The sequence below is a fragment of the Streptomyces sp. NPDC037389 genome (assembly GCF_040636475.1).
GTDB lineage: Bacteria > Actinomycetota > Actinomycetes > Streptomycetales > Streptomycetaceae > Streptomyces > Streptomyces hesseae.
Genome location: NZ_JBEZUS010000005.1, coordinates 285,883 through 395,342 on the forward strand (window position 1 = coordinate 285,883; position 109,460 = coordinate 395,342).

Annotated in this window: 120 protein-coding genes and 4 tRNA genes (2 of these 124 only partly in view); 45 read left to right on the forward strand and 79 right to left on the reverse strand. The window is 69.7% G+C overall.

The features are described 5' to 3' along the window. Positions 1 to 392, forward strand: partial view of a hypothetical protein gene (locus AB0E98_RS13425; protein WP_361701860.1) — the final stretch only. It extends 862 nt beyond the left edge of the window; 392 of the gene's 1,254 nt are visible here — the last part of the coding sequence; its start codon lies beyond the left edge, outside the window; its stop codon occupies positions 390 to 392. A 49-nt stretch (positions 393 to 441) separates the two neighbouring features. Here AB0E98_RS13425 and AB0E98_RS13430 read toward each other — a convergent pair whose 3' ends face one another. Genes AB0E98_RS13430 through AB0E98_RS13440 form a run of 3 tightly spaced genes read right to left on the reverse strand, consistent with a single transcriptional unit; the run spans position 442 to position 2,998 of the window. Next, complete coding sequence (locus AB0E98_RS13430) at positions 442 to 810, reverse strand: holo-ACP synthase (protein WP_361701862.1); 369 nt, start codon at positions 808 to 810, stop codon at positions 442 to 444. After that, complete coding sequence (glmS, locus tag AB0E98_RS13435; protein ID WP_361701863.1) at positions 807 to 2,660, reverse strand: glutamine--fructose-6-phosphate transaminase (isomerizing); 1,854 nt, start codon at positions 2,658 to 2,660, stop codon at positions 807 to 809. Before glmS ends, AB0E98_RS13430 begins: the two co-directional genes overlap by 4 nt. Before the next feature lie 38 nt (positions 2,661 to 2,698). Then, entirely contained in the window at positions 2,699 to 2,998 is a 300-nt protein-coding gene (locus tag AB0E98_RS13440; RefSeq protein WP_361701865.1) for a hypothetical protein, read from the reverse strand. Between the two features lie 172 nt (positions 2,999 to 3,170). Between AB0E98_RS13440 and coaA the strand changes: the two genes are divergently transcribed. Beyond that, positions 3,171 to 4,151: a type I pantothenate kinase gene (coaA, locus tag AB0E98_RS13445; RefSeq protein WP_361701867.1), complete on the forward strand. Its 981-nt coding sequence runs from the start codon at positions 3,171 to 3,173 to the stop codon at positions 4,149 to 4,151. A 57-nt stretch (positions 4,152 to 4,208) separates the two neighbouring features. On the opposite strand, the gene glmM is transcribed toward coaA, so the two are convergent. The 4 genes from glmM to AB0E98_RS13465 form a co-directional block, all read right to left on the reverse strand. Then, positions 4,209 to 5,567, reverse strand: coding sequence for a phosphoglucosamine mutase (gene glmM, locus AB0E98_RS13450; RefSeq protein ID WP_361701868.1), 1,359 nt, complete (start codon positions 5,565 to 5,567; stop codon positions 4,209 to 4,211). A gap of 242 nt (positions 5,568 to 5,809) precedes the next feature. Further along, positions 5,810 to 6,313 (reverse strand): 30S ribosomal protein S9, encoded by a 504-nt coding sequence (gene rpsI / locus AB0E98_RS13455; RefSeq protein ID WP_361701870.1) that lies wholly within the window; start codon positions 6,311 to 6,313, stop codon positions 5,810 to 5,812. A 39-nt stretch (positions 6,314 to 6,352) separates the two neighbouring features. Next, positions 6,353 to 6,799, reverse strand: a complete 447-nt coding sequence (gene rplM / locus AB0E98_RS13460) for a 50S ribosomal protein L13 (RefSeq protein ID WP_311608904.1) — start codon at positions 6,797 to 6,799, stop codon at positions 6,353 to 6,355. 253 nt (positions 6,800 to 7,052) lie between these two features. Then, the gene (locus AB0E98_RS13465) at positions 7,053 to 8,672 is read right to left on the reverse strand and encodes an ATP-binding cassette domain-containing protein (protein ID WP_361701872.1); all 1,620 of its coding nucleotides are present in this window, start codon (positions 8,670 to 8,672) and stop codon (positions 7,053 to 7,055) included. A 55-nt stretch (positions 8,673 to 8,727) separates the two neighbouring features. Here AB0E98_RS13465 and AB0E98_RS13470 point away from each other — a divergent pair, with 55 nt between their 5' ends. Next, a complete protein-coding gene (locus AB0E98_RS13470) occupies positions 8,728 to 9,792 on the forward strand; it encodes a hypothetical protein (RefSeq protein WP_361701874.1) in 1,065 nt (354 codons plus the stop codon). 62 nt (positions 9,793 to 9,854) lie between these two features. On the opposite strand, the gene AB0E98_RS13475 is transcribed toward AB0E98_RS13470, so the two are convergent. Continuing rightward, positions 9,855 to 10,682 (reverse strand): hypothetical protein, encoded by an 828-nt coding sequence (locus tag AB0E98_RS13475; protein WP_361701876.1) that lies wholly within the window; start codon positions 10,680 to 10,682, stop codon positions 9,855 to 9,857. 211 nt (positions 10,683 to 10,893) lie between these two features. Between AB0E98_RS13475 and AB0E98_RS13480 the strand changes: the two genes are divergently transcribed. Beyond that, entirely contained in the window at positions 10,894 to 12,975 is a 2,082-nt protein-coding gene (locus AB0E98_RS13480; protein WP_361701877.1) for a glycosyltransferase family 4 protein, read from the forward strand. An 85-nt stretch (positions 12,976 to 13,060) separates the two neighbouring features. Here AB0E98_RS13480 and truA read toward each other — a convergent pair whose 3' ends face one another. From truA to rpsJ, 31 genes are all read right to left on the reverse strand, one after another. Next, positions 13,061 to 13,915, reverse strand: coding sequence for a tRNA pseudouridine(38-40) synthase TruA (truA, locus tag AB0E98_RS13485; RefSeq protein ID WP_361701879.1), 855 nt, complete (start codon positions 13,913 to 13,915; stop codon positions 13,061 to 13,063). Between the two features lie 76 nt (positions 13,916 to 13,991). Next, entirely contained in the window at positions 13,992 to 14,456 is a 465-nt protein-coding gene (gene rplQ, locus AB0E98_RS13490; RefSeq protein ID WP_361701880.1) for a 50S ribosomal protein L17, read from the reverse strand. 146 nt (positions 14,457 to 14,602) lie between these two features. Then, a complete protein-coding gene (locus tag AB0E98_RS13495) occupies positions 14,603 to 15,625 on the reverse strand; it encodes a DNA-directed RNA polymerase subunit alpha (RefSeq protein ID WP_004946635.1) in 1,023 nt (340 codons plus the stop codon). 134 nt (positions 15,626 to 15,759) lie between these two features. Then, positions 15,760 to 16,164 (reverse strand): 30S ribosomal protein S11, encoded by a 405-nt coding sequence (rpsK, locus tag AB0E98_RS13500; protein WP_003956432.1) that lies wholly within the window; start codon positions 16,162 to 16,164, stop codon positions 15,760 to 15,762. Between the two features lie 71 nt (positions 16,165 to 16,235). Beyond that, entirely contained in the window at positions 16,236 to 16,616 is a 381-nt protein-coding gene (rpsM, locus tag AB0E98_RS13505; RefSeq protein WP_361701881.1) for a 30S ribosomal protein S13, read from the reverse strand. Positions 16,617 to 16,821: 205 nt separating this feature from the next. Further along, complete coding sequence (gene rpmJ / locus AB0E98_RS13510) at positions 16,822 to 16,935, reverse strand: 50S ribosomal protein L36 (RefSeq protein ID WP_003956441.1); 114 nt, start codon at positions 16,933 to 16,935, stop codon at positions 16,822 to 16,824. 61 nt (positions 16,936 to 16,996) lie between these two features. After that, positions 16,997 to 17,218: a translation initiation factor IF-1 gene (gene infA / locus AB0E98_RS13515; RefSeq protein WP_003956442.1), complete on the reverse strand. Its 222-nt coding sequence runs from the start codon at positions 17,216 to 17,218 to the stop codon at positions 16,997 to 16,999. A 248-nt stretch (positions 17,219 to 17,466) separates the two neighbouring features. Further along, positions 17,467 to 18,303 carry a type I methionyl aminopeptidase gene (gene map, locus AB0E98_RS13520; RefSeq protein ID WP_361701882.1) on the reverse strand — a complete coding sequence of 279 codons (837 nt, stop codon included), beginning with the start codon at positions 18,301 to 18,303 and terminating at the stop codon, positions 17,467 to 17,469. Between the two features lie 119 nt (positions 18,304 to 18,422). Next, positions 18,423 to 19,079 (reverse strand): adenylate kinase, encoded by a 657-nt coding sequence (locus AB0E98_RS13525; protein ID WP_361701883.1) that lies wholly within the window; start codon positions 19,077 to 19,079, stop codon positions 18,423 to 18,425. Further along, a complete protein-coding gene (secY, locus tag AB0E98_RS13530; protein ID WP_311608923.1) occupies positions 19,079 to 20,392 on the reverse strand; it encodes a preprotein translocase subunit SecY in 1,314 nt (437 codons plus the stop codon). The genes AB0E98_RS13525 and secY overlap by 1 nt, the downstream gene beginning before the upstream one ends. Before the next feature lie 205 nt (positions 20,393 to 20,597). Continuing rightward, complete coding sequence (rplO, locus tag AB0E98_RS13535; protein WP_126914680.1) at positions 20,598 to 21,053, reverse strand: 50S ribosomal protein L15; 456 nt, start codon at positions 21,051 to 21,053, stop codon at positions 20,598 to 20,600. 1 nt (position 21,054) lies between these two features. Next, positions 21,055 to 21,237, reverse strand: a complete 183-nt coding sequence (gene rpmD, locus AB0E98_RS13540; protein WP_087927574.1) for a 50S ribosomal protein L30 — start codon at positions 21,235 to 21,237, stop codon at positions 21,055 to 21,057. Then, on the reverse strand, positions 21,237 to 21,839 hold the full coding sequence (gene rpsE / locus AB0E98_RS13545) for a 30S ribosomal protein S5 (protein ID WP_311608925.1): 603 nt from the start codon (positions 21,837 to 21,839) through the stop codon (positions 21,237 to 21,239). The genes rpmD and rpsE overlap by 1 nt, the downstream gene beginning before the upstream one ends. Positions 21,840 to 21,885: 46 nt before the next feature. Continuing rightward, a complete protein-coding gene (gene rplR / locus AB0E98_RS13550; RefSeq protein ID WP_311608926.1) occupies positions 21,886 to 22,269 on the reverse strand; it encodes a 50S ribosomal protein L18 in 384 nt (127 codons plus the stop codon). A 3-nt stretch (positions 22,270 to 22,272) separates the two neighbouring features. Then, positions 22,273 to 22,812 carry a 50S ribosomal protein L6 gene (gene rplF / locus AB0E98_RS13555; protein ID WP_361701886.1) on the reverse strand — a complete coding sequence of 180 codons (540 nt, stop codon included), beginning with the start codon at positions 22,810 to 22,812 and terminating at the stop codon, positions 22,273 to 22,275. A 21-nt stretch (positions 22,813 to 22,833) separates the two neighbouring features. Continuing rightward, positions 22,834 to 23,232, reverse strand: coding sequence for a 30S ribosomal protein S8 (rpsH, locus tag AB0E98_RS13560; RefSeq protein WP_311608928.1), 399 nt, complete (start codon positions 23,230 to 23,232; stop codon positions 22,834 to 22,836). 210 nt (positions 23,233 to 23,442) lie between these two features. Continuing rightward, positions 23,443 to 23,628 (reverse strand): type Z 30S ribosomal protein S14, encoded by a 186-nt coding sequence (locus AB0E98_RS13565; RefSeq protein WP_071964550.1) that lies wholly within the window; start codon positions 23,626 to 23,628, stop codon positions 23,443 to 23,445. A gap of 5 nt (positions 23,629 to 23,633) precedes the next feature. Beyond that, positions 23,634 to 24,185, reverse strand: a complete 552-nt coding sequence (gene rplE, locus AB0E98_RS13570) for a 50S ribosomal protein L5 (RefSeq protein ID WP_311608930.1) — start codon at positions 24,183 to 24,185, stop codon at positions 23,634 to 23,636. Further along, positions 24,185 to 24,508 (reverse strand): 50S ribosomal protein L24, encoded by a 324-nt coding sequence (rplX, locus tag AB0E98_RS13575; protein ID WP_361701887.1) that lies wholly within the window; start codon positions 24,506 to 24,508, stop codon positions 24,185 to 24,187. The genes rplE and rplX overlap by 1 nt, the downstream gene beginning before the upstream one ends. 3 nt (positions 24,509 to 24,511) lie before the next feature. Next, positions 24,512 to 24,880: a 50S ribosomal protein L14 gene (gene rplN / locus AB0E98_RS13580; protein ID WP_099199421.1), complete on the reverse strand. Its 369-nt coding sequence runs from the start codon at positions 24,878 to 24,880 to the stop codon at positions 24,512 to 24,514. Positions 24,881 to 25,006: 126 nt separating this feature from the next. Beyond that, on the reverse strand, positions 25,007 to 25,288 hold the full coding sequence (gene rpsQ / locus AB0E98_RS13585) for a 30S ribosomal protein S17 (RefSeq protein WP_019888756.1): 282 nt from the start codon (positions 25,286 to 25,288) through the stop codon (positions 25,007 to 25,009). Next, the gene (gene rpmC, locus AB0E98_RS13590; RefSeq protein WP_030368408.1) at positions 25,288 to 25,512 is read right to left on the reverse strand and encodes a 50S ribosomal protein L29; all 225 of its coding nucleotides are present in this window, start codon (positions 25,510 to 25,512) and stop codon (positions 25,288 to 25,290) included. Before rpmC ends, rpsQ begins: the two co-directional genes overlap by 1 nt. Then, positions 25,512 to 25,931, reverse strand: a complete 420-nt coding sequence (gene rplP / locus AB0E98_RS13595) for a 50S ribosomal protein L16 (RefSeq protein WP_311608935.1) — start codon at positions 25,929 to 25,931, stop codon at positions 25,512 to 25,514. The genes rpmC and rplP overlap by 1 nt, the downstream gene beginning before the upstream one ends. Before the next feature lie 5 nt (positions 25,932 to 25,936). Then, the gene (gene rpsC, locus AB0E98_RS13600) at positions 25,937 to 26,767 is read right to left on the reverse strand and encodes a 30S ribosomal protein S3 (RefSeq protein WP_095580665.1); all 831 of its coding nucleotides are present in this window, start codon (positions 26,765 to 26,767) and stop codon (positions 25,937 to 25,939) included. Beyond that, a complete protein-coding gene (gene rplV / locus AB0E98_RS13605; protein WP_031012097.1) occupies positions 26,767 to 27,114 on the reverse strand; it encodes a 50S ribosomal protein L22 in 348 nt (115 codons plus the stop codon). The genes rpsC and rplV overlap by 1 nt, the downstream gene beginning before the upstream one ends. A gap of 43 nt (positions 27,115 to 27,157) precedes the next feature. Continuing rightward, entirely contained in the window at positions 27,158 to 27,439 is a 282-nt protein-coding gene (rpsS, locus tag AB0E98_RS13610; protein ID WP_126914687.1) for a 30S ribosomal protein S19, read from the reverse strand. Positions 27,440 to 27,451: 12 nt separating this feature from the next. After that, a complete protein-coding gene (gene rplB / locus AB0E98_RS13615) occupies positions 27,452 to 28,288 on the reverse strand; it encodes a 50S ribosomal protein L2 (protein WP_004950440.1) in 837 nt (278 codons plus the stop codon). Between the two features lie 39 nt (positions 28,289 to 28,327). Beyond that, the gene (gene rplW / locus AB0E98_RS13620; RefSeq protein ID WP_361701889.1) at positions 28,328 to 28,651 is read right to left on the reverse strand and encodes a 50S ribosomal protein L23; all 324 of its coding nucleotides are present in this window, start codon (positions 28,649 to 28,651) and stop codon (positions 28,328 to 28,330) included. Then, complete coding sequence (gene rplD / locus AB0E98_RS13625; protein ID WP_361701891.1) at positions 28,651 to 29,301, reverse strand: 50S ribosomal protein L4; 651 nt, start codon at positions 29,299 to 29,301, stop codon at positions 28,651 to 28,653. The genes rplW and rplD overlap by 1 nt, the downstream gene beginning before the upstream one ends. A 7-nt stretch (positions 29,302 to 29,308) precedes the next feature. After that, positions 29,309 to 29,953 (reverse strand): 50S ribosomal protein L3, encoded by a 645-nt coding sequence (gene rplC / locus AB0E98_RS13630; RefSeq protein WP_311608940.1) that lies wholly within the window; start codon positions 29,951 to 29,953, stop codon positions 29,309 to 29,311. 13 nt (positions 29,954 to 29,966) lie between these two features. Next, on the reverse strand, positions 29,967 to 30,275 hold the full coding sequence (gene rpsJ / locus AB0E98_RS13635; RefSeq protein ID WP_003948644.1) for a 30S ribosomal protein S10: 309 nt from the start codon (positions 30,273 to 30,275) through the stop codon (positions 29,967 to 29,969). A gap of 602 nt (positions 30,276 to 30,877) precedes the next feature. Between rpsJ and AB0E98_RS13640 the strand changes: the two genes are divergently transcribed. The 3 genes from AB0E98_RS13640 to AB0E98_RS13650 all read left to right on the forward strand — a co-directional run bounded on the left by AB0E98_RS13640 (position 30,878) and on the right by AB0E98_RS13650 (position 34,981). After that, positions 30,878 to 33,001, forward strand: a complete 2,124-nt coding sequence (locus tag AB0E98_RS13640; RefSeq protein ID WP_361702125.1) for a PIG-L family deacetylase — start codon at positions 30,878 to 30,880, stop codon at positions 32,999 to 33,001. A gap of 94 nt (positions 33,002 to 33,095) precedes the next feature. Next, entirely contained in the window at positions 33,096 to 34,106 is a 1,011-nt protein-coding gene (locus AB0E98_RS13645; protein ID WP_361701893.1) for a winged helix-turn-helix domain-containing protein, read from the forward strand. 17 nt (positions 34,107 to 34,123) lie between these two features. Then, the gene (locus AB0E98_RS13650; protein ID WP_361701894.1) at positions 34,124 to 34,981 is read left to right on the forward strand and encodes a metallophosphoesterase; all 858 of its coding nucleotides are present in this window, start codon (positions 34,124 to 34,126) and stop codon (positions 34,979 to 34,981) included. Between the two features lie 112 nt (positions 34,982 to 35,093). On the opposite strand, the gene tuf is transcribed toward AB0E98_RS13650, so the two are convergent. The 5 genes from tuf to AB0E98_RS13675 form a co-directional block, all read right to left on the reverse strand. Next, the gene (tuf, locus tag AB0E98_RS13655; RefSeq protein ID WP_361701895.1) at positions 35,094 to 36,287 is read right to left on the reverse strand and encodes an elongation factor Tu; all 1,194 of its coding nucleotides are present in this window, start codon (positions 36,285 to 36,287) and stop codon (positions 35,094 to 35,096) included. Between the two features lie 166 nt (positions 36,288 to 36,453). Then, complete coding sequence (fusA, locus tag AB0E98_RS13660) at positions 36,454 to 38,577, reverse strand: elongation factor G (RefSeq protein WP_361701896.1); 2,124 nt, start codon at positions 38,575 to 38,577, stop codon at positions 36,454 to 36,456. A 38-nt stretch (positions 38,578 to 38,615) separates the two neighbouring features. Further along, entirely contained in the window at positions 38,616 to 39,086 is a 471-nt protein-coding gene (gene rpsG / locus AB0E98_RS13665; RefSeq protein ID WP_361701898.1) for a 30S ribosomal protein S7, read from the reverse strand. Positions 39,087 to 39,088: 2 nt separating this feature from the next. Further along, a complete protein-coding gene (rpsL, locus tag AB0E98_RS13670) occupies positions 39,089 to 39,460 on the reverse strand; it encodes a 30S ribosomal protein S12 (RefSeq protein WP_003948652.1) in 372 nt (123 codons plus the stop codon). A gap of 336 nt (positions 39,461 to 39,796) precedes the next feature. Beyond that, entirely contained in the window at positions 39,797 to 40,279 is a 483-nt protein-coding gene (locus AB0E98_RS13675; RefSeq protein ID WP_361701900.1) for a helix-turn-helix transcriptional regulator, read from the reverse strand. 480 nt (positions 40,280 to 40,759) lie between these two features. On the opposite strand from AB0E98_RS13675, the gene AB0E98_RS13680 reads away from it, so the two are divergent. Genes AB0E98_RS13680 through AB0E98_RS13690 form a run of 3 tightly spaced genes read left to right on the forward strand, consistent with a single transcriptional unit; the run spans position 40,760 to position 41,996 of the window. Further along, positions 40,760 to 41,101, forward strand: a complete 342-nt coding sequence (locus tag AB0E98_RS13680) for a WhiB family transcriptional regulator (RefSeq protein WP_361701901.1) — start codon at positions 40,760 to 40,762, stop codon at positions 41,099 to 41,101. After that, the gene (locus AB0E98_RS13685) at positions 41,098 to 41,778 is read left to right on the forward strand and encodes a hypothetical protein (RefSeq protein ID WP_361701902.1); all 681 of its coding nucleotides are present in this window, start codon (positions 41,098 to 41,100) and stop codon (positions 41,776 to 41,778) included. The genes AB0E98_RS13680 and AB0E98_RS13685 overlap by 4 nt, the downstream gene beginning before the upstream one ends. After that, positions 41,775 to 41,996, forward strand: coding sequence for a hypothetical protein (locus AB0E98_RS13690; RefSeq protein ID WP_361701903.1), 222 nt, complete (start codon positions 41,775 to 41,777; stop codon positions 41,994 to 41,996). The genes AB0E98_RS13685 and AB0E98_RS13690 overlap by 4 nt, the downstream gene beginning before the upstream one ends. A 97-nt stretch (positions 41,997 to 42,093) precedes the next feature. On the opposite strand, the gene AB0E98_RS13695 is transcribed toward AB0E98_RS13690, so the two are convergent. After that, positions 42,094 to 42,366: a hypothetical protein gene (locus AB0E98_RS13695; protein ID WP_361701905.1), complete on the reverse strand. Its 273-nt coding sequence runs from the start codon at positions 42,364 to 42,366 to the stop codon at positions 42,094 to 42,096. A 287-nt stretch (positions 42,367 to 42,653) separates the two neighbouring features. Between AB0E98_RS13695 and AB0E98_RS13700 the strand changes: the two genes are divergently transcribed. From AB0E98_RS13700 to AB0E98_RS13745, 10 genes are all read left to right on the forward strand, one after another. Next, positions 42,654 to 43,340, forward strand: a complete 687-nt coding sequence (locus AB0E98_RS13700) for a hypothetical protein (protein ID WP_361701907.1) — start codon at positions 42,654 to 42,656, stop codon at positions 43,338 to 43,340. Positions 43,341 to 43,363: 23 nt separating this feature from the next. Further along, positions 43,364 to 43,726 (forward strand): hypothetical protein, encoded by a 363-nt coding sequence (locus tag AB0E98_RS13705; RefSeq protein WP_361701909.1) that lies wholly within the window; start codon positions 43,364 to 43,366, stop codon positions 43,724 to 43,726. Positions 43,727 to 43,869: 143 nt separating this feature from the next. Further along, positions 43,870 to 44,868, forward strand: a complete 999-nt coding sequence (locus AB0E98_RS13710; protein ID WP_361701910.1) for a hypothetical protein — start codon at positions 43,870 to 43,872, stop codon at positions 44,866 to 44,868. A gap of 284 nt (positions 44,869 to 45,152) precedes the next feature. Further along, positions 45,153 to 46,040 (forward strand): CHAP domain-containing protein, encoded by an 888-nt coding sequence (locus AB0E98_RS13715; RefSeq protein ID WP_361701912.1) that lies wholly within the window; start codon positions 45,153 to 45,155, stop codon positions 46,038 to 46,040. Between the two features lie 117 nt (positions 46,041 to 46,157). Further along, positions 46,158 to 46,388: a hypothetical protein gene (locus AB0E98_RS13720; RefSeq protein ID WP_361701913.1), complete on the forward strand. Its 231-nt coding sequence runs from the start codon at positions 46,158 to 46,160 to the stop codon at positions 46,386 to 46,388. Between the two features lie 128 nt (positions 46,389 to 46,516). After that, positions 46,517 to 47,413 (forward strand): hypothetical protein, encoded by an 897-nt coding sequence (locus AB0E98_RS13725; protein WP_361701914.1) that lies wholly within the window; start codon positions 46,517 to 46,519, stop codon positions 47,411 to 47,413. Positions 47,414 to 47,421: 8 nt separating this feature from the next. Then, positions 47,422 to 47,829, forward strand: coding sequence for a hypothetical protein (locus tag AB0E98_RS13730; protein WP_361701915.1), 408 nt, complete (start codon positions 47,422 to 47,424; stop codon positions 47,827 to 47,829). 79 nt (positions 47,830 to 47,908) lie between these two features. Beyond that, positions 47,909 to 48,499, forward strand: coding sequence for a phage tail protein (locus AB0E98_RS13735; protein ID WP_361701916.1), 591 nt, complete (start codon positions 47,909 to 47,911; stop codon positions 48,497 to 48,499). Between the two features lie 116 nt (positions 48,500 to 48,615). Then, entirely contained in the window at positions 48,616 to 48,906 is a 291-nt protein-coding gene (locus AB0E98_RS13740) for a hypothetical protein (RefSeq protein ID WP_361701917.1), read from the forward strand. Positions 48,907 to 48,971: 65 nt separating this feature from the next. Next, positions 48,972 to 49,325 carry a hypothetical protein gene (locus AB0E98_RS13745; RefSeq protein ID WP_361701919.1) on the forward strand — a complete coding sequence of 118 codons (354 nt, stop codon included), beginning with the start codon at positions 48,972 to 48,974 and terminating at the stop codon, positions 49,323 to 49,325. Positions 49,326 to 49,360: 35 nt separating this feature from the next. On the opposite strand, the gene AB0E98_RS13750 is transcribed toward AB0E98_RS13745, so the two are convergent. Continuing rightward, positions 49,361 to 49,732: a DUF3592 domain-containing protein gene (locus AB0E98_RS13750; RefSeq protein ID WP_361701920.1), complete on the reverse strand. Its 372-nt coding sequence runs from the start codon at positions 49,730 to 49,732 to the stop codon at positions 49,361 to 49,363. 157 nt (positions 49,733 to 49,889) lie between these two features. Between AB0E98_RS13750 and AB0E98_RS13755 the strand changes: the two genes are divergently transcribed. The 11 genes from AB0E98_RS13755 (at position 49,890) to AB0E98_RS13805 (ending at position 60,379) form a co-directional block, all read left to right on the forward strand. Further along, on the forward strand, positions 49,890 to 50,525 hold the full coding sequence (locus AB0E98_RS13755) for a hypothetical protein (RefSeq protein ID WP_361701921.1): 636 nt from the start codon (positions 49,890 to 49,892) through the stop codon (positions 50,523 to 50,525). A 35-nt stretch (positions 50,526 to 50,560) separates the two neighbouring features. After that, complete coding sequence (locus tag AB0E98_RS13760; RefSeq protein WP_361701923.1) at positions 50,561 to 51,640, forward strand: phage tail protein; 1,080 nt, start codon at positions 50,561 to 50,563, stop codon at positions 51,638 to 51,640. Positions 51,641 to 51,674: 34 nt separating this feature from the next. Beyond that, positions 51,675 to 52,871 carry a hypothetical protein gene (locus tag AB0E98_RS13765; protein WP_361701924.1) on the forward strand — a complete coding sequence of 399 codons (1,197 nt, stop codon included), beginning with the start codon at positions 51,675 to 51,677 and terminating at the stop codon, positions 52,869 to 52,871. 260 nt (positions 52,872 to 53,131) lie between these two features. Further along, positions 53,132 to 54,073 carry a phage tail protein gene (locus AB0E98_RS13770; RefSeq protein ID WP_361701926.1) on the forward strand — a complete coding sequence of 314 codons (942 nt, stop codon included), beginning with the start codon at positions 53,132 to 53,134 and terminating at the stop codon, positions 54,071 to 54,073. Positions 54,074 to 54,138: 65 nt separating this feature from the next. Beyond that, entirely contained in the window at positions 54,139 to 55,248 is a 1,110-nt protein-coding gene (locus AB0E98_RS13775; protein WP_361701927.1) for a hypothetical protein, read from the forward strand. Next, the gene (locus AB0E98_RS13780) at positions 55,245 to 56,354 is read left to right on the forward strand and encodes a hypothetical protein (protein ID WP_361701928.1); all 1,110 of its coding nucleotides are present in this window, start codon (positions 55,245 to 55,247) and stop codon (positions 56,352 to 56,354) included. The genes AB0E98_RS13775 and AB0E98_RS13780 overlap by 4 nt, the downstream gene beginning before the upstream one ends. Further along, the gene (locus tag AB0E98_RS13785; protein WP_361701929.1) at positions 56,354 to 57,058 is read left to right on the forward strand and encodes a hypothetical protein; all 705 of its coding nucleotides are present in this window, start codon (positions 56,354 to 56,356) and stop codon (positions 57,056 to 57,058) included. Before AB0E98_RS13780 ends, AB0E98_RS13785 begins: the two co-directional genes overlap by 1 nt. 43 nt (positions 57,059 to 57,101) lie before the next feature. Continuing rightward, the gene (locus AB0E98_RS13790; protein ID WP_361701930.1) at positions 57,102 to 58,715 is read left to right on the forward strand and encodes a phage tail protein; all 1,614 of its coding nucleotides are present in this window, start codon (positions 57,102 to 57,104) and stop codon (positions 58,713 to 58,715) included. Between the two features lie 92 nt (positions 58,716 to 58,807). Then, a complete protein-coding gene (locus AB0E98_RS13795; protein ID WP_361701932.1) occupies positions 58,808 to 59,851 on the forward strand; it encodes a peptidoglycan-binding protein in 1,044 nt (347 codons plus the stop codon). Between the two features lie 37 nt (positions 59,852 to 59,888). Next, positions 59,889 to 60,119, forward strand: a complete 231-nt coding sequence (locus AB0E98_RS13800; RefSeq protein ID WP_361701934.1) for a hypothetical protein — start codon at positions 59,889 to 59,891, stop codon at positions 60,117 to 60,119. Then, complete coding sequence (locus AB0E98_RS13805) at positions 60,116 to 60,379, forward strand: hypothetical protein (RefSeq protein WP_229352334.1); 264 nt, start codon at positions 60,116 to 60,118, stop codon at positions 60,377 to 60,379. The genes AB0E98_RS13800 and AB0E98_RS13805 overlap by 4 nt, the downstream gene beginning before the upstream one ends. 117 nt (positions 60,380 to 60,496) lie before the next feature. Here the strand turns inward: AB0E98_RS13805 and AB0E98_RS13810 are convergent, their stop codons facing one another. From AB0E98_RS13810 to AB0E98_RS13850, 9 genes are all read right to left on the reverse strand, one after another. Beyond that, positions 60,497 to 64,396, reverse strand: a complete 3,900-nt coding sequence (locus AB0E98_RS13810; RefSeq protein WP_361701935.1) for a DNA-directed RNA polymerase subunit beta' — start codon at positions 64,394 to 64,396, stop codon at positions 60,497 to 60,499. 122 nt (positions 64,397 to 64,518) lie between these two features. Beyond that, complete coding sequence (gene rpoB / locus AB0E98_RS13815; protein ID WP_361701937.1) at positions 64,519 to 68,001, reverse strand: DNA-directed RNA polymerase subunit beta; 3,483 nt, start codon at positions 67,999 to 68,001, stop codon at positions 64,519 to 64,521. A gap of 624 nt (positions 68,002 to 68,625) precedes the next feature. Beyond that, positions 68,626 to 69,012: a 50S ribosomal protein L7/L12 gene (rplL, locus tag AB0E98_RS13820; RefSeq protein ID WP_361701938.1), complete on the reverse strand. Its 387-nt coding sequence runs from the start codon at positions 69,010 to 69,012 to the stop codon at positions 68,626 to 68,628. Between the two features lie 107 nt (positions 69,013 to 69,119). After that, positions 69,120 to 69,650, reverse strand: coding sequence for a 50S ribosomal protein L10 (gene rplJ / locus AB0E98_RS13825; protein ID WP_361701940.1), 531 nt, complete (start codon positions 69,648 to 69,650; stop codon positions 69,120 to 69,122). 364 nt (positions 69,651 to 70,014) lie between these two features. After that, entirely contained in the window at positions 70,015 to 70,731 is a 717-nt protein-coding gene (gene rplA / locus AB0E98_RS13830) for a 50S ribosomal protein L1 (protein WP_361701942.1), read from the reverse strand. Between the two features lie 82 nt (positions 70,732 to 70,813). Next, positions 70,814 to 71,248, reverse strand: a complete 435-nt coding sequence (gene rplK / locus AB0E98_RS13835) for a 50S ribosomal protein L11 (protein ID WP_361701944.1) — start codon at positions 71,246 to 71,248, stop codon at positions 70,814 to 70,816. Between the two features lie 163 nt (positions 71,249 to 71,411). Beyond that, positions 71,412 to 72,284 (reverse strand): transcription termination/antitermination protein NusG, encoded by an 873-nt coding sequence (nusG, locus tag AB0E98_RS13840; protein ID WP_361701945.1) that lies wholly within the window; start codon positions 72,282 to 72,284, stop codon positions 71,412 to 71,414. Between the two features lie 84 nt (positions 72,285 to 72,368). Next, the gene (gene secE, locus AB0E98_RS13845) at positions 72,369 to 72,653 is read right to left on the reverse strand and encodes a preprotein translocase subunit SecE (RefSeq protein WP_311609153.1); all 285 of its coding nucleotides are present in this window, start codon (positions 72,651 to 72,653) and stop codon (positions 72,369 to 72,371) included. Between the two features lie 105 nt (positions 72,654 to 72,758). Beyond that, positions 72,759 to 72,831, reverse strand: a tRNA-Trp gene (locus AB0E98_RS13850). A 206-nt stretch (positions 72,832 to 73,037) separates the two neighbouring features. Between AB0E98_RS13850 and AB0E98_RS13855 the strand changes: the two genes are divergently transcribed. Both AB0E98_RS13855 and AB0E98_RS13860 read left to right on the forward strand, forming a co-directional pair. Further along, entirely contained in the window at positions 73,038 to 74,270 is a 1,233-nt protein-coding gene (locus AB0E98_RS13855) for a pyridoxal phosphate-dependent aminotransferase (protein WP_361701946.1), read from the forward strand. Between the two features lie 132 nt (positions 74,271 to 74,402). Then, positions 74,403 to 75,434, forward strand: a complete 1,032-nt coding sequence (locus AB0E98_RS13860; protein WP_361701947.1) for an adenosine deaminase — start codon at positions 74,403 to 74,405, stop codon at positions 75,432 to 75,434. Positions 75,435 to 75,443: 9 nt separating this feature from the next. Here AB0E98_RS13860 and AB0E98_RS13865 read toward each other — a convergent pair whose 3' ends face one another. The 6 genes from AB0E98_RS13865 to AB0E98_RS13890 all read right to left on the reverse strand — a co-directional run bounded on the left by AB0E98_RS13865 (position 75,444) and on the right by AB0E98_RS13890 (position 78,132). Beyond that, positions 75,444 to 76,499 carry a UDP-N-acetylmuramate dehydrogenase gene (locus AB0E98_RS13865; RefSeq protein WP_361701949.1) on the reverse strand — a complete coding sequence of 352 codons (1,056 nt, stop codon included), beginning with the start codon at positions 76,497 to 76,499 and terminating at the stop codon, positions 75,444 to 75,446. Positions 76,500 to 76,649: 150 nt separating this feature from the next. Next, a complete protein-coding gene (locus AB0E98_RS13870; RefSeq protein WP_361701950.1) occupies positions 76,650 to 77,084 on the reverse strand; it encodes a MaoC family dehydratase in 435 nt (144 codons plus the stop codon). Then, complete coding sequence (locus tag AB0E98_RS13875; protein ID WP_189456509.1) at positions 77,084 to 77,536, reverse strand: MaoC family dehydratase N-terminal domain-containing protein; 453 nt, start codon at positions 77,534 to 77,536, stop codon at positions 77,084 to 77,086. The genes AB0E98_RS13870 and AB0E98_RS13875 overlap by 1 nt, the downstream gene beginning before the upstream one ends. 149 nt (positions 77,537 to 77,685) lie before the next feature. Beyond that, positions 77,686 to 77,850, reverse strand: coding sequence for a 50S ribosomal protein L33 (gene rpmG / locus AB0E98_RS13880; RefSeq protein WP_004571794.1), 165 nt, complete (start codon positions 77,848 to 77,850; stop codon positions 77,686 to 77,688). Positions 77,851 to 77,936: 86 nt separating this feature from the next. Continuing rightward, positions 77,937 to 78,009, reverse strand: a tRNA-Met gene (locus AB0E98_RS13885). A gap of 50 nt (positions 78,010 to 78,059) precedes the next feature. Then, positions 78,060 to 78,132: transfer RNA gene (locus tag AB0E98_RS13890), tRNA-Thr, on the reverse strand. Positions 78,133 to 78,361: 229 nt separating this feature from the next. On the opposite strand from AB0E98_RS13890, the gene AB0E98_RS13895 reads away from it, so the two are divergent. Both AB0E98_RS13895 and AB0E98_RS13900 read left to right on the forward strand, forming a co-directional pair. Further along, a complete protein-coding gene (locus tag AB0E98_RS13895) occupies positions 78,362 to 79,630 on the forward strand; it encodes an amidohydrolase family protein (protein ID WP_361701952.1) in 1,269 nt (422 codons plus the stop codon). A gap of 24 nt (positions 79,631 to 79,654) precedes the next feature. After that, a complete protein-coding gene (locus tag AB0E98_RS13900) occupies positions 79,655 to 80,323 on the forward strand; it encodes an NAD(P)H-binding protein (RefSeq protein ID WP_361701954.1) in 669 nt (222 codons plus the stop codon). 60 nt (positions 80,324 to 80,383) lie between these two features. Here AB0E98_RS13900 and AB0E98_RS13905 read toward each other — a convergent pair. Next, positions 80,384 to 80,465, reverse strand: a tRNA-Tyr gene (locus tag AB0E98_RS13905). A gap of 184 nt (positions 80,466 to 80,649) precedes the next feature. Here AB0E98_RS13905 and AB0E98_RS13910 point away from each other — a divergent pair. Beyond that, positions 80,650 to 81,138, forward strand: coding sequence for a YajQ family cyclic di-GMP-binding protein (locus tag AB0E98_RS13910; protein ID WP_361701956.1), 489 nt, complete (start codon positions 80,650 to 80,652; stop codon positions 81,136 to 81,138). Between the two features lie 108 nt (positions 81,139 to 81,246). Here the strand turns inward: AB0E98_RS13910 and AB0E98_RS13915 are convergent, their stop codons facing one another. Together AB0E98_RS13915 and AB0E98_RS13920 are read right to left on the reverse strand one after the other, a co-directional pair. Beyond that, positions 81,247 to 81,639: a YccF domain-containing protein gene (locus tag AB0E98_RS13915; RefSeq protein WP_361701957.1), complete on the reverse strand. Its 393-nt coding sequence runs from the start codon at positions 81,637 to 81,639 to the stop codon at positions 81,247 to 81,249. Between the two features lie 152 nt (positions 81,640 to 81,791). Then, positions 81,792 to 81,911, reverse strand: coding sequence for a SapB/AmfS family lanthipeptide (locus AB0E98_RS13920; protein ID WP_361701959.1), 120 nt, complete (start codon positions 81,909 to 81,911; stop codon positions 81,792 to 81,794). A gap of 271 nt (positions 81,912 to 82,182) precedes the next feature. Here AB0E98_RS13920 and AB0E98_RS13925 point away from each other — a divergent pair, with 271 nt between their 5' ends. After that, the gene (locus AB0E98_RS13925; protein WP_361701961.1) at positions 82,183 to 82,581 is read left to right on the forward strand and encodes a hypothetical protein; all 399 of its coding nucleotides are present in this window, start codon (positions 82,183 to 82,185) and stop codon (positions 82,579 to 82,581) included. A 133-nt stretch (positions 82,582 to 82,714) separates the two neighbouring features. Here AB0E98_RS13925 and htpX read toward each other — a convergent pair whose 3' ends face one another. From htpX to AB0E98_RS13980, 11 genes are all read right to left on the reverse strand, one after another. Continuing rightward, on the reverse strand, positions 82,715 to 83,590 hold the full coding sequence (htpX, locus tag AB0E98_RS13930; protein WP_311608974.1) for a zinc metalloprotease HtpX: 876 nt from the start codon (positions 83,588 to 83,590) through the stop codon (positions 82,715 to 82,717). 152 nt (positions 83,591 to 83,742) lie between these two features. Next, complete coding sequence (locus AB0E98_RS13935; RefSeq protein WP_361701963.1) at positions 83,743 to 85,314, reverse strand: NADH-quinone oxidoreductase subunit N; 1,572 nt, start codon at positions 85,312 to 85,314, stop codon at positions 83,743 to 83,745. Further along, positions 85,314 to 86,906, reverse strand: coding sequence for an NADH-quinone oxidoreductase subunit M (locus AB0E98_RS13940; protein ID WP_361701964.1), 1,593 nt, complete (start codon positions 86,904 to 86,906; stop codon positions 85,314 to 85,316). The genes AB0E98_RS13935 and AB0E98_RS13940 overlap by 1 nt, the downstream gene beginning before the upstream one ends. Before the next feature lie 3 nt (positions 86,907 to 86,909). Then, a complete protein-coding gene (locus AB0E98_RS13945; RefSeq protein ID WP_361701966.1) occupies positions 86,910 to 88,913 on the reverse strand; it encodes an NADH-quinone oxidoreductase subunit L in 2,004 nt (667 codons plus the stop codon). Beyond that, positions 88,910 to 89,269: an NADH-quinone oxidoreductase subunit NuoK gene (gene nuoK, locus AB0E98_RS13950; RefSeq protein ID WP_311608979.1), complete on the reverse strand. Its 360-nt coding sequence runs from the start codon at positions 89,267 to 89,269 to the stop codon at positions 88,910 to 88,912. The genes AB0E98_RS13945 and nuoK overlap by 4 nt, the downstream gene beginning before the upstream one ends. Then, a complete protein-coding gene (locus tag AB0E98_RS13955; RefSeq protein ID WP_361701968.1) occupies positions 89,269 to 89,850 on the reverse strand; it encodes an NADH-quinone oxidoreductase subunit J in 582 nt (193 codons plus the stop codon). Before AB0E98_RS13955 ends, nuoK begins: the two co-directional genes overlap by 1 nt. Then, entirely contained in the window at positions 89,847 to 90,425 is a 579-nt protein-coding gene (locus AB0E98_RS13960; RefSeq protein WP_361701970.1) for an NADH-quinone oxidoreductase subunit I, read from the reverse strand. Before AB0E98_RS13960 ends, AB0E98_RS13955 begins: the two co-directional genes overlap by 4 nt. Before the next feature lie 2 nt (positions 90,426 to 90,427). After that, a complete protein-coding gene (locus AB0E98_RS13965) occupies positions 90,428 to 91,396 on the reverse strand; it encodes a complex I subunit 1 family protein (RefSeq protein ID WP_361701972.1) in 969 nt (322 codons plus the stop codon). After that, entirely contained in the window at positions 91,393 to 92,445 is a 1,053-nt protein-coding gene (locus tag AB0E98_RS13970) for an NADH-quinone oxidoreductase subunit C (protein WP_361701974.1), read from the reverse strand. The genes AB0E98_RS13965 and AB0E98_RS13970 overlap by 4 nt, the downstream gene beginning before the upstream one ends. Continuing rightward, positions 92,442 to 93,065 (reverse strand): NADH-quinone oxidoreductase subunit B family protein, encoded by a 624-nt coding sequence (locus AB0E98_RS13975; RefSeq protein ID WP_361701976.1) that lies wholly within the window; start codon positions 93,063 to 93,065, stop codon positions 92,442 to 92,444. The genes AB0E98_RS13970 and AB0E98_RS13975 overlap by 4 nt, the downstream gene beginning before the upstream one ends. Beyond that, on the reverse strand, positions 93,056 to 93,472 hold the full coding sequence (locus tag AB0E98_RS13980; protein ID WP_361701978.1) for an NADH-quinone oxidoreductase subunit A: 417 nt from the start codon (positions 93,470 to 93,472) through the stop codon (positions 93,056 to 93,058). The genes AB0E98_RS13975 and AB0E98_RS13980 overlap by 10 nt, the downstream gene beginning before the upstream one ends. Before the next feature lie 172 nt (positions 93,473 to 93,644). On the opposite strand from AB0E98_RS13980, the gene AB0E98_RS13985 reads away from it, so the two are divergent. The 8 genes from AB0E98_RS13985 to AB0E98_RS14020 all read left to right on the forward strand — a co-directional run bounded on the left by AB0E98_RS13985 (position 93,645) and on the right by AB0E98_RS14020 (position 105,040). Then, complete coding sequence (locus AB0E98_RS13985) at positions 93,645 to 94,850, forward strand: sensor domain-containing protein (RefSeq protein ID WP_361701979.1); 1,206 nt, start codon at positions 93,645 to 93,647, stop codon at positions 94,848 to 94,850. Positions 94,851 to 94,960: 110 nt separating this feature from the next. Continuing rightward, positions 94,961 to 96,295: a sensor domain-containing protein gene (locus AB0E98_RS13990; RefSeq protein WP_361701980.1), complete on the forward strand. Its 1,335-nt coding sequence runs from the start codon at positions 94,961 to 94,963 to the stop codon at positions 96,293 to 96,295. A gap of 157 nt (positions 96,296 to 96,452) precedes the next feature. Next, a complete protein-coding gene (locus tag AB0E98_RS13995; RefSeq protein ID WP_311609155.1) occupies positions 96,453 to 97,112 on the forward strand; it encodes a response regulator transcription factor in 660 nt (219 codons plus the stop codon). Between the two features lie 200 nt (positions 97,113 to 97,312). Then, positions 97,313 to 99,310 carry a 2-oxoacid:acceptor oxidoreductase subunit alpha gene (locus tag AB0E98_RS14000; RefSeq protein ID WP_361701981.1) on the forward strand — a complete coding sequence of 666 codons (1,998 nt, stop codon included), beginning with the start codon at positions 97,313 to 97,315 and terminating at the stop codon, positions 99,308 to 99,310. Then, complete coding sequence (locus AB0E98_RS14005) at positions 99,303 to 100,352, forward strand: 2-oxoacid:ferredoxin oxidoreductase subunit beta (RefSeq protein ID WP_361701982.1); 1,050 nt, start codon at positions 99,303 to 99,305, stop codon at positions 100,350 to 100,352. The genes AB0E98_RS14000 and AB0E98_RS14005 overlap by 8 nt, the downstream gene beginning before the upstream one ends. Positions 100,353 to 100,483: 131 nt before the next feature. After that, positions 100,484 to 102,469, forward strand: a complete 1,986-nt coding sequence (locus tag AB0E98_RS14010; RefSeq protein WP_361701983.1) for an APC family permease — start codon at positions 100,484 to 100,486, stop codon at positions 102,467 to 102,469. A 79-nt stretch (positions 102,470 to 102,548) separates the two neighbouring features. Further along, positions 102,549 to 103,553: an EamA family transporter RarD gene (gene rarD, locus AB0E98_RS14015; protein WP_361701985.1), complete on the forward strand. Its 1,005-nt coding sequence runs from the start codon at positions 102,549 to 102,551 to the stop codon at positions 103,551 to 103,553. Between the two features lie 110 nt (positions 103,554 to 103,663). After that, positions 103,664 to 105,040, forward strand: a complete 1,377-nt coding sequence (locus AB0E98_RS14020) for a M28 family metallopeptidase (protein ID WP_361701986.1) — start codon at positions 103,664 to 103,666, stop codon at positions 105,038 to 105,040. A gap of 48 nt (positions 105,041 to 105,088) precedes the next feature. Here AB0E98_RS14020 and AB0E98_RS14025 read toward each other — a convergent pair whose 3' ends face one another. The 4 genes from AB0E98_RS14025 to AB0E98_RS14040 all read right to left on the reverse strand — a co-directional run. Next, on the reverse strand, positions 105,089 to 105,952 hold the full coding sequence (locus tag AB0E98_RS14025) for an ABC transporter permease (RefSeq protein ID WP_361701987.1): 864 nt from the start codon (positions 105,950 to 105,952) through the stop codon (positions 105,089 to 105,091). Beyond that, positions 105,939 to 106,871 (reverse strand): ABC transporter ATP-binding protein, encoded by a 933-nt coding sequence (locus AB0E98_RS14030; RefSeq protein ID WP_361701989.1) that lies wholly within the window; start codon positions 106,869 to 106,871, stop codon positions 105,939 to 105,941. Before AB0E98_RS14030 ends, AB0E98_RS14025 begins: the two co-directional genes overlap by 14 nt. Positions 106,872 to 107,038: 167 nt before the next feature. Further along, a complete protein-coding gene (locus AB0E98_RS14035) occupies positions 107,039 to 108,337 on the reverse strand; it encodes a DUF2092 domain-containing protein (protein ID WP_361701990.1) in 1,299 nt (432 codons plus the stop codon). Between the two features lie 155 nt (positions 108,338 to 108,492). Then, on the reverse strand, positions 108,493 to 109,460 hold the 3' portion of the coding sequence (locus tag AB0E98_RS14040; RefSeq protein WP_361701991.1) for a polyprenyl synthetase family protein. The gene runs 46 nt beyond the window's last position; 968 of the gene's 1,014 nt are visible here — the last part of the coding sequence; its start codon lies beyond the right edge, outside the window; its stop codon occupies positions 108,493 to 108,495.

Consider the following 109,460-nt stretch of genomic DNA (forward strand, 5'->3'; position numbering starts at 1 on the left):
ACGGGATGTACAACGGGACGCTGAACGGCGCCGTCTGCGCGCAGCCCGAGTGCTTCGTGACGATCGCGAAGCAGTCCGATCCCTCCGGCCCGGGCCCCGACGAGGCGGGACGCATCACCGTCACCGTCACCGAGGTGAACTACACCCCGGCCTTCAACGGCGTGGCCAGTGTGCTCAACGAGACGCTCGGGCCGATGGACGCGCAGCTGTTCCAGGACGGCACGGTCCAGGGCTCGGGCACCACGACGGACACCGACACCAGCCCCGGCGGCACCACGCGGACGGGTCCGTACACGCTGAGCGGGCAGTTCAAGGACGGTACGACCGGCTCGCCCTCATACACCATGACCCTGACCCTGGACAGCCCGTACAACCTCACGGGCGCACGCTGAGCGGGGACGCCCCCGAAGGCGGAGCCCGGGCCGTCGCCGGGCCCCGCCGTCACTTCTCCGCGATCACCACAGCGGAAGCCACCCCCGCGTCGTGGCTCAGCGAGATGTGCCAGCTGCGCACCCCCATCGCCTCCGCCCGCGCCGCGACCGTGCCCGTGACGACGAGGGAGGGCTGGCCGCTGGCCGCCGTGACGACCTCGGCGTCGGTCCAGAGCAGCCCGGGGGGCGCCCCCAAAGCCTTGGCCAAAGCCTCCTTCGCGGCGAAGCGGGCCGCCAGCGAGGCGATGCCGCGCCGTTCGCCGCTCGGCAGGTACAGCTCGCGCTCCACGAAGAGGCGGTCCGCCATTCCCGGCGTCCGCTGGAGCGCGGCGTCGAAGCGGTCGATCTCCGCTACGTCGATCCCGACTCCCACGATCATTCGACCGTCACCGACTTCGCGAGGTTGCGCGGCTGGTCGACCTCGTTGCCGCGGGCGGTGGCGAGCTCGCAGGCGAAGACCTGGAGCGGGACGGTCGCGACGAGCGGCTGGAGCAGTACCGGCGTGGCCGGGACCTCGATCAGGTGGTCCGCGTAGGGCCGGACGGCCGTATCGCCGCGCTCGGCGATGACGATCGTGCGGGCGCCCCGGGCCCGGATCTCCTGGATATTGGAGACGATCTTGTCGTGGAGGACGGACCGGCCGCGCGGCGAGGGGACGACCACGACGACCGGGACGTCCTTCTCGATCAGCGCGATCGGGCCGTGCTTGAGCTCGCCCGCCGCGAAGCCCTCGGCGTGCATATAGGCGAGCTCCTTGAGCTTCAGCGCCCCCTCCAGGGCCACGGGGTAGCCCACATGGCGGCCGAGGAAGAGGACCGTGTTCTTGTCGGCGAGGGAGCGGGCCAGCTCACGGACCGGCTCCATGGTCTCCAGGACCTCCTCCACCTCGCCCGCGATCTCCGACAGATCGTGGATCACGGTGAGGATCTCGTCGCCCCACTTCGTGCCCCGCACCTGGCCGAGGTACAGCGCCACCAGGTAGCAGGCCACGAGCTGGGTCAGGAAGGCCTTCGTCGAGGCGACGGCGACCTCCGGCCCGGCGTGGGTGTAGAGGACGGCGTCCGACTCCCTCGGGATCGTCGAGCCGTTGGTGTTGCAGATGGCGAGCACCTTCGCGCCCTGTTCGCGCGCGTGCCGCAGGGCCATCAGGGTGTCCATGGTCTCGCCGGACTGGCTGATGGCGATCACCAGCGTGCGCTGGTCGAGGATCGGGTCGCGGTAGCGGAACTCGCTGGCCAGCTCCGTCTCGCAGGGGATGCGGGTCCAGTGCTCGATGGCGTACTTGGCGATGAGACCCGCGTGGTACGCCGTGCCGCACGCCACGACGACGACCTTGTCGACCTCCCGCAGCACGGAGGCGGGGATGCGGACCTCGTCGAGCGAGAGCCTGCCCGAGGCGTCGATGCGGCCCAGCAGCGTGTCGGCGACGGCCTTCGGCTGCTCGGCGATCTCCTTGAGCATGAAGTAGTCGTAGCCGCCCTTCTCGGCGGCCGAGGCGTCCCAGTCGACGTGGTAGGCGCGGGTGTTCCCGTCGGCCGGGGCGCCGTCGAAGTCGGTGACGAGGACGCCGTCGCGGCGCAGCTCGACGACCTGGTCCTGACCGAGCTCGATCGCCTCCCGGGTGTGGGCGATGAAGGCGGAGACGTCGGAGGCGAGGAAGTTCTCGCCGTCGCCGACGCCCACCACCAGCGGGGAGTTGCGCCGGGCGCCCACCACCACGTCCGGGTCGTCGGCGTGGACGGCGACGAGCGTGAAGGCGCCCTCCAGCCGCCGGCAGACCTGGCGCATGGACTCGGCCAGGTCGCCGCAGGAGGAGAAGGTCTCCGCCAGCAGATGGGAGACGACCTCGGTGTCCGTCTCGGAGCCGAGGTCGTGGCCGCGCTCGGCCAGCTCGGCCCGGAGCTCCGCGAAGTTCTCGATGATGCCGTTGTGGACGACGGCGACGCGGCCCGCGTTGTCCAGGTGCGGGTGGGCGTTGGCGTCGGTGGGGCCGCCGTGGGTGGCCCAGCGCGTGTGGCCGATCCCGGTCGAGCCGGAGGGGAGGGGGCGGTCGGCCAGCTCCTTCTCCAGGTTCGCGAGCTTGCCCGCCTTCTTCGCCGAGGCCAGCCCGCCGTCGGCCAGGACCGCCACCCCGGCCGAGTCATAGCCGCGGTACTCAAGCCGCCGCAGCCCCGCCAATACGACATCGAGGGCGCACTGCCCTCCCACATAGCCAACGATTCCGCACATGGACGGAAGCGTACGGCCCCGGTGTCAGCGCCCGTGGGTCAACGCCCGCGCTCGATCCGGTCGATGGCGTCCTGGACCAGCTCCAGATACTCGACCTCCTCGCAGCGCGGTTTGCTGCCGAGAACGTACCGGTCGAGGCAGTCGTCGAGGTCCTGGCCGAGGTCCTCGTCCGGCAGCTGGGCGGTCAGATCGCCGCGCACCCGGTCGGCGAAGGCGTCGCGCGGGGCAACGGCCCCCGCGGCGGGCGTACCGACGGGCGCGTGGACGCTACGGCGGGGGCGTACGACACGTCGTACGCCCCTCCTGGCACGGCGGAGCACGAGCTGGAGAACGAACAACGGAACCCCTCGCGTGGGGAGAGGGACAGGGGGCTGGACGCTATTCCTGACTCGCGAGTAAGTACAGACCCCAGCGCAAACTTCACCCACCGGCACCACATCGCCCCCACCGGTCACGGTGTGAACGCCACCCGGCGGTGATCGTCCCGTCACCGACGCGCACAATGGGCCCGTGCCGACCACGACCGACCAGCCGCAGCACCGACGCCGCGCGGACTCCTCCCCCTTCGTCGACCTCACCCGCACGGAGTGGAGCGCGCTGCGCGAGAACACCCCGCTGCCGCTGACCGCCGAGGAGGTCGAGCGGCTGCGCGGCCTGGGCGACGTCATCGACCTGGACGAGGTCCGGGACATCTACCTCCCGCTCTCCCGCCTGCTCAACCTCTACGTGGGCGCCACGGGCAGCCTGCGCGGCGCGCTCAACACCTTCCTGGGGGAAAAGGGGGCGCAGCGCGGCACGCCGTTCGTCATAGGCGTGGCGGGCAGCGTGGCGGTGGGGAAGTCGACCACGGCCCGGCTGCTGCGGGAGCTGCTGGCCCGCTGGCCCGAGCACCCGCGGGTGGAGCTGGTCACGACGGACGGCTTCCTGCTGTCCAACGCCGAGCTCCAGCGGCGGGGCCTGATGTCGCGGAAAGGTTTCCCCGAGTCCTACGACCGTCGGGCGCTGACCCGCTTCGTCGCGGATGTGAAGGCCGGGAAGGACGAGGTGTCGGCGCCCGTCTACTCCCACCTGATCTACGACATCGTGCCGGACGAGCGGCTGACCGTGCACCGGCCGGACATCCTGATCATCGAGGGCCTCAACGTCCTCCAGCCGGCCCGCCCCGGCGAGGACGGCCGCACCCGGGTGAGCCTGGCCGACTTCTTCGACTTCAGCGTGTACGTGGACGCGCGCGCGGAGGACATCGAGCGCTGGTACTACGACCGCTTCAGAAAGCTGCGCGCCACGGCCTTCCACGACCCCGACTCGTACTTCCGCCGGTACACCCAGGTGTCGGAGGACGAGGCGCTGGACTACGCGCGGCGCAACTGGCGGACGATCAACAAGCCGAACCTGCTCGAGAACGTGGCGCCGACGCGCGGCAGGTCGAACCTGATCCTGCGGAAGGGGCCGGACCACAAGGTGCAGCGGCTTTCGCTGCGGAAGCTTTAGCGAAAACGCCGGGCGGGCCGACCAAGTCGGCCCGCCCGGCGTTCGAGGACCTGGGAACTAGCCCAGCGTCGTCTTCACGACGTCCGCGAGGTGCTCCGCGACCTTCCGCGCCTGCTCGTGGTCCGCGGCCTCGACCATGACGCGCACCAGCGGCTCCGTGCCGGACGAGCGCAGCAGCACCCGGCCCGTCGTGCCCAGCTCGCGCTCGGCGGCGTTGACGGCGGCGGCCAGCTCCTGCGAGGTGCCGACGCGGGCCTTGTCGACGTTCCGGACGTTGATGAGGACCTGCGGCAGGCGCTCCATGACGCCGGCGAGGTCGGCCAGCGAGCGGCCGGTGGCGGCGACGCGGGCGGCCAGCATCAGACCGGTGAGGGTGCCGTCGCCCGTCGTGGCGTGGTCCAGGACGATGACGTGGCCGGACTGCTCGCCGCCCAGGGCGAAGCCGTTGGCCTTCATCTCCTCCAGGACGTAGCGGTCGCCGACGGCGGTCTGGACGAGCTGGACGCCCTCGCGCTCCATGGCGAGCTTGAAGCCCAGGTTGGACATGACGGTGGCGACGACGGTGTTCTTGCGCAGCGAGTCCGCCTCGCGCATCGCCAGGGCCAGGACGGCGAGGATCTGGTCGCCGTCGACCTCGTTGCCCTTGTGGTCCACGGCCAGGCAGCGGTCGGCGTCGCCGTCGTGGGCGACGCCCAGGTCGGCGCCGTGCTCGACGACGGCGGCGCGCAGCTTGTCCAGGTGGGTGGAGCCGCACTCGTGGTTGATGTTGAGGCCGTCGGGCTCGGTGCCGATGGTGATGACCTCGGCGCCGGCGCGCGAGAAGGCCTCGGGGGAGACCCGGGAGGCCGCGCCGTGGGCGCCGTCGATGACGACCTTGACGCCGTCGAGGCGGTTGGGCAGGACGCCGATGAGGTGGGCGACGTAGTTGTCGAAGCCCTGGTCGTAGTCCTTGACGCGGCCGACGCCGGCGCCGGTGGGCCGGTCCCAGGGCTCGCCGGAGGCGTGGGCGCGGTAGGTCCGCTCGATGCGGTCCTCGAGCTCGTCGGCGAGCTTGTGGCCACCGCGGGCGAAGAACTTGATGCCGTTGTCGGGCATGGCGTTGTGGCTGGCGGAGAGCATCACGCCGAGGTCGGCGCCGAGCGCGCCGGTCAGGTAGGCGACGGCCGGCGTGGGCAGCACGCCCACCCGCAGCACGTCGACGCCCGCGCTGGCGAGACCGGCCACCACGGCGGCCTCCAGGAACTCCCCGGACGCCCGCGGATCACGGCCGACCACCGCCATCGGGCGATGTCCCTCGAACGTGCCCGCCTCGGCGAGCACATGCGCCGCCGCCACCGACAGTCCGAGCGCGAGCTCGGCCGTCAGATCGGCGTTGGCAACGCCGCGCACACCGTCCGTACCGAAGAGTCGTCCCACTGGTGTCCTCCGAAAAACGCGGGAGTGCGGGGCCCGGTACGAGCCCCCTTGCTTGAGGTGTCGAGTCCTGGACCGGGGCGGCGCCTCCAGTAATCAGATATACGCCACATCCGGCGCATTTACGCCTACGCCGCCTGCACGGCATCAACGCCGTATTTCGCCCCGGGCCGACAATGGCCGAACGCCCCGGCGGCACGGAACCGTGTCGCCGGGGCGTTCGAGCAGTGCAGCAAAACCGCTGTTTAGCGCTTGCTGTACTGCGGAGCCTTGCGGGCCTTCTTCAGACCGGCCTTCTTGCGCTCGACCGCACGGTCGTCGCGCTTCAGGAAGCCGGCCTTCTTCAGCGGGCCGCGGTTGTTGTCCACGTCCGCCTCGTTCAGCGCACGGGCCACGCCGAGGCGCAGGGCACCGGCCTGACCGGAGACGCCGCCACCCGCGATGCGGGCGATGACGTCGTAGCGATCGTCGAGCTCGAGCACCTTGAAGGGCTCGTTGACTTCCTGCTGGTGCACCTTGTTGGGGAAGTAGTCCTCAAGGGTGCGACCGTTGATCTTCCACTTGCCGGTGCCCGGAACGATCCGGACGCGGGCAATGGCGTTCTTGCGACGGCCCAGGCCGGCGGCCGGCTGCGGGTCGCCGAAGCGGGACGCGAGGGACTCGGAGGTGTACTCCGACTCAACAACCTCGGTCTCGGTGGTGTACTCCTCGACGCCCTCGACCGGCATCTCGGCGGTGGTCTCAGCCACGATTCTCCTCAGACTTTCTGGTTCGGCGGTGGCCGGGACTTAGCCCTGCTTGACCTGGGTGATCTCGAACGGAACCGGCTGCTGCGCAGCGTGCGGGTGCTCGGAGCCCGAGTACACCTTCAGCTTCGAGAGCATCTGACGGCCGAGGGTGTTCTTGGGCAGCATGCCCTTGATCGCCTTCTCGACTGCCTTCTCGGGGTTCTTGTCGAGCAGCTCGTCGTAACGGACGGAGCGCAGACCACCCGGGAAGCCAGAGTGGCGGTACGCCATCTTCTGGGTCTTCTTGTTACCGGACAGGTGCACCTTGTCGGCGTTGATGATGACGACGAAGTCACCCATGTCCATGTGCGGGGCGTACACAGTCTTGTGCTTGCCACGCAGCAGGGAGGCAGCCTGAGAGGCCAGACGGCCCAGGACGACGTCCTGCGCGTCAATGATGTGCCACTGGCGCTGGACATCGCCGGGCTTGGGGCTGAACGTACGCACGGTCGTAGCCTTCGCTTCTTCAGTGAGTGGGTCCTGACACAGTCCCCCAGAGAGACCACGCAGCAGAGGCCGCACAACGGGGACGCAACCCGCGTGCAGGCCGCTGGCGATCAGCCCGGCGGACCAGCGTAAGGGCCCCTCGCGTGAGAACGACCAAGCCAATACGCATAACGAACTCGTAGAGTACCGGGACCCCACCGTCGGGGTCAAAACACACAGTCCGACCGGTGCCCTGCCCGGCCGCCGGACGGCGTCACCGCGCCCGGGCCACCCGGGCCTCGTCCCACACCGGCTCCGGCACCTCCCGCACCCGCCCGTCCGCGCCGAACACCACGAAGCGATCGAACGCGCGAGCGAACCAGCGGTCGTGGGTGACGGCCAGGACCGTCCCCTCATAGGCCTCCAGCCCCGCCTGGAGGGCCTCCGCGCTCTCCAGGTCCAGGTTGTCCGTCGGCTCGTCCAGCAGCAGCGCCGTGGTGCCGGAGAGCTCCAGGAGCAGGATCTGGAACCGGGCCTGCTGACCGCCGGAGAGCTTCTCGAAGGCCTGGTCGCCCTGCTGCTCCAGCTCGTACCGGCGCAGCACCGACATGGCGCCGCCCCGGTCCTTGGAGTGCTCGGTCCACAGGATGTCGACGAGCGTGCGGCCCATGAGCTCGGGGTGGGCGTGGGTCTGGGCGAAGTGCCCGGGGACGACGCGGGCGCCCAGCTTCCAGGCGCCCGTGTGCGCCACGCCCTCCCCGGCCAGGAGGCGGAGGAAGTGGGACTTGCCCGAGCCGTTGCTGCCCAGCACCGCGACCCGCTCCCCGTAGAAGACCTCCAGGTCGAAGGGGTTCATCAGGCCGGTCAGCTCCAGCCCGGCGCAGGTCACGGACCGGACGCCGGTGCGCCCGCCGCGCAGCCGCATCCGGATGTCCTGCTCGCGCGGGGGCTCCGGCGGCGGGCCCGCCTCCTCGAACTTCCGCAGCCGGGTCTGGGCGGCGGCGTAGCGGGAGGCCAGCTCATGGCTGACCGACGCCGCCTGCCGCAGCGAGATCACCAGCTTCTTCAGCTGGGCGTGCTTCTCGTCCCAGCGGCGGCGCAGCTCCTCGAAGCGGGCGAAGCGCTCCTTGCGGGCCTCGTGGTACGTCCCGAAGCCGCCGCCGTGCACCCAGACGTCACTGCCGGCCGGGCCGGGCTCGACACTGATGATCTTCTCGGCGGACCGGGCCAGCAGCTCGCGGTCGTGGGAGACGAAGAGGACCGTCTTCTTGGTCTCGCGCAGCCGCTCCTCCAGCCAGCGCTTGCCGGGGACGTCCAGATAGTTGTCCGGCTCGTCCAGCAGCAGGACCTCGTCCGGGCCGCGCAGCAGCGCCTCCAGGACGAGCCGCTTCTGCTCGCCGCCGGAGAGGGTGCGCACCTGGCGCCACTGGGCCTTCTCATAGGAAACGCCGAGGGCGGCCATGGTGCACATGTCCCAGGTGGTCTCGGCCTCGTAGCCCCGGGCCTCGGCCCAGTCGCTGAGCGCCTGGGCGTAGGCCATCTGCGCGGCCTCGTCGTCCCGCTCCATGATCGCGACCTCGGCCGCGTCGACCGCCCGCGCGGCCTGCCGGATGCCCGGCTGGGCGACGGACACCAGCAGGTCACGGACCGTACGGTCGTCCCGGACGGAGCCCACGAACTGCGGCATCACGCCCAGGCCGCCGGAGACGGTGACCGAGCCGCCGTGCGGCTTGAGCTCACCGGAGATCAGCCGCAGCAGGGTGGTCTTGCCGGCGCCGTTGGCCCCCACGAGGGCCACCGCGGCCCCTTCCCCCACCCGGAAGGACACGTCGTCGAGCAACCGCCTCCCGTCGGGGAGGTCGTACTCAAGGTGTGCCGCTTCCACATGTCCCATGAGGGTGATTGTCGCGGCTCCCGGGGCGGTGACCAACCGGTTTACGATGCACGCCATGAGCTTTGGGCAGGGTGGGCCGTACGGGGCCCAGGGGGATTCCGGGCCGCGCGCCACGCCTTGGGGGGCGCCACCCCAGCAGCCCGGGCAGCCCGGGCAACCGGCTCAGGCCCTGCCACCGCGGCAGCCGGCGCAGCCCCACCCCGGGCAGCCCCAGGCGGCCCCCCTCCCGCCCCAGCAGCCGTACCCGGCCGCCCAGCAGCCCCCTCAGGCCCAGCCGCAGGCGCACCCGCAGCCCTGGGCACAGCCGCAGGCCGACGGCACGCCCGACTGGGCCGCGCTGGCCGACACCGCCGACCGGGACCGCCGCCGCAAGTGGCTGCTGATCGGCGGCGGCGTCCTGGCCACGGCCGCGGTCGCCGCGATCGTGGCCTCGGCCGTGGTGCTGTCCGACAAGGGCGACAAGAACCTGCCCGCCGCCGAGAAGCTGCCCAGCGCCTCGGCCGGCAGCCCCGAGCCGACGTTCTCCAAGGCCGCGACCCCGCCGCCCAACCCGCGCGAGTTCATATCCAGCCAGGAGAAGGACACCGCGCCGCTCACCGTCAAGACGCTCTTCCCGCACTCCAGGCCGTCGCTGGACAAGCGCGCCTACAAGCGGGCGGCCCAGGACACCGCCACCGACTGCGCCTCCGTCGCCCAGGGCGGGCTGGGCCAGGTCCTCGCCGACAACGGCTGCCGCCAGGTGCTGCGCTCCACCTACGTACGGGACGGGGTCGCCGTCACCGTCGGCGTCGCCGTCTTCGACACCAAGGCCGCCGCGGACAAGGCCAAGGAGCAGTCCACCGGCAACATCGCCCCCCTGACCGGCGAGGACGCGGCGTCCTTCTGCCAGGGCACGGCCTGCCGGCTGAGCGCCAACGCCGAGGGCCGCTACGCGTACTTCACCATCGCCGGCTTCACCAACGGCTCCGCCGTCACGTCGGAGGACACCAAGGCCCTCCAGGCCGGCCGGGACGTGGCGGGCTACACCTTCCGCCGCATCATGGCCCGCGCCAACGCCCAGGCGGCCGCGGCGGCCTCGCCCAAGCCGTCCGGGAAGCCCTCGGCCAAGCCGCAGGCCTGACCGGGCACCCGGGCCGCCTCGCCTCACTCCGGGACGTCACCCCGGGACGTCACCCCCGGACGTCACTCCTGGACCTCACCGTCTCCCTCCTCGGCGCCCTCGCCGCCCTCCGCCGGGTCGCCGTCCGCGGGGGCCGCGGTGGGCGGACGCTCCGCCCGCAGCAGCCGCTCGACCTTCGCGACCTGCGCCGCCACCAGCGCCGGCGGGATCTCCACCGCACCGGGGTCGGACAGGTGCGTGGCGAAGAACATCGACAGGGTGGATCCGCTGCGCACCACCGTCACCAGACTCGGCGCCCCCTCGGCCGCGTTGACCATGCGGTACGCCAGCGCCTCCGCCCCCAGCCGGGGCGCGGGCAGCGCCGTCACCGCCTCGAACCGCTGGGGCTGCCCCTCCCCCGTGCGCATCGCGAAGCCCCCGGCGCAGTCGGACACGGCCCGGCGCAGCTCCCGTAGCGTGACGCGCGCCCCGTCGTCCGCGTAGGCCGAGACCCGGACCGTCCCCAGCAGCCCCTGGAAGCCGTGCTCCCGCGAGGACTTGGAGAACGTCCGTACGAGCGAGGCCACGGGCGCGGGCTCCTGTCGCGGCCCCAGGGCCAGCACCAGCGGGCGGCAGTCGAGCCGGTCCGTGCCGGGCAGCCCGTGCCCGGCGGTGCCCTCGGAGGCCCGTTCGAGAACGAAGCCGGGCACCTCCCGCGACTCCAGCGCCACGTGTTTGAGCTGGTCGGCGCTGAACACCCGTACGACCGGGGGCGCTTCGGCGCCCCGGACCTCGTTCTTGCCCTCGCCCGGCCTGCCCCCACCGACACCGGAGCAGCCGGCCAGCAACAGCAGGGCCGCCAACACCCCTACGGGGGAGGCCGTCAGCTTCCGTTTACCCTTCACCCTCATCACGTCCACCCTCATGACGTCCGCCCTGCCCTCCAGTTCGCGGCGCCCGCCGAGCGGCGCCCCTCATGGCTCCTTGCGACGTGACCCAGGCCACAATGTAGGCTGCGCAGGCAACGGAAGCCCCGCCCTACGGTCTCACCGGCGGTTCGAGCCGCACAGAGCTCCGGCCGGTCGGGCCGAACTCCAAGCGAAGAGCCGGACACCACCCGCCATGAAGATCTCTTTCCTTTTGCAGAACGCCTATGGCATCGGCGGAACCATCCGCTCCACTTTCAATGTGGCGGGCGCCCTCGCCGCCCGGCACGACGTGGAGATCGTGTCCGTCATCCGCAGCGGCGAGAAGCCCCGGCTGACCCTCCACCCCGGGGTACGGCTGATCAACCTCATCGACCAGCGCCCCGACAAGGGCTCCGACGTCGACAACGCCCTCCTCGCCCAGGACAGCCACTACATCCCGCCCGTCGAGGCCAAGGGCGCGCACTTCAGCGCGCTCACCGACCAGCGGGTCGCCGCACACCTCGCCGCGACCGACGCGGACGTCGTCATCGCCACCCGTCCCGGACTCGTCATGTATCTGGCCGAGTTCGGCCAGGACCGCTATCTGCGGATCGGCCAGGAGCACCGGATCTACGGCACCCACGAGGCCGCCATCCGCGCCTACCAGGACGCGTCCATTCCCCACCTCGACGCCCACACCACGGTCTCCGAGGCCGACGCCGTCACCCACCGGGAGCAACTCCCGGGCATCAAAACGAAGATCGTATGCATCCCCAACGGCTGCCCGCCGTCCGAGGTCGAAACCGCCGACCCCGACAGCAAGTTGGTGGTCGCCGCAGGACGGCTCATCCCCGTCAAGCGCTACGACCTGCTGGTCAGCGCCTGGGCCGCCGTCGCCGCCGCGCACCCCGACTGGAAGCTGCGCCTCTACGGCCGCGGCCCCGAACAGGCCAAACTCCGCGCCCAGATCGACAGACTCGGCCTCAACGAGTCACTGACGCTCATGGGCGCCCACTCCCCCATCGAAACCGAGTGGGCCAAGGGTTCCATCGCCGCCGTGACCTCCCGCGAGGAGTCCTTCGGCATGACGATCGTCGAGGCCATGGGCTGCGGCGTCCCCGTCGTCGCCACCGACTGCCCGCACGGCCCCGGCGAGATCATCAGCGACGGCGAGGACGGCCTGCTCGTCCCCGTCGGCGACAGCGACGCCATCGCCAAGGGCCTGCTCAAACTGATCGAGGACGACGAACTCCGCCGCACCATGGGCGCCGCCGCCCGGATCTCCGCCCAGCGCTACGCGCCCGAACGCATCGCCGACGCCTACCTGGAGCTCATCGACAGCCTGGGCCGTCCCCGCCGCGCCGGCGACGCACAGGCCGCCGCCACGACACCGGCCCGGCCGCCGCTCGCCCGGCGCCTCCGCCGGACCGTCGGCAGGCTCGTACGGCCACTGCGCCGCCAACCGGCGCCCCCGCGCGAGAAGAAGGTCCTCAAGGACATCGTCGTCCGCAAACCGCTGCGTCCGCTCGCCTCCTGTCGCGTCAACTCCGAGGGAGACATCGTCGTTTCGGTGGACCCGAAGGGCGTCAGCGGGGAAAACCTCTCCCTGACCGTCACACGACGCAAGGAGAACAAACCGTTCGCGGCCCCCCTGGAGCCCCCGACCGGGACGGGCGCCCCCTGGACCGCCGTCCTGAAGCGGTCCGAACTCCGCCTGGGCGAGGGCCGATGGGACCTCCACGTGGTCCGCGCCGACGACCGCGCCCGCCGCCGCGTGATCGCCCATCTCCCGGAAGGCCGCCGCCTGTTGACCCTCGCCCCGCTGCCGGGCGCCCCCTTCACCTGGTGGATCCCCTACGCCACCGTCGACGGCTACCTGGCCCTCCGCGCCTGGCACCGCGACGGCCACGCGGAGGCGCGCGCACTGAGGGCGACCGAAGGCACGCTCACGGTCGAAGGCACGCTGTACGGCGCCGAGTTCGCGGGTGGGACACCACTGTTGGTCGGCACCCCGCGCGGTGATGCGGCGTCGGAGGTGACAGCGGAAATCGAGGTCCTGGAGGCCGCGGCATTCAGGGCGACGCTGCCGTACGAGCGGCTGCGCGAGGCGCGCGGCGGAGAGGAAGCCGCCACATGGGACCTGGCGCTACGGGTGGCACCGGATGCGGCACCGATCCGGATCGGCCGGCTGGTGGGGGACATCGTCGACCGGAACAAGACGGACATCTATCCGGTGCTGGCGGGGGTACGGCCGTATTTCACGGTGACGAGTGATCTGGCGGTGAATCTCCCCTGACACAAACGCCGGACGGGCTCATCCCAGCCCGTCCGGCGCTTGAGGACAAAGCACAGCAGCCCGTCCGGCGTTCGAGGACAACGCTCTAGCAGCAACCCGCCCCGGGCAGCGTCCTCTTGTTCCGCGCCGCAAGATTCCGCGCCGCGAGCTCCGAGTCCGCCGGATATCCGACCTCCTCCAGCGTCAGCCCGTGCGGCCGCACCACATGCACCGCCGAATCCCGCACACCCGCCGCGAGCACCTGCCCCGGCCAGTCCACTCCCCGGTGACCGTCGCCGACGAACAGCAGCGCGCCCACCAGCGACCGCACCATGTTGTGGCAGAAGGCATCCGCCCGCACGGTCGCCGTCACGACACCCGACGCGTCCCGCTCCCAGCTCAGCTGCTGAAGCGTACGGATGGTCGTCGCACCCTCGCGCTTCTTGCAGTACGCGGCGAAGTCGTGCTCACCCAGCAGCGCGCGGGACGCCTCGTTCATCGCGTCCACGTCCACCGGCCAGTCGTGCCACAGCACATGACCCCGCAGCAGCGGGTCCACCCCGGCCACGTGGTCGACGACCCGGTAGGCGTACCGCCGCCAGATCGCGGAGAACCGCGCGTTGAACCCGGCCGGGGCCTCGGCCGCACGCCAGACCCGTACGTCGTGCGACAGCCGCCCGGCCAGTCGACGCAGCAGTTTGTCCTCGTGCTCGGCCCAAACCTCCGCCGGAAGATCGACATGCGCGACCTGGCCCCGGGCGTGGACGCCCGAGTCCGTACGGCCGGCGACCGTCAGCTCGTACGTCTCCTTGGACCGGGTCACGGTCCGGATCGCGGCCTCGAGCTCACCCTGCACGGTGCGCTGACCCTCACGCTGCTTGGCCCAGCCGGAGAAGTCCTTGCCGTCGTACGACAGGTCCAGCCGCACCCGTACGAAACCGGGCTCAACCTCGTCACTCACCGAGTGTTTCCTCTCAGAATGCGGGACGGGCCCGCCCCCGAAAAGGGGCGGGCCCGTCACTGACACGTCAGACGCGTCAGGCGTCCTTCGACTCCTCGGCCGGAGCCTCGGCGGCGGCCTCGGACTCCTTGACCGCACGCTTGGTGGCGGCCTCGGCCTCGGCGACGGTCGCCTTCTTGGCGATCTCACCCTCGACCAGCTCGATCACAGCCATCGGGGCGTTGTCGCCACGACGGTTGCCGATCTTGGTGATACGGGTGTAACCACCCGGACGCTCGGCGAAGCGCGGAGCGATCTCGGTGAAGAGGGTGTGGACGATGCCCTTGTCGGTGATCGTCTGCAGCACCTGGCGACGGTTGTGGATGTCGCCCTTCTTCGCCTTGGTGATCAGGCGCTCGGCGACCGGACGCAGGCGGCGGGCCTTGGCCTCGGTCGTCGTGATGCGGCCGTGCTCGAAGAGCGACTTGGCGAGGTTCGCAAGCAGCAGACGCTCGTGCGCGGCGCTGCCGCCCAGGCGGGCACCCTTGGTGGGACGCGGCATGGTGTTTCTCCTTGGTGTCTGCCCCGGCCGTATCAGGTACCGGAGTCAGTATCCGAGCGGGCGGTTGCCCGTCGGAGACCCCGCACCCCCTAAGGGGCGCGGGGAACGGCGCGATCAGCCGAAGCCGACCGGCGGCCGAAGACCGATCAGTACTGCTCGGTCTCCACAAAACCCGCGTCCGCGTCGTCGTCGGCGCCAAAGGCGTCGGCGGCGGCGGTCGGGTCGAATCCGGGCGGGCTGTCCTTGAGGGCCAGGCCCATGCCGGCCAGCTTCGCCTTGACCTCGTCGATCGACTTCGCACCGAAGTTGCGGATGTCGAGCAGGTCGGCCTCGGAACGGGCGACGAGCTCACCCACGGAGTGGATGCCCTCGCGCTTGAGGCAGTTGTAGGAGCGAACGGTGAGCTCGAGCTCCTCGATCGGCAGCGCCAGGTCGGCGGCCAGGGCGGCGTCCGTCGGGGACGGGCCCATGTCGATGCCCTCGGCGTCGATGTTGAGCTCGCGGGCCAGACCGAACAGCTCGACCAGGGTCTTACCGGCGGACGCCATGGCGTCGCGCGGGCGCATGGCCTGCTTGGTCTCGACGTCGACGATCAGCTTGTCGAAGTCGGTGCGCTGCTCGACACGGGTGGCCTCGACCTTGTAGGTCACCTTGAGAACCGGCGAGTAGATGGAGTCGACCGGGATACGGCCGATCTCCTGGCCCACCTGCTTGTTCTGGACGGCGGAGACGTAGCCGCGACCGCGCTCGACGGTCAGCTCCATCTCCAGCTTGCCCTTGGCGTTCAGGGTCGCCAGGACCAGGTCGGGGTTGTGCACCTCGACGCCGGCCGGCGGGGCGATGTCGGCGGCGGTGACCAGACCCGGGCCCTGCTTGCGCAGGTACATCACGACCGGCTCGTCGTGCTCCGAGGAGACGACCAGCTGCTTGATGTTCAGGATGAGGTCGGTGACGTCCTCCTTGACGCCCGGCACGGTGGTGAACTCGTGCAGGACACCGTCGATGCGGATGGACGTGACCGCCGCACCCGGGATCGAGGAGAGGAGCGTACGACGCAGGGAGTTGCCGAGGGTGTAGCCGAAGCCCGGCTCCAGCGGCTCGATCACGAACCGCGAGCGGAACTCGTCGACGACCTCTTCGGTCAGCGAGGGGCGCTGAGCGATCAGCATGCGATGAATCCTTCAGTCATGGACACCCACTATTTGATGTCCTCTGCTACTGCAAGGGTACGGGCGGTACGGCTCCTCGCGAGAGGGGCCGTACCGCCCGGACACTCAGAACAACCGTGCGAAACGGCGCAGCGTCAGACGCGGCGGCGCTTCGGGGGACGGCAGCCGTTGTGCGGGGTCGGGGTGACGTCCTGGATGGAGCCAACCTCGAGGCCGGTCGCCTGGAGCGAACGGATGGCGGTCTCACGACCGGAGCCCGGGCCCTTGACGAAGACGTCAACCTTGCGCATGCCGTGCTCCTGCGCGCGACGGGCAGCCGACTCGGCGGCCATCTGCGCGGCGAACGGAGTGGACTTGCGGGAGCCCTTGAAGCCGACGTGGCCGGCGGAGGCCCAGGAGATCACGTTGCCGGACGGGTCCGTGATCGAAACGATGGTGTTGTTGAACGTGCTCTTGATGTGCGCGTGGCCGTGAGCGACGTTCTTCTTTTCCTTGCGGCGCACCTTCTTGGCAGCGCCCTGACGTCCCTTGGGGGGCATGTCTTACTCCTGAATGGAGAGGGAGGTGGTCGGTCCTACAGCGAAGACCGCTGATGAGCGTCCGCTGTGGACTACTTCTTGCCCGGCTTCTTCTTGCCGGCGATGGCGCGACGCGGGCCCTTACGGGTACGAGCGTTCGTGCTGGTGCGCTGACCGTGGACCGGCAGACCGCGGCGGTGACGCAGACCCTGGTAGCAGCCGATCTCGACCTTGCGGCGGATGTCGGCCTGAACCTCACGACGGAGGTCACCCTCGGTCTTGATGTTGGCGTCCACGTACTCGCGGATCTTGACCAGGTCCTCCTCGACCAGGTCGCGAACGCGGGTGTTCGGGTTCACACCGGTGGCGGCGAGGGTCTCCTGCGCCAGCGTGCGGCCGATGCCGAAGACGTAGGTGAGTGCGACCTCCACGCGCTTTTCGCGCGGGATGTCAACACCGGAAACGCGTGCCATTGAATGGCTCCTGTTTGGTGTCGGGGGTCTTCCGCAATGCCACTCCATGGCCGCCGGCCCCCCTGAAAAAGGGTTAGGCGGTACGGACCAGGTCCCCGGCCCCCGCCGGAGGTGTCACCGACCCCTTGTCGGGGCTAGGTGGGCACTGCGTATGTACATGTATTGCTCGCGTCGCGCGAAGAACTGCGGAGTGCAGGTTCTGCGATCAGCCCTGGCGCTGCTTGTGGCGCAGGTTGTCGCAGATGACCATGACCCGGCCGTGACGGCGGATCACCTTGCACTTGTCGCAGATCTTCTTGACGCTCGGCTTGACCTTCATGGGATGTGAGGTTCTCCGGGTCAGTGCCGTCGCCCCGCCGGAAGCGGGGCGTCGACAAGATCTACTTGTAGCGGTAGACGATCCGGCCACGCGTCAGGTCGTAGGGAGACAGCTCCACGACGACCCGGTCATCCGGGAGGATGCGGATGTAGTGCATCCGCATCTTGCCGCTGATGTGCGCGAGGACCTTGTGACCGTTCTGGAGCTCCACCTTGAACATGGCGTTCGGCAGAGACTCGATCACGGTGCCCTCGATCTCGATGGCACCTTGCTTCTTGGCCACGCTTCGCCTTTCGAATCGGCTACCTTGATCGACTCTCCCATATGCACGCGGGCATGCGGATACACGAGAGCCGACGCATCAGTCTACGTCAGGGCAAACGAAAAGCCTAATCCAGGGTGCTTGCCCGACCGCGAAGATCCTTACGCCGGCGGGACCGATCCTCCCGACGCCGCCCTCGCGGGCTCGGCGCCGGGGCGCCTCACAAGCTTCGGGCGGCTGCGCCGGACTCCGTCCGGATGGGAGGGGGCTCAGGCCAGCGGGTCCGGCGCCGCCGTCACGCCGTATTCCGCCAGCTTCGCCCGGCCACCGTCCACGGCCGTCAGGACCAGCGGGCCCTGCTCCGTGAGGGCGACGGAGTGCTCCCAGTGGGAGGACCAGCTCTTGTCGTCCGTGAGGACCGTCCAGTCGTCCGCCAGGACGTGCGTCTTCGCCGTGCCCAGGCTCACCATGGGCTCGATCGCGATGCAGAAGCCCGGGACCAGCTTCGGGCCCTTGCCGCGCTTGCGGGAGACGTAGTTCAGCAGGTGGGGGTCCATGTGCATCTCGGAGCCGATGCCGTGCCCGCCGTAGTCCTCGATGATCCCGTACTTCCCGGAGGACGGACGGGGCTGGCGGCGGATGTAGCCCTCGATCGCCTTGGAGATGTCCACGAGCCGGTTGCCGTTGCGCACGGCCGCGATGCCGGCCCACATGGACTCCTCGGTCACCCGGGAGAGCTCGATCAGCTCCGGAGCGTGACCGGTGCCCACGAAGGCCGTGAAGGCCGCGTCACCGTGCCAGCCGTCCACGATCGCGCCGGCGTCGATGGAGATGATGTCGCCGTCCTTGAGGACGGTCTTCTCGTCCGGGATGCCATGGACGACGACCTCGTTCACCGAGGTGCAGATCGTGGCGGGGAAACCGCCGTAGCCGAGGAAGTTCGACTTGGCGCCGTGCTCGGCGAGCACCTTGCGGGCGACCTCGTCCAGGTCCCTGGTGGTGGCACCGGGCACCGCGGCCTCCCGGGTGGCCGCGTGGATGGCGGCGACGACCAGCCCCGCCTCGCGCATCTTCGCGATCTGCTCAGGGGTCTTGATCTCGACCATGACGACGCCTTCCTGGCTGTTCCATCGAAAACTGCATCGAATTACTGCATCGAAATGCTGCTCGGACAAACACTACGGCCGCGACACCCCGAGGGGCATCGCGGCCGTGACCGACGGACTCAGGCCTCCCGGGACGGGAGGGCCTCCATCGCGCGCTGAGTGACCTCGGCGACCTTGCCGAGGGCCGAGATCGTCACCACCAGGCCCTGGGCCTTGTAGTAGTCGATGATCGGCTCGGTCTCGCTGTGGTAGACCTCGAGGCGCTTGCGGACCGTGTCCTCGGAGTCGTCCTCACGCTGGTACAGCTCGCCGCCGCAGGTGTCGCAGACACCCTCCGCGGCCGGCGGGTTGTAGATCACGTGGAAGATGTGGCTGCTGGCCTTGCGGCACATCCGGCGACCGGCGATGCGCTTGACGACCTCGTCCTCCGGGACCTCCAGGTCCAGGACGGCGTCGAGCCCGAGCCCGTCCGCCTTGAGGATGGTGTCCAGCGCCTCCGCCTGGGCGAGGTTGCGCGGGAAGCCGTCCAGCAGGAAGCCCTCGGCGGCGTCCTCCTGCTCCATACGGTCCTTGGCCATCCCGATGGTGACCTCGTCCGGCACGAGCTGGCCGGCGCGCATGTACTCCTGGGCCTTCTGGCCGAGCGGCGTGCCCTGGCTGATGTTCGCCCGGAAGAGGTCGCCCGTCGAGATGTGCGGGATCGCGAGATTCTTGGCGAGGTACGCGGCCTGCGTACCCTTGCCGGCGCCGGGCGGCCCGACGAGGACGATTCGCATCAGCGGAGGAACCCTTCGTAGTTGCGCTGCTGAAGCTGGCTCTCGATCTGCTTCACAGTCTCCAGACCGACACCCACGATGATCAGGATGCTGGTTCCACCGAACGGGAAGTTCTGATTTGCGTTCAGTGTGACCAGTGCCACGGTGGGCACCAGCGCGATCAGACCCAGGTACAGCGACCCCGGCCACGTGATGCGGTTCAGCACGTAGCTCAGGTACTCCGCGGTGGGACGGCCAGCCCGGATCCCCGGGATGAATCCACCATACTTCTTCATATTGTCGGCAACTTCTTCGGGGTTGAAGGAGATGGCGACATAGAAGAACGCGAAGAAGACGATCAGCAGGAAGTACGTGGCCATGTAGATCGGGTGGTCACCCTTGACCAGGTTGGCCTGGACCCACTGCGCCCAGTCCGCCTTGGAGCCGGTGAACTGCACCAGCAGCGCCGGGATGTAGAGCAGCGACGAGGCGAAGATGACGGGGATCACACCCGCCTGGTTCACCTTCAGCGGGATGTAGGTGGACGTACCGCCGTAGGAACGGCGGCCGATCATGCGCTTCGCGTACTGGACGGGAATGCGGCGCTGAGCCTGCTCGACGAAGACCACCAGCGCGACCATCGCGAGGCCGCACAGGATCACCAGGCTGAACTCCAGCCAGCCACCGAGCAGCTTGCCCTGCATCTTGATGGCCCACAGCGCGCCCGGGAAGCCGGCGGCGATGGACGTGAACATCAGGATGGACATGCCGTTGCCGATGCCGCGGTCGGTGATCAGCTCACCGAGCCACATGATCAGCGAGGTGCCGGCGGTCATGGTGATGACCATGACGACCGTGGTGAAGATCGACTGGTTGGGGACGATCTGGTTCCCGACGGTGCAGTTGCCGAAGAGCGCACCGCTACGGGCCGTGGCCACGAGGCCGGTGCCCTGGAGGATGGCGAGGGCGACGGTCAGATACCGCGTGTACTGCGTGATCTTGGTCTGCCCGGACTGGCCCTCCTTCTTGAGGGCTTCGAGCCGCGGAATGACCACGGTGAGCAGTTGGAGGATGATACTGGCCGTGATATACGGCATGATCCCGAGCGCGAAGATCGTGATCTGAAGCAGCGCACCACCGCTGAACATGTTCACGAGGCCGAAAAGGCCCTGCCCACTCTTGGCCTGGTCCATACACGTCTGGACATTGCGGTAGTCGACCCCCGGTACGGGGATGTGGGCCCCCAGCCGGAAGAGGACCATGATGCCCAGCGTGAAGAGCAGCTTCTTGCGCAGGTCGGGCGTCTTGAACGCCCGGGCGAACGCGGTGAGCACGGTGCCTCCTGCGCCCCCCACGTTGCTGCGTGAGAGGTGACGGTCTTGAGGTTCGACGAATACGTAGAGTCAGCCAAAATCCGCGCGGGCAGAGTCCGCGCGGAAGTTAACAGTGCACGCCACCTTACCGGCGACCATGCCCCCCTAGGAACGACCAACCGGGGATGCCCCTATTGGGACATCCCCGGTTGTCAGATCAACGAACTCAGATGAGCTCGGTGACGGTGCCGCCGGCGGCGGCAATCTTCTCCTGGGCGGAGCCGGAGACGGCGTCAACCGTCACCTGCAGCGCCACGGAGATCTCGCCCTGGCCAAGGACCTTGACGAGCTCGTTCTTGCGAACAGCGCCCTTGGCGACCAGGTCGGCCACCGTGACCTCGCCACCCTGCGGGTAGAGCGCGGCCAGCTTGTCCAGGTTCACGACCTGGAACTGCTTGTGGGCGGGGTTCTTGAAGCCCTTCAGCTTCGGGAGGCGCATGTGGAGGGGCATCTGGCCACCCTCGAAGCGCTCCGGAACCTGGTAACGGGCCTTCGTGCCCTTGGTACCGCGACCAGCCGTCTTACCCTTCGACGCCTCACCACGACCGACACGGGTCTTGGCGGTCTTGGCGCCCGGGGCGGGACGGAGGTTGTGGACCTTCAGCGGGTTCTGCTCCGCCATGTCAGTCGACCTCCTCGACCGTCACGAGGTGGCGGACGGTCTGCACCATGCCGCGGATCTCGGGGCGGTCCTCCTTGACAACCACGTCGTTCAGGCGCTTGAGCCCGAGCGAACGCAGGGTGTCGCGGTGGTTCTGCTTGCTGCCGATGTAGGACTTGACCTGCGTGACCTTGAGGCGAGCCATTACGCACCCGCCCCTGCACGCGCCCGCAGCAGTGCGGCGGGGGCGACGTCCTCCAGCGGCAGACCACGACGGGCGGCGATCTCCTCGGGACGGGACAGTCCCTTGAGGGCCTCCACCGTGGCGTGCACGATGTTGATCGGGTTCGAAGAACCGAGCGACTTCGACAGGATGTCGTGGATGCCGGCACACTCGAGCACCGCTCGCACCGGGCCACCGGCGATAACACCGGTACCGGGGGAAGCAGGCTTGAGCAGGACGACACCGGCCGCCTTCTCGCCCGTGATCGGGTGCGGGACGGTGCCCTGGATACGGGGGACCTTGAAGAAGTTCTTCTTGGCCTCTTCCACGCCCTTGGCGATGGCAGCCGGAACTTCCTTGGCCTTGCCGTAACCGACACCGACCGTGCCGTCACCGTCGCCCACCACGACCAGCGCGGTGAAGCTGAAGCGGCGACCACCCTTGACAACCTTGGCGACGCGGTTGATCGCGACTACGCGCTCAACGTATGCGGTCTTCTCGGCGGCAGCGCCACCGTCACGGCCCTTCCGGTCCCGCCGCTCGCCGCCACCGGCACCGCTTCCGCGGCGCTGGGGTCCAGCCATTGGAATTACCTCTCTCTGTTACGTCCGCTAGCTCCGGAACCGGGGCTTAGAACTTCAGCCCGGCTTCGCGGGCGGCGTCCGCCAGAGCGGCAATGCGCCCGGCGTACTGGTTGCCACCGCGGTCGAACACGACGGCCTCGACACCGGCGGCCTTGGCACGCTCGGCAACCAGGGCGCCGACCTTCTTGGCCTGGGCGCCCTTGTCGCCCTCGCCACCACGGATCGACGCGTCCAGGTGCGACGCCGACGCCAGGGTGTGACCCTTGATGTCGTCGATGACCTGAGCGGTGATACCGCGGTTGGAACGCGTCACGACGAGGCGCGGGCGCTCGGCCGTACCCGAAATGTTCTTCCGGATGCGGATGTGGCGGCGGGCCTTGGCGGCGCGCTTGTACGCGTCGCCCTTGGCGATCTTCACACCGTATGCCATGGCTTACTTACCCGCCTTTCCGACCTTGCGGCGGATGACTTCGCCCTCGTACTTGACGCCCTTGGCCTTGTACGGGTCGGGCTTCCGCAGCTTGCGGATCTTCGCGGCGACCTCGCCGACCTTCTGCTTGTCGATGCCCTCGACCGAGAACCTGGTCGGAGCCTCAACCTTGAAGGTGATGCCTTCGGGGGCCTCGATCAGGATCGGGTGGCTGTAGCCGAGGGAGAACTCCAGGTTGGAGCCCTTGGCGACAACGCGGTAACCGACACCGCTGATCTCGAGCTTCTTCACGTAGCCCTGGGTCACGCCGGTGATCATGTTCGCCACCAGCGTGCGGGACAGGCCGTGGAGGGCCTTGTTCTGACGCTCGTCGTTGGGACGGGTCACCTGAAGGGTGCCGTCCTCGCCCTTGACGATCTCGATGGGGGCGGACAGAGAGATGTTCAGGGCGCCCTTGGGGCCCTTCACCTGCACGTCACGGCCATCGATGGTGACGTCCACACCAGCGGGAACCTGGATGGGCAGCTTGCCAATACGCGACATTAGCTATTCCTCCGTTCCCGATTACCAGACGTAGGCGAGGACTTCCCCACCCACGCCCTTCTTGCTGGCCTGCTGGCCGGTCAGGAGACCGTGGGACGTGGAGATGATCGCCACGCCCAGGCCGCCGAGGACCTTCGGCAGGTTGGTGGACTTTGCGTAGACCCGGAGGCCCGGCTTCGAGATCCGCTTGATGCCCGCGATGGAGCGCTCACGGTTCGGACCGAACTTCAGGTCCAGGACGAGGGACTTGCCGACCTCGGCGTCCTCGACCTTCCAGCCGGCGATGTAGCCCTCCTGCTGCAGGATCTCGGCGATGTGCGCCTTGATCTTGCTGTGGGGCATAGCCACGGTGTCGTGGTAAGCCGAGTTCGCGTTCCGCAGACGGGTCAGCATGTCTGCGATCGGATCGGTCATGGTCATGTTTGGCCTTCGGCCTCTCTCGCCGTGGTTTCCTATCTGCGCCATCCCTCTCCCCGAACTGGTGTCGGGACGGGTGCGGCGCGGGGACCTACGGCGTAGTAAGACGGTCATGGGCGGCGGGCGCCCAACCCTTCAACTCTACGCGAGTGAGTGGCTGGGCCCCGCCATCCTTGATGCTTACCGAGAGCCCTGGTCAACCCAAGTGGGTTGTTACCAGGAGCTCTTGGTCACGCCCGGCAGCTCGCCACGGTGAGCCATCTCACGAAGGCACACGCGGCAGAGGCCGAACTTGCGGTAAACGGAGTGCGGACGGCCGCAGCGGTTGCAGCGGGTGTACGCGCGAACCGCGAACTTCGGCTTGCGCGCGGCCTTCGCGATCAGAGACTTCTTCGCCATCTCGGTCACGCCTCCTTGAAGGGGAAGCCGAGGTGACGGAGGAGGGCGCGGCCCTCGTCGTCGTTGGTCGCCGTGGTGACCACGGTGATGTCCATACCCCGGACGCGGTCGATCTTGTCCTGGTCGATCTCGTGGAACATGACCTGCTCCGTGAGACCGAAGGTGTAGTTGCCCCGACCGTCGAACTGCTTCGGGGACAGACCACGGAAGTCGCGGATGCGCGGGAGCGCGAGCGACAGGGTGCGGTCCAGGAACTCCCACATGCGGTCACCACGGAGGGTGACGTGGGCGCCGATCGGCTGGCCCTCACGCAGCTTGAACTGCGCGATGGACTTGCGAGCCTTGGTGACGGCGGGCTTCTGGCCCGTGATCGTGGTGAGGTCGCGGATGGCGCCATCGATCAGCTTGGAGTCGCGGGCGGCGTCGCCCACACCCATGTTGACCACGATCTTGGTGAGGCCGGGAACCTGCATGACGTTCTCGTAGGAGAACTCCTCACGCAGCTTGCCCGAGATTTCCTCGCGGTACTTCGTCTTGAGACGCGGAGTGGTAGCCATCAGATGTCCTCACCCGTCCGCTTGGCAACGCGGATCTTGTTGCCGTTCTCATCGAAGCGGTAGCCGACGCGCGTGACGACCTTCTTGCCGTCCTTCTCCACGACGAGCTGAACGTTGCTCACGTGGATCGGGGCCTCGGTCGTGACAATGCCACCGGTCTGCGAACCGCGAGCGGTCTGGCCGGCCTTGGTGTGCTTCTTGACCCGGTTGACACCCTCGACAAGAACGCGGTTCTCGCTGGGCATGGCCACGACGACCTTGCCCTGCTTGCCCTTGTCCTTACCGGTGATGACCTGGACCAGGTCGCCCTTCTTGATCTTCATCGGTTACAGCACCTCCGGCGCGAGCGAGACGATCTTCATGAACTTCTTCTCGCGCAGCTCTCGGCCCACGGGGCCGAAGATACGGGTGCCGCGGGGGTCACCGTCGTTCTTGAGAACGACAGCGGCGTTCTCGTCGAAACGGATGTACGAGCCATCCGGACGGCGGCGCTCCTTGACGGTGCGAACGATGACGGCCTTGACGACGTCACCCTTCTTCACGTTGCCGCCGGGGATCGCGTCCTTGACGGTGGCGACGATGACGTCACCGATGCCCGCGTAGCGGCGACCCGAGCCACCGAGAACACGGATGCAAAGGATCTCCTTGGCACCAGTGTTGTCGGCGACCCGAAGTCGCGACTCCTGCTGGATCACGTCTATCTCCTGATCGTCTGCCGGTTCCCGGCAGGGGCTCCGAGGAGCCCCTGCCGAGCCTGGCGGAACTTATCCGAGGGAGATTCCCTCAGACTTCATTACTTGGAATTCCCTTGCGGGAATTACCTACTTGGCCTTCTCGAGGATCTCGACGACGCGCCAGCGCTTGGTCGCCGACAGCGGACGCGTCTCCATCAGGAGGACGCGGTCGCCGACGCCGGCAGCGTTCTGCTCGTCGTGCGCCTTGAGCTTGTTCGTACGGCGGATGACCTTGCCGTACAGCGCGTGCTTGACACGGTCCTCGACGGCGACGACGACAGTCTTGTCCATCTTGTCGCTGACGACGAGACCCTCGCGGGTCTTGCGGAAGCCGCGCTCGTTCGTCTCAGTCACATTCTTCTCGCTCATCAGGCGCTCTCCACCGTCTCGATGCCCAGCTCACGCTCGCGCATCAGGGTGTAGATCCGGGCGATGTCCTTACGGACGGACTTGAGCCGACCGTGGTTCTCGAGCTGCCCGGTCGCCGCCTGGAAGCGGAGGTTGAACAGCTCTTCCTTGGCCTCACGGAGCTTCGCGACGAGGTCCTCGTCGTTCAGCTCACGCAGCTCGGTCGCCTTGATACCAGCGGCCATCACGACTCACCTGCCTCGCGCCGAACAATGCGGCACTTCATCGGAAGCTTGTGGGCGGCGCGGGTCAGCGCCTCACGAGCGACCTTTTCGTTCGGGAAAGACAGCTCGAACATCACCCGACCGGGCTTGACGTTCGCGATCCACCACTCCGGCGAACCCTTACCGGAACCCATGCGGGTCTCGGCCGGCTTCTTCGTCAGCGGACGGTCCGGGTAGATGTTGATCCACACCTTGCCGCCACGCTTGATGTGACGGGTCATGGCGATACGAGCGGACTCGATCTGCCGGTTCGTCACGTAGGCCGGGGTCATGGCCTGGATGCCGTACTCACCGAAAGCGAGCTCGGTGCCGCCCTTGGCCATACCGTTGCGCTTCGGGTGGTGCTGCTTGCGGTGCTTGACCCTGCGAGGGATCAGCATGTCGGTCAGGCCTCCGTTCCGGTGGACTCAGCCGGAGCAGCGGCAGCGGCCTCGGCCTTGGGGGCCTCGGCAGCGGCGTTCTGCTGCGGCTTGCGGCCGCGGCCACCGCGCTCGCCACCACGGCCACCACGGGCCGGGCGGTCCTGAGCGCCACCACGGGACGGGCGGTTGCCCGCACGCGCGGCAGCGTTCTCGGCGCGGACCTCGGCGATGTTCTTCACGTCGCCCTTGTAGATCCAGACCTTCACGCCGATGCGGCCGAAGGTGGTCTTGGCCTCGAAGAAGCCGTAGTCGACGTTCGCGCGGAGCGTGTGCAGGGGCACACGGCCCTCGCGGTAGAACTCCGAGCGGGACATCTCGGCGCCGCCGAGACGGCCACCGCACTGGATCTTGATGCCCTTGGCGCCGGCCTTCATCGTCGACTGCATGCTCTTACGCATGGCGCGACGGAAGGAGACGCGGGAGGACAGCTGCTCGGCGACGGCCTGGGCCACCAGCTGAGCGTCCACCTCGGGGTTCTTGACCTCGAGGATGTTCAGCTGGACCTGCTTGCCGGTCAGCTTCTCCAGCTCGCCACGGATGCGGTCGGCCTCGGCGCCACGGCGGCCGATGACGATGCCCGGGCGGGCGGTGTGGATGTCAACGCGGACGCGGTCGCGGGTGCGCTCGATCTCAACCTTCGAGATACCGGCGCGCTCCATGCCCTTCGTCATCATGCGACGAATGGCAACGTCTTCCTTGACGTAGTCCTTGTACAGCTTGTCGGCGTACCAGCGGGACTTGAAGTCCGTGGTGATGCCGAGGCGGAACCCGTGCGGGTTAACCTTCTGGCCCATTACCGGGTTCCTTCCTTGCTGCTGACGACCACGGTGATGTGGCTGGTCCGCTTGCGGATCCGGTAGGCACGGCCCTGGGCACGCGGACGGAACCGCTTCAGGGTCGGGCCCTCGTCCACGAACGCCTCGCTGATGTACAGCGACGAAGCGTCCGTGTGGTCGTAGTTGTGCGCGGCGTTGGCAATGGCGCTGTCAAGCACCTTGCCCACCGGCACGCTCGCGGCCTGCGGGGCGAAACGCAGGACCGCCTGAGCCTCCGTGGCATCCATGCCACGGATGAGGTCCACCACGCGGCGGGCCTTCATGGGCGTGACGCGGATGTACCGCGCCTGGGCCCTGGCTTCCATGGTTGTCCCTTCGGTGTCAGTCATAGTCGTTCACACCCCGCCTTTAGCGGCGCTTCGACTTGCGGTCGTCCTTGACGTGGCCGCGGAAGGTGCGGGTCGGCGAGAACTCGCCGAGCTTGTGGCCGACCATCGACTCGGTGACGAACACCGGGACGTGCGTCTTGCCGTTGTGCACCGCGAGCGTGTGGCCGAGCATGGCCGGCACGATCATGGAGCGACGGGACCAGGTCTTGATGACGTTCTTGGTACCGGCTTCGTTCTGTACGTCCACCTTCTTCATGAGGTGTCCGTCGACGAAGGGTCCCTTCTTGAGACTACGCGGCATCTAAACCCGCTCCTAGCGCTTCTTGTTCGTCTTGCGGCGGCGGACGATGTACTTGTTGCTCGCCTTCTTGGGAGAACGAGTACGACCCTCCTTCTGACCCCACGGGGAGACCGGGTGGCGACCACCGGAGGTCTTACCCTCACCACCACCGTGCGGGTGGTCGACCGGGTTCATCGCGACACCGCGGACGGTCGGGCGAACGCCCTTCCAGCGCATACGGCCGGCCTTGCCCCAGTTGATGTTCGACTGCTCGGCGTTGCCGACCTCGCCGACAGTGGCGCGGCAGCGGACGTCGACCAGGCGGATCTCACCGGACGGCATACGAAGGTGGGCCATCGTGCCCTCCTTCGCCAGCAGCTGCACGGAGGAACCGGCGGAGCGGGCGATCTTCGCGCCGCCACCGGGACGCAGCTCGATGGCGTGGATGGTCGTACCGACCGGGATGTTGCGCAGCGGCAGGTTGTTGCCCGGCTTGATGTCGGCCCCGGGGCCGTTCTCGATCCGGTCACCCTGGCCGAGGCCGCGGGGAGCGATGATGTAGCGCTTCTCGCCGTCCACGTAGTGGAGCAGCGCGATGCGCGCGGTGCGGTTCGGGTCGTACTCGATGTGAGCGACCTTGGCCGGCACGCCGTCCTTGTCGTGACGACGGAAGTCGATCACGCGGTAGGCGCGCTTGTGGCCACCACCCTGGTGGCGAACGGTCACACGACCGGCGTTGTTACGGCCGCCCTTGCTGTGCAGCGGGCGGACCAGCGACTTCTCCGGCGTGGACCGCGTGATCTCGACAAAGTCGGCGACGCTGGAGCCACGACGGCCCGGGGTCGTCGGCTTGTACTTGCGGATACCCATTTCTCAGTCCTCGTCCGATTCCGGACGACTCGGACTCCGTTAGGAGGCCGGGCCGCCGAAGATGTCGATACGGTCGCCCTCGGCGAGGGTCACGATGGCGCGCTTGGTGTTGGCGCGCTTGCCGAAACCGGTCTTGGTGCGCTTGCGCTTACCCTGACGGTTGATCGTGTTGACCCCGGTGACCTTGACCGAGAAGACCGCCTCGACGGCCTGCTTGATCTGGGTCTTGTTGGCGCGCGGGTCGACGATGAACGTGTACTTGTTCTCGTCCAGCAGCGCGTAGCTCTTCTCGGAGACAACCGGCTTGACCAGGAGGTCGCGCGGGTCCGAGAACGTCTTGCTGGTGACGACGGCCTCAGTCATCAGGCCTCGCTCCCTTCGGTCTCAACGGCCTTGGGGCCAGACACGAAGGACTCGAAGGCGGCCTGGGTGAAGACCACGTCGTCGGAGACGAGCACGTCGTACGTGTTCAGCTGGCCCGGCTCCAGGATGTGAACCTGGGGCAGGTTGCGGGCGGACAGCCACGCGGCCTCGTCGGCACGGTCGACGACCAGGAGCAGGTTCTTGCGCTCCGAGATCTTGCCGAACAGCGACTTGGCGGCCTTGGTGGAAGCCGTGCCCTCGACCACGCCGGAGACGACGTGGATGCGGGAGTGACGCGCCCGGTCGGAGAGGGCACCGCGCAGGGCGGCGACCTTCATCTTCTTCGGGGTCCGCTGCGAGTAGTCACGCGGCACGGGACCGTGCACGACGCCACCACCGGCGAACTGCGGCGCGCGGGTCGAACCCTGGCGGGCGCGACCGGTGCCCTTCTGACGGTAAGGCTTGCGGCCACCGCCTCGGACCTCGCCACGAGTCTTGGTCTTGTGCGTGCCCTGACGGGCAGCGGCCAGCTGCGCGACGACGACCTGGTGGATCAGCGGGATGCTGACCTTGGCGTCGAAGATCTCCGCGGGGAGCTCGACGGTCCCGGCCTTGTCGCCCGCCGGCGAAAGGATGTCAATGGTGCTCATCGTTACCTCAGGCCCCCTTGGCCGCGGTACGGACCAGGACGAGGCCGCCGTTCGGACCAGGAACCGCGCCCTTGATCAGGAGCAGGCCCTTCTCCGCGTCAACGGCGTGGACGGTCAGGTTCTGGGTGGTGACCCGCTCGTTGCCCATGCGGCCCGCCATGCGGAGGCCCTTGAACACGCGGCCCGGGGTGGCGCAGCCACCGATGGAACCGGGGGAGCGGTGCTTGCGCTGGGTGCCGTGACCGGCGCCGAGGCCCTTGAAGTTGTGACGCTTCATGACACCGGCGAAGCCCTTGCCCTTGCTCTTGCCGGTGACGTCAACCTTGACGCCCGACTCGAACACGGCAGCGGTGATCTCCTGGCCGAGCGTGTACTCGCTGGCGTCAGCGGTACGCAGCTCCACCAGGTGGCGGCGCGGGGTGACGTCGGCGTTGGCAAAGTGGCCCTTGAGGGGCTTGTTCACCTTGCGCGGGTCGATCTCGCCGAAGGCGATCTGGACCGACTCGTAGCCGTCGCGGTCGTTGGTGCGGACCTGGGTGACGACACAGGGCCCGGCCTTGACGACGGTCACCGGGACGACCCGGTTGTTCTCGTCCCAGACCTGGGTCATGCCGAGCTTCTCGCCCAGGACGCCCTTAATGTTCTTAGCCATCTCGCGCGTCACCTCAGAGCTTGATCTCGATGTCGACGCCCGCCGGCAGGTCGAGGCGCATGAGCGAGTCAACCGTCTTCGGCGTGGGGTCGAGAATGTCGATGAGGCGCTTGTGCGTGCGCATCTCGAAGTGCTCGCGCGAGTCCTTGTACTTGTGCGGCGACTTGATGACGCAGTACACGTTCTTCTCAGTGGGCAGCGGCACCGGGCCCGCGACCGACGCACCAGTGCGGGTCACCGTCTCGACGATCTTCTTCGCCGAGGAGTCGATGACCTCGTGGTCGTAGGCCTTGAGCCGGATGCGGATCTTCTGTCCCGCCATGGCTACTCAGTAGTCCTGTCTCTCGTACGCTCTGGAACTCGGCCGGCTGCCCCCGGATTACTCCGGAAGCTGCTCCTCCACACTCCACCCTCCGACCCACGCGGTCGGGCGTGTCGCGCCCCTTCCAGCAAAATCCCCAAAGGGGATTCCCTGCTCAAGGGGTTTGTGGGGGAAGAACACCCACCGAGCGCCTGGTCGGTACCCCGCTGACACTTCCCGGAAGATTCCCGTACTTCCGCCCCTCATAAGGGACGACGAGTACTGCGGGACTCGCTTCCAGTCCTCCCGGCGGGAGGCGCACAGCATCGGCACTCAACCGAGCAACCTGAACAGTGTGCCATACGGTCGCGAAGAGGCGCCAATCGAAGCTGAAGACGGTACCCCGAGCGGCGGACTTGTCAAACCACCCCGCCGACATACAGGACACTATGGTCGCGAAACGCCCGGGCCGTCCACCGAGCGTGTCCGGCGTCGCCCGGCGGGATGCTTTGTCGGGCCCCGGGCAACCTCCTGGGAAGCCAGATCGTCCCCTTTCACGTATCACGCCGGGGCACGGTCGGGGACGGCGCGCCGGACGACGGGACGGAGTCACCTAGTTGAACGTGTCACAGCGCAAGGGGCTCACACGGCGATCCGTACTCACCGGTATCGCCGTGACCACGGCCGCCGCGGCCACCGGTTGCAGCAGCGGCGGCTCCAGCCGGGTCGCCCCCTCCCCCGACGCCCTCCAGTCCGCCGTCCCCGGCGGCACGGGATCGTTCAGCGGCGGCGGGGACGCGCTGCTCCTCCAGGTCATGGCCCACCCCGACGACGACCTGTACTTCATGAACCCCGACGCCCGGCACATGATCGAGGCCGGCGCCCCCGTGGTCTCCGTCTATGTGACCGCCGGCGAGTCCGTGGGGCAGAACTGGATCGAGGGCGTGCCCAAGCGCAGGCCCGACAAGGCCGCCTACTCCTCCGCCCGCCACCAGGGCCTGCGCCAGGCCTACGCCGAGCTGATCGGCAGGGACAAATTCACTCCATGGAAGAAGTCCGTCATGGACCTTCCGGGTGGTTGCCGCGCCGAGGTCAACGAGCTCGGCGAGGGCCGCCGCACGGTCCGGCTGATCTTCCTCAACATCGCCATGTTCTCCGCCGGCGAGACCCGGCTCCCCCTGCTGTGGGACCGGCCGTACGCGGTGATGCAGACCCTGGTGGCCACCGGCTCCCCGTGCCGCTCCGTCTCCACCTACCACCACCAGACCCTGGTGGACGTACTGGCCGCGATCATGGAGAAGTACCGGCCCACCGTCGTCCACACCATGGACCCCGACCCCGACTACCAGGTCCACGACGCCACCCACCCCAAGGACAACGACTACGGGGCGTGCTCGGACCACCGGGACCACACCCCCACCGCGCTCTTCACCTGGAAGGCGCTGGCCCAGTGGGTCTCCCGGCACACCCGGCACGAGGGCCACCCGCCGCGCTTCACCACCCTCGCCTTCCGCGGCTACTACAACCAGCGCTGGCCCTACAATCTCCCCTCCGAGATCGTGGACGAGAAGTACCGCCTCATCGCGGCCTACGGCGGCGACCCCGGCTGGGCCTGCGGCAACCAGGGCGGCTGCGGCGACTACGGCCAGGGCGGCGAGCGCCCCCTGAAGAACCGCAAGGGCTGGATCCGCTCCACCCACTACCGCTACCCCGGCCCCACCGCCGTCGCCGACAGCGACCGCTCGGGGCGCCTGGAGGCCTACGGCGTGCTCGGCCTCCAGGCCGTGCGCTGGCAGGAGACCTCCCCCGGCAGCGGCCGCTGGGGCGCCCCTGCGGGCCTCGGCGGCGGCCCGCTGGCCCCCGCCGTGGCCTCGGTCAAGGACGTCAAGGGGCACCGGCTGCTGTTCGCCCTGCGCTTCTCCTCCCTGGAGGGCCAGGGCCGCGGCAACGCCCGCGAGATCACCGTCCTGGAGCAGCACAGCCCGGGCGGCGCCTTCAACGCCTGGAAGAGCCTCGGCAACCCCGAGCACAAGGCCGAGCGCGGCCGCCGCGTCGGCGTGCCCGCCGCCGTCGCCACCCCGGACGGCCGGGTCCACCTCTTCGTCCGCAACGCCGGCAAGGGCCTCTCCAGCCGGGTGCGCGAGCCCGACGGCACCTGGGGCAAGTGGCAGAGCCTCCACGGCCAGGAGATCCAGGAGGGCCTCTCCGCCGCCCTCGACCGGCAGGGCCGTGTCCATGTCTTCGGCATCGGCCGGGACACCGTCCACCACTGGGGCCAGGAAGCCCCCGGCAAGCCCGTCCGCGTCATGCCGCTGCACGGCCTGCCCGGCCCCGGCGGCAACCAGATGGGCGCCGCCCTCGGCGCGGACGGCGCGCTCACCGTCGTCTACCGCACCCCGACCGCCGCCGAGCCCGTCGGCTACGGCCTGGGCCGGGACGGCACGGGCGCCGAGCGGACCGGCGGCTCCGGGCTGCGCTCCTTCAGCGGCTACGGCCCGCTCGCCGCCTGCACCGTCCCCCGCCGGGGCGGCCGGGACTCCCTGATGGTGCTGGGCCGCGCCCTCAGCGGCGAGATACAGCTCGTGGACGCCGAGGCCGGCGGCGGGCCCGTCCGCGCGCCCCGGGGCATCACCCCGGTGGGCGCCTCCGGGCTCGTCACCGACTCCGGCCACCGGGCGTGCGCCGTGGGCCTCGGCCCCGACGCCACCCCCTGGGTCTGGCGCCCGGCCCCCGGCTCGGGCGTCTGACCCCTCCTCGTACGCGTGGCCGAGGAGACCGCCCTCAACGGTCTCCCGGCCCCCGCGCACGTTCAACCCGCGCGAGAAGGGGCAGAGGCAAGGGGTGCGCATTCACTTCACCGGGGTCGACCTGGGCCGCGTACGGCTGGACGCCGAGCCCGATCTGCTGTGGGAGACCCTGCTGGCCGCCCATATGGTCCAGACGGGCCAGGGGCCGCTGATCTTCGACGGCTGGCGCCAGCTGGTCCGGGGCCGGATCACCGATCCGATGCGGCGCGTCCTCGCCCTGGCCCCGCCCCGCGGCTACTCCCCCGACTTCCTCACCCCTCCCGAGGCCACCGACGGCCTCGCCACCGGCCTCGACGCCATGCTCTCGCTCCCCCGGGCGACGCTCCGCCGCGATCTGGAGCTGCTCGCCCCCGACCGCCGCGACCTCCATTTCGTCCGCCACCTCGCCGAGGGCCGGACCGAGGCCGTCAAGGCCCTGGGCGAAGGCCTCACGGCCTTCCACGACACGGCGGTGCGGCCATATCTGGCCAAGGTGCGGGAGCACATCGCCGCCGACCGGGCCACCCGCTCCCAGGCCCTCCTGCGCAGCGGAGTCGAACAACTGCTCTCCAGCATTCATCCACAGGTGCGCTGGAGCCCACCGGTACTGGAGGTGCTCGTAGCGGGCACGGGCGAGGACGTCTTTCTTGAGGGGCGCGGGCTTCGGCTCGTGCCCTCCTTCTTTTGCTGGCGCGCCCCCACCGTGCTCCGCGATCCGGAGCTGCCACCCGTGCTCGTCTACCCGATCGTCCACGACCCCGCCTGGCTGGGCGAGCTCCGGGGCGGCCGGCGCGAGGGCGCCGAGCCACCGCTGGCCGCCCTCCTCGGCCACACCCGGGCCGAAGTGCTGGAGGCCACCGCCCGCGGCTGCACCACCAGCGAGCTGGCCCGCCGGGTGGGAATCGCCATGGCCACCGCCAGCCACCACGCCACCGTGCTGCGCGAATCCGGGCTGATCACCACCCATCGCACGGGCGGCCGGGCCTACCACACCCTCAGCGTCCTGGGCCGGGACCTGCTCAACGGCAACCGCCTGGTCTCCCTGTCCCCCGGCCCCGGAAGGTAGCCGCCTACCGTAGATCCATGCAGCAGCCAATAACGCCCAGCGCGGGTCGCCGGCTCCTCGCCGTCAGCGACCTGCACACCGGCATGGCCGACAACGTGGCCATCGCCGAGTCACTGCGCCCCACCACCGACGAGGACTGGCTGATCGTGGCCGGTGACGTCGCCGAACGCTTCGACGATGTAGAACGCACCCTGCGGCTCTTGGCCCGCAACTTCCCCAAGGTCATCTGGTCCCCGGGCAACCACGAGCTGTGGACACCGACGGGCGACCCCGTCGAGCTGCGCGGCGAGGCCCGCTACGCCCACCTGGTCGAGCTCTGCCGGAGCCTCGGCATCAGCACGCCCGAGGACCCCTGGCCCGTCTGGGAGGGCCAGGGCGGCCCGGTGGCGGTCGCCCCGCTGTTCACGCTCTACGACTACACCTTCCGCACCCCCACGGCCGCCACCAAGGAGGAGTCCCTGGCCCAGGCCCATGAGACGGGCATCGTGTGCACGGACGAGTACCTGCTGCACCCCGAGCCCCACCGGGGCATCGACGACTGGTGCCGGGCCCGGGTCGCGGCCACCGAGGCCCGGCTGGCCGCCCACGACCCGGAGCTGCCGCTGGTGCTGGTCAACCACTGGCCGCTGGACCGCCGGCCCACGGACGTCCTGACGTACCCGGAGTTCGCCCAGTGGTGCGGCACGGAGCTCACGGCCGGCTGGCACACCCGCTACAACGTCGCGGCGGTGGTCTACGGCCATCTCCACATCCCCCGGACCACCTGGTACGAGGGGGTGCGCTTCGAGGAGGTCTCCATCGGCTACCCCCGTGAGTGGCGGCGCCGCGGCCACCCCAAGGGGCTGCTGCGGCAGATCCTCCCGTACGCGTCCTAGCCCGGTCCCGGCCCCGGAAAGCCCCGGCCCCGGAAACACGAGAGGGCCCGCACACCTCGCGGTGTGCGGGCCCTCTCGTCGACCGTCAGGTCAGACCTTCAAGCAAGTGGACTTACTTGTTGATCTTGGTGACCTGGCCGGCGCCGACGGTGCGGCCGCCCTCACGGATGGTGAAGCGCAGGCCCTCCTCCATGGCGACGGGCTGGATCAGGGAAACGGTCATCTCGGCGTTGTCGCCGGGCATGACCATCTCCGTGCCCTCCTTGAGGGTCACAACACCGGTCACGTCAGTCGTACGGAAGTAGAACTGCGGACGGTAGTTGTTGAAGAACGGGGTGTGACGGCCACCCTCGTCCTTCGAGAGGATGTAGGCCGTGGCCTCAAACTCGGTGTGCGGGGTGACCGAACCCGGCTTGATGATGCACTGGCCGCGCTCGACGTCCTCGCGCTTGATGCCGCGGAGCAGCAGACCGACGTTCTCACCGGCCTGGCCCTCGTCGAGCAGCTTGCGGAACATCTCGATACCGGTGACCGTCGTGGTCGTCTTCTCGGTCTTGATGCCGACGATGTCGACGGTCTCGTTGACCTTGAGGACACCGCGCTCGATACGACCGGTGACGACGGTGCCACGACCGGTGATCGTGAAGACGTCCTCGATCGGCATCAGGAACGGCTTGTCGACGTCACGCTCGGGCTGCGGGATGTGCTCGTCAACCTGGGCCATCAGGCCGAGGAGCTTCTCGCCCCACTCCTTGTCGCCCTCCAGCGCCTTCAGCGCGGAGACGCGGACAACCGGAGCGTTGTCGCCGTCGAACTCGTACTCGGAGAGGAGCTCACGGACCTCGAGCTCGACGAGCTCCAGGATCTCCTCGTCGTCCACCATGTCGGCCTTGTTCAGGGCGACAACGATGTACGGAACGCCGGACTGGCGGGCCAGGAGCACGTGCTCCTTGGTCTGCGGCATCGGACCGTCGGTCGCGGCGACCACGAGGATCGCGCCGTCCATCTGGGCGGCACCGGTGATCATGTTCTTGATGTAGTCCGCGTGACCCGGGCAGTCGACGTGGGCGTAGTGACGCGCCTCAGTCTGGTACTCGACGTGCGCGATGGAGATGGTAATACCGCGCTGACGCTCCTCCGGGGCCTTGTCGATCTCGTCGAAAGGCGTGAAGGGGTTCAGGTCCGGGTACGCGTCGTGCAGCACCTTGGTGATCGCCGCGGTAAGAGTGGTCTTACCGTGGTCGACGTGACCGATGGTGCCGATGTTGACGTGCGGCTTAGTCCGCTCGAACTTCGCCTTCGCCACTGGGGTCCTCCTGTGGAGTGGTTCTGTACGCCTGGATTGGGTCGGCGCCAGGGATCTTTGCTGGGAAGCCGCCCGCCGGGGCAGACCGCCATGATTTGTGGCGGAATGCCCCGACAGCCGGTGTCAAGCCTAAAGCGTGTATCACGCCCGTAGAGACGGGAGTGGGTTACTCGCCCTTGGCCTTCGCGATGATCTCCTCGGCGACGTTCCGCGGAACCTCGGCGTAGGAGTCGAACTGCATCGAGTAGCTTGCGCGACCCGAGGTCTTGCTGCGGAGGTCTCCGACGTAGCCGAACATCTCCGACAGCGGAACCAGGCCCTTGACGAGCTTGGCGCCGTGACGGTCCTCCATGGCCTGAATCTGGCCACGGCGGGAGTTGATGTCGCCGATGACGTCACCCATGTAGTCCTCGGGGGTGGTGACCTCGACGGACATCATCGGCTCGAGAAGAGCCGGGGACGCCTTGCGAGCACCCTCCTTGAACGCCATGGAACCGGCGATCTTGAAGGCGAGTTCGGACGAGTCGACGTCGTGGTAGGCGCCGTCGAGCAGCGTCACCTTCACGCCGGTCAGCGGGTAGCCGGCCAGCACGCCGAACTCCATGGCCTCCTGGCAACCCGCGTCCACGGACGGGATGTACTCCCGCGGGATACGGCCACCGGTGACCTTGTTCTCGAACTCGTAGCCATCGCCCTCGAGGGGCTCGATGGCCATCTGCACCTTGGCGAACTGGCCGGAACCACCAGTCTGCTTCTTGTGCGTGTAGTCGATACGCTCGACGGCCTTGCGGATCGTCTCGCGGTACGCGACCTGCGGCTTGCCGACGTTCGCCTCGACGCGGAACTCACGGCGCATACGGTCGACCAGCACGTCGAGGTGCAGCTCGCCCATACCCGCGATGATGGTCTGGCCCGTCTCCTCGTCCGTGTGGACCTGGAAGGACGGGTCCTCCTCGGCGAGACGCTGGATGGCGACACCCAGCTTCTCCTGGTCGCCCTTGGACTTCGGCTCGATGGCGACCTGGATCACCGGGGCCGGGAAGTCCATGGACTCGAGGATGACCGGCTTCGACGCGTCGCAGAGGGTCTCACCGGTGGTGGTCTGCTTCAGACCCATGACGGCGACGATGTCACCGGCACCCACCGACTCGATCTCCTCACGCTTGTTCGCGTGCATCCGGTAGATCTTGCCGATGCGCTCCTTCTTGCCCTTCACGGAGTTCTGCACCTGGGTGCCGGTCTCCATGCGGCCCGAGTAAACCCGGACGAAGGTGAGCTTGCCGAGGTGCGGGTCGCTCATGATCTTGAACGCAAGACCCGCGAACGGCTCGTCGTCGGACGGCTTGCGCTTGACGACCTCGTCGGGGTTGTTGACGGCGTGGCCCTCAACAGCCTCGATGTCCAGCGGCGACGGCAGGTAGCGCACGACCGCGTCGAGCAGGGGCTGAACGCCCTTGTTCTTGAACGCGGTGCCACAGAACACCGGGGTGACGGTGACGGAGTCGGCGCTGCCACGGGAGGCCAGCGTGATGCGGCGGATGGCCGCCATCAGCTGCTCCTCGGTGGGCTCCTGGCCCTCGAGGAAAAGCTCCATCATGGCGTCGTCGTGCTCGGCAACGCCCTCAAGGAGCTTGCCGCGCCATTCCTCGGCAGCCTCGGTGTGCGTGGCCGGGATGTCGACGACGTCGTACATCTCGCCCTTGGCGGCCTCGGCGGACCAGACCAGCGCCTTCATCTGGACGAGGTCGACCACGCCCTTGAAGTCGGCCTCGGCACCGATCGGCAGCTGCATGACCAGCGGCACCGCACCGAGGCGGTCGACGATCATGTCGACGCAACGGTGGAACTCGGCGCCGGTGCGGTCGAGCTTGTTGACGAAGCAGATGCGCGGCACGCCGTAGCGGTCCGCCTGACGCCAAACGGTCTCGGACTGCGGCTCAACACCGGCGACGCCGTCGAACACCGTCACGGCACCGTCGAGGACGCGCAGCGAACGCTCCACCTCGACGGTGAAGTCGACGTGGCCCGGCGTGTCGATGATGTTGATCGTGTGGTCGACGTCGTTCAGCGGCCAGTGGCAGGTCGTCGCGGCAGACGTGATCGTGATGCCGCGCTCCTGCTCCTGCTCCATCCAGTCCATGGTGGCAGCGCCATCGTGGACCTCACCGATCTTGTAAGAGACACCGGTGTAGAACAGGATCCGCTCGGTGGTGGTCGTCTTGCCCGCGTCGATGTGGGCCATGATCCCGATGTTGCGGACCTTGGCCAGGTCAAGCGAAGTGGTGGCCATATGGCTCAGTCTTCTCTCGGTCTCGATGTGGGTAGCGACTACCAGCGGTAGTGCGCGAAGGCCTTGTTGGACTCGGCCATCTTGTGCGTGTCCTCGCGCTTCTTGACCGAGGCGCCGAGACCGTTCGAGGCGTCCAGCAGCTCGTTCATGAGGCGCTCGGTCATGGTCTTCTCGCGACGAGCGCGGGAGTAACCGACCAGCCAGCGCAGCGCCAGGGTGGAGGAGCGGCCCGGACGGACCTCGACCGGCACCTGGTAGGTGGCGCCACCGACACGGCGGGACTTGACCTCGAGCGCCGGCTTGACGTTCTCGAGGGCGCGCTTGAGGGTGATGACCGGGTCGTTACCGGTCTTCTCGCGCAGACCCTCCATGGCGCCGTACACGATGCGCTCGGCGGTGGAGCGCTTGCCGTGCAGGAGGATCTTGTTGATCAGCGACGTCACCAGGGGGGAGCCGTAAACCGGGTCGATGATGACCGGGCGCTTCGGGGCGGGGCCCTTACGAGGCATTCTTACTTCTCCTTCTTGGCGCCGTAGCGGCTGCGAGCCTGCTTACGGTTCTTGACGCCCTGCGTGTCGAGGGAACCGCGGATGATCTTGTAGCGAACACCCGGCAGGTCCTTCACACGGCCACCGCGGACGAGCACGATGGAGTGCTCCTGCAGGTTGTGGCCCTCACCCGGAATGTAAGCGGTGACCTCGATGCCGGAGGTCAGGCGCACACGCGCGACCTTACGGAGCGCCGAGTTCGGCTTCTTCGGGGTGGTCGTGAACACACGCGTGCAGACGCCACGACGCTGGGGCGAACCCTCGAGTGCGGGCGTCTTGTTCTTCTCGACCTTGTCCTGCCGGCCCTTCCGGACCAGCTGCTGGATCGTAGGCACCGTTTCTCCGGTTTCTGTGATCTCGATAAAACTAACCCGGGTGTCACCGCCGACCCACGCGGTCGGGCGTGTCGAACCCTGCACACTCCACCGGAGGGTGGAATCAGCACAGATTTCGGTGTTCCCGGCCGCTTGGATCCGTCCGGCTCCGGGCCTCTCACACGGTCTGAAGGCACGCGCGAGAGCCCAGGGACACCCCAGGCACAAGGTCAGAGCGTACCTACAGCATGGGCTGCGGTCAAAACAAATGCACACGCGGAGGACACCCCGATGTGCTGCATATGTCGCAGATCAGGGTGGCCGCCCAGGCCCCGCCGGGCCCCCTCCCGGCGGGTCCTAGAGGCCGGCCGATACACCCCGATGGGCGCTCAGCGTGCCCTCCGTACGGGCCCCGCTGACCGAGAGGATCATCTCCGCCATCTCGACGAACTGCCGACGGTGACTGTCGGGCACGCCGAGCATCTCCGCGGCCTCCGCCGGGGTCACCCGGCCGTCGCCCTCCCGGCCCCGGACGCCCTCACCGGCACCCGTACGCCCCGCGCCCGGCAGCGGCAGGTCCTCCGCCGTCACCTTGCCGGACTGAATCAGCATGTCCCGCAACGAGACCCCGAGCACACGCGCCAGGGCGCGCATGGTCTCCAGGTCGGGCAGGCTCTGCCGCTGCAGCAGCCGGGTGACCGCCGCGCGGTGCACACCGGCGTCCTCCGCCAGCCGTGACCTGCCTCCGCCGCGCGGGCTGTCGATGTCATAGCCGCGTTCTCGCATCAGGCCTTCGACCCAGCCCGCGAAACGCTCCATATCCGAGCCTTTTTCGCCCATCACACTGCTCCCTCCGCACTCCCTCCGCGCCACAGACCCTACCGTCCGATCGCGCACGCAATAAACAGAATGATGCGCGCGAGCGCAACCCCGCTACCCCGCTGTGGCAAATTCCGGCTTTTCCCTACTGGCCAGTGGGTTTACGGGGCGTCCGGCATGTGGGCCGGAACACATGATCGGTATTTGTTGCGCTCGCGCACGCACTCTGTCTACTGTTGATTGCGCCACCGCAACATGACGCACCGTGTTCACGGTGGCACCTCCTACCACGCACGCACCGCACCCGCACCGCACCCGCACCGCACCGCTGCTTCGCCCTGCCCCGCACTCCCCGCATCCCTGCCTCCCTGCTTGCTGCCCGCCCGCCTGTTCACGGGCCCGGGCCGGGTCTCCCGCATCGCCCGTCCCGCAGCCCAGCGGCTTCACGGCTCCGCAGCACCGCACCGCCTGCCCGCGCCCGAGAGGGGCCCGAACCCGCCCATGCCCGAATCCGCGCTCCGCGCCCCCGTCACCGCCTATCCCCACCCCACCGCCGCCCGCCGCCCCGTCGACTGGCGCTCCCACGCCGCCTGCGTCGGCCTCCCGGACAAGGCGGTCTTCGCCCGCCGCCCCAAGGACGCCCTCCCCGCCCTGCGGGCCTGCGCCGGCTGCCCCGTGCCCCGCTACTGCCTGGAGGCCGTGGCGCCGCGGGAGAACTGGTTCGACGGGGTGTGCGGGGGCCGCCTGTGGCGCAACGGCAAGGAGGCCCGGATCCCCGAGGAGCCGGCTTCGGAGGCGGGCCTCACCACCTCACTCGTCCCGTACCCGGAGGAGCTGTCATGACCACCGCGCCCACGACCACCGCGAGCCGTCCCGACCGCGCGGCCGCGGCCGTATGGCTGGACATCCTGCTCCGCCAGTTCCCCGAGCTGGGCCGGGAGCTCGCCCCCAGCCGCACCGCCCGCCCCTCGACCGGCGGCCGCGCCACCCGTACGGCCCCGTCGGCACCCATCCGCCTGTTCATCTCCGACACCATCCGTGACATCACCGACGGAGTGGTGGAGCTGGAGGAGGCGGTCTGCGAGAAGCTGCGCCTCCCCCGGCCGCGACGCGCCGGCGTGGAGGAGCGGCTGATCCGCATGATCGTCCTGCTGGACGACATCGCCGAGCGCCCCGACCCGGTGCTCGCCGAGCACATACGGACCGAGGCCCGCCGGATGGTGCGGCGCTGCTCCCTCGCGCTGGGCGACGCCGAGACGCCCGTACGCGTACGCGGCCGCTGCCCGCACTGCGACTCCGTCTCCCTGCGCGTCTTCCCGCACCGCGAGACGGTCCTCTGCGTCAACCCCGGCTGCCGCTGCGCGGACCCGGCCTGCGCCTGCCGTACGGACCGGGGCCACCGGCACTCGTGGGTACGCGCCGAGTGGCCGCGGCTGGCGGAGGCGACGGAGGGCGACCTGGCGGAGATGGCCGCGGCGCAGGACGACGAGGACGGATACGAGGAGGGCTCGAACCGATGACGACGACTTCGACGACTCTTGTGACGGCGCGGCTGGCCGCCGAGGAGGTGGCGGTGGTGCCGGACACCATCCGCAAGTGGGTCCAGCTGGGGCATCTGACCCCGGCGGGCCGCCGGGGCAGGGCGAACCTGTTCCGTCTGGAGGACGTCTTCACGGCGGAGCGCGCCACGCGCCGGGCGCACGAACGACGCGAGGGGCGCGAGGGATCCCCCGTATAAAGAGGTACCCCGTATAAAGAGGCGCCCCTCCATATACATGCCTGTGCCCCGCGGCTCCGAAGAGCCGCGGGGCACAGGCATGCTGACCGTCCCTCTGTCAGACGTCGGTCATGTCGTACGAACCGATGCGGTACACCTGAGCGCCGGTGGCGTCCTTGCGCTTCTGCCCCACGGTCTCGATGGCCTCCTGCCAGCCGTTGACGAAGCCACTGACCTCGGCTTCCTCGACGGCCTTCCCGGCTATCTTGCCGACGACGGCGGTCAGCGCCCGGGCGACCTCGTCGGTGAAGAGCCCCGACTGCCCCGACTCGGCGGCGACCTCGACGGTGGCGGCCACGACGTCCGTGAGCAGATCACTGCGCGCGCTCACCACGTGGTCCCCCCGCAGACCACGATTTGCTCGCTCATGCCACCCCCAGGTGCTTTCCGCCGACTCATGTGCCCTTCCGTAACACCTCCTGAGCATCTGTCGCGAGATGGCCAGGAGTGTGCGTGATCGCCCATTAATCTATCCCGACGGTCTGACACCTCGTCCCCTCAGTACCGGACCTCGTGATATCTCCCGGAGGGCATCCGGTCGAACATAAGATCACTCCCAAGTGTGACGTGTGCGACGCACTGGCCGGTAGGGGATTTAGGGGACGGGTGGGGACAGCCATGTGGGGACGGAGACGGGCTCAGCGCGCCTACGACGGGATGCTGGCGGAGACCCACGAGTCCCTGTCGGGCCTGTTGGAGACGGCGGACGACACTCACGGGATACTCCTGGGCTCGTACGAGAGACTGCGCGCCTCGCGCGACCGCGTCGAGGGACTGCTCGACCAGGGCGACGGCCTCCCGGCGAAGTCGGTCCGCGCGGAGCTGGCCGGCGTCGAACAGCTCTGGAGCGAGCACGAGGACCGGGTCGCGGAGTACGAGGAGATGCGCGCCCCCTGGCGCGACGGCGTCGAGCACGCCGACTTCGACGACATGGAGCCGGCGGTCGAGTTCTTCTCGGCGTACGTCCACGCGGCCGTCCCCGCGATGGAGGCGATGGCCTCCCTCATGGAGAACCTCGGCGACCTCCAGCGGAACCTCCAGGAACTCCGCGACAAGCTCGCCCCGATCCAGCAGCGCACCCACGCCGCCTTCGCCGCGGCCTCCGCCGAACTCGCCTGGGCCGGCACCGCGGCCCAGGGCAGATTCGCCCTGGAGGCCCGCCTCCACTCCCTCGGCGACCGCCTCCACGAACTGGACGCGGGCCGCGTGGAGCTCCAGCCGGGCCGGACGGTGATGGACTGGTACCGCGAGGTCGAGGCCGGGATAGCCGAGGTCCGCGACGCGACCGTACGACTGGGGCGCTGAGCCCGGCCGTGATCAATGTGTACGTGAACGGGTTCGTCGGCGGAGCGGTCTGGTTACTGATCGCGGCGGGCGTGGCGGTGGGCGATGTGCTCTCCTACCGGAGGCGGGTCACCACAAGGGCCGTGTGCTGGAGCGTGGCCGACGAGCCCAAGGGAATCGTCAAGCACTCCCTTGAGAGGGTCCGGGTGGCCGACGAGGGGAAACTCGCGGTCCTGCGCACGAAGGGACCGAGCGTCGGGGTCGGCAGGGCCGTCACCATCTCGTACGACCCGAAGCGCGCCGGCGAGGTGTACCTCGCGGACCGCCACCCACGGATATCACCGCGACCCGTCATCGGGCTGGCGGGCATCGGAGTCGCGCAGATCGTCCTCGGCCTCATCACGTGACCTCGCTGCCGGTTCGATGAAGAGCCGATGATGCGGCACGCCCCAGGGACCCCGGGACGACTTTTCCCCTCCGCCCACCCTCGTGATCCACTTGCGCTAAGTGCATCAGAAATAGATGCACTTAGCGCTACAAGGGGGGATTCATGCATGTTTTACTGACCTGGGCAGTCCGTGGGTTGGCCGGCCTGACCTTCGCCGCCGCGGCGGCCGCGTGCGTGTGGGCGCTGGGGATCGACTACCAGCCGCCTCCTCACACCGGCGTCCTGGCCTGCGTGTGGACGGCGGCCGGATCGGCGATCGCGCGGGCGGTGCTGCTCTGGGTCCGGCGGTGGCACGGCAGACGTACGGCCCCGGAGTGGGCCACGGCCGTCTCCCTGGAAAAGGGCAGGCACCGGGACCACGCCTGGACATGGGATGCACTGCAAGGGACACCCGATGCTCCGGAGAGATGGATCAAGTTCCGGCAACTGGCCGTGAACGTCCTTCTTCTCTCGGCGTCCATGACAGCCGTCACGCTGATCTCCCTGCCGAAGAACGACGGCCTGCCGACCCGCCTCCAGCACGCGCGTCCCGAGGTCGCCACCGCGACCATCGCCGAACCGCCGCAGATCACCGGCAAGGACTACGACGACGACTATCGCGACCAAGTCGTCGCCTACTACAGCAAGCTGAAGGTCTCGATTCCCGGCGGCCCGGCACGCCTGTCCGTCGGCCCCATACGGACCAGCAAATCACCGCGCGTGGGGGAGCGCCTGACCGTGCTGTGGTCCCCAACCTCTCCGTCCCTGGGTGGCTACTCCGGAACACCCGCCCGGCTCGAACGCCTGGCACACACGGAGTGGAGAGCGAACCTGACGGCGGGTATGTCGACGGGCATCGCGGCCGTGTTCGGCCTGGTCATGCTTCCGTGGGTCTTCTGCTTCGCCTTCGGCCCGGAGGACGACACGCTCAACGAGATCGCCTGGTCACCCGGCGCGCAGTCCGTCTATGCCCTGTCCTTCGCAGGCGTCGCCTATGGATATACGCCGACGCTGACCGGAGAAGCCGCGCACGGGCTCCAGAATCTGCTCCAGCTGGGCGGCTGGCTACTGATCGGCTTCATGATCTTCGCCCCTGTCTACCGTCTCCTCAGAGACGGGTAGCCAACCCTGGCGCGCCCCTCCGCAACAACTTGTTGCGCTCGCGCACGATCTCGTTCACAATAGATGCAGCGGCGGAGCTGCGCCCACGACAAGGGCGCGGCCCGCCGCTTCGCGTTGAGCGGCCGGCGACGACCACTCCCGCGTGCCGCATGACAACGGCCCCCGTCCCCGAAAAGGGACGGGGGCCGTTTGCGTGGCCCCGAACACGACCGACGCGCCCGCGCCGCTCAACGCCGCACTCCCACCCATCAACTGCCAAGAAAAGAAAGGGGGCAATCACAGAAATGGCCAATACCGCCAAGGCCCTGCTTGACGAAGCCGCCAAGCACATCGGCTACAGGGAAGGCCCGAACAACGACAACATGTTCGGCCGTTGGTACCCCATGAACAACGAGCCGTGGTGCGCGATGTTCGTGTCGTACTGCGCATGGAAGACGGACAACGACGACATCATCCCGAAGTTCGCCTACTGCCCCAACGGCGTCGCCTGGTTCAAGGCTCGCGACCAGTGGAGCCGGACTCCCTCCGTCGGCGCGATCGTGTTCTACGGGACCGAGGGCCAGGACCACGTCGAGATGGTCGAGTCGTTCACCGACTCCGAGATCGTCACCATCGGCGGCAACACCAACGACGACGGTTCGTCGAACGGTGACGGCGTCTACCGCCGCCGCATCAGCCGCAGCAACACCCGTATCTACGGATACGGCCACCCCGCCTACAAGAATGATGAGGACTTCGACATGCCCAAGCGCGTGAGCCTTGCCCGTAAGACCGAGGTTGCCCTGAAGCGCAACACCGTTACGCAGATCCCGTTCGACGACGAGTACTCCGACGGCGGCGACCAGCACCCCGACAAGGGCGGCCCGGCCTTCATCACCGGCAACTCCGACTACATCGCCACCGCCGCCGCCACCATCGCGGGCATCGCCCCCGGCATCACCATCCAGACCCGCTTCCTGGAGGTCAACGCCAAGGGCGACGTCGTGAAGGAGGGCCCGATCGAGGAGGCCCTGGCGACGGCCGGCAACACCTACATCACCCAGACCCGCGCCGGCGGCGTCTGCGACCCCGGCAACCACGTCGTCTGGACCATCGAGGTCATCAACGGCGACACCGACGGCAAGGTCACCTACGCCGAGGTCCAGGCCAACTACTGGCCCCGACCCGCCTGATCGGCCTGATCGGCCTTATCGGCTTTACCGACCGACACCGGTGATTCGCGAAGCCCCACGCGCGGAAGCGTGTGGGGCTTCGTGCCCAGGGCCCATCCGAAGGGCATTCCCTCCCCCATGTACGAAGCACGCGGCACATTCCGCATCGGCCGGGGCGATTTCTCCGTGCCCGCCATCGAGGTCTCCATGCTCACGCCCGCCGACAGCTACGGAGGGCTGACGACGGAGGAGCACACCCGTGCCTTCCACTCCGTGCTCGACGCCGCGTACGCCGCGATCCCGGAGCGGTTCGAGCGCGTCAACCTCACCGTCGTCAGCGAGGAGCGCAAGGGCACCGACCTGCGCTGAGCAGCCTCCTGGATGGGCCGGCACTGGTGGCGAAGCTGCTCGGCCCGGGCCGGGGCCTCAGCGGCGCTCCCCGAGGCGTGCCCAGGGGCTCCCTACCTGACCTCACCACCAGAAAGGACACCATCATCATGGTCGCAGTCAGTGACCTTCTGCCGTACAAGCTCTCTCCCCCGCAGGAGAAGTGGAAGTTCGACGCCGACCAGCGGAGCAACGCCACCGCGATCCTGGAGGAGGCGCTCAAGGCCGGCCTCGGCTACCGCGGAGCGGTCGTCGGCGTCGCCACCGCGCTCCAGGAGTCGGGCATGCGGAACCTCGACTACGGCGATGCGACGAGCATCGGCCTGTTCCAGCAGCAGGACTGGTGGGGGACGCGCGCGCAGCGGCTCGACCCGCACTGGACCTCGTGGAAGTTCTTCTCCGAGATGAAGAACATCTGCCCCGGCAAGTTCGGTGCCGGCTACCTCACGTCGACGCCGCTCACGCAGGTGGCGCAGGCCGTGCAGGTCAGCGCGTTCCCCAACGCCTACGCCAAGCACGAGCAGTCGGCCGCCGAGCTGATCGCCGAGCTGGTGAACGGGGGCGCCGACGACGAGGCCCCGAAGCGCGTCAGCCTCGCCCGGAAGTCCGAGCTGCCCCTCAAGCGGAACACGGTCACCCAGATCCCGTTCGAGGACGAGTACTCCGACGGTGGCGACCAGCACCCCGACAAGGGTGGTCCGGCGTTCATCACCGGCAACTCCGACTACATCGCCACCGCCGCCGCCACCATCGCGGGCATCGCTCCGGGCATCACCATCCAGACCCGCTTCCTGGAGGTCAACGCCAAGGGCGACGTCGCCAAGGAGGGCCCGATCGAGGAGGCCCTGGCGACGGCCGGCAACACCTACATCACCCAGACCCGCGCCGGCGGCGTCTGCGACCCCGGCAACCACGTCGTCTGGACCATCGAGGTCATCAACGGCGACACCGACGGCAAGGTCACCTACGCCGAGGTCCAGGCCAACTACTGGCCCCGACCCGCCTAGGAGCCCGGATGAACGAGGCCCTGCTGACGTTCCCCGACGTGGAACGCCTCATCGTCGACAACCTCAAGAACCGGCCCGAGCTGGCCGAGGTCAAGGTCGACAACCGCCCGCCGCCCGACTTCAACGGCACCCAGAAGACCGTTCTGGTCTCCCGGACCGGCGGCGCCTGGATCGACGACCTCCACCTCGACACCCCTCTCGTCGAGCTGGAGGTGTACGGGCCGGACAAGACCACCGCGCACTCGATCTCGCTGGCCGTCCGCGCCGCGCTCCTCCAGCTCCGCGGCACCGTCTACGGCTCCGCGGTCGTCACCGACGTCGTCGAGACCGAAGCGGTGCGCTGGCTGCCGGACTACAACCGCCCGGCGGGCAACCGCTACCTCACCACGGTGCGCTTCTCGCTCCGCCCCGCGTAGCCGCCACCGTTCCCTCCCACGGGCCTCGCCGGAAAGCCGGCGGGGCCCGCGCTCATTCACCTCTCACCAAGGAGAACCCATGTCCGGAATGAACCCGAGCGAGATCCGCGTTGCCGGCACCGGCCGCATCCTCCTCGCCAAGCCCGGCACCGAAGCCCCCGCCACCACCGACGCCGCCTGGGGCGACGCCTGGCACGACCTGGGCTACACCAGCACCGACGGTGTGAAGTTCGGCCGCAAGGGCAAGACCGCCAACATCGACACCTGGCAGTCCCTCACCCCAGCCCGCACGATCTACACCGAGCGCGAGCTCACCGTGAAGTTCGGCATGCTCCAGCTGAACGAGGACACCCTGCCGTTCTTCTTCGGCGGCGGCGAGGTCGTCGAGACCGCCCCGAACTCGGGTCTGTTCAAGTACGAGATCCAGAGCGACCAGGGCGAGGACGAGCGCGCGCTCGGCGTCGAGTTCACCGACGGCACCGACGTCCGCTACCGCTTCGTCGTCCCGCGCGGTGTGGTCACGGTCAGCGATGACCTGGACCTCAACCGCAAGGGCGCGGTGAAGCTGGGCGTCACTTTCACGGCGATGGCCGCGAAGCCGGGTGCGCCGCTGGCGACGTGGCTGATGAAGGACAAGTCGTTCGCCCCGGCGGGCGCGCCGGGCAAGTAGCCCGGAACCACCCCGAACCACCTGAACAGCGGGCGCCGCCCCGCCCTCCCCCGCTCGCCGGCGGGGCGGCGCCCGCCCTTTCCCACCGCTTTCTCACCCATTCCCAGGAGCAGTACATGCCCGCTTTCGACGTCAACGCGGCACGCGCCCAGCGCTTGGAGGCCCACGGCAAGTCGTGGTCCTTCCAGCTGGACGGCGACGCCTTCGAGCTCCCCACCGAGATCGGCCACCGCACCGCCCGCGCCCTCCGCGAGCTCGACGACAACGACGTCGACGGCCTGCTGGGCCTGCTCCTGGGCAAGGAGCAGTTCGCGCGTCTGGTCGAGCACGACCTGACGATGCAGGACATCGCCGCGATCCTGGAGGCCTACGGCCAGGAGACCGGGCTCGGCCTGGGGGAAGACTGAGCCTCGACGCGTTCGTAGACGAACACGCCGAGGCTCTGGAAGCCGATCTACTGCGGCACTACGGCGTGGACCTGCTGGACTGGCACCGCGGGACGCTCTCTTCGAGACGGCTCGCGGTGCTGGTCAAGCACATGCCACGCGACAGCGCGGTCAACCGTGATCTGCACGGGGAGGCCGTGGAATGGGATGCGTCGACGCATCTGCTGGCGGCCCTGGTAGACCACGCGGCGGTCGCGAATTGGATGACGGCGACGATCAACGGTGGCGAGGACGCGGAGCCGATTGATTATCCGGAGCCGGTGGCCAGGCCTGAGCTCACAGTGGATTCAGATTCACTGGAGGAAACCGAGCCGCCGGCGAACGGAGCGGATGAAGCACATGCGCCAAACCCGGCGGACCTTGCGCTCTTCTTCATCTGAGAACCACAAAAGGTTACTGCTCACTGAAGAGATCGTCAGATGAAGAGCTTCAAGAAGAAGATCTGCATCAGGATGACGAGCACGACACCGCCCCAGAGGTTTCGCCAGGCCGGAGATTTTCTGGAGAGTTCACGTCGAGTCCGTGCCCTCCGAGGGTTTCTCGGGTCGTAGACAATATCCAGTACCTCACCGTCCCCGGCCAACCGGCTTCCGCCAAGAGGGCTTCGGTAGAAGGCTACGCGACCGCTTAGCGTCGCGAATTTAAAATGCTCAGAAACCCGATCCTCCGACCAAAACGCCCTGAGACATCTACCTTCGACGGTCACACCGTTGGAGCGTAGCCTTCGGTCCACCAATAGAGGGCGCAGGCCGAACGGGTAGATAAAGCTCCCGAACACAAACAGCATAATGAATCCGTATATCACCCAGCCCAACAACGAGCACCCCTCCCAAGGTAATTTCCGCCCCGTCGGCAGTGAAATTTAGCACGCCTGAAGAGTCGGCCACAAGGTACGCCTCGACGGCAGTAAAAACGAGACAGCAAGGGGTGAAAACATGGCCCAGTTGAGCGAGGAAGAGAAGAAGCAGCCCGCAGATACGGCGTGGTACACAGCGGAATACCTCTTCGAGCCCATAGTCGGCAGGTTTAAACGAGAGGAATACGACCACCTCAAGAAGAAGGTAAACGATCTCAGCCTGACGGTCAACGGACTGAGCGTCGGCCTTGATTCTGCCAAGCTGGCCTTTGCCGGATTCAGCGGTGGCGCCACTCTCGTGAAGGCCGATTTCACTGGCCTGAAGTTCGACGAAAAAGGCATGACCTTCATGGGGCGCCAGGTCACCACGTGGCCGTGGGCAAAAAGCGAGGACGAGAGAGCCCAGCACAGGGCGGAAAGGAGAGTCAGCACCGCAGAAAACGCCCTGACCCGGGCCAAGGCAGCCGACCGAAGAGCCAGACTGAACCCCGGCGATGCAGACCTGCAGCTTCGAGCAAAACTGGCCAGGGACGAGCTCAATCGGGCCAGGAAAGATGCAGGAAAAGCGCTCGGCGACGTAAGAAAAATTGCCCGGGCAGCCGAGCAGAAGAAGGCGGACACAAAGAAGAGCCTGAAAGACGCCGTGACCTCCTACAGGAATTCCACCAGGGAGCTCAAGCAGATGGAAAGAGCCGCTGCGGGACTCAGCAGAACACTCGGATAGGCGTCAGTCCGATAAATCAGCCGACTGGATAAGACATGTCTCTAGTGCAATCCCTAGGCAGAGCCGGCGGCTCCGCCCGTACCTTCAGAACCAACATCGACGCCGCCGGCCGAGCCGCCGGCACCCTCGGCCGTAACGCCGGCACCGCCAATACCAACGTCGGCAGGATCAAGAACTCCGCCAAGCAGTCCACCCGTGAGCTCAAGGGCATGAAGACCGCCGCCGACCAGGCGGCCCGGTCGGTCGCCAAGGTCGGCAAGGAAGCCGGCAAGGGCGGCACGTCCATGGGGAAGTTCCAGGGCGGGCTGAAGAAGGCCGACGGTGGGTTCAAGGGGCTCAACAAGGCCATGAAGGGCAACGTCATCGGGATGTTGCTCGAACTCTTCGCACCGCTCATCGAGAAGGTCGTCGCCATGGCGTCCAAGTCGAAGGCGATGCAGAAGATCATGAAGGTCGCCTTCGACGTCATCGGCAAGGTCGTCGACACCGTCATGAAGGCCATCGGCCCACTGATGAAGACCACCGGCAAGATCATCTCGCAGGTCTGGAACGGCATCAAGGCGGCCATCCTGCCCATCGCCCTGTGGATCGGCTCCGCCATCCCCGGCGCGTTCAACACCGTCAAGGACGCCCTGTCCAGCGCCTGGGGCGGGCTGTCGTCCTTCGCCGGAAGCGTGTTCAGCGGCATCCTCTCCGCCGTCAAGTACCCGCTCAACGGTGTCATCGGCCTCATCAACTCGGCGATCGGCGCCCTGAACGGCATCAAGGTCTCCATCCCCGGCTGGGTGCCCCTTGTCGGCGGCAAGACCTTCGGTGTCAGCATCCCCCGGATCCCGATGCTCGCGGAGGGCGGCATCGTCGCGCCCCGCAGCGGCGGTGTGCCGGCGATCGTCGCCGAGGCGGGACAGCACGAGGCGGTCATGCCGCTGTCGAAGCTCGACCGGCTGGTGACCCGCACCGCGGTCGAGGCACGGCTCCGGGCGGCCGGCGTCGGCACCGGCTCAAGCAGCAGCGCCGCCGCCGGGTTCCACATCGAGAACTACTACGCCACCCCGTCCTCCACCCCGCGCGACACCGCCCGAGCGCTGATGTTCCTCGCGAAGGCCCGCGGCTAGGGGGGCGGTCCACCGACCAGAGGAGGAACCCCGTATGGCCGCCGCCGCGGCAGCAGCGCTCCCCAGAAATCCGCTCGCCAACTCCGCCGGCGCGTTCCGCAACTTCGGCTCGGCACTCGGCCAGGCGGCCCGCTCCGTCCGTACCGTCCAGAACGGGGTCAGGAGCGCCGCCCGGGCCGCCGACCGCATCAGGACGTCCACCGGCCAGGCCGGCAAGGAAGCCAAACAGTTCGGTACGAGCGCCGGGGCCGCCGGACGCGCCGCCCTGGCCGTCGGCAAACAGGCCGGCACCGCCGACTCCGGCCTGCTCAAGACAAAGGCCGGTGCTCAGCAGTCCGCCCGGCTGCTGAAGAACATCAACCGCCAGGCCACCACCACCGGCAGGGCCGTCGCCCGCACCGGCAAGAGCGCCGGAATCCTCGGCAAGTTCACCGGGATCCTCGGCGGCAAACTCAAAATCGCCGGCGGCATCATGACGGCCGTCAACCTCGTGATGAAGACGAACCCATTCGTCCTCGTCCTCTCCCTCCTCGCCCCCTTCGCCACCGAGCTCATCGACTTCGCGCTGAACTCGGAGCTCGGACAGCAGATCATGGAGATGGTCTTCGGGCTCGTCGAGACGTACTTCACCACCGCCCTGACCGTCGTCGTCCCGGTGATCACCGGCAACCTCGCCGTGGTCAAGGGTGTCTGGAAGACGCTGGAGAGCGTCGTCAAGCCGGTGGTCAAGTGGGTCACCAAGGACATCCCCGGCGGGTTCAGGAAGGTCAACTCCGCGATGGAGAAGGCGCTCCACGGCATGGGCGACTTCCTTCAGACCGGATTCCAGACGGTCACCGGCGTCATCAAGGGCCCCCTCAACGGGCTCATCGCCTTCGCCAACTGGGTCATCGACGGCCTCAACAGCCTCAGCTTCAACTTCCTCGGCAAGCACTTCGGCGTCAGCCTCCCGAAGATCCCGATGCTCGCCGAAGGAGGCGTCGTCAGCCCCCGCGACGGCGGCGTCCCCGTGATCCTCGCCGAGGCCGGCGAGGCCGAGGCCGTACTGCCCATGCCCAAGCTCGACCAGTTGCTGGCCCGTACGGCCGAGGCCGCCCGGCGCACCGCCCCCGCGCGGGCGGGGGCCCGCATCGGCACCTACCACGAGCCCGAGGGCCGCGGCGCCCACGCCATCGCCTCGGACCTGCTCTTTCTCGCCGAAGCCCACGCGGCCCGCGCCACACGCGCCTGAGCCCACGGCGTCCACGCCACACGCGCCTGAGCCCACGCCGCCCACGCCACCCACGGCGTCCGAGCCGTCCCCGCCTGAGCCACCGCCCACGCCCACGCTCACGCCCCCGCCCATGCCCGAGCCAAGGCCAGGGCCAGGGCCTAAAGCCCAAGGCCCAAGGCCCACGCGCGGACGGCATGCGTCCGGCGCACCGACAAGCCCGGCCCGGCGCACCGACCGCCGCGCGGGCGGACCCATACACACGGAGGTGAGGCCCACCCATGCCCACAGCGACCCAACTCGACACCGCGACCGCCATCGCGACCGCTCCCCCCGGCTCACAGATCACCCAGGACGGGCAGATCGAGTGGGCCGGGCTTCTCATGGGCCCCGGTACGCCCTACCAGATCGACGCCAAGGGCCTGACCGGCTGGGACGACCTGCCGGAGCTGGACTCGGCGGACGTGCCCAAGCCCGATCAGCACGGCTCCTGGCCCGGCGCCCAGTGGGCCAAGCCGCGAACGGTCTCCGCGACCGTCTGGCTGCTGCCCGACCGGCTCGACCAGGCCCGGGCCGTCGCCCGGGCGTTCCGCGCCGCCACGGCCGTGCACAGCGGCGAGCAGTGGTTCGCCGTGCGCCTCCACGGCCAGACCCTCGCCTGCCGGGCGCGCGTCGACCGCCGTGTCGTCCCGACGGACCGCACCTACGTCACCCAGGGCATCGCGTCCGTCTCCATCCAGTGGCTGTGCGCCGACCCCCGCCGCCTCGGCGTCACCGAGCAGCAGGGCCGGACGGTCCTCCCCGCGCCCGAGCCCGGTCTGCTGTGGCAGCCGGACGACGGCCTGGAGTGGCCCCTGGGGTGGGGCGAGGCCGGCAGCACCGGAGTGATCACGGCGGTGAACGAGGGCGACGCCCCCGTCAGCCCCGTGATCGAGTTCCACGGCCCGGTCGACCTGCCGTCCCTGACCCGGCTCAGTGACGGACGGCAGCTGGAGTACGACATCCAGCTCGCCGAGGCCGATGTGCTGACCGTCGACACCACGGACGGAACGGTCCTGCTCAACGGCACCACGTCCCGGCTCTACACCGCCACCAATCGCTCCACTCCCGAGCAGCTGTTCCAGCTGGAGCCGGGCGACACCTCGCTGGCCTTCCGCGCCGGCCCCGACTCGACCGACCCGCGCGCCTCGGTGACCGTCCGCTGGCGCGACGCCCACTGGTGAGTGATCCACCCACCCCGCGCCGCCTTTCCCCGCCGCCTTTCCCCACCACTTCCTCGGAGGACGAGATGAACAACGTCCGCAGCGCATGGCTGCTCAACCGCACCGACGCCGGCGGGGGCCAGTCCCGCGTCGACACCCGGCTCGCCCCGCTCGGCGCCATGGCCCCGGAGGGCGTACTGGCCACCCGGGACGGCGTGATCCCCGGCGCCCAGAACGGCCTGCGCGCCATGGACGGCCTGTACGTCACAGGCGACCAGGGCATGACGGGCAAGGTCACCCCGGGCCGCGCCGTCGTGCAGGGCACCGAGCCGGCCGGCTCCTACCCGGTCGTAGTGACCGACTACGTCCCCCTCACCTTCGCCGACGGCGACCCGAACAACCCCCGTGTGGACCTGGTCGTGCTGCGCGTCTACGACGCCCAGCAGGACGCCTCCAACCGCACCGAGGCCGTCGTCGAGATCATCCAGGGCGTGCCGGGCGCCAACCCCGCCGCGCCCGCGACGCCCCGCGCGGCCATCGCCCTCGCCGAGATCACCGTCCCCGCCGGGGCCTCCGCCGGCAAGGGCGGCATCAGCTGGGACACCGTCCGCGACCGGCGCCGGGCCACCGTCGCCGTCGGCGGCATCATCCCGAAGGGCTGGGGCCAGAACTTCCCCGGCGGCTACGTCGGCCAGTACCGCGACACCGGCACGCGCCTGGAGCGCTGGGACGGCACCCAGTGGAAGCAGTACCCGGAGCCCCGGGCGGTCTGGCGGGACTACACGCCGGAATGGGGCGGCGACTACGCGCCCACCAGGCCGCAGGTCAACAACGGCTCGCTGACCGGCCGGTACCTCCACGACGGGTCGATCGTGCACTTCACCGCCACGCTCCGGATCGGCTCGACCTCCAACTGGGGCGGCACCGGCCGGAACGGCAACTGGTGGATCTCCCTGCCGGTCCTGCCGACCGGCCCCAGCATCTCCGGCAACCTCAAGTTCCGCACCAGCTCCGGCTACTACCACGGCGGCTGCTACGTGGAGGCCAGCCGCCACCCCAACGGTTCCGCCTGCGGCTGGACCGCCAACAGGTCCTCCGGCCAGGTCGACGGCGGCTGGGTCGACGGCGACTGGCCGGACACCGTCGTCGAGGGCAACTGGTTCACGGTGTCGGGTTTCTACGAGGCGAGCGCATGACCGTGGCGCCCCAGCCCGCCTACCGCGCCCTCTTCTGCGATCTGCGCACCGACCAGGTCGTCGACGCCCTGCCGCTGACCGGCGTCGAGTTCGACGACTACATCGGCAAGACCGGATCGCTGCGCGCCACGGTGCCCCTGCCGGACCGGGCGCTCGCCCAGCGGGCCCGTTCCGCGCTCCAGCCCGGCCGCACCGCGGTCTGGCTGGAGCGCGGCGGCGAGATCTGGTGGGGCGGCATCCTCTGGACCTGTACGCCCTCCGGCGACGAGCAGGGACGGATGACGGCCGAGATCCAGGCCGGCACCTTCGACTCGTACCTCGACCACCGGATCCTCTCCAGCGGCTTCGAGAGCAAGGACGTCGACCAGTTCGACATCGTCCGCGGCCTCTTCGACCACATCCAGGCACAGCCCGGAGGCGATCTCGGCATCGAGTACGGGAGCGAGGTCTCGGGCGTCCGCCGGACCCAGAACTACGCCTACACGGACGTCGCCCGGGTCCGCGAGATCCTCGACGGGCTCGCCGCCCAGCGGGACGGCTTCGAGTGGCGGGTCCACTGCTACCGCGACCCCGTCAGCGCGCGGCGCGTCAAGCGCCTCCAGCTCGGCCACCCGAGGATCCACGCCGGCGCCCAGGACATCGTCCTGGACCGGCCCGGTCCGCTGCTGTCGTACAGCCTGCCGAGCGACGCGACCTTGCAGTCCAACGTGTGGGTGGCCCGCGGCGATTCGGCGAACCGCAACCAGGCCGCGGACTCCGTGCCGACGATGTCGGAGCGGAAGGTCTCGATCGAGGACCTGGACGCCGGCTGGCCGCGGCTCGAAGGCACCTCCGACCACAGCTCGATCAGCGACCGCACCACGCTCAACAGCCTCGCCGACGCCGAACTGGCCCGCTCCCGGCGCCCGCAGCTCATCCCCGAGGTCACCATCCGGATCGACGGCCGGATGACCCCGGCGCTCATCGGCGCCACGGTCCGGCTGCGCATCAACGACCTGTGGCACCCCGAAGGGATCGACGCCCGCTACCGGGTCGTCGGCATGACCGTGTCACCGCCCGAGCGCGCGAAAGCCGAGACCGCCAAGCTCTACCTGGAAGGACTCTGATGGCCGCCATCCCCCTCGACATCCTCGACCGCATCCGCGACCTGGAACGACAGGTCCGCGCCCTGATGGGCAGCGCCAACACCCGCCCCAAGATGGACGAGATCCAGGGCGGCCGGGTCGTCATCGGCGACGGCGGCTCGCTGACCGTGCGCACGACCGAGGGCAAGGACCTGATGTACATCGGGCGGGTGTTGCCGGATCGGGAAGGCGGCCAGTACCAGCAGGGCTTCGTCGTCCAGCGCGACGACGGCTCCGTCGCGCTCTCCGTCTGGACCGGCGACTCCAAGGACCTGCCCATCCAGCCCATCCGGATGTGGGACGCCAGGGGCAACATCATCTTCGCCGAGGACGCCAGGAACTTCGGCCTGGCCAAGCCGTACATCCCCTATCCACTGCCCACTCCCGAGAACATCAGCAAGTGGGAGTCCACCGATTCCACCAGCTGGACGACCCTGTACAACGGCAACGCCATCGTCCAGCACCCGAAGCTCTACTGCATGATCGCCGCGACCACGGGCGGCGAGGTGCGCCTGCTGGTCAACGACCGGCAGGTCGGTCCGACGTCGAAGAACGGCACGCTCGAATTCAACGAGTACATCGGCGCGGACTACGACAGCCACATCACGTTCAAGGTCCAGGCCCGCGCCGGCGCCAACAACACCGTGTGGGTTTCTCCCCGCGCCCTGTACGGCGGTCCTTCCTAAAACCCACGGACACGTACACCCCGAGCGAAGAAGGACACCTCTCGTGCTACCCAGTGCCATCCCCACCGTCACCGTAACCGCCCGCTACCTCTCCATCGACGGTCACGCCCTGACGGGCAGCGTCACCTTCGAGCCGCCCCCGCTGCTCACCCACAGCGAGAGCGACGTCATGCTCGGCGGTCCCACCGCCGTGCTCCTCGACGCCGACGGACGGATCAGCGTCACGCTGCCCGCCACCGACGCGCCCGGCATGAACCCCAAGAGCTGGGCCTACACCGTCACCGAGCGGCTGTCGGGGCTGCCCGCCCGCGCCCCGTACAAGATCCTGCTGCCGGCCGCCCGGCCGAAGGCCGACCTGGCCGACATCGCCCCCAGCGATCCCGGCACCCCCGACTACGTCCCGGTAGCCGGCCTCCCCGGCCCGCCCGGGCCGCCCGGACCGGCCGGCTCCCCGGGGCCCGTGCGCTCCGTGAACGGCCGCGCCGAGGCCGAGATCCGGCTCGACGCCAAGGACCTGGGCGCGCTGCCGGTCACCGGGGGCACGGTGACCGGCACGTTCACCGTCCGGGGAGCCGGTGACGGCGTCGCCGTCGACGTGCAGGACACCACGGGCGCCAGCCGCGTCCGGATCGACTCCACCGGTGGCCTCGTGGCCACCGCCGACGCCCGGTTCACCGGCAACGTACAGATCGGCGCGTCCGTCACCGACAGCGCCGGCGGTCAGGCCGTGCTCGGCATCAAGAACGTCACCACCGTGCCCACGGGCAAGCCCACCGACGGCATCGTGGTGTACGCCAACGGCGGCGTCCTCGCCTACCGCAAGCCCGACGGCACCACCGTCACCCTCGACGAACGCGCCGCGGGCGTACGGTCCGTCAACGGCCGCAGCGGCGTCGTGGACCTCACCGCGGCCGACGTCCGCGCGGAGCCCGCCGGACGGTCGGTCCTCCTCTCGGGTGCCCAGACCGTCGACGGTGCGAAGTCCTTCACCACCGTGCCCTCCGCCACGGCCGACCCGACCGCCCCGGAGCACCTCGTCCGCAAGTCCTACGTGGACGGTGTGGCGCGGGCCAACGACTGGATACCGTCCGATCTGGGCTTCCTCGCCTGGACGTTCGACCCGGGGCTGGGCGACGGCAAGAGCGCGATGAACCCGAGCGCGCCCGGTGACATCCCGGCGAGCGGACGCATCTACTACAACGCGGTGGTCCTCCGCTCGGCGGCCACCGTCAAGGAGATCTGCGCCCACACGCTCGGCTACTCCGGCGCGTCGGGCGGAATCGGCGCGGGATCGTTCGCGGGGCTCTACAACGCCGCCGGCAAGCGAGTCGCGCAGACCGCCGACCTCAGCATGGTCTACCCCGAGGCACACGACATCGGCGGCATGACCTCGTTCCTGCCGCTGAGCGCCCCGGCGACGCTCCAGCCCGGCATCTACGTCGTCGCGCTGCTGCTCAACTACTCCAACTCGGCCAACGCGCCCCGGATCATGACCGGCAACGGCGGCTACGACGTCCCCGGCAGGTTCGGCCGCCCCGGCACCGTCCCCCGCACCGTCATGTCGCCCGCGAAGGGCAACACGGCGCTGCCCACCGACGTCGACTGGGCCAACGGAACCATGGCACTGGGCACCCGGTACTGGTTCGCGCTGGCCTGACCCGCCCCTCCCCCACCCCGACAGGCGTGCCCCGCACCGCGATTCAGCGGTGCGGGGCACGCCTGTCCCCCACCACCCAAGGAATGAACCGCATGGCGACTCCCCTCACCGCCGACCAGTTCGTCGCCGCGCTCCGCGCGGAAGGCGTCGACGTCGTGGAGACCGACGACTGGCGCGACCACAACCGCAACCACAAGGGCGCCTGGGGCCCCGTGCACGGTGTGATCATCCATCACACGGTCACCTCCGGCACCGCGTCCTCCGTCGAGCTCTGCTACGACGGCTACGACGAGCTCCCCGGCCCGCTCTGCCACGGCGTCATCGACAAGTCCGGCACGGTCCACCTGGTCGGCAACGGGCGCGCGAACCACGCGGGTACGGGCGACGGCGACGTGCTCGCGGCCGTGATCGGCGAGACGTCCCTCCCCCGGCCGGTCGCCAACGACACCGACGGCAACGCCCGTTTCTACGGCTTCGAGTGCGTCAATCTCGGCGACGGCGACGACCCGTGGCCGGCCGAGCAACTGGCCGCCATCGAGCGCGTCTCGGCCGCGCTGTGCCGGGCGCACGGCTGGGGTTCGGGCTCCGCCATCGGCCACAAGGAGTGGACGAACACCAAGGTCGACCCGGTCGGCTTCGAGATGGGCGATCTGCGCGGCCGGGTGGCCGGCCGGCTGGGATCGGCACCGGACGACCGGCCGGAGAAGCCCGCCGAGCCCTCCCGCCCCGCCGTGACTACCTACACCGTGAAGCCGGGTGACACCCTCACCGGCATCGCCGAGTCCCACGGCACCACCGCCGCCCGGCTCGCCTCGCTCAACGAGCTGACCGACCCGGACCGCATCCACCCCGGCGACGAGCTCTCCGTCCCCGGCCCGGGCAACGACTACGAGCCCTTCCCCGGCCAGGCGTTCTTCCGGGCCGAGCCGAAGTCGCCGGTCGTCGCGGCGATGGGCCACCGGCTGGCCGAGGAGGGGTGCTCGGCGTACTCCCAGGGGCCCGGCGAGCAGTGGACCGACGCCGACCGGCAGTCCTACGGCGCCTGGCAGCGCAAGCTCGGGTTCGCCGGAGCGGAGGCCGACGGCTGGCCCGGGCGGGTCTCCTGGGACGCGCTGAAGGTCCCGCGCGTCTCCTGAGCGCCGCGCCCCACCGAAAGACAGAAAGGATCCATCCGTGTCCGACGCCGCCAAGCGGACCCTCCGCACCGTCCTCCAGACCGCCGTCGCCCTCGCGCTCGCCCTGCCCGCGATCGTCGACGCCTCCGGCATCCCGGCCAGCCTGCCGTGGGTGGCCGGGGCGCTCGCCGTCGCCGGCGGGCTCGCCCGGGTCATGGCCCTGCCCGCCGTCCAGACCCTGCTCCCCGGCTGGCTGCGGGACGGGGACGACGGCCGGGGCCGCGCATGAGCGACAGGCAAGGAAGCGAGGCCGCCGCGGTCGCCGTGGAACTGGAGCGGCTGCGCGGCACGATGGAGGCCGGCTTCGCCCGGGTCGACGGCTCGCTCGCCCTGCTCGTCCAGCGCAGTGACCAGACCGACAAACAGCTCGCCGATCACGAGGCCCGGCTGGACGCCCTGGAGCGGGCCCGCTGGCCGCTGGCGAGCGTGGCCGCGCTGACGGCCGTCGGCGGGGTGGTACTCGCCGGGCTCCAGCTCACCGGCCGTTGAGGAAACACCGCTGAGGAAACACCGCTGAGAGAACACCGCTGAGAGAACACCGCCGAAAACGCCGCAGGGCGGCCACCCCCGAAGGGGTGACCGCCCTGTGCGCGATCAGCTAGCGACTCACTGGTTGTACGGACCGTAGTCGTAGTCCTCCAGCGGGACCGCCTGGCCGGAGCCGGTGCCGAAGGGCGAGTAGTCGATGTCGTCGTAACCGACGGCCGAGTACATCGCGGCCTTGGCCTCCTCGGTGGGCTCCACCCGGATGTTGCGGTAGCGGGACAGACCCGTACCGGCCGGGATGAGCTTACCGATGATGACGTTCTCCTTGAGGCCGATGAGCGAGTCGGACTTGGCGTTGATCGCCGCGTCCGTCAGCACTCGGGTCGTCTCCTGGAAGGAGGCGGCCGACAGCCAGGACTCCGTCGCCAGCGAGGCCTTGGTGATACCCATCAGCTGCGGACGGCCGGAGGCGGGGTGACCGCCCTCGGTGACCACACGACGGTTCTCGGACTCGAAGCGCGAGCGCTCCACGAGCTCGCCCGGCAGCAGCTCCGCGTCGCCGGACTCGATGATCGTCACGCGGCGGAGCATCTGCCGGATGATGATCTCGATGTGCTTGTCGTGGATCGACACACCCTGCGAGTTGTAGACCTTCTGGACCTCGCCGACCAGGTGGACCTGGACGGCGCGCTGGCCGAGGATCCGCAGGACGTCGTGCGGGTTGGTGGCACCCACGGTGAGCTTCTGGCCCACCTCGACGTGCTCGCCCTCGCTGACCAGCAGACGGGCACGCTTCGAGATCGGGAACGCCGTCTCGTCGCTGCCGTCGTCCGGGGTGACGACGAGCTTCTTGGTCTTCTCGGTCTCCTCGATGCGGACGCGGCCGGCCGCCTCCGAGATCGGGGCGACACCCTTGGGCGTACGGGCCTCGAAGAGCTCGACGACACGGGGCAGACCCTGGGTGATGTCGTCACCGGCCACACCACCGGTGTGGAAGGTACGCATCGTCAGCTGGGTACCGGGCTCACCGATGGACTGGGCGGCGATGATGCCGACCGCCTCACCGATGTCCACCAGCTTGCCGGTCGCCAGCGAGCGGCCGTAGCAGAAGGCACAGGTGCCGACCGCGGACTCACAGGTGAGGACCGAACGGGTCTTGACCGTCTCGACGCCGTGGGCGACGAGCTGGCCGATGAGCACGTCACCGAGGTCGACGTTGGCCGGCGCGATGACCTTGCCGTCGACGACGACGTCCTCGGCGAGCATACGGGCGTACACGCTGGTCTCGACGTCGTCCGTCTTGCGCAGGACGCCGTCCTCGCCGCGAACGGCGATCGCCAGCTTGAGGCCGCGCTCGGTGCCGCAGTCCTCCTCGCGGATGATCACGTCCTGCGAGACGTCCACCAGACGACGGGTCAGGTAACCCGAGTCGGCGGTACGCAGGGCGGTGTCCGCGAGACCCTTACGGGCACCGTGGGTGGAGATGAAGTACTCCAGCACGGAGAGACCCTCACGGAACGACGCCTTAATGGGTCGCGGGATGGTCTCGTTCTTCGCGTTCGACACCAGACCACGCATACCGGCGATCTGACGCATCTGCATCATGTTTCCTCGGGCACCCGAGTCAACCATCATGAAGATGGGGTTCGTCTTGGGGAAGTTCGCGTTCATCGCCTCGGCAACCTCGTTGGTCGCCTTGGTCCAGATCGCGATGAGCTCCTGCGTGCGCTCGTCCTTGGTGATCAGACCGCGCTCGTACTGCTTCTGGACCTTCTCGTCCTGCGCCTCGTAGCCCTTGACGATCTCCTTCTTCGCCTCGGGAACGACGATGTCGGAGACCGACACGGTGACGCCGGAACGGGTCGCCCAGTGGAAGCCGGCCGCCTTCAGGTTGTCGAGCGTCGCCGCCACGATGACCTTGGGGTAGCGCTCGGCCAGGTCGTTGACGATCTCGGAGAGCTGCTTCTTGCCCACCGAGTAGTCGACGAACGGGTAGTCCTCGGGCAGCAGCTCGTTGAAGAGCGCGCGGCCCAGGGTGGTGCGCAGGCGGAACGAGTCGCCCTGCTGCCACTCCGGCTCGCCCTCCTCGGCGACCGGGGGAACCCAGCCGCGCGGGGGAACGGTGCCGATCGGGAAGCGGATGTCGACCTTCGCCTGGAGCGAGAGCTCCCGGGCGTCGAAGGCCATGATCGCCTCGGCGGTGGAGCCGAAGGACCGGCCCTCGCCGATGACCTTGCGCTCCTTCTCATCCGTGGTGAGGAAGAACAGACCCAGCACCATGTCCTGGGTCGGCATGGTGACCGGACGGCCGTCGGCCGGCTTGAGGATGTTGTTCGAGGACAGCATCAGGATGCGGGCCTCGGCCTGCGCCTCCGCGGAGAGCGGCAGGTGGACGGCCATCTGGTCACCGTCGAAGTCCGCGTTGAACGCGGTGCAGACGAGCGGGTGGATCTGGATGGCCTTGCCCTCGACCAGCTGCGGCTCGAAGGCCTGGATGCCGAGGCGGTGCAGCGTGGGCGCACGGTTCAGCAGCACCGGGTGCTCGGCGATGACCTCTTCGAGGACGTCGTACACCACGGTGCGGCCGCGCTCGACCATGCGCTTGGCCGACTTGATGTTCTGCGCGTGGTTCAGGTCGACCAGGCGCTTCATCACGAACGGCTTGAAGAGCTCCAGCGCCATGGCCTTGGGCAGACCACACTGGTGCAGCTTCAGCTGCGGACCGACGACGATGACGGAACGCGCGGAGTAGTCCACACGCTTACCGAGCAGGTTCTGACGGAAACGACCCTGCTTACCCTTCAGCATGTCGCTGAGGGACTTCAGCGGACGGTTGCCGGGGCCCGTGACCGGGCGACCACGACGGCCGTTGTCGAAGAGGGCGTCGACCGCCTCCTGGAGCATCCGCTTCTCGTTGTTCACGATGATCTCGGGGGCACCGAGGTCGAGCAGACGCTTCAGACGGTTGTTGCGGTTGATCACACGGCGGTACAGGTCGTTCAGGTCGGAGGTCGCGAAGCGGCCACCGTCCAGCTGCACCATCGGACGCAGGTCCGGCGGGATCACGGGGATGCAGTCCAGCACCATGCCGCTGGGGCTGTTGCGGGTCTGCAGGAAGGCGGAGACGACCTTGAGGCGCTTGAGCGCACGGGTCTTCTTCTGGCCCTTGCCGGTCCGGATGATCTCGCGGAGGCGCTCGGCCTCCTCGTCGAGGTCGAAGGACTCCAGGCGCTTCTGGAGCGCGGCGGCGCCCATCGCACCCATGAAGTAGGTGCCGAAGCGGTCGCGGAGCTCGCGGTAGAGCAGCTCGTCGCCCTCGAGGTCCTGGACCTTGAGGTTCTTGAAGCGGCTCCACACCTCGTCGAGGCGGTCGATCTCGCGCTGCGCGCGGTCGCGCAGCTGCTTCATCTCACGCTCGGCGCCCTCGCGCACCTTGCGGCGCACGTCGGCCTTGGCACCCTCGGCCTCGAGCTCGGCCAGGTCGGACTCGAGCTTCTTGGCGCGGGCCTCCAGGTCGGCGTCGCGGCGCTGCTCGATCTGCTGACGCTCGACGGAGACGTGGGCCTCCAGCGAGGGCAGGTCGCGCGTACGGCGCTCCTCGTCCACCCACGTGATCATGTAGGCGGCGAAGTAGATGACCTTCTCAAGGTCCTTCGGGGCCAGGTCGAGCAGGTAGCCCAGGCGCGACGGGACGCCCTTGAAGTACCAGATGTGGGTGACGGGAGCGGCGAGCTCGATGTGGCCCATCCGCTCACGACGCACCTTGGCGCGCGTGACCTCGACGCCACAGCGCTCACAAATGATGCCCTTGAAGCGGACACGCTTGTACTTGCCGCAGTAGCACTCCCAGTCCCGGGTCGGACCGAAGATCTTCTCGCAGAAGAGTCCGTCCTTTTCGGGCTTCAGGGTGCGGTAGTTGATGGTCTCAGGCTTCTTGACCTCGCCGTGGGACCAGGTCCGGATGTCGTCCGCGGTCGCCAGGCCGATCCGCAGCTCGTCGAAGAAGTTGACGTCGAGCACTGTTCGTCAATCCCTCTTTCAGGGTCGTGCCCCTCGCGTTGATAGCGATTTATGGGCTCTACATCAGTGGTCTGGGGGTCCGGGGACGGTGGGGGCCTCTTATGAGGCCCCCACCAGACCCGTCAGACCTCTTCGACGCTGCTCGGCTCGCGCCGGGACAGGTCGATACCGAGCTCCTCCGCCGCGCGGAAGACGTCCTCGTCGGTGTCCCGCATCTCGATGGACATGCCGTCCGAGGACAGCACCTCCACGTTGAGGCAGAGGGACTGCATCTCCTTGATGAGCACCTTGAAGGACTCGGGGATGCCGGGCTCGGGGATGTTCTCGCCCTTGACGATCGCCTCGTAGACCTTCACTCGGCCGGTGACGTCGTCGGACTTGATGGTCAGCAGCTCCTGGAGGGCGTACGCGGCGCCATAAGCCTCCAGCGCCCACACCTCCATCTCACCGAAGCGCTGGCCACCGAACTGAGCCTTACCACCCAGCGGCTGCTGGGTGATCATGGAGTACGGACCGGTCGAACGAGCGTGCAGCTTATCGTCGACCAGGTGGTGCAGCTTGAGGATGTACATGTACCCGACCGAGATCGGGTCCGGGAACGGCTCACCGGAGCGGCCGTCGAACATCCGGGCCTTACCGGACGGGAGCACCAGGCGCTCGCCGTCGCGGTTGGGGATCGTGGACTCGAAGAGACCGGCGATCTCGTCCTCGCGGGCGCCGTCGAAGACCGGGGTCGCGACGTTGGTGCCGGCGGCGACGTCGTCGGCGCCGATCGCCTGGAGGCGCTTCATCCAGTCCTCGTCGCCCTCGACCTTCCAGCCGCGGCTGGCGAGCCAGCCGAGGTGGATCTCGAGGACCTGTCCCGGGTTCATTCGGGACGGGACACCGAGCGGGTTGAGGATGATGTCGACCGGGGTGCCGTCCTCGAGGAACGGCATGTCCTCCACGGGGAGGATCTTGGAGATGACACCCTTGTTGCCGTGACGGCCGGCGAGCTTGTCACCGTCGGTGATCTTGCGCTTCTGGGCCACGTAGACGCGGACCAGCTGGTTCACGCCCGGGGGAAGCTCGTCGCCCTCTTCGCGGTCGAAGACGCGGACGCCGATGACCTTGCCGATCTCACCGTGCGGGACCTTCAGCGAGGTGTCACGGACCTCACGGGCCTTCTCACCGAAGATCGCGCGGAGCAGACGCTCCTCGGGGGTCAGCTCGGTCTCACCCTTCGGGGTGACCTTGCCGACGAGGATGTCGCCGGCGACGACCTCGGCACCGATGCGGATGATGCCGCGCTCGTCGAGGTCGGCGAGGACCTCCTCGGAGACGTTCGGGATGTCCCGGGTGATCTCCTCGGGGCCCAGCTTGGTGTCACGGGCGTCGACCTCGTGCTCCTCGATGTGGATCGAGGAGAGGACGTCGTCCTGGACGAGGCGCTGCGACAGGATGATCGCGTCCTCGTAGTTGTGGCCCTCCCACGGCATGAACGCCACGAGGAGGTTCTTGCCGAGCGCCATCTCGCCCTCGTCCGTGGACGGACCGTCGGCGAGCACCTGGCCGGTGATCACGCGGGCGCCCTCGTCCACGACGACCTTCTGGTTGAAGGACGTGCCCTGGTTCGAGCGGGAGAACTTGGCGACGCGGTAGGTGTTGTACGTGCCGTCGTCGTTGGCCACCGTGACGTAGTCGGCGGAGACCTCCTGGACGACACCGTCCTTCTCGGCCTTGATGACGTCACCGGCGTCGACCGCGCAGCGGTACTCCATGCCGGTGCCGACCAGCGGCGCCTCGGCCTTGATCAGCGGAACGGCCTGGCGCATCATGTTCGATCCCATGAGCGCGCGGTTGGCGTCGTCGTGCTCGAGGAACGGGATCATGGCGGTCGCGACCGACACCATCTGGCGCGGGGAGACGTCCATGTAGTCGACGTCGTCGCCGGCGATGTAGTCGATTTCGCCACCACGGCGGCGGACCAGCACGCGGGACTCGGCGTAACGCATGTCCTCGGTGAGGGGGGCGTTCGCCTGGGCGATGACGAAGCGGTCTTCCTCGTCGGCCGTCAGGTAGTCGACCTCGTCGGTGACGACACCGTCGACGACCTTGCGGTACGGGGTCTCGACGAAACCGAACGCGTTGACGCGACCGTAGGAGGCGAGCGAGCCGATCAGACCGATGTTCGGGCCTTCGGGCGTCTCGATCGGGCACATACGGCCGTAGTGCGACGGGTGGACGTCTCGGACCTCGAAGCCGGCCCGCTCACGGGAGAGACCACCCGGACCCAGCGCCGACAGACGACGCTTGTGGGTCAGACCCGACAGCGGGTTGGTCTGGTCCATGAACTGGGACAGCTGGCTGGTGCCGAAGAACTCCTTGATGGAGGCGACGACCGGCCGGATGTTGATCAGGGTCTGCGGCGTGATCGCCTCGACGTCCTGGGTGGTCATCCGCTCGCGGACGACGCGCTCCATACGGGCCAGACCGGTGCGGACCTGGTTCTGGATGAGCTCGCCGACGTTGCGCAGACGACGGTTGCCGAAGTGGTCGATGTCGTCGGTCTCGACGACGATGTCCGTGCCGTTCTCACCGACGGTCTCGGCCTCGCCGGCGTGGAGCTTCACCAGGTACTTGATCGTCGCGATGACGTCGTCGACCGTGAGCACACCGGCGTCGAGCGGGGCGTCCGCGCCCAGCTTCTTGTTGACCTTGTAGCGGCCGACCTTCGCGAGGTCGTAGCGCTTCGGGTTGAAGTAGAGGTTCTCGAGCAGCGTCTGCGCGGCCTCACGGGTCGGCGGCTCGCCCGGGCGCAGCTTGCGGTAGATGTCGAGCAGCGCGTCGTCCTGGCCCTGGGTGTGGTCCTTCTCCAGGGTGGCGCGCATGGACTCGTACTCGCCGAACTCCTCGAGGATCTGCTCGGTGGTCCAGCCGAGAGCCTTCAGGAGGACGGTGACGGACTGCTTGCGCTTGCGGTCGATGCGGACGCCGACCATGTCGCGCTTGTCGACCTCCATCTCCAGCCAGGCACCCCGGGACGGGATGATCTTGGCGGTGAAGATGTCCTTGTCGGACGTCTTGTCGATGGAGGAGTCGAAGTAGACACCCGGCGAACGGACCAGCTGCGAGACGACGACACGCTCGGTGCCGTTGATGCAGAAGGTGCCCTTCGGCGTCATGAGCGGGAAGTCGCCCATGAAGACCGTCTGGGACTTGATCTCACCGGTCTCGTTGTTGGTGAACTCGGCGGTGACGAAGAGCGGGGCCGCGAACGTGAAGTCGCGCTCCTTGCACTCGTCGATCGAGTTCTTCGGGGGCTCGAAGCGGTGGTCACGGAAGGTCAGCGACATCGACCCGCTGAAGTCCTCGATCGGGGAGATCTCCTCGAAGATCTCCTCCAGACCGGACTTGGTGGGGACGTCCTGACCACTTTCCAGCGCAGCCTCGACGCGAGCCTTCCAGGCGGCGTTGCCGAGCAGCCAGTCGAAGCTCTCGGTCTGAAGCGCAAGAAGGTTCGGAACCTCGAGGGGCTCCTTGATCTTCGCAAAAGAGATGCGCAGCGGGGCGGTGCTGGCGCCGGTGTTCGTATTGGCGGTCGAGGCGTTGCGCGAGGCGGCCAAGAGGGGGTCCTTCCGAGGGCTCGGACTCACTACGCGCGTACCGGTCCCACTCGTCGCGTACGAGAGAAATCCCAGCTCAAGGGGTTTCCATCAGCTGTGCTCGAGAGTGGGCATGCCCCTGGTGACGGGCAGGGAGCAGCTAACAGGCAGCGCAAAGGGTCAGTGTAGCCACTTGGCCCACTGATGTCCAGAGCGGATTTCCGGAGACCGGTGCGATACCAATCTCTCCCTCCGGGACCCTGTTGTTTCGCATCGCCTGGCGTCCTGCCCGACGCAAGCCATGCGCGGGAAGCGCATGACGATACTTCCCGCTCCGCCTTCGATCCATGCCTCGGACGGAGGATCGATGTGGCGGCGCGCCCGTAGGACGCGTCCTGAGAATCGCGCGCGGCGTGCCGTTCGTCAAGGCCCCTCGGCCCCCGGCGGCCGCTCAAGGCGCCCTCCCGCCCTGCTGGGAGCGGGTTCGTCGCCTCGGTGAGGCGGCGAAGATCACCATACTCGTCTCCGGGCCGCCGTGCGCGCATCCGTCCCGGGAACGCCCAAGGGCGACCACCCGTGCGGGTGATCGCCCTTGGTTGATTCCGGCCCTGGGGCCGGAGGAGAGTCAGCGGACTCCCGAGGTACTTACTTGACCTCGACGGAGGCGCCGGCGCCCTTGAGGGCCTCGGCGGCCTTCTCCGCGGCGTCCTTGGCGACCTTCTCGAGGACCGGCTTCGGGGTGCCGTCGACGAGGTCCTTGGCCTCCTTCAGGCCGAGGGAGGTCAGCTCACGCACGACCTTGATGACCTGGATCTTCTTGTCACCGGCGGCGGTGAGGATGACGTCGAACTCGTCCTTCTCCTCGACCTCGGCGGCAGCGGCGCCACCGGCGGCACCGGCCATGACGACCGGCGCGGCGGCGGCGGCGGTGACGTCGAACTTCTCCTCGAACGCGGCAACGAAGCCCGCGAGCTCGATGAGGGTCATCTCCTCGAACTGCGCGAGCAGCTCGTCCTGGGTCAGCTTCGCCATGGTGGCGGGTCCTTCCACTAAATCGGCAGGTGCCGGATGTACATGTCGGCGGGCGGACGGCCCGCTGCGATCAGCGCCGGGTGGCGCCGATCAATGCGCGAGCCGAATTACTCGGCACCGCCCTGCTCGGCGAGCTTGGCGCGCAGCGCGTCCGCGGTGCGGACGAGCTTCGTCGGCAGCGCCTGGAAGAGCGAGGCAGCCTGGGACTGCTTGCCCTTCATGGCACCGGCCAGCTTGCTGAGCAGAACCTCGCGGGACTCGAGGTCCGCAAGCTTCTTGATCTCATCGACGGACAGCGCCTTACCATCAAGGACACCGCCCTTGATGATGAGGTTGGGGTTGTCCTTGGCGAAGTCACGAAGACCCTTCGCCGACTCCACCGGGTCACCGGTGACGAAGGCGACAGCCGTCGGACCAGCGAAAAGCTGGGCGTCGAGCTGGTACCCGGCCTCTGCGGCCGCGATCTTGGTCAGCGTGTTCTTCACCACGGCGTACTGCGCGTTCTCACCGAGCGAACGGCGCAGCGTCTTGAGCTGCGCCACGGTGAGCCCGCGGTACTCGGTCAGCACAGCGGCGTTGGAGCTGCGGAACATGTCCGTGAGCTCGGCAACCGCGGCGGCCTTGGCGGACGTCGCCATGAGCCTCGGCCTCCTTCCGGGTGATTCGGACCGCTTAGGCGCGAGAAGGGGGCTTGGGCAAAACGAAACGCCCCGGCGCAGGCGCTCGGGGCGTGACTCGACCGCGGGGACGTAATCCTCTTACGTCTCGGCGGGAGTGCAATCCTCTTGACACCTGCGCAGGTCGCCCGCAGCTAGCGGATCCTTCGGCCGCCACACCTCCGGATGGGGGCGCGACAACGACCAGCGGTCTTTGGCTTCTCCAGGAGATTACGCGATAGGTGCGTATGGATGCAAATCGAGCCGGGCCCCGCACCTTCGAAAGAGGTGCGGGGCCCGGCCCGTACTGCTCAGAGCGCCACTACGCGCCCGCTGGAGGACGTCCTCAGACGGCCTCGTCCTCGACGAGGAGGTTGCGGGTGCGGTTCTGGTCCAGAGCGATGCTCGGGCCCATCGTGGTGGTCAGGGTCGCCTTCTTGATGTAGCGGCCCTTCGCGGCGGACGGCTTGAGACGGGTGATCTCCTCAAGCGCGGCGGCGTAGTTCTCCACCAGCTTGGTCTCGTCGAAGGAGACCTTGCCGATGATGAAGTGGAGGTTCGAGTGCTTGTCGACTCGGAACTCGATCTTGCCGCCCTTGATCTCGGTCACGGCCTTGGCCGTGTCCGGGGTGACCGTGCCGGTCTTCGGGTTCGGCATCAGACCACGGGGACCGAGCACGCGGCCGAGGCGGCCGACCTTGCCCATGAGGTCCGGGGTGGCGACGACGGCGTCGAAGTCCAGACGGCCCTTGGCGACCTCGTCGATGAGCTCGTCGGCACCGACGATGTCGGCGCCCGCGGCACGCGCGGCCTCGGCACGGTCGCCGGTCGCGAAGACCAGGACCCGGGCGGTCTTACCGGTGCCGTGCGGAAGGTTCACGGTGCCACGGACCATCTGGTCGGCCTTGCGCGGGTCGACACCCAGGCGGAAGGCAACCTCGACGGTCGCGTCGAACTTGGTGGCGGAGGTCTCCTTGGCGAGACGGACGGCCTCGAGGGGGGCGTACAGGCGCCCGGCCTCGACCTTGGCGTCCGCAGCGCGGAGAGTCTTGCTGCGCTTCACTTCTGCTCCTGAAAGGTTGAGCGTGGAGTCGTGGTCCGGGCCAGCGCTTGGCCCTGCCACTGAGAGGTCAGACGGGAGCTGATCAGCCCTCGACCGTGACGCCCATGGAACGGGCGGTGCCGGCGATGATCTTCTCGGCGGCGTCCAGGTCGTTGGCGTTCAGGTCGGGCATCTTGGCGGTGGCGATCTCGCGGACCTGCTCGCGCGTCAGCTTCGCGACCTTGGTCTTGTGCGGCTCGCCCGAGCCCTTGTCCACGCCCGCGGCCTTGAGGATCAGCTTGGCGGCCGGCGGAGTCTTGGTGACGAAGGTGAAGGAACGGTCCTCGTAGACCGTGATCTCCACCGGCACGACCATGCCACGCTGCGACTCGGTCGCGGCGTTGTAGGCCTTGCAGAACTCCATGATGTTGACGCCGTGCTGACCCAGCGCGGGGCCGACCGGCGGAGCCGGGTTCGCGGCACCGGCGTTGATCTGGAGCTTGATAAGCCCCGTGATCTTCTTCTTCTTGGGAGGCATTGCTCTCTCCGGGTCCTAGTGAGAGTTTTTTTGCCGGCGCACAGTGCGCGCAGGCATACCGCACCACGATAACGGGTAACATGCTGCGGCCAAAAACCGAGCAGGTCAGACGGGCTATGAGCAGCCGGTCTGACCTGTTCGGAAGCGTATGTCCCGGAAGAAACTAGTTCTTCTGGATCTGGTCGAAGCTGAGCTCGACCGGGGTCTCGCGGCCGAAGATCTCGACGAGGCCCTTGACCTTCTTCGAGTCGGCGTTGATCTCGTTGATCGTGGCCTGGAGCGTCGCGAACGGACCGTCCGTGACCGTGACCGAGTCGCCGACCTCGAAGTCCAGCACCTGGACCTCGACCTTGCGGGACGGGGCCGGACGGCCCTCGGCCTCGGCGGCCTCCTTGGCGGCCTTCGCCTCGGCCTCCGGGGCGAGCATCTTGACGATCTCGTCCAGGGTCAGCGGGTACGGGTCGTAGGCGTTGCCGACGAAGCCGGTGACACCCGGGGTGTTGCGGACGACGCCCCAGGACTCGTTCGTCAGGTCCATGCGCACCAGGACATAGCCGGGGAGCTTGTTCTGGCGGACGGTGCGGCGGTCGCCGTTCTTGATCTGGACGACCTCTTCCTGCGGCACCTCGGCCTGGAAGATGTAGTCCTCGACGTTCAGCGAGACGGCGCGCTGCTCGAGGTTGGTCTTCACGCGGTTCTCGTAGCCCGCGTAGGTGTGGATGACGTACCACTCGCCGGGCAGACCACGCAGCTCGTCGCGGAGCGCCTCGACCGGGTCGACCGGAGCGGCGTCCTCCTCGGACTCCTCCTCCTCGGCCTCGGCGTCCTCGGCGTCGGCCTCGGACTCCACGTGCAGCGCGGCCTCCTCGGCCGGCTCGCCCGCGGCGGCGTCCTCGGCGTCGAGCTCGTCGACGTTGTCGGCGTTCTCGACGATCTCCTGCGGGGTGTCGTCGCCCTGCACCTCGGCCGAGACAGCCTCGTCAACGTTCTCCGCCGCGACGGGCTCGGCGGCGTCGTTCAGGTTCGGGTCAGACACGTGGCTGCTTCTTCCTGGCTACAAGGGGTGGAACGAGCGAATAGGCGGCACTCTACGAGGGCCGCCTTGCGCACGGGGGCCGGCTCAGCCGAAGACGTACTTGACGGCCTGCTCAAACCCATAGTCAATCACGGTCACCAGTCCAATGACGATGACAACGAAGACGATCACCACAGTGGTGTACGTCGACAGCTGGCTCTTGGAGGGCCAGACAACCTTACGGAGCTCGGCGACCACCTGCCGGTAGAACAGCGCGAGGCGGCCCAGAGGGCCCTTCTTCCCGCGCTTCCCGCCGCGGCGCTTGGTGGGCGCCTCGTCCTCAGGACGACCGCTCTCAGGCGTCGCGGTGGAGCCAAGGGCTTCCGTCACTACGTCCTCACCTGAATCCCGGTCGTGGCCGTGCCGCGCCCGGGTGAGCCGCACGGCGGTGCATTTCAGTACGTACGCATGCACGCAACCTGGCGGTGCGTGTAGCAGGGCCGAAGGGACTTGAACCCCCAACCGCTGGTTTTGGAGACCAGTGCTCTACCAATTGAGCTACGACCCTTTGTGGTTCCCCCAACGTACCGCATCCGCCCGGAAGCACGGTGTGCCCGGGAGTGGATTCGCCGGTGGAGGCCAACGAGGCATGAGTGTACGTGCTCGAGCGGCCGACGTCGAACAGCTATCAGCGACGACGTGCTCGGGGGCCTCCCGGCGGGGGTCCGGACAATCGGCGTGCCCGCGTTCCCACGGGTCTGGGACGATGCCCCTATGACCGCTGCGACTCCTCCCCAGTCCCCCACCGAGCGCCGGGTCTCCGCCCGCGTCGGTGCCATCTCCGAGTCCGCCACCCTGGCCGTGGACGCCAAGGCCAAGGCCCTCAAGGCCGCCGGGCGCCCGGTCATCGGCTTCGGCGCCGGTGAGCCCGACTTCCCGACCCCCGGCTACATCGTCGAGGCGGCGGTGGAGGCCTGCCGCGACCCCAGGTTCCACCGCTACACCCCGGCCGGCGGCCTCCCCGAGCTGAAGGCCGCCATCGCCGCCAAGACCCTGCGCGACTCGGGCTACGAGGTCGACGCCTCCCAGGTGCTCGTCACCAACGGCGGCAAGCAGGCCATCTACGAGGCGTTCGCCGCGATCCTCGACCCGGGCGACGAGGTCATCGTCCCCGCCCCGTACTGGACCACCTACCCGGAGTCGATCCGTCTCGCCGGCGGTGTGCCGGTGGAGGTCGTTGCCGACGAGACCACCGGCTACCGGGTCTCGGTGGAGCAGCTGGAGGCGGCTCGTACGGAGCGCACCAAGGTGCTGCTCTTCGTCTCCCCGTCGAACCCGACCGGCGCCGTCTACACGCGCGAGCAGGTCGAGGCCGTCGGCCGCTGGGCCGCCGAGCACGGCCTGTGGGTCCTGACGGACGAGATCTACGAGCACCTGGTCTACGGCGACGCCGAGTTCTCCTCGCTGCCGGTCGTCGTGCCGGAGCTGCGCGACAAGTGCGTCGTGGTCAACGGTGTCGCCAAGACGTACGCCATGACCGGCTGGCGCGTGGGCTGGATCATCGGCCCGAAGGACGTCGTCAAGGCCGCGACCAACCTCCAGTCGCACGCCACGTCGAACGTGTCCAACGTCGCCCAGGTCGCCGCCCTGGCCGCCGTGTCGGGTGACCTGAAGGCCGTCGAGGAGATGAAGGTCGCCTTCGACCGCCGCCGCCGCAAGATCGTCGCCATGCTGAACGAGATCGACGGCGTCTTCTGCCCCGAGCCGGAGGGCGCGTTCTACGTCTACCCGTCGGTCAAGGAGCTGCTCGGCAAGGAGATCCGCGGCAAGCGCCCGCAGACGTCCGTCGAGCTGGCCGCGCTGATCCTGGACGAGGTCGAGGTCGCGGTCGTCCCGGGCGAGGCCTTCGGCACGCAGGGCTACCTGCGCCTCTCCTACGCGCTGGGCGACGAGGACCTGGTGGAGGGCGTCTCGCGCATCCAGAAGCTGCTGGCGGAGGCGAAGTAGCCCGCGGCTCGCTCGCCTGTCGATGCGGGGGTTCCGGCCGGTGCGGCCGGAACCCCCGCATTCGTTTTCGGTTCAGCCCTCGATCAGGGAACACGCCTTCCGATCCCTGTGCCCATGAGGCAGGATCGGGCAATGGAACGCGTGCGTGATCTCCGTCTGCTGCCCAAGGCCCATCTCCACCTGCACTTCACCGGGTCCATGCGCCCCTCGACCCTGCTGGAGCTGGCCGACAAGTACGGCGTCCACCTGCCCGAGGCGCTGAGCGGCGCGCTGACCGGCGGCGAGCCGCCGAAGCTTCGGGCCACGGACGAGCGGGGCTGGTTCCGCTTCCAGCGGCTCTACGACATCGCGCGCTCCTGCCTGCGGTCCGAGGAGGACATCCGGAGGCTGGTGCGCGAGGCCGCGGAGGAGGACGTCCGGGACGGTTCGGGCTGGCTGGAGATCCAGGTCGACCCCACCTCGTACGCGCCCCGGCTGGGCGGTCTGATCCCCGCCCTGGAGATCATCCTCGACGCGGTGGAGGACGCCTCCAGAGAGACCGGGCTGGGGATACGGGTCCTCGTCGCCGCCAACCGGATGAAGCACCCGCTGGACGCGCGGACACTGGCGCGGCTCGCGGTGCGCTACGCCGACCGGGGCGTGGTCGGCTTCGGCCTCTCCAACGACGAGCGGCGCGGGCTCGCCCGGGACTTCGACCGCGCCTTCGAGATCGCCCGGGAGGGCGGTCTGCTGGCCGCTCCGCACGGCGGCGAGCTCGCGGGGCCGAGCAGCGTCCGCGACTGCCTGGACGACCTCCACGCGGCCCGGGTGGGGCACGGCGTACGGGCCGCGGAGGACCCGCGGCTGCTGCGGAAGCTCGCCGAGCGCGGGGTGACGTGCGAGGTCTGCCCGGCGTCGAACGTCGCCCTGGGCGTCTACGACAAGCCGGCGGACGTCCCGCTGCGCACCCTGTTCGACGCGGGCGTGCCGATGGCGCTGGGCGCGGACGACCCACTCCTCTTCGGCTCGCGCCTGGCGGCCCAGTACGAGCTGGCGCGGGAGCACCACGGCTTCACGGACGCGGAGCTGGCGGAGCTGGCGCGGCAGTCGGTACGGGCGTCGCGGGCTCCCTCCGATGTGAGGGAGCGCCTCCTGGCGGGGGTGGACGCCTGGCTGGCCGCCTAGCGGCCCCGCCTACAGGCTGACGCCCACCGTCACCGGCTCGTTCACCAGCGTCACCCCGAACGCCGTGTGAACCCCGTCCCGCACCTCACGTGCCAGCGCCAGCAGGTCCTCCGTCGAGGCCGAGCCCCGGTTCGTGAGGGCGAGCGTGTGCTTGCCGGAGATGCGGGCGCGCCCCTCGCCGTAGCCCTTGGTGAAGCCCGCCTTGTCGATGAGCCACGCGGCCGACGTCTTGACCGTGCCGTCCCCCGCCGGGAAGGCGGGCGGCATGACGTCCGGCCCGAGCCGCTCGGCCACGCGGGCGAGGAACGCCTCGTGCTCGGCGACGGTGAGGATCGGGTTGGTGAAGAAGGAGCCCGCCGACCACGTGTCGTGGTCCTCGGGGTCGAGGACCATGCCCTTGCCGGCGCGCAGCTTGAGCACGGTCTCCCGGGCCCGGAGGGCCGGGACGCGGTCGCCCTGCTCGACGCCGAGCGTGCGCGCGGTCTCGGCGTAGCGGATGGGGGCGGAGAGCCCGCCCGCGTCCTCCAGCTCGAAGCGGACGCGCAGGACGACGTAGCGCGAGGGGTCCTGCTTGAAGCGGCTGTGCCGGTAGGTGAAGACGCACTCGGCGTTGGTGAGGGTGACGGTCTCGTCGGTGCGGCGGTCGTAGGCCACGACCTCGGTGATCGTCTGGGAGACGTCCTGGCCGTAGGCGCCGACGTTCTGGATGGGGGTGGCGCCGGCGGAGCCGGGGATGCCGGCCAGGCACTCGACGCCGGCGAGGCCGGCGTCGACGGTGCGGGCGACGGCGTCGGACCAGTTCTCGCCGGCGGCGAGCTCGAGGCGGGTGCCCTGGAGGTCGAAGCCGGTGGTGGCGATGCGCAGGGCCGTGCCGTCGAAGCCCTTGTCGGAGATGACCAGGTTGCTGCCGCCGCCGATGATCAGCAGCGGGGTGCCGGCGCGGTCGGCCTCACGGACGGCCTCGACGACCTCGGCGTCGGTGACGGCCGTGATCAGTCGGGTCGCGGGGCCACCGAGACGGAAGGTGGTCAGGGGGGCGAGGGGGGCGTCGTGTCGTTCCTGCACGGGCACCAGGGTACGGGGACGCCGTGGGGGTGGGTCGGGGGCGGGGTGGGGCGGAGTGGGGGCACCTCCCAGCGGTAGCTGGGGGAGGGTGGGCGAAACCCGCGCCGAAGGCGCGGGCAACCCCACGGCGGCGAGCCCGGAATCCGCGGCTCAGCCGAGTGCGACCACAGCGCGGGCCATGCCGAGGACCTTCTGGCCGTCGCAGACGGCCGTCAGGTCCACGCGGACCGTCCGCGCGTCGTCGTCGAGCTTGGCCGCCACCTTGGCGGAGACCTCGACGACCGCGCCCGTGTCGTCGTTCGGCACGACGACCGGCTTGGTGAAGCGCACCCCGTAGTCGACCACCGCGGCCGGGTCGCCGGCCCAGTCGGTCACCACGCGGATCGCCTCGGCCATGGTGAACATGCCGTGCGCGATGACGTCCGGCAGGCCCACCTCCTTGGCGAACTTCTCGTTCCAGTGGATCGGGTTGAAGTCGCCGGAGGCGCCCGCGTAGCGGACGAGCGTGGCGCGTGTCACAGGGAAGGACGCGGTGGGCAGCTCGGTGCCGACCTCGACCTCGTCGTACGAGACTGTGGCCGCCATCACGCCTCCTCGGCGGCGCGCGCCACCAGCTTCGTGTGCGCGGTCACGACGTGCTCGCCGGCCGCGTCGTGGACCTCACCGCGGACGAGCAGCACGTCGTTGCCCGCCAGCGACTTGATCGACTCGATCGTGGACGTGACCGTCAGCCGGTCCCCCGCCCGCACCGGGCGGGTGTACGCGAATTTCTGGTCGCCGTGCACCACTCGGGAGTAGTCCAGCCCCAGCTGCGGATCCTGGATGACCAGTCCGGCGGCCTTGAAAGTGATCGCGAACACAAAAGTGGGCGGAGCGATCACATCGGGGTGGCCGAGCGCCTTGGCGGCCTCGGGGTCGGTGTACGCCGGATTGGCGTCGCCGATGGCCTCGGCGAATTCGCGGATCTTCTCCCGGCCGACCTCATAGGGGTCGGTGGCCGGATAGGTCCGTCCGACGTAGGACTGGTCGAGCGCCATGGCCCGGCACCTCCTGAGTGGACTGGTCCTTGAGGGGACTGGAATTTCTTTGTGTCATGGGCCGGGGCACGGCCCGGGACACGAGTCGGAATATGCCACGAGGCCGCCCCCAGAACCTGGGGACGGCCTCATGAACGACCTGTGCGCTGTTAGCGCGTCTCGCGGTGCGCCGTGTGGGCGTTGCAACGAGGGCAGTGCTTCTTCATCTCAAGTCGGTCCGGGTCGTTACGCCGGTTCTTCTTGGTGATGTAGTTCCGCTCCTTGCACTCCACGCAGGCCAGCGTGATCTTCGGGCGGACGTCGGTGGCAGCCACGTGAGTGCTCCTTGACGGAATGGACGGATACAACGCATAAAAGAGTAGCCGATCGGAGGACCGACCCCACAATCGGCTACTGTGTGTAGCGGCGACCGGACTTGAACCGGTGACACAGCGATTATGAGCCGCTTGCTCTACCGACTGAGCTACGCCGCTTTGATGAGGTTGGTTCTCCCGTCCGAAGACGGGAGAACCTCTCCCACCAGAGCCCCAAAACGGAATCGAACCGTTGACCTTCTCCTTACCATGGAGACGCTCTGCCGACTGAGCTATTGGGGCGAGCGAGGAAGACATTACACGGTCTGCGGCCGAAGGTGAAATCCGTATGCGGCCGCCCCTGCCAGGGCGTTCTCCCAGGCCGCCACCGGCGTGGCCGCCGGCGCCCTCCCGGCCGTCCCGAGGGCCACACCAGTACGACTATTCGGCGGTTCCGCCGACGGGCTCCGTACGCGGCCTACGCTCGAACCGCTGAGTGATCATGCCCGCCCCGGCCTACCGGAGGATCGTGATGCCCGACAGTCAGCCGCAGCCCGCGAGAAGCCCCGACGGCGACGCCGCCGCCCCGCCACCGGGTGAGGGCGCGCTGGTGCTCTGCGGCGCCCGGCTCGCCGACGGGCGCGTGGTGGACGTACGCCTCAGTGGGGGGCGCATCGAGGCCGTCGGCACGGCGGGCAGTCTGGCCCCCGGTCCGCGCGTCGACCTCAACGGCTATGTGCTGCTGCCCGCGCCCGCCGATCCGCACGCCCACCTGGACACCGCGCTCACGGCCGACGTGGACGGCCCGGTGCCGCACGGGGTCGAGGACGTCCAGCGCCGTACGACGGAGGCCGCCCTGCTGCAACTGGGCCACGGCGCCACCGCCGTGCGCACCCACGTCCGCGTCGGCGACGTGGCGGGGCTGCGCGCCCTGGAGGGCGTCCTGGCGGCGCGGCGCTCGCTGCGGGGGCTCACGGAGCTCAGCGCGGTGGCCGTGCCCCGGCTGCTGACCGGCGCCGCCGGGGCCGACGGGCTCGCCATGCTGCGGGACGCCGTCGGAATGGGCGCCACCGTCATCGGCGGCTGCCCCGACCTCGACCCCGACCCCACCGGCTACGCCGAGACCGTCCTCGCGCTGGCCGCCGAGCACGGCTGCGCCGTCGACCTCCACACCGACGGCGCCGAACCGGCCCGGCTGGCCCGGCTGGCCGCCATGGCGGGCGGGCTGCGCCCCGGCGTGGCCGTCGGCCCGTGCGGGGCCCTCGCCCGGCTCCCCCGGGACCAGGCCGCCCGCGCGGGCCAGCAGCTGGCGGCGGCCGGGGTGACGGTGGTCTGCCTGCCGCAGGGCGACTGCGGGGTCTCGGGCGGGGCCCGGGGCGGCGGCGCGTGGTGCGCGCCCGTACGGCTGCTGCGCGCGGCGGGCGTCAGGGTCGCGGCGGGCAGCGGTGCCCTGCGCGACGCCGCCAACCCCGTGGGCCGCGGCGACCCCCTGGAGGCCGCCTACCTGCTCGCCTCGCACGGCGAGCTCGCCCCGGAGCAGGCCTACGAGGCCGTCAGCGGCCGCGCCCGGGCGGTGATGGGCCTGCCCGAGGTCCGGGTGGAGGCCGGCTTCCCGGCGGAGCTGCTGGCCGTCCGGGGCCACGCCGTCGCGGGCGTCCTGTCGCTGGGCTACAGCCGGCTCGTCGTCCACCACGCCCGGGTCGTCGCCCGGACCAGCGCGGTCCGCGAGTACGGCGACGTCCAGGCCACGGTGGCCCTGGACCTGCCCCGGCAGTCGCCGCGCGGCGGGGACCCCTCGTGAGGGGCCGCCGCGTACGGTCGGATCATGCGCATTGTCATCGCTGGAGGACATGGTCGGATCGCGCTGCGGCTGGAGCGGTTGCTCGCCGGGCGCGGTGACGAGGTGGCGGGGATGGTCCGCCGCCCCGGGCAGGCGGGAGACCTGCTGGCGGCGGGCGCCGAGCCCGTCGTGTGCGATCTGGAGACGGCGGCCGTGGCGGACGTCGCCCGCCATCTGGAGGGGGCCGACGCGGTCGTCTTCGCGGCCGGCGCGGGCCCGGGCAGCGGGGCCGCCCGCAAGGAGACCGTGGACAGGGCCGCCGCGGTCCTCTTCGCCGACGCGGCGGAGGCGGCGGGCGTACGGCGCTTCGTCGTCGTCTCGTCCATGGGCGCCGACCGCGAGCCGCCGGAGGGCACGGACCCGGTCTTCGCCGCCTATCTGCGGGCCAAGGGCGCCGCCGACGCGGACATCCGCTCCCGGGCCGGGCTCGACTGGACGATCCTGCGCCCGGGCCGGCTGACGGACGAGCCGGGCACCGGCCGGGTGACGCTGGCGGCGGGCACGACGGGCCGGGGCGACGTGACCCGGGACGACGTGGCGGCGGTGCTGGCGGCGCTGCTGTCCGAGGACGAGCGGGGGGCCGTGGGCCTGACGCTGGAGCTGATCGGCGGCGACACGCCGGTGGCGGAGGCCGTGAAGGCGCTCGCCGGGTAGCGGACCCGGTCCAAAAACGAAAGAAGCCCCTGATCTTCGCAGATCAGGGGCCTCATTCCGTGGCGGCGCCAGGATTCGAACCTGGGTAGGCTAAGCCGACGGATTTACAGTCCGCTCCCATTGGCCACTCGGGCACACCGCCATGGGTCGTCACCTCGGTCGCTCTTTCGAGCGCTCCGTGGCAACGACGTAAACAATACCCGATGACCTGGGGTGCTCCGCCACTCGGTTCACAGCCCCTCGATCGGCCCCCGGGTGACTAGGCTGGCCACGCGACCCTCCGGTCGCGTCCCCTGACGGATCTACGCACGAGGAGCCAACTCAATATGGCCGACTCCAGTTTCGACATCGTCTCGAAGGTCGAGCGGCAGGAGGTCGACAACGCCCTCAACCAGGCCGCCAAGGAGATCTCGACGCGCTACGACTTCAAGGGCGTCGGCGCCTCGATCGCCTGGTCGGGCGAGAAGATCGAGATGCGCGCCAACTCCGAGGAGCGCGTGAAGGCCGTTCTCGACATCTTCGAGACCAAGCTGGTCAAGCGCGGCATCTCCCTGAAGTCCCTGGACGCGGGCGAGCCGCAGGTGTCCGGCAAGGAGTACAAGCTTTTCGCGTCCATCGAGGAGGGCATCTCCCAGGAGAACGCGAAGAAGGTCGCGAAGATCATCCGCGATGAGGGCCCCAAGGGCGTCAAGGCCCAGGTCCAGGGTGACGAGCTGCGCGTCTCCTCCAAGAGCCGCGACGACCTCCAGACCATCATCGCCCTCCTCAAGGGCAAGGACCTGGACTTCGCGATCCAGTTCGTGAACTACCGCTAGTTCAGGACCACATCGCGCGCCGGAACCCGAAGGGGGCGCGTCGGGAGCGGCTTTCGCCGCCGCTCCCGACGCGCCCCCTTCGCTGTCGCCCCTGTTGGGCGTCGGCGGCTATCGCGTCGCGAAGGGACGGTCCGTCGGGACGATCTCCCGGCCCAGCGGCATCAGCGAGATCGGGATCAGCTTGAAGTTGGCGATGCCCAGCGGGATGCCGATGATCGTGAGGCACATGGCGATGCCGGTGACGATGTGCCCCAGTGCCAGCCACCACCCGGCGAAGATGAACCAGATCACGTTCCCGATCAGCGACCCGGCGCCCGCGTCCCGCCGCTCCACCGTCGTCCGGCCGAACGGCCACAGGGCGTAGCCGGCGATCCGGAAGCTCGCGATGCCGAACGGAATCGTGACAATGAGGACGCAGCAGATCAGGCCGGCCACGACATAGCCGAGCGCCATCCACAGTCCACAGAGGACCAGCCAGATGATATTCAGGATGAACCTCATGATTTATAGCCTCCCACGTGACTGATTCTCCGGCGAATGAGACGCCGGAAGGGGCGCGTACGGTTGCCGCTTCCGCAGGTGGGAGGCCCTGAGCGGACCCCTAGGGGGTGAGTCGGGGGCATCCGGAGGAGACGCCCCCGCACGCACGGGCGTCAGCCGCCGTCGTCCCCACAGAGGAGGAGGCTGACGTCGCTGTTGTCGCCGGCGCCCAGGTCCAGCCGTCGGGCCGCGCCCATCTCGGGTTCCATGCCTTGCAGATCGAGGAGCACCATCCCTCGTCACCTCCTGTTTCCGGCACCGACCGGGTTTCTATTCCCTTATGGGATTACGGCGTTGTGCGCAGTCACGTCAACTGGCCTGCCGTATCGGCGGCTTGGCGACGGCGTGGGCCATGTGGGGGACGGGCCACGCCGTGGCGACGCGTGTCGTGACCCTTCCGGCGCAGCCCAGCGCGCCGTGGGGTCCGGGGCGTGGTCATGTGGCTGGACCGGACGTACCACGCGGACGTACGGCCAGGACGACAGGACGAGGAGCCGGAGCCCCATGCACACGTACCGATTCGCAGGACTGGCGGTCGCGGCGGTGGCGGTCGTCGCCGTCAGCGCACCCAGCAGCGCTCGAGCCGCCTCTCCCGCCACTCCCGCTGATATCGGCATTCTCGACTGCATCGCGGGGAACGGCTCCCCCGAACTCCCCGACGACGACTTCGGGCTCCTCGGCAACGGCAACGTGCTGATGTGCAAGGGCGGTTCGCACGACGGCGAGACGATCAGTCTGGCCAGCAGCGGTGGTGGGCGGGGCGACCGGCCGTCCCCCGGCCACCGGCCGCCCGGCGGCCACCGGCCGACTCCGGGGCACCTGCCGGGCCTCGGTGACCGGCCGAACAACGGGCATCTGCCGGGCCTCGGCGAGCGGCCGTCCGGCGGCCATCACCGCTACTGATCGGCCTTGTCGAAGTCCGGTGCGGTCCCGCGCCCCGCAAGGGGCGCGGGACGCCGGTATGCGGCTACCTCCGCGTGGGCGCGACCGGTCCCCACCGGCCCGCGGCGGCCGAATCGCGATTCCGGCGGAGCGCTCAGGCGCCGAGCCGGCCGGCCGGGCCCGCCATCCGCTCCAGCCGCGCGATGCGCTCCGGCATGGGCGGGTGCGTCGAGAAGAGCTTCGACATGCCCTCGCCCGGGCGGAACGGGTTCGCGATCATCATGTGGCTGGCCGTCTCCAGGCGGGGCTCCGGCGGCAGGGGCAGCCGCTGTGTGCCGAGCTCCAGCTTGCGGAGGGCGGAGGCCAGGGCCAGGGGGTCGCCGGTGAGGCGGGCGCCGGAGGCGTCGGCCTCGTACTCGCGGGAGCGGCTGACGGCGAGCTGGATGAGGGAGGCCGCGATGGGGCCCAGCAGCATGATCATGATCATGCCGACGATGCCGGGGCCCTCGTCGTCGTCGGAGCGCCCGATGGGGATCAGCCAGGCGAAGTTGACCAGGAACATCACCACCGAGGCGAGGGCCCCGGCCACCGACGAGATGAGGATGTCGCGGTTGTAGACGTGGCTGAGCTCATGGCCGATGACGCCGCGCAGCTCGCGCTCGTCCAGGAGGCGCATGATGCCCTCGGTGCAGCAGACGGCGGCGTTGCGCGGGTTGCGGCCGGTGGCGAAGGCGTTGGGGGCCTCGGTCGGGGAGATGTACAGCCGGGGCATCGGCTGGCGGGCGGCCGTGGAGAGTTCGCGGACCATACGGTAGAGGTGCGGGGCCTCGAACTCGCTGACGGGCCGGGCCCGCATCGCGCGCAGGGCGAGCTTGTCGCTGTTCCAGTAGGCGTAGGCGTTGGTGCCGAGGGCCACGAGGACGGCGACGATCAGGCCGCCGCGCCCGAACATGCTGCCGATGACGATGATGAGCGCGGACAGGCCCCCGAGGAGCACGGCTGTCCTGAGCCCGTTGTGCCGGCGGTGCACGGTACGCCCTCCAAATGGTGCGGCAGGGGAACCCTTGAACCAGTGGAACCTTTCGAACTGGTCAACGCCAGACGAGGGCCGCTAGTTCCCTTGTGCACCCCCGCAGGGGCCGCGGAGGGCTGCGCCATTCGGGTGAAAAGACGGTGATACCGCTACAGGAGTGCCTGCGAGGCGAAGCGCAGGACGAGCTGGGGCGCGCCGGAGAGGGCCAGTCCGAGGGCCGTGGCCAGGGCGATGGCCGCCCCGAGGGTGGCCGGAACGCGCACCACCGGTTCGGCCGCCGGTTCGGCCGCCGATTCGGCCGCCGGGGTGGTCGTCGCTCCGGCCGGCAGCGGTTCTCCCGCCTCCTCGCGGCCGCCCTTGAAGAGGACCGCTGTCCACTGGAGGTAGTAGTACAACGCGATCACGACGTTGACGGCCATGACGACCGCCAGCCAGCCCAGCCCCGCGTCGACCGCCGCCGAGAAGACGGTGACCTTGGCGAAGAGCCCGATGACGCCCGGCGGCAGTCCGGCGAGGCACAGCAGGAAGAAGGCGTGCGCCAGAGCGGCGAGCGGGTTGCGGGCGTACAGGCCGCGGTAGTCGGTGATCCGGTTGCCCGGGCGGGTGCGGGCCACGAGGGCGGCGACCGCGAAGGCGCCGAGGTTCACAGCCGCGTACATCAGGGCGTACGCGACGGTGGAGCCGATGGCCCGCGAGGGGTCGGCGGCGTAGCCGGCGGCGGCGAGCGGGACGAGCAGATAGCCCGCCTGGCCGACGGAGGACCAGGCCAGCAGGCGTACGGCGCTGTGCTCGCGGTCGGGGCGCTGGCGCAGCGCGGCGACGTTGCCGGCGGTCATGGTGACCGCGGCGAGCACGGCCAGGGCGGGGCCCCAGACGTCGGCGTACGAGGGGAGGGCGACGACCGTCACCAGGGCGATGCCGGTGAAGCCGACGGCCTTGCCGACCACCGACAGGTACGCGGCGATGGGCAGCGGCGCGCCCACATAGGTGTCGGGCACCCAGAAGTGGAAGGGGACGGCAGCGGTCTTGAAGGCGAAGCCGACGAGGGTCAGGGCGACGCCCGCCTTGGTGAGGACGGCCAGGCGCGGGTCGATGTGACCGAGGCCGTCGGCGATCTCCGTGAGGTGGAGGGTGCCGGTCGCGGCGTAGAGGAAGGACACGCCGAGGAGGGTGACGGCGGTGGCGGTCACGGACGACAGGAAGAACTTCAGCGCCGCCTCGGAGGAGCGGCTGTCGCCGCGGCGCAGGCCGACGAGGGCGAAGGCGGGCAGCGAGGCCACTTCCAGGGCCACGACGAGGGTCGCCAGGTCACGGGAGGCGGGCAGCAGTGCGGCGCCGGCGGCCGACGACAGCAGCAGGAACCAGTACTCCCCCGCGGGAAGTTCGGAATCGGCGATCGCGCTGACGGACAGCAGGGCCGTCAGCAGGGCGCCGCCCAGCACCAGCAGCTGGATGACGAGGGTGAAGCGGTCGGCCGTGTAGCTGCACGCGGTGACGGCGACGTCAGGTCCGGTGAGGCAGAAGGTCGAGCGGTCGCCGCGCAGCAGCGGGAGGAGGGAGAGCCCGGCCAGGGCGAGGCCGCCGAGGGCGATCCGGCCCAGGAGGGCCTTGCGGTCCTCCGGGAGGAAGAGGTCGACGACCAGGACGACCAGTGCCACGACGGCCGTGACGGTGGGCGGGGCGATGGCGAGCCAGTCGACGGACTGGACCAGGGAGCCCATCACTTGCCTCCTGCGAGGAGCTGCTGAACGGCCGGGTCGGTGAGGCCGAGGAGGGCCGCGGGCCAGAGTCCGGCGAGGACGGTGAGGGCGACGAGCGGGGACCAGGCGGCGAACTCGTGGCGGCGGACGTCGGGGAGGGCCGGGCCGTCGGGCATCTCGCCCGCCCGCTCGGCCGCCGGGTCCACCTCGCCGCCCATGCACACGCGGCGCACGACGACCAGCAGATAGGCCGCGGTGAGCAGGGTGCCGAGGCCGGCCAGGGCCATGAAGACGAGGAACGCGGGGCGGCTGAGCCCGTCGGCGGGGCGGAAGGAGGCGAACATCGCCAGCATCTCGCCCCAGAACCCGGCGAGGCCGGGGAGCCCGAGGGAGGCCACGGCGCCGAAGGCCAGCAGGCCGCCGAGGCGTGGGGCGCGGCCGTAGAGCGCGGCGCCGGTGGTGCCGGCGAGGCTGTCGAGGTCGCTGGTGCCGTAGCGGTCCTTGATGGCGCCGACGAGGAAGAAGAGGAGGCCGGTGATGAGGCCGTGGGCGACGTTGGCGAAGAGGGCGCCGTTGACCCCGGTGGGGGTGAGGGTGGCGATACCCAGGAGGACGAAGCCCATGTGGCCGACGGACGAGTAGGCGATCAGGCGCTTGAGGTCGCCCTTGGCGCCCTCGCGGGCCAGCGCGAGGCAGACCAGGGAGCCGTAGACGATGCCGACGGCCGCGAAGGCGGCGAGGTAGGGCGCGAAGGTGTGGGCGCCGTCCGGGGCGATCGGCAGGATGATGCGTACGAACCCGTACGTGCCCATCTTCAGCAGGACGCCGGCGAGGAGCACCGAGCCGACCGTGGGGGCGGAGGTGTGGGCGTCGGGCAGCCAGCTGTGCAGGGGCCACATGGGGGCCTTGACGGCCAGTCCGACGCCGATGGCCAGAACCGCGATGACCTGCGTGGTGTGGCTGAGCGAGGACCCGTTGTCAGTGGCGAGTGCCACCATGTCGAACGTGCCGCCGTCGATGCCGACGAGGAGGAGGCCCAGCAGCATCACGACCGAGCCGAGCAGCGTGTAGAGGATGAAGCGCCACGCGGAGCGCTCCCGGCCCTCGCCGCCCCAGCGGGCGATGAGGAAGTACATCGGGATGAGCACCGTCTCGAAGGCCAGGAAGAACAGCATCAGGTCGAGGACGGCGAAGGACGCCAGGGTGCCGGACTCGAGCACGAGGAGCAGCGCGACGAATGCCTTGGGGGACGGGCCCGACGGCATCTTGAAGTAGCTGTACAGCGCGCAGAGGAAGGTCAGCAGCGCGGTCAGGACGAGGAGGGGGAGCGAGATGCCGTCGACGCCGAGGTGGATCCGGATGCCGAGGGCGGGGATCCAGGGGAGGTCGGTGGTCGCCTGCATCCGGGCCGGGTGGTCGTGGTCGAAGCCGGTGGCGAGGGCGACGGACAGCGCGAGGACGACGCCCGTGACGGTCACGCCGTGGCGGAGCACGGCCTGCTCGGGGCTCTTGCCCTTGAGGCCGGGCGGGGCGGGGAGCAGGGCGGCGACGGCGCCCAGCAGGGGGAGGACGACGATCGCGGCGAGGAGGAGCTGCATGACGGTGTGACTCATGGATCAGGCTCCGGTGGCGACGAGGACGGCGGCGACGGCCAGGACGACGGAGCCGGCGAGCAGGGCGCCGAGGTAGGTCTGCACATTGCCGGTCTGGGCGCGGCGGACGGCAGCGCCGAGCAGCCCGGGCGCGGTGGCGGCGCCGCGCACGTACGCGTCGACGACCTCGCGGTCGAGGAAGCGGGCGAGGCGGGCGGCGGCGCGCGTGGGCCGGACGAGCAGCGTGGAGTACACGGCGTCGAGGTGGAATCCGGTGACGGCGTGGCGGTGCAGGGGGCCGAGCAGCAGCCTGCCCGGGTCGGCGGGGTCGGGGGCGGCGGCGATGGTGCCGTACGCGGGCTCGTGGCTGGCGATGGCCTCGATCTCGGAGACGGCGGGGGCCGCGTCCGGGTCGGCGGCCACGGCACCGAGGGGGGTACGGGCGGTGAGCGCGGCGGTGCGGCGCCAGGCGGCGTACATGACGAGCGCGCCGGCGAGGGCGCAGCCGGTGGAGAGGACGGAGGTGGTGAGGCCGGGGGTGAGCGAGCGGCCGTCGAACCAGTCGGGCAGCTTCCAGGCGGCCAGGCCGAGGGCGGCGGTGGGCAGGAAGAGGACCCAGAGCACACCGTTTATCGCGACGGGCTCGCGGCCGTGGTCGGGGGCCTCGGTGCCCTTGCCGTGGAAGGTGAGCAGCCATAGGCGGGTGGCGTAGCCGGCGGTGAGGACGGCGGTGACCAGGCCGGCGATCAGGACGGTCCAGCCGGCCGGGCCGGCCGCGGCGGCGGGGATGCCGTGGGCGGCGCCGGTGGCGGCGTGCTCGGCGGCGCCGAGGACGGCCTCCTTGGAGAAGAAGCCGCTGAACGGGGGGATCGCGGCGAGTGCCAGGAGGGCGACGGTCATCGTCCAGTAGGCGTCGGGGATCCGCTTGGCCAGGCCGTTCATCCGGGCCATGGCGGCCAGCGAGTTGGTGCCGGCGGCGTGGATGATCACGCCTGCCCCGAGGAAGAGGAGGGCCTTGAACGCGCCGTGGGAGATGAGGTGGAAGACGGCCGCGCCGCGGTCGCCGACGGCCAGGGCGCCGGTCATATAGCCGAGCTGGCCGACGGTGGAGTAGGCGAGGACGCGCTTGATGTCGTCCTGGGCGAGCGCGGCCAGGGCCGAGCCGACCATGGTCACCGCGGCCATCACGGCCAGCACGATGAGCGCCGCCGCCGAGGCGGCGAAGACGGGGAGGAGCCGGGCGATGAGGTAGACACCGGCCGCGACCATCGTCGCGGCGTGGATCAGCGCGGAGACCGGCGTCGGGCCGGCCATCGCGTCGGGCAGCCAGGTGTGCAGGGGGAACTGCGCGGACTTGCCCGCGACGCCCGCCAGGAGCAGCAGCGCGACGAGGGTGGGGTGCTGGAGGCCGCCCGCGGCGGCCGTGCTGAGGATGCCGTTGACGCGGAACGTTCCGGCGTCGGCGGCCAGCGCGAAGATGCCGATCAGGAAGGGGACGTCGCCGAGCTTGGTGACCAGGAAGGCCTTGAGGGAGGCGGACCGGGCGGCCTCGGTCTCCCAGTAGTGGCCGACCAGGAAGTACGAGCAGATGCCCATGATCTCCCAGCCGACCAGCAGCACCATCAGGTCGCCGGTGTAGACGACGAGCAGCATCGCGGAGGTGAAGAGGGAGACGAGGGCCGCGTACGAGGGGTAGCGGGGGTCGTCGCGCAGGTAGGCGGTCGAGTACAGCTGGACGCAGCTGGCCACGACCCCGACGAGCACGGCCACGAGCACGGCGAAGCCGTCGAGGTGGAGGGCGAGGTCGATGGGGACGGAGCCGGTGGGCGTGAGCCGGGTGGCGGCGTCGAGCGCGTCGCCGCCGCCCTGCCGGCAGGCGACGACGATCGCGAGCACGGCGGCGGCGAGCGTCGGCAGCACGGCGAGCGGCCGGACGAGGCCGGGGACGCGGCGGCCGGACAGGAAGCCGGCGAGGGCGCTGAGGAAGGGCAGCAGGGGGACGAGGACGGCGGTGGTCGTGGTGCTCACGCGGCGGCCTCGGCCTTCTCCTCGCGGTGCTCATGGGCGGTGTCGGGGGCGTCCTCGGCGAGGTCGCGGAGCCGGTCGACGTCGGCGGTGCCGCGGTTGCGGTGGACCTGGAGGACGATCGCCAGGCCGATGCCGATCTCGGCGGCGGCGATGGCGATGGTGAAGAGGGTGAGCGCCTGGCCCGCGTGGAGCGTGTCGCGCAGCCATACGTCGAAGGCGACGAGGTTGAGGTTGACGGCGTTGAGCATCAGCTCGACGGACATCAGGACCAGGATCGCGTTGCGCCGGGCGAGGACGCCGTAGAGGCCCACGCAGAAGAGGAGGGCGGCGAGGACGGCCGGGTAGACGAGATGCATCAGCGCTCCTCCTTCGTCTCGTCGGGCTTCCTGCGGGAGAGGACGATCGCGCCGACGAGCGCGGCGAGCAGCAGGACGGACAGCGCCTCGAACGGCAGCACCCAGTGCCGGAAGAGGATCTCTCCGGAGACCTCGGTGGAGCCCTGCGGCGCGCCACCCAGATCGATCCACGTCGTACGGAAGGCGTCCACGACCACCCAGACGAGGGAGGCCGCGGCGGCGCCGGCGACCCCGAGGGCGACCCACCGGTTGCCGGAGTCGGCGTCCGGGGAACGGCCGATGGGGGCCCTGGTGAGCATGAGCCCGAAGAGGAGGAGGACCACGACGGAACCGACGTAGATCAGCACCTGCACCCAGGCGATGAACTCCGCCGTCAGCAGCAGGTACTCCACGGCGAGCCCGCCGAGCGCCACGACCAGCCAGAGGGCGGCGTGCACCAGCTGCTTGGTGGTGACGGTGATGACGGCCGCGCCGAGGGTGACGAGGCCGACCAGGAGGAAGACGATCTCGACACCGGAGGTGGAGAGGAAGCCGTGCGTCGCCGCTTGCGCGGCGAGGGTGCGCGTGGCGGTGCCGGTCACGCCTCTCCCTCCTTCTCCTGCTGCGCTTGCTGTTCCTGCTGGGCGGCCTGTTCCTGCTGGGCGGCGAGTTTCTCGGCCGTCTTGCGGGCCGCCGCGATCTCCTTGGGCTCCTCGGCCGCCGGGTCGAGCGCGGGCGGCTCGGGCACGGTCCACATCCACTCGCGCAGCTTGTCGCGCTCATGGGTGAGCTCGTGGATGTCCGTCTCGGCGTACTCGAACTCCGGCGACCAGAACAGCGCGTCGAAGGGGCACACCTCGATGCAGATGCCGCAGTACATGCACAGCGCGAAGTCGATCGCGAAGCGGTCGAGGACGTTCCGGCTGCGCTCGCGGCCGCCCGGGGCGGCCGGGGGCACGGTCTCCTTGTGGGAGTCGATGTAGATGCACCAGTCCGGGCACTCACGGGCGCACAGCATGCAGACCGTGCAGTTCTCCTCGAACAGCCCGATGACGCCGCGCGTACGGGGCGGCAGCTCGGGCTGGGCGTCCGGGTACTGCGCGGTGACCGAGCGCCGGGTCATGGTGCGAAGCGTGACGGCGAGGCCCTTGGCCAGGCCGGAACCAGGAATGCCCATGGTTACTGGATCACCACCTTGACGACGCCGGTGAGGGCGATCTGCGCGAGGGCGAGCGGGATGAGGACGGTCCAGGCCAGCTTCTGGAGCTGGTCCTCGCGCAACCGCGGATAGCTCACGCGGAGCCAGATCACGACGAAGGCGAGGACGAAGGTCTTCAGCAGCGTCCACAGCCAGCCCAGCCCGTCGGCCCCGAACGGGCCGTGCCAGCCGCCCAGGAACAGCACGGTCGTCAGACCGCACAGGACGACGATGCCCGCGTACTCGGCGAGCAGGAACATCGCGAAGCGCAGACCGGTGTACTCGGTGTACGCACCGAAGATGATCTCCGAGTCGGCGACGGGCATGTCGAACGGCGGGCGCTGGAGCTCGGCGAGACCGGCCGTGAAGAAGACGACGCCGCCGACGATCTGCCACGGCACCCACCACCAGTGGAAGGCGTCGACGATCCCCGGGAGCGACACGGTGCCCGCCGCCATCGCGACGGACGCCGCCGCGAGCAGCATCGGCAGCTCGTATGCGAGCAGCTGCGCGGCGGTGCGCAGACCGCCGAGCAGCGAGAACTTGTTGGCCGACGCCCAGCCGGCCATCAGCGACCCCAGGACGCCCACGCCCATCACGGCCAGCACGAAGAAGATGCCCGCGTCGACGGTCTGCCCGACGGCGTTGCCAGGCCCGACCGGGATCGCGAGCAGCACGAGCAGGTACGGCAGCAGCGCCACGGCGGGGGCGAGCTGGAAGATCCGCCGGTCCGCGTCGGCCGGGACGACGTCCTCCTTCTGCGCGAACTTCACACCGTCCGCGACGAGCTGCGCCCAGCCGTGGAAACCACCGGCGTACATGGGGCCGAGGCGGCCCTGCATATGGGCCATCACCTTGTGCTCGGTCTGACCGATGACCAGCGGCAGCACGAGGAAGCAGACGAAGACGGCGAGGAGCCGCAGCACGACGTCGAGAGTGTCGCTGCTCATGCGGGGTCGCCTCCGGCGGGGTTCTGATCGTTCTCGGGCTCGCCCGTGTGGGGTTCGGCTGCGCCGGGCTCGCCCGTGTGGGGTTCGGCTGCGCCGGGCTCGCCCGTGTGGCCGGGGGCCGCGGGCTCGTCCGCCGACGTTTCGTCGAAGGTCGGGCGGGCGTGGTGCCAGGGGGCGTCCGAGGAGCGGGGGGTCGGGCGGGAGGGCGTGGGCTGTGCCGCAGCGTCCTGCTGGCTCGCCGAGCCGTCGGATGCGCTGCGGGTACGTCGAGGCGCGGCCTCGGCACCCGGCTGGCTCGCCGAGCCGTCGGCCACGCTCCGCGTACGACGCGGCGCCGCCTCCGCACCCGGCTGGCTCGCCGAGCCGTCGGCCACGCTGCGGGCGCGGCGGGCCGGGCGGTCCGCCGCCGGGCCTGCGGCAGCCGCGCGCGGGGTGCGGGTGGGGCGGGCCGGGGCCGGGGGGAGCTGGCCCTTGAGGGGGCCCCATTCGTTGGGGTCGGGGACGCCCGGGGGAAGCATCTGGCGGCGCTTGGGGCCGCCCTCCGCCGCCTCTCCGGGCTCCTTCGCGCCCGGCCAGGCCTTCACCACACGGGCCGCGAGGACGAAGTCCTTGCGCAGCGGGTGGCCCTCGAAGCCCTCGGGCAGCAGGAGCGGCACGAGGTGGGGGTGGCCCGGGAAGTCGATGCCGAACATCTCGTGCGTCTCGCGCTCGTGCCACGCCGCGCCCGCGTAGACGCCCACCGCGCTGGGCAGCGCGGGGGCCTCGTGCGGCACGGTCGTGCGCAGGAGCAGCCGGCGCGTCGCGCCGTCCGCGCCGCCCGGCAGCGCCGCCACGTGCGCGCAGACGCGGAAGCCCGTGCCGGGCTCGTCGACGGCGCTCAGCCAGTCGAAGAACGTGCAGCCCAGCACATCACGCGCGGTCTCCAGCGCGGTCAGCCATTCCTCCGCCGGGACGTCGACCGTCAGCAGGTCGTACGCCTCCTCGGCGGTCGCGTCCGCGCCGAAGAGGTCGGTCACGGGGCGCGGAAGCCAGGCGGCAGGCTCGCTCATCGGTCCGTCTCCTCGGAGGCCGACGCGGAAGCCCCCGCGGTGGGAGGAGGCGGCGGCGTCACCAGGCCGCTGCGCAGCGCCGCCGTGGACGCCCGCCCCCCGGCGGAGCCGTACCGCTCGTCCAGCGACTCCTTCGCGATCTTCTCCTGAAGCTTGATGATCCCCTGGAGCAGCGCCTCCGGCCGCGGCGGGCAGCCCGGCACATAGACGTCCACGGGGATGATCTGGTCGACGCCCTTGGTCACCGAGTACGAGTCCCAGTAGGGCCCGCCGCAGTTGGAGCAGGCGCCGAAGGAGATCACGTACTTGGGCTCGGGCATCTGCTCGTACAGCCGCTTCACGGCCGGGGCCATCTTGTCCGTGACCGTGCCCGAGACGATCATGAGGTCGGCCTGGCGCGGGCCGGGCGCGAAGGGGATCACACCCAGGCGGATGAAGTCGTGCCGCGCCATGGACGCCGCGATGAACTCGATCGCGCAGCAGGCGAGCCCGAAGTTGAAGACCCACAGGCTGTAGCGGCGGCCCCAGTTCAGGACGACCTTCATGGGCTCGGGAGCCAGGCGCGCCAGCGGGCCGAGCCGGCGGGGCTCGGGCAGGTCGACCGGGGGTGTCACGTCCATTCCAGGACGCCCTTCTTCCATGCGTACAACAGGCCCACGGCGAGGAAGCCGAGGAAGACGAACATCTCCACGAGCGTCGCCCCACCGAAGCCCGGCGCGGCGAACACCGTGGCCCAGGGGAACAGGAAGATCGAGTCCACTGCGAAGATCACGTACAGGAACGCATAGACGTAATAGCGGACCTGTGTGTGCGCCCAGCCCTCGCCGACGGGGTCCACACCGCACTCGTACGTGAGCAGCTTCTCGGGCGTCGGCACCACCGGTCGCAGCAGCCGTCCGGCTCCGAAGGCCACGGCGACGAAGAGCACGCCGATGACGGCGAGCAGTCCGACGACCGAATAGCCGTGGAAGTAGTCCGCCGCGAGCTGGACATCGGCGCCACTGGTGCGCACGGTCGCCTCCGGCACGTCCGCCCCTCGCTCCCTGTCCTGTTTGTTCGACGATCTGTACGCACGCGAGTCTAGGCCCTATGACGCCCCGGATGAGCCGCCCCAGTAGGCGTGGGGTGGGGTTATCCCCACCCCACGGCACCCATGGTCCCCATGGCGGCAGCGGTCCTGACCAGGGCACGCTTGCCGTATGACCGCCCGTACCCACACCCGTTCCCGCGCCGTCCCGGTCGCCGCCGAGGACGACGACCGGCTGCCTCCCGCGCGCTTCGCCTTCGGCTCCGCGACGTGGAAGGAGGTCGCGCACCTCCTCCTCAATCTGCTGGAGGGGATCCTCGGCTTCCTCTATGTCTCCCTCTGGCTCTACGCGGGCGCGCTGCTGTCGGTGACGGTCGTCGGGCTGCCGCTGCTGGCGGCAGGCCTGATGGGCGCGCGGGTGCTGGGCAGGGCCGAGCGGTGGCGGGCGCGCGTGCTGCTGGGCCTGCGGATCGACGAGCCGAGCCCGCTCCCCCGGCACCGCGCCGGCGGCTTCCTCGGCCGGATGTGGATGACGCTGAAGGACCCGGTGGCGTGGCGCAGCACGCTGTACGCGTTCATACGACTGCCATGGGGCGTTCTCACATTCGGCATCGCGCTGGCATCCCTCTTCGTCGCGTGGCCGGTGCTGGGCCACATCGCACGCGGGCTGACCAATGCGGACCGGGCGATGGTGCGCGGGCTGCTGGCGCCGTCGAGCGAGCTGGAGCGGCGGATCGCGGAGCTGGAGGAGGACCGGGGCGTGGTCGTGGACACCGCCGCCGCCGACCTGCGCCGTATCGAGCGCGACCTCCACGACGGCGCCCAGGCCCGTCTCGTCGCCCTCGCCATGGGTCTCGGCCTGGCGAAGGAGCGGCTGCTGGAGGACCCGGAGGTGGGCGCGCGGATGGTCGACGAGGCGCACGGCGAGGTGAAGCTCGCGCTCCAGGAGCTGCGCGACCTCGCCCGCGGCATCCACCCGGCGATCCTCACCGACCGCGGCCTCGGCCCGGCGCTCACGTCGCTGGCCGGGCGCTGCACGGTGCCGGTGAACGTGGCCGTCGACCTGGACTCCCGTCCGGCGCCCGCCATCGAGGGCATCGCCTACTTCACCGTCTCCGAACTCCTCCAGAACATCAGCAAGCACAGCCGGGCCCGGACGGCGGAGGTCGAGCTGTGGCGCGCGGAGGACCGGCTGCTGATCCGGGTCGGTGACGACGGGCAGGGCGGCGCGTCGACCGCCCGGGGCAGCGGGCTGGCCGGGCTGGCCGAGCGGCTGGGCTCGGTGGACGGGCTGTTCGTCGTGGACTCCCCCGCCGGCGGCCCGACGGCCGTCACGGCCGAGCTCCCCTGGCGGAGCCGCACGGACGGACGTCCGTAGCCGGGGGGTGGGGAAAGCCCCACCCCGAGGACACCCACCCGCCTCATGGTCCCCGGGCCCCCGCCCGGGGAGCCTTGAGGGACACAACCGCCGCACGAGGACAGGACGACATGGCCATCGACCACGCAGCCGGGACCCACCCCCGGGTGCCCGCCGCGCTGCGCGCCCCGCTGGAGGGCCGCACCTGGCGGGAGTTCCTCTACCTGCTGACGAGCCTGCCGATCGCGACCGTCGCCTTCTCGCTCGCCATCACCCTGACCACCGCGGGCGTCGGCACCCTGATCACGTTCATCGGCGTGCCCCTGCTGGCCGCCACCCTCGCCGCCGCGCGCGGGCTGGGCGTCCTGGAGCGGGCGCGGGCCCGGGGGCTGCTGCGGCTGGAGATCGCCGAGCCGGAGCCGGTCCGCGTCCGGCGGCGGCGTGACGGGCGGGCCGCCGGCCCGATGGCCTGGGTGGGCGCGCTGTTCAGGAGCGGCACGTCCTGGCGTCACCTGCTCTACGCGGTGCTGCACTTCCCGTGGGCGCTGTTCTCGTTCGTCCTGTCGCTGGTGCTGTGGTCGGTCGGCTGGTCCCTCTTCCTCTACCCGGCCTGGCAGTGGACGCTGCCCACCTACGCCCACCAGCCGGGGATCCAGCTCTACGGCGACTCCGACGGCCATGCCTTCCACCTCGACAGCCCGTTCGAGATCGGTATCACCTGCGCCGTCGGCCTCGTCCTCGTGCTGTTCTCGGCGTGGGTGATCCGGGGCCTGGCCCATGTGGAGCGGCTGCTGGTGCGCGGGCTGCTGGGGCCGTCGCGGCTGGCGGAGCGCGTCTGGGAGCTGGAGGAGGACCGGGGCGTGGTCGTGGACACCGCCGCCGCCGACCTGCGCCGTATCGAGCGCGACCTCCACGACGGCGCCCAGGCCCGTCTCGTCGCCCTCGCCATGGAGCTGGGCCTGGCGAAGGAGCTGGTGGAACGGGACCCGGAGAAGGCCGCCCGCATGGTCGACGAGGCCCACGGCGAGGTGAAGCTCGCCCTCCAGGAGCTCCGCGACCTCGCCCGCGGCATCCACCCCGCGATCCTCACCGACCGCGGCCTCGGCCCCGCGCTCGCCTCACTGGCCGGGCGCTGCACCGTCCCGGTGACGACCGAGGTGGACCTGGACTCCCGTCCGGCGCCCGCCATCGAGGGCATCGCCTACTTCACCGTCTCCGAACTCCTCCAGAACATCAGCAAGCACAGCCGGGCGCGCTCCGCCCAGGTGGACGTCTGGCGTTCGGGCGACCGGCTGATGCTGCGGGTGTGGGACGACGGGCGCGGCGGCGCCGGGACCACGAGCGGCAGCGGGCTGGCCGGGCTCGCCGAGCGGCTGGACTCGGTGGACGGGCTCCTGGTGATCGACTCCCCCGCCGGCGGTCCCACGACCGTCACCGCCGGGCTGCCCTGGCGCGCCCGGGGCTAGCGCGCCCGGCGCCCGGCGCGCACCCGACGCGCGCCCGGCGCCACCCGCTCCGGTCGCGCGCCGCCCGCTCCGGCCCCGGATGCTGCGATGCTGACGCTGTACGAACCACGTCGGCAAACGCCAGGGGGCAGGAGAAAACGTGATCGTGGACGACAGGGTGCGGGTGGTCATCGCCGAGGACTCGGTGCTGCTCAGGGAGGGCCTGACCCGGCTGCTCACCGATCTGGGACATGAGGTCGTGGCGGGTGTGGGCGACGCGGAGGGGCTGCTCAAGACGATCGCCGAGCTCTCCGCCGCCGACGCCCTCCCCGATGTAGTCGTCGCGGACGTCCGGATGCCCCCGACCCACACCGACGAGGGCGTCCGGGCGGCGGTGCGGCTGCGCCGCGACCACCCTGAGCTGGGGGTGCTGGTCTTCTCGCAGTACGTCGAGGAGCAGTACGCCACCGAGCTGCTGGCCGGCAGCACCCGGGGCGTCGGCTATCTGCTGAAGGACCGGGTCGCCGAGGTGCGCGAGTTCGTGGACGCGGTGGTCCGCGTGGCGCGCGGCGGGACCGCGCTGGACCCCGAGGTCGTCGCCCAGCTGCTGGGCCGCAGCCGCAAGCAGGACGTACTGGCCGGGCTCACCCCGCGCGAGCGGGAGGTCCTCGGGCTGATGGCCGAGGGCCGGACGAACTCGGCCGTCGCCAAGCAGCTCGTGGTCAGCGACGGCGCGGTGGAGAAGCACGTCAGCAACATCTTCCTGAAGCTGGGGCTCTCCCCGAGCGAGGGCGACCACCGCCGGGTGCTGGCGGTGCTCACGTATCTGCGGTCCTGACAGCGCGTAGCTGCGGTCCTGACGGCGGTCTGACCTGTCCCGGGCTCCGGGGCCGCCGCCCCGGAGTCCGGAGCGTTACCGTCCGCTGTTGAATCGTTGATCCCCCCGGGGAAGGCTGCCCTTGCCCACGTACGATGGCCGTGGGATCGCCGGTCGGCGCCATCGTCCGGCCGGCGCCGCCACGAGGGAGGTCCGAAGCAGTGACCAGCCAGGTCAGCAGCCCGGCCGAACAGGCCGCATCAGCCGATCCGGGCGGCGGGGCCGACGCCCGCGAACGCCTCGCCGGACAACGCGGCCCGACCGACGGCCCGGCCGACGGCCCGGCCGACGGCCCGGACGGTGCCAAGGAGGTGCGCCGGCTGGACCGGGTGATCATCCGCTTCGCGGGCGACTCGGGCGACGGCATGCAGCTCACCGGAGACCGATTCACCTCCGAGACGGCGTCGTTCGGCAACGACCTCTCCACCCTGCCGAACTTCCCCGCCGAGATCCGCGCCCCCGCCGGCACCCTCCCGGGCGTGTCCTCGTTCCAGCTCCACTTCGCCGACCACGACATCCTCACCCCCGGCGACGCGCCGAACGTCCTGGTCGCGATGAACCCGGCCGCGCTCAAGGCCAATATCGCGGACGTGCCCCACGGCGCGGAGATCATCGTCAACACCGACGAGTTCACCAAGCGCCCCATGGCCAAGGTGGGTTACGACAGCAACCCGCTGGAGGACGGCTCCCTGGACGCGTACAACGTCCACCCGGTGCCGCTGACGACGCTGACCATCGAGGCGCTCAAGGACTACGGCCTCTCCCGCAAGGAGGCGGAGCGCAGCAAGAACATGTTCGCACTCGGCCTGCTGTCGTGGATGTACCACCGGCCGACCGAGAGCACCGAGGCGTTCCTGCGGAAGAAGTTCGCCAAGAAGCCGGAGATCGCGGAGGCCAACGTCACCGCCTTCCGGGCCGGCTGGAACTTCGGCGAGACGACGGAGGACTTCGCGGTCTCCTACGAGGTCGCGCCCGCCACCGCCGCTTTCCCGCCCGGCACCTACCGCAACATCTCCGGCAACCTCGCCCTGTCCTACGGCCTGATCGCCGCCGCCCGCCAGGCGGACCTGCCTCTCTACCTGGGCTCGTACCCGATCACCCCGGCCTCGGACATCCTCCACGAGCTGTCGAAGCACAAGAACTTCGGCGTGCGCACCTTCCAGGCCGAGGACGAGATCGCCGGCATCGGCGCGGCGCTGGGCGCGGCCTTCGGCGGCGCGCTGGCCGTGACCACCACCTCCGGCCCGGGCGTGGCCCTGAAGTCCGAGACCATCGGCCTGGCCGTCTCGCTCGAACTGCCGCTGCTGATCGTCGACATCCAGCGCGGCGGCCCCTCCACCGGTCTGCCCACCAAGACCGAGCAGGCCGATCTGCTCCAGGCGATGTACGGGCGCAACGGCGAGGCGCCCGTGCCGATCGTGGCCCCCCGGACGCCCGGCGACTGCTTCACCGCCGCCCTGGACGCGGCCCGGATCGCGCTCACCTACCGGACCCCGGTCTTCCTGCTGAGCGACGGCTATCTGGCCAACGGCTCCGAGCCCTGGCGGGTCCCCGAGCCGGACGAGCTGCCCGACCTGCGGGTCCAGTTCGCCTCCGGGCCCAACCACGAGCTGGCCGACGGCACCGAGGTCTTCTGGCCGTACAAGCGCGACCCCCACACGCTGGCCCGCCCCTGGGCCGTGCCCGGCACCCCCGGCCTGGAGCACCGCATCGGCGGCATCGAGAAGCAGGACGGCACGGGCAACATCTCCTACGACCCGGCCAACCACGACTTCATGGTCCGCACCCGCCAGGCCAAGATCGACGGCATCGACGTCCCCGACGTCGAGGTCGACGACCCCACCGGCGACGCGCGCGTCCTGGTCCTCGGCTGGGGCTCGACCTACGGCCCGGTCACGGCGGCGGTACGGCGCGTACGGGCGGGCGGGGGCGCGGTGGCCCAGGCCCATCTGCGCCACCTCAACCCGTTCCCGGGGAATCTGGGGGAGGTCCTCGGGCGTTACGAGAAGGTGGTCGTACCGGAGATGAACCTCGGTCAGCTCGCCACTCTGCTGCGGGCGAAGTACCTCGTCGACATCCGCTCGTACACCCAGGTGAGCGGAATGCCGTTCAAGGCCGAGCAGCTCGCCACCGTGCTCAAGGAGGCCATCGATGACTGAGGCGCTGAAGCTGGTGCCCAAGGCCGAAGCCCGGCAGACGATGAAGGACTTCAAGTCCGACCAGGAGGTGCGCTGGTGCCCGGGCTGCGGTGACTACGCCGTCCTCGCCGCCGTGCAGGGCTTCATGCCCGAGCTCGGGCTGGCGAAGGAGAACATCGTCTTCGTCTCCGGCATCGGCTGTTCCTCCCGCTTCCCGTACTACATGAACACCTACGGGATGCACTCCATCCACGGCCGCGCCCCGGCCATCGCCACCGGCCTCGCCACCTCGCGCCGCGATCTGTCGGTGTGGGTCGTCACGGGCGACGGCGACGCGCTGTCCATCGGCGGCAACCACCTCATCCACGCCCTGCGGCGGAACGTCAACCTGAAGATCCTGCTGTTCAACAACCGGATCTATGGTCTGACCAAGGGTCAGTACAGCCCGACCTCCGAGGTCGGCAAGATCACCAAGTCCACGCCCATGGGCTCCCTGGACGCGCCCTTCAACCCCGTGTCGCTGGCGCTCGGCGCGGAGGCCTCCTTCGTCGCCCGCACGGTCGACTCCGACCGCAAGCACCTCACCGAGGTGCTGCGGCAGGCCGCCGCCCACCCGGGGACGGCGCTCGTGGAGATCTACCAGAACTGCAACATCTTCAACGACGGCGCGTTCGACGCCCTCAAGGACAAGCAGCAGGCCGAGGAGGCGGTCATCCGCCTGGAGCACGGGCAGCCGATCCGCTTCGGCGTGGACGGCGCGAAGGGCGTCGTACGGGACCCGGCCACGGGTGATCTGAAGGTCGTCGCGGTGACGCCGGAGAACGAGGCGTCGGTGCTGGTCCACGACGCGCACTCCACGTCCCCGACCACGGCCTTCGCCCTGTCGCGCCTCGCCGACCCGGACACGCTGCACCACACGCCGATCGGCGTCCTCCGCAGCGTGGACCGTCCGGTCTACGACACGCTGATGGCCGATCAGCTGGAGACGGCGGTCGAGCAGAAGGGCAAGGGCGACCTGGCCGCGCTGCTCGGCGGGAACGACACCTGGACGGTCGTCGGGTAGGTCGGGCAGGTCTGCGACGAAACGCCGGACGGGCTACTGCGCTCTGTCCTCAAACGCCGGACGGGCTGTTTTCGGCCCGTCCGGCGGGGCGTCTGACGCCCGGACGGCTGGGCAGCCGCTCTCATATGAAGATGGCCGAGCCCGAACCCGTCGTCGCCGAGCCCGAACCCGTCGTCCGTGACCGCCTCGTCTACCGCCTCAAGCGCGCGTTCCTCGGCCCGCCCCTGGTCACCGAGCGGCTCTCCCAGGAGAAGCTGTCCAATCCGATGGCGCTGGGCGTGCTCGCCTCCGACTGCATGTCCTCGACCGCGTACGGCAGCGAGGAGATACTGCGCATCCTCGTCCCCGTCGTCGGGGCGGCCGCGTTCACCCTCCTGATGCCGGTGACCGGCGCGATCCTGTTCGTCCTGCTGCTGGTGACCCTCTCCTACCGCGACGTCGTCTCCCTCTACACGCGGGCCGGCGGCTCGTACGTCGTCGCGCGCGAGAACTTCGGGCCGCGCGTCGCGCAGATCGCGGCCGTGGCGCTGCTCGTCGACTACATCGTCACGGTCGCCGTACAGACCTCCGCCGGCACCGACGCCCTCATCTCCCTCGCCCACCTCACCGGTAACGGCTACACCGGCCTCGACCACCTCAAGCTCCCCATCACGGCGGGAGTGGTGGTGCTGCTGATGTACGGGAATCTGCGCGGGGTGCGGGAGGCGGGACGGGCGTTCGCCGCGCCCGCGTATCTCTTCATGCTCGCCGTGGCGGCCATGCTGGTCGTGGGGCTGCTCCGGGCGCTGGACGGAGGGCTGCCGCACGCGGACGTCCACGCCCAGGGCGCCGTCCCCCTCGGCGAGCCCGGGCACGGCTGGCTGTACGGGGCGTCGCTCTTCATGGTGCTGCGCGCCTTCGCCAACGGAGGCTCCTCCCTGACCGGCCTGGAGGCCATCTCCAACGGGGTCTCCGCCTTCCGCCGCCCCCAGGGCGTCAACGCCCGGCGGACGCTCACCACGATGAGCTGCGTCCTGGGCGTCATGGTCTTCGGCGTCTCCGCGCTCGCCCACTTCACCCACGCCATCCCCTACACCGACGGCAACCCCACCGTCATCGCCCAGGAGGCCCACCTGGTCTTCGGCGACGGCTGGGCGGGCACCGCCGGGCTCGTCTACGTCCAGCTCGCCACGGCGCTCATCCTCTACACCGGCGCCAACACGCCCTTCACCGGCTTCCCCTTCCTCGCCAGCTTCGTCGCCGAGGACCGCTTCCTGCCCCGGCAGCTGATGCGGCGCGGGCACCGGCTCGCCTTCTCCAACGGGATCATCTGCCTCACCGTCGTCTCGCTGGCGCTGCTGCTGGTCACGCGCGCCAGCGTCGACAAGCTGGTCGCGCTGTACGCCATCGGCGTCTTCACCGGCTTCACGATGGCGGCTGCCGGGATGACGGCCCACCACTGGCGGCGCCGACAGTCCCACTGGAAGACGGCCGCGAACCTCGCCGCGGCGGTTGTCTCCGCGCTGGTGGTCGCGATCTTCGCGATCACCAAGTTCACGGAGGGCGCCTGGCTGGTCGTGGTGGTCTTCCCGCTCGGGGTCTGGGCGCTGATCCGCATCAACCGCCAGTACCGGGAGGAGGCCGCGGCCCTGGAGAACGTCCCCGCCTTCGTCTCGGACCGCCCCCACTGGCGCCGGCACGTGGTGCACGTCCTCGTCGACAGCCTCGACCTGGCCACGGTCAAGGCCCTGCGGTACGCCCACGAGCTGCGCCCCGACGAGGTGCGCGCCCTCCACTTCGTCATCGACGAGCCCCGGGCGCGGCGGCTGGTGGCCCGCTGGGACGAGTCGTCCGGCACGACCGTCCCACTGGAGCTCGTGGACTGCCCCGACCGGCGGCTGCGGCACGCCGTGGCCTCGCTCGCCGCCCGGACGACGGCCGACGGCACGACCGCGCTCACCCTGCTGATCCCCCGCCGCACCTACTCCTCCCCCCTGGGCCGGCTGCTGCACCGCGGCACGGCGGAGGAGATGGCCCGGGTCCTGGAGCAGCTGCCGAACGTCGCGGTGACGATCCTGCCCTTCGACGTCACCAGCGCGATGGAACGTGTCCGCGAGGGGCACTCACCACGACCGTAATGCGATACGGGCATGACAGTGCCGCGCGCCGGGGTCTACCGTCGCTAGGTCGCCGTCGCCGTACCCCAGGGAGGGACCCGTGTCACCCGAGCCATCACGTCAAGAATCCCGCGCAGGACTGCTCTACGGGGTGGCCGCCTATGGCATCTGGGGGCTGTTCCCCCTCTACTGGCCGCTGCTGGAGCCCACCGGGGCGATCGAGATCCTCGCGCACCGCATGGTGTGGTCGCTGGTCACGGTCGTGGCCGTACTGGCCCTGACCCGGCGCTGGGGCTGGATACGCCCGCTGCTGCGGCAGCCGAAACGACTGGCGACGGCGGCGGTGGGCGCGGCCGTCATCTCCGTGAACTGGTGGGTCTACATCTGGGCCGTGAACTCCGGCCATGTCGTGGAGACCTCCCTGGGGTACTTCATCAACCCCCTCGCCACCATCGCCCTGGGCGTCCTCGTGCTGCGCGAGCGGCTGCGCCGGGCGCAGTGGGCGGCGGTCGGCGTGGGCGTCGCCGCCGTGATCGTGCTGGCCGTGGGCTACGGCAAGCCGCCGTGGGTGGCGCTCACCATCGCGGCGACCTTCAGCACCTACAGCCTGGTGAAGAAGAAGGTGGGGCTGGGCGGCCTGGAGTCGATGGCCGTCGAGACGGCCGTGCAGTTCCTGCCGGCGCTCGTGGTGCTGATCGTGCTCGGCGCCCAGGGGCATTCGACCTTCGCCTCCGAGGGCGGCGGGCACACCCTCCTCCTGCTGGGCACCGGCGTGATCACCGCGATTCCGCTGGTCTCCTTCGGCGCGGCGGCGGTACGGCTGCCGCTGTCGGTGCTCGGGATGCTCCAGTACCTCGCGCCGGTCTTCCAGTTCGCCCTGGGGCTCTTCGTCTTCCACGAAGCGATGCCCGCGGAGCGCTGGGCGGGCTTCGCGCTCGTCTGGCTCGCGCTGGCCGTGCTCACCTGGGACGGACTCCGTACGGCCCGGCAGGCCCGGGTGGAGCTGAAGCAGGCCAAGGAGCGGGCGACCGCAACTGGCAACACAGAAAACACAATTGCCCCTGAGGCCTCTCAGGCCACAGAAACCACAGCTCAGCACGGTTGAGCGGACGACCGATATCCGGAAACCGGTGATCGGTGTCCGAAAAGCGCTCTTGACGCGCTTTCGGGGGGCCTTCAACATCATGGCCACGTCAAACAGAGTTGGAGCCCCCCATGCTTGCACTCAACGGACCAGCCCTGCCCCCGCCCCGAAGAGCACGTACCGCCGCCGCTCTGCTCGCCTCGGGCGCGGCCGTCACAGCGGCCCTTCTGGGCGTCTCCTCCGTCCCGGCGACCGCGGCTCCCACCACCGCGGCCGCCGGGCGGACCACCACCGCCAAGTCCGTGGCGGCACCGGACATATCCGGGGCCAACGTCAAGGCCCATCTGAACCAGCTCCAGTCGATCGCCACCGCCAACGGCGGCAACCGCGCCCACGGCCGCAGCGGCTACAAGGCGTCCCTCGACTATGTGAAGGGCAAGCTGGACGCGGCCGGTTTCACCACGACCGTCCAGCAGTTCACCTCCTCGGGCTCGACCGGCTACAACCTCATCGCCGACTGGCCGGGCGGGGACACGGGCCATGTGGTCTTCGCCGGCGCCCACCTCGACTCCGTCACCCGGGGCCCCGGCATCAACGACAACGGCTCCGGCTCGGCGGGCATCCTGGAGGTCGCCCTCACCGTCGCCAAGCAGAACTACAAGCCCGACAAGCACCTTCGTTTCGCCTGGTGGGGCGCGGAGGAGCTGGGCATGGTCGGGTCGAGGTACTACGTCGGCAAACTGCCCGCCGCCGAGCGCGCGAAGATCGACGGCTATCTGAACTTCGACATGATCGGCTCGCCCAACCCGGGCTACTTCGTCTACGACGACGACACGCGGCTCGAAGGCGTCTTCAAGGACTTCTTCGCCACCCGCAACATCCCCACCGAGATAGAGACCGAGGGCGACGGCCGCTCCGACCACGCGCCCTTCAAGGACGCGGGCATAGCCGTCGGCGGTCTCTTCAGCGGCGCGGACTACATCAAGACCGCCGAGCAGGCCCAGAAGTGGGGCGGCACGTCCGGTCTGGCGTTCGACCGCTGCTACCACGCCTCGTGCGACTCGATCTCGAACATCAACGACACGGCGCTCGACAACAACAGCGACGCGATCGCCTACGCGATCTGGAACCTGAGCGGCGGCTCCACCACCCCGCCCAGTGGCAACGTCTTCGAGAGCAAGTCGCAGGTCGCCATCCCCGACGGGGGCCCGGCCGTGGAGTCCCCGCTCACCGTCTCCGGCGTCACCGGCAACGCGCCCGCCGCGCTCAAGGTCGGCGTCGACATCAAGCACACCTACCGGGGCGACCTGGCGATCGACCTGGTCGGACCGAGTGGCAAGGCCTACCGGCTGAAGGACTCCAGCAACTCCGACTCGGCCGCGGACGTCACCGAGACCTACACCGTCAACGCGTCCGCGGAAACCGCGAACGGCACGTGGAAGCTGCGCGTGCAGGACGTGGCGGCGCAGGACGAGGGGCACATCGCGAGCTGGAAGCTCACGTTCTGACCCATCGCGGACGGGCTGACAAAGTCAGCCCGTCCGGCGTTCGAGGACTCACACGGTCACGTCCCGCGACGTGAACCGCGCCCACGCGGCGGACCCGAACACGGCCACGTACAACCCCTGCAACCCCAGGTTGCGCAGTATCTGATCCCAGTACACCGGGTCCCGCAACAGATCCGCGAACCCCAGCCAGTAGTGCGGAAAAAGATACGGCTGAACCGCACTGAGCTGCGGAAACTGATCCAGGATCTGCACCGTGATCAACAGCCCCACCGTCGTGGCCATCGCCGCGATCCCGCTGTTGGTGAGCGTCGAGACGAACAGGCCCAGCGCCGCGAGCCCGGTCAGCGACAGGGCGACCACCCCGGCGATCGCCAGCGCGCGCAGCAGCCCCTCGCCGAACGACACCGTCGTCCCGCTGATCAGCGTCACCTCGCCGACCGGGAAGAGCAGCGCGCCCACCGCCAGCGCCGAGGCTGCGACGACCAGCGTGGCGGCGAAGGCGAAGAGGACGGTCGTCGTGAACTTGGCGAGCAGCAGCCGGGTCCGCCCGGCCGGGGCGACCAGCAGATAGCGCAGCGTGCCCGAGGACGCCTCGCCGGCCACCGCGTCGCCCGCGATCACCCCGATCGCCATCGGCAGGAAGAACGGCAGGGTCGCGGCGAGCGAGGCGAAGACGAGGAAGAGGCCGTTCCCGGCGACCTGTCCGATGAACGCCGGGCCGCCACCGCCGCCACCGCGTCCGCCCGACCCGCCGCGGCCGGTCTCGATCCGCACCGCGATACCGACGAGGACCGGCACGGCCGCCAGCACGCCCAGCAGGGCGAGCGTGCGCCAGCGCCGGAAGGTCGTCGTCACCTCGCTGCGGTAGAGCGACAGCGAAGGCATCCCGCGCAGCACCTCAGCCCGCGACATCGAAACCCTCCCCGGTCAGTGCGACGAACGCGTCCTCCAGCGAGGCCCGCTCGGTGCCGAAGGACCGTACGCGCACCTCCGCCCGGACGAGCGCGGCGTTGAGGTCGGCGAGATCCACTGCCGGGCCGCCGGGCGGGAGTTCGCCGGTGACGCGGTCGTCGGTGACCGTGAGGTCGTGCACTCCGTGCTCCTTGAGGACCCGTACGGCCTCCGCCGTGTCGGAAGTGGTGACGGCCAGCCGGCCGCGGGCCGAGGCGGCCAGTTCCCGGACCGTGCCCTGGGTGAGGAGCCGGCCCTGGGCCATGACGGCGGCGTGGGTGCAGACCTGCTCGATCTCGTCGAGGAGGTGGGAGGAGAGGAAGACCGTGGTGCCCTCCGCCGCCAGCCCGCGCACCAGGGCGCGGATCTCGCGCATGCCCTGTGGGTCGAGGCCGTTGGTGGGCTCGTCCAGGACGAGGAGCTCGCGCGGCCGGAGCAGGGCGGCGGCCAGGCCGAGCCGCTGCTTCATGCCGAGGGAGTAGGCGCGGGCCTTCTTTCCCGCCGCGCTCGTCAGCCCCACCCGTTCCAGCGCGGCGCCGACGCGCGCGGCGCGGGTGCGGGGGTCGGCGGTGGGGTCGGCGGCGTCGAACCGTAGGAGGTTGTCGCGACCGGAGAGGAAGCCGTAGAGCGCGGGGCCCTCGATCAGGGCCCCCACCCTGGGCAGGACGCGCCGCCCGGCGCGCGGCATCTCCTGGCCGAGCACCCGGGCGGCACCGGAGGTGGGCTCGATGAGGCCCATGAGCATCCGGATGGTGGTGGTCTTCCCGGAGCCGTTGGGGCCGAGGAAGCCGAAGACGCTGCCGCGCGGCACGACGAGGTCGAGCCGGTCGACGGCGAGCTGGCCGCCGAAGCGCTTCGTCAGCGCGACCGTCTCGATCACGGCGCCGTCCCCCGCGGCGCCCTCGCTCGTGGCCCCAGGCCACGACCCCGGCTTGGACCGGCCCTCCACGGTGTTCTCTCCTCTCGCCGTGCGGCCCAGGGCCACGTGGCGGCCCGGAGACGCCGCGTACACGGGCGCTCCGGGCCATGGCAGGGGCAGCAGCCTGCTTACTTGGCGTTCGCGGCCTTGACCAGCGCGTCCTTGGTGACCGCGCCGACGTAGACCTTGCCGTCGTCCGTCATCAGGGCGTTGACGATCCGGGTGCTGTAGACCCGGCCGGAGCCGAAGTCGCCCGAGACCTTGGTGCCGAAGCCGTCCAGCAGGGTCTGGGCGTCCGCGCCGCCCTTGCCGCCGGTCTTCTTCTTACCGGCGTCCTTGCCGTTGAGCGTGGCCCCGGCGTCCTTGCCGGCGTCGAACTCGGCGATGGAGCTCCAGCCCTTGCCGATGACCTTCGACTTGCCGGCGTCGCCCCCGGTGGCGCCGGGCATGCCCGGCATCCCCGGGAGGCCGCCCTCGCGGTCGGCCTTGTGGTCGCGGTCGGCCGAACCCTTCGCCGCGTCGCCCTCGGTCACCTTGGCGCCCTTGGGCGGGGTGAAGTCGAACGTGCCGGCGCCCGGCTTGCCGAAGTCGACCTTGGTGAAGGCCGCGTCGACGACCGCCTTGCCGCCGCCCTTGGGCGCGAGGGTGAACTTCAGCGGCACGCCGTTCTTCGCGTCGACCGCGATCCGGATCGAGCCGACCGTCGTGTCGTCCGCCTTGGGCTTGATCAGCAGCTGGTAGGCGTCCCGGCCGGCCACCTTGGCCGTGCCGTCGACGGTGACGGCCGTGGTCCCGTCGGCGGCGGCGAGGACCTTTTTGGCCAGCTCCTGCGGCGAGGCGCCGCCCAGGTCCTTCGGCATCATGTCGCCCTTGGCGCCCTGGCCGGCCTTGCCCTGCGCCCGCTCCTGCGGCGCCTTGGAGTGGTGCACCGTGTTGCTGGAGCTGTCGTACGCCCAGACGTCGGCGCCGTTGCGCACGACGCTGTACTCGGCGGCGCGCTCGACGATCGACACCCGCTGCTTGTCGGGTCCGTCGACGGCCACCCGCAGCGTGTGCGAACCGGCGGCGAGCTCGGTGAGCTTGGACTGCGGGGACGGCGCGGAGCCGTCCTTCTTCCCCTCGCCCTTCTTCTCCCCGTCGCCGAAGGAGAGGCCCGACGGCAGCGAGGGCAGGCCCAGATCCGTGTTGATCTTGACCGATCCGGACATCTGCCGGGTGTCCGACTGGGCCATCTTGGCTATGAGGTCCTGCGCGCTGATCTTCGGCAGATCCGGGTCACCGGTGCTGGCCAGGGCCGACCCGATACCGATCGTGGCCGCCGCGACGCCCGCCACCGCGACCGGCACGGCGTAACGAACGGCCTTGCGACGGCGCCGGGCCGGTCCCCCGAAGTCCTGCGCCTCTGATGTCGGCTGGTTCTCTGCCATGTGCTCTACCCTCCGTCGTCGGCAGCGGCCTTACCCTTCGATTCCATCAGGGTGGCGGCTTCCCGTCGTCAGCCGACGGGATCAACTGCCTGTACGCCTTGGGTATGACGCACCGGCCGCGGGGCGGAGTTCCCCAGGGCCATCAGGGGCCGTCATCAGCCCGCGCGGTGCACCACGGCGTCGCACAGTTCTTCGAGCGCCGCCTTCGCGGGGCCCTCGGGCAGCGGGGCCAGGGTCGCGCGCGCCTCCTCGGCGTAGCGGACGGTGTCGCGGCGGGCCTGCTCCAGCGCCGGGTGGGCGCGCAGCCGGCGGAGCACCTCGGCGTGGAGGGCGTCGTCGCCGAGGTCGCCCTCGAGCATCCGGCACAGCTCCAGGTCCTCGGGGTCGCCGGTGGCGGCGGCCCGGGCCCGCAGGTGGAGCACGGGCAGGGTGGGGATGCCCTCGCGCAGGTCGGTGCCCGGGGTCTTGCCGGACTCGTGGGAGTCGCTGGCGATGTCCAGGACGTCGTCGGCGAGCTGGAAGGCGATGCCCAGGCGCTCGCCGTAGTGGGTGAGGATCTCGACGACGTGCTCGTCGGCGCCGGACATCATGGCGCCGTAGCGGCCGGCGACGGCGACCAGGGAGCCGGTCTTGCCCGCGAGGACGTCGAGGTAGTGCTCGATGGGGTCGCGGCCGTTCTGGGGACCGGCCGTCTCCAGGATCTGGCCGGTGACCAGGCGCTCGAAGGCCTCGGCCTGGATGCGCACGGCCTCGGGGCCGAGGTCGCCGAGGATCCGCGAGGCGCGGGAGAAGAGGAAGTCGCCGGTGAGGACGGCCACGGAGTTGCCCCAGTTGACATTGGCGCTGGGGACACCGCGGCGGACGTCGGCCTCGTCCATGACGTCGTCGTGGTAGAGGGTGGCCAGGTGGGTGAGCTCGACGACGACGGCCGAGGGCACCACACCGGGGGCGTAGGGGTCGCCGAACTGCGCGGCGAGCGTCACCAGCAGGGGGCGGAACCGCTTGCCTCCGGCCTTGACCAGGTGCTGGGCGGCCTCGGTGATGAAGGGGACGCCGCTCTTGGTGGCCTCGATGAGGCCCTCCTCGACAGCGGCCAACCCGGCCTGGACATCGGCTTCAAGAG

Excerpts from the sequence above, each read along its gene's own strand:
- AB0E98_RS13430 (WP_361701862.1), bottom strand. The coding sequence starts at position 810 with ATGATCGTGGGAGTCGGGATCGACGTAGCGGAGATCGACCGCTTCGAC.
- glmS (WP_361701863.1), bottom strand. The coding sequence starts at position 2,660 with ATGTGCGGAATCGTTGGCTATGTGGGAGGGCAGTGCGCCCTCGATGTC.
- AB0E98_RS13465 (WP_361701872.1), bottom strand. The coding sequence starts at position 8,672 with ATGGGACATGTGGAAGCGGCACACCTTGAGTACGACCTCCCCGACGGG.
- AB0E98_RS13470 (WP_361701874.1), top strand. The coding sequence starts at position 8,728 with ATGAGCTTTGGGCAGGGTGGGCCGTACGGGGCCCAGGGGGATTCCGGG.
- AB0E98_RS13475 (WP_361701876.1), bottom strand. The coding sequence starts at position 10,682 with ATGAGGGTGAAGGGTAAACGGAAGCTGACGGCCTCCCCCGTAGGGGTG.
- AB0E98_RS13480 (WP_361701877.1), top strand. The coding sequence starts at position 10,894 with ATGAAGATCTCTTTCCTTTTGCAGAACGCCTATGGCATCGGCGGAACC.
- rplQ (WP_361701880.1), bottom strand. The coding sequence starts at position 14,456 with ATGCCGCGTCCCACCAAGGGTGCCCGCCTGGGCGGCAGCGCCGCGCAC.
- AB0E98_RS13495 (WP_004946635.1), bottom strand. The coding sequence starts at position 15,625 with ATGCTGATCGCTCAGCGCCCCTCGCTGACCGAAGAGGTCGTCGACGAG.
- rpsK (WP_003956432.1), bottom strand. The coding sequence starts at position 16,164 with ATGCCCCCCAAGGGACGTCAGGGCGCTGCCAAGAAGGTGCGCCGCAAG.
- rpsM (WP_361701881.1), bottom strand. The coding sequence starts at position 16,616 with ATGGCACGCGTTTCCGGTGTTGACATCCCGCGCGAAAAGCGCGTGGAG.
- rpmJ (WP_003956441.1), bottom strand. The coding sequence starts at position 16,935 with ATGAAGGTCAAGCCGAGCGTCAAGAAGATCTGCGACAAGTGCAAGGTG.
- map (WP_361701882.1), bottom strand. The coding sequence starts at position 18,303 with ATGGTCGAGATCAAGACCCCTGAGCAGATCGCGAAGATGCGCGAGGCG.
- AB0E98_RS13525 (WP_361701883.1), bottom strand. The coding sequence starts at position 19,079 with ATGCGAATCGTCCTCGTCGGGCCGCCCGGCGCCGGCAAGGGTACGCAG.
- rplO (WP_126914680.1), bottom strand. The coding sequence starts at position 21,053 with ATGGCGGAGCAGAACCCGCTGAAGGTCCACAACCTCCGTCCCGCCCCG.
- rpmD (WP_087927574.1), bottom strand. The coding sequence starts at position 21,237 with ATGGCTCGCCTCAAGGTCACGCAGGTCAAGTCCTACATCGGCAGCAAG.
- rpsE (WP_311608925.1), bottom strand. The coding sequence starts at position 21,839 with ATGGCTGGACCCCAGCGCCGCGGAAGCGGTGCCGGTGGCGGCGAGCGG.
- rplR (WP_311608926.1), bottom strand. The coding sequence starts at position 22,269 with ATGGCATACGGTGTGAAGATCGCCAAGGGCGACGCGTACAAGCGCGCC.
- rplF (WP_361701886.1), bottom strand. The coding sequence starts at position 22,812 with ATGTCGCGTATTGGCAAGCTGCCCATCCAGGTTCCCGCTGGTGTGGAC.
- rpsH (WP_311608928.1), bottom strand. The coding sequence starts at position 23,232 with ATGACCATGACCGATCCGATCGCAGACATGCTGACCCGTCTGCGGAAC.
- AB0E98_RS13565 (WP_071964550.1), bottom strand. The coding sequence starts at position 23,628 with ATGGCGAAGAAGTCTCTGATCGCGAAGGCCGCGCGCAAGCCGAAGTTC.
- rplE (WP_311608930.1), bottom strand. The coding sequence starts at position 24,185 with ATGGCTACCACTCCGCGTCTCAAGACGAAGTACCGCGAGGAAATCTCG.
- rplX (WP_361701887.1), bottom strand. The coding sequence starts at position 24,508 with ATGAAGATCAAGAAGGGCGACCTGGTCCAGGTCATCACCGGTAAGGAC.
- rpsQ (WP_019888756.1), bottom strand. The coding sequence starts at position 25,288 with ATGAGCGAGAAGAATGTGACTGAGACGAACGAGCGCGGCTTCCGCAAG.
- rpmC (WP_030368408.1), bottom strand. The coding sequence starts at position 25,512 with ATGGCCGCTGGTATCAAGGCGACCGAGCTGCGTGAGCTGAACGACGAG.
- rplP (WP_311608935.1), bottom strand. The coding sequence starts at position 25,931 with ATGCTGATCCCTCGCAGGGTCAAGCACCGCAAGCAGCACCACCCGAAG.
- rpsC (WP_095580665.1), bottom strand. The coding sequence starts at position 26,767 with ATGGGCCAGAAGGTTAACCCGCACGGGTTCCGCCTCGGCATCACCACG.
- rplV (WP_031012097.1), bottom strand. The coding sequence starts at position 27,114 with ATGGAAGCCAGGGCCCAGGCGCGGTACATCCGCGTCACGCCCATGAAG.
- rpsS (WP_126914687.1), bottom strand. The coding sequence starts at position 27,439 with ATGCCGCGTAGTCTCAAGAAGGGACCCTTCGTCGACGGACACCTCATG.
- rplB (WP_004950440.1), bottom strand. The coding sequence starts at position 28,288 with ATGGGTATCCGCAAGTACAAGCCGACGACCCCGGGCCGTCGTGGCTCC.
- rplW (WP_361701889.1), bottom strand. The coding sequence starts at position 28,651 with ATGACTGAGGCCGTCGTCACCAGCAAGACGTTCTCGGACCCGCGCGAC.
- rplD (WP_361701891.1), bottom strand. The coding sequence starts at position 29,301 with ATGAGCACCATTGACATCCTTTCGCCGGCGGGCGACAAGGCCGGGACC.
- rplC (WP_311608940.1), bottom strand. The coding sequence starts at position 29,953 with ATGGCTAAGAACATTAAGGGCGTCCTGGGCGAGAAGCTCGGCATGACC.
- rpsJ (WP_003948644.1), bottom strand. The coding sequence starts at position 30,275 with ATGGCGGGACAGAAGATCCGCATCCGGCTCAAGGCCTACGACCACGAG.
- AB0E98_RS13650 (WP_361701894.1), top strand. The coding sequence starts at position 34,124 with ATGCAGCAGCCAATAACGCCCAGCGCGGGTCGCCGGCTCCTCGCCGTC.
- fusA (WP_361701896.1), bottom strand. The coding sequence starts at position 38,577 with ATGGCCACCACTTCGCTTGACCTGGCCAAGGTCCGCAACATCGGGATC.
- rpsG (WP_361701898.1), bottom strand. The coding sequence starts at position 39,086 with ATGCCTCGTAAGGGCCCCGCCCCGAAGCGCCCGGTCATCATCGACCCG.
- AB0E98_RS13675 (WP_361701900.1), bottom strand. The coding sequence starts at position 40,279 with ATGGGCGAAAAAGGCTCGGATATGGAGCGTTTCGCGGGCTGGGTCGAA.
- AB0E98_RS13680 (WP_361701901.1), top strand. The coding sequence starts at position 40,760 with ATGCCCGAATCCGCGCTCCGCGCCCCCGTCACCGCCTATCCCCACCCC.
- AB0E98_RS13685 (WP_361701902.1), top strand. The coding sequence starts at position 41,098 with ATGACCACCGCGCCCACGACCACCGCGAGCCGTCCCGACCGCGCGGCC.
- AB0E98_RS13690 (WP_361701903.1), top strand. The coding sequence starts at position 41,775 with ATGACGACGACTTCGACGACTCTTGTGACGGCGCGGCTGGCCGCCGAG.
- AB0E98_RS13700 (WP_361701907.1), top strand. The coding sequence starts at position 42,654 with ATGTGGGGACGGAGACGGGCTCAGCGCGCCTACGACGGGATGCTGGCG.
- AB0E98_RS13710 (WP_361701910.1), top strand. The coding sequence starts at position 43,870 with ATGCATGTTTTACTGACCTGGGCAGTCCGTGGGTTGGCCGGCCTGACC.
- AB0E98_RS13715 (WP_361701912.1), top strand. The coding sequence starts at position 45,153 with ATGGCCAATACCGCCAAGGCCCTGCTTGACGAAGCCGCCAAGCACATC.
- AB0E98_RS13720 (WP_361701913.1), top strand. The coding sequence starts at position 46,158 with ATGTACGAAGCACGCGGCACATTCCGCATCGGCCGGGGCGATTTCTCC.
- AB0E98_RS13725 (WP_361701914.1), top strand. The coding sequence starts at position 46,517 with ATGGTCGCAGTCAGTGACCTTCTGCCGTACAAGCTCTCTCCCCCGCAG.
- AB0E98_RS13730 (WP_361701915.1), top strand. The coding sequence starts at position 47,422 with ATGAACGAGGCCCTGCTGACGTTCCCCGACGTGGAACGCCTCATCGTC.
- AB0E98_RS13735 (WP_361701916.1), top strand. The coding sequence starts at position 47,909 with ATGTCCGGAATGAACCCGAGCGAGATCCGCGTTGCCGGCACCGGCCGC.
- AB0E98_RS13740 (WP_361701917.1), top strand. The coding sequence starts at position 48,616 with ATGCCCGCTTTCGACGTCAACGCGGCACGCGCCCAGCGCTTGGAGGCC.
- AB0E98_RS13750 (WP_361701920.1), bottom strand. The coding sequence starts at position 49,732 with ATGCTGTTTGTGTTCGGGAGCTTTATCTACCCGTTCGGCCTGCGCCCT.
- AB0E98_RS13760 (WP_361701923.1), top strand. The coding sequence starts at position 50,561 with ATGTCTCTAGTGCAATCCCTAGGCAGAGCCGGCGGCTCCGCCCGTACC.
- AB0E98_RS13765 (WP_361701924.1), top strand. The coding sequence starts at position 51,675 with ATGGCCGCCGCCGCGGCAGCAGCGCTCCCCAGAAATCCGCTCGCCAAC.
- AB0E98_RS13770 (WP_361701926.1), top strand. The coding sequence starts at position 53,132 with ATGCCCACAGCGACCCAACTCGACACCGCGACCGCCATCGCGACCGCT.
- AB0E98_RS13775 (WP_361701927.1), top strand. The coding sequence starts at position 54,139 with ATGAACAACGTCCGCAGCGCATGGCTGCTCAACCGCACCGACGCCGGC.
- AB0E98_RS13780 (WP_361701928.1), top strand. The coding sequence starts at position 55,245 with ATGACCGTGGCGCCCCAGCCCGCCTACCGCGCCCTCTTCTGCGATCTG.
- AB0E98_RS13785 (WP_361701929.1), top strand. The coding sequence starts at position 56,354 with ATGGCCGCCATCCCCCTCGACATCCTCGACCGCATCCGCGACCTGGAA.
- AB0E98_RS13795 (WP_361701932.1), top strand. The coding sequence starts at position 58,808 with ATGGCGACTCCCCTCACCGCCGACCAGTTCGTCGCCGCGCTCCGCGCG.
- AB0E98_RS13805 (WP_229352334.1), top strand. The coding sequence starts at position 60,116 with ATGAGCGACAGGCAAGGAAGCGAGGCCGCCGCGGTCGCCGTGGAACTG.
- rplL (WP_361701938.1), bottom strand. The coding sequence starts at position 69,012 with ATGGCGAAGCTGACCCAGGACGAGCTGCTCGCGCAGTTCGAGGAGATG.
- rplJ (WP_361701940.1), bottom strand. The coding sequence starts at position 69,650 with ATGGCGACGTCCGCCAAGGCCGCCGCGGTTGCCGAGCTCACGGACATG.
- rplK (WP_361701944.1), bottom strand. The coding sequence starts at position 71,248 with ATGCCTCCCAAGAAGAAGAAGATCACGGGGCTTATCAAGCTCCAGATC.
- AB0E98_RS13855 (WP_361701946.1), top strand. The coding sequence starts at position 73,038 with ATGACCGCTGCGACTCCTCCCCAGTCCCCCACCGAGCGCCGGGTCTCC.
- AB0E98_RS13860 (WP_361701947.1), top strand. The coding sequence starts at position 74,403 with ATGGAACGCGTGCGTGATCTCCGTCTGCTGCCCAAGGCCCATCTCCAC.
- AB0E98_RS13870 (WP_361701950.1), bottom strand. The coding sequence starts at position 77,084 with ATGGCGGCCACAGTCTCGTACGACGAGGTCGAGGTCGGCACCGAGCTG.
- AB0E98_RS13875 (WP_189456509.1), bottom strand. The coding sequence starts at position 77,536 with ATGGCGCTCGACCAGTCCTACGTCGGACGGACCTATCCGGCCACCGAC.
- AB0E98_RS13895 (WP_361701952.1), top strand. The coding sequence starts at position 78,362 with ATGCCCGACAGTCAGCCGCAGCCCGCGAGAAGCCCCGACGGCGACGCC.
- AB0E98_RS13900 (WP_361701954.1), top strand. The coding sequence starts at position 79,655 with ATGCGCATTGTCATCGCTGGAGGACATGGTCGGATCGCGCTGCGGCTG.
- AB0E98_RS13910 (WP_361701956.1), top strand. The coding sequence starts at position 80,650 with ATGGCCGACTCCAGTTTCGACATCGTCTCGAAGGTCGAGCGGCAGGAG.
- AB0E98_RS13915 (WP_361701957.1), bottom strand. The coding sequence starts at position 81,639 with ATGAGGTTCATCCTGAATATCATCTGGCTGGTCCTCTGTGGACTGTGG.
- AB0E98_RS13920 (WP_361701959.1), bottom strand. The coding sequence starts at position 81,911 with ATGGTGCTCCTCGATCTGCAAGGCATGGAACCCGAGATGGGCGCGGCC.
- AB0E98_RS13925 (WP_361701961.1), top strand. The coding sequence starts at position 82,183 with ATGCACACGTACCGATTCGCAGGACTGGCGGTCGCGGCGGTGGCGGTC.
- AB0E98_RS13935 (WP_361701963.1), bottom strand. The coding sequence starts at position 85,314 with ATGGGCTCCCTGGTCCAGTCCGTCGACTGGCTCGCCATCGCCCCGCCC.
- AB0E98_RS13940 (WP_361701964.1), bottom strand. The coding sequence starts at position 86,906 with ATGAGTCACACCGTCATGCAGCTCCTCCTCGCCGCGATCGTCGTCCTC.
- nuoK (WP_311608979.1), bottom strand. The coding sequence starts at position 89,269 with ATGCATCTCGTCTACCCGGCCGTCCTCGCCGCCCTCCTCTTCTGCGTG.
- AB0E98_RS13960 (WP_361701970.1), bottom strand. The coding sequence starts at position 90,425 with ATGGGCATTCCTGGTTCCGGCCTGGCCAAGGGCCTCGCCGTCACGCTT.
- AB0E98_RS13965 (WP_361701972.1), bottom strand. The coding sequence starts at position 91,396 with ATGAGCAGCGACACTCTCGACGTCGTGCTGCGGCTCCTCGCCGTCTTC.
- AB0E98_RS13970 (WP_361701974.1), bottom strand. The coding sequence starts at position 92,445 with ATGAGCGAGCCTGCCGCCTGGCTTCCGCGCCCCGTGACCGACCTCTTC.
- AB0E98_RS13975 (WP_361701976.1), bottom strand. The coding sequence starts at position 93,065 with ATGGACGTGACACCCCCGGTCGACCTGCCCGAGCCCCGCCGGCTCGGC.
- AB0E98_RS13985 (WP_361701979.1), top strand. The coding sequence starts at position 93,645 with ATGACCGCCCGTACCCACACCCGTTCCCGCGCCGTCCCGGTCGCCGCC.
- AB0E98_RS13990 (WP_361701980.1), top strand. The coding sequence starts at position 94,961 with ATGGCCATCGACCACGCAGCCGGGACCCACCCCCGGGTGCCCGCCGCG.
- AB0E98_RS14005 (WP_361701982.1), top strand. The coding sequence starts at position 99,303 with ATGACTGAGGCGCTGAAGCTGGTGCCCAAGGCCGAAGCCCGGCAGACG.
- AB0E98_RS14010 (WP_361701983.1), top strand. The coding sequence starts at position 100,484 with ATGGCCGAGCCCGAACCCGTCGTCGCCGAGCCCGAACCCGTCGTCCGT.
- AB0E98_RS14020 (WP_361701986.1), top strand. The coding sequence starts at position 103,664 with ATGCTTGCACTCAACGGACCAGCCCTGCCCCCGCCCCGAAGAGCACGT.
- AB0E98_RS14025 (WP_361701987.1), bottom strand. The coding sequence starts at position 105,952 with ATGTCGCGGGCTGAGGTGCTGCGCGGGATGCCTTCGCTGTCGCTCTAC.
- AB0E98_RS14035 (WP_361701990.1), bottom strand. The coding sequence starts at position 108,337 with ATGGCAGAGAACCAGCCGACATCAGAGGCGCAGGACTTCGGGGGACCG.